The following is an 88,821-nucleotide window of genomic DNA, read 5'->3' on the forward strand; positions in this document are numbered from 1 at the left end:
AAAGAGCGCTGAAGCGCAACTACGTACCTTTGTCACTATTTCATCTACATTTAGGTACGTAGTTGGGCTTTAGCCCCAAAGAGCGCTGAAGCGCAACTACGTACCTTTGCAACTACGTACCTTGGTCACTATTTCATCTACATTTAGGTACGTAGTTGGGCTTTAGCCCGCAAAGAGCGCTGAAGCGCAACTACGTACCTTTGTCACTATTTCATCTACATTTAGGTACGTAGTTGGGCTTTAGCCCCAAAGAGCGCTGAAGCGCAACTACGTACCTTTGAATCAACCCTTAAGTCAAGTAGGTAGTTGGGCTTTAGCCCCCCCCCAAGCGCTCAGCTCCCTGCTTGAGAGGAATCTGAATAACAAACTCTGCTCCCTGTCCAGGAGCGGAAATACAAGTCAGCCTACCATGATGTTTTTCTACTACAATCTGGTAGCTAATAGCCAATCCCAAACCAGTGCCAGAGCCGACACGTTTTGTAGTAAAGAAAGGGTCAAAAATCTTCTGGTTTACTTCCTCTGTCATCCCCGCTCCATTGTCGGCAATCCGAATCTCTACTTGGTTATTATTTATGACACTGGTACGAATGCGAACTTGTGATTTTTTCTTGGAGATTGATGCTATAGGAGACTTTACCAATGATTCCTCTATAGCATCAATCGCATTGCTGAGTATATTCATAAATACTTGGTTCAGGAAGCCGGCGTAACACTCTACTCTAGGTAAATTTCCATATTCTTTAACAATTTCAATATCTAGATTTTCTGGCTTACTTTTTAGCTGATTTTGCAACAGTAGCAGAGTGCTATCGATACCTTGATGGATATTTACTGGTTTCATTACTGCCTCATCCAAGCGCGAGAAATTTCGCAGCGACAAGACAATCTGGCGGATGCGTTCTGCCCCTACCTGCATCGAATCAAGCAATCTAGGAAAATCAGAAATTAAGAATTCCAGATCGATATTTTCTGCAACATTCTGAATCTCAGGAGTTGCATTAGGCAATTGCTGCTGGTAAAGATTCAGCAACCCCAGCAAGTCATTAAAATAATCGTTAGCGTGGGTAAGATTTCCATAGATAAAGTTAATCGGGTTATTAATTTCGTGAGCTAAACCAGCAACCATCTGCCCCAGACTTGACATTTTTTCAGTTTGAATTAGCTGAGTCTGTGTCGCTTGCAATTCCTTGAGAGCAAGTTCAAGCTGAATTGCTTGTTCTCTCAAAAGCGTATTTTTTTCTTGTAACTCCAGCGTCCTGGCTTCCACTTTCTGTTCTAGGGTTTGGTTGTAATCGTCTAATTTCTCGTTAGCTGCTTTCAAGTTTTGAGTGGCAGTTTCCAATTTCCCGTAGAGCATCGCATTTTTAAGGGATATAGCTATCTGTGAAGAAAGTATTTTTAATACTTCTACCCTCTGCGTTGTAAAGGCAGCAGTTGTTATATTATTCTCTAAATATAGAATGCCAATAAGCTTGCCTTGATTAATAATAGGCATAGATAATATAGACTTCGGTTGTGTTTTTATGATGTAAGGATCGTTTATGAATCTTCCTGACACTGCTGCATCATTTAAAACCACATTTTCTTTAGCTATGCCCACATAATTAATTATGGTAATTGGCAGATCGTCGCTGTTTTCAACTGGTGGTTCTGAACACAACACAACCGTATCTCTATCCACAACACCTGTAGCTTCTATCAATAACTTTCCATCTTTTTCTAATATCAAGCAGCCCGTTGTAGCTCCAGCATTTTCCATCACAATTTTAAGTAACTTATCCAGTAACTTATCAAGAACTATTTCTTCAGCCAAAGCCAGAGATGCTTTGTTGACAGTGGACAAATCTAAAAGCGCCGAACTTCCTCCGGTAGTCGTCGATGTTGTTGTTCTATTAATCTCCATGCCTATGAATTCTCGCTTCAGCATCTCAGAAAATACCAAAGGATATCTTGACTCCAAATCTTTAGCCTTAGCTTTCGCTCCCCAATGAACATATCCATAGTAAGCCTGTGTCAGATAAATTTGAGCAAACTTGTCTCTACCGAGGGAGAAATAAAACTCGGCTGCTAGTTCAGAGGCTAGTGCTTCTTCCTGAATGTATCCTTGTTCTTTGGCTCCGATTATAGCTCGGTCATAATATTCCATTGCTTCTACAATTTGCCCTTGAACCCGTGCTTTCTCTGCTTCTACAAGCTCGTACTTATGCTGAAAGTTAGAGGGGGCATTAAATGCACATTTCTGCATTTGTTGTTGATTTTTATCGAGAATTGCCAGGGATTCTTGTTGCTCTGATATTGAAGCATTGGGATACTGAGCAAGGAGAGCCAATGAATAGTAAAAGTTGTGAGTATAAGAAACTAGCATGCCCATCACACTTCCTGCTTGTTCTGAGGCTAAACTAGCGTTGGTAACGGCATTATTATATTCTTTAAATACATAAAAAATAATCGTTTTGGCAAGATAGGCAATAAACAGCAAAGTTCGATTGTTAGTTTCAATAAAAACAGGTAACATTTGTGTTTCATTAAAACTTTCACCAACTAACTGACATTGATTTTCCATTTTATTTTTAAGATTTAGCGTCAGTTGGTGAAATATTTTGATATAGTAGATGGAATAATCTTGTTTTAGTTTTAACGCTAAATCAAGATATTGTCTTTGCTGCTGTTCTACAATATCTAATTGCTGCCCAGTCAAAAACACGATAGCGCAATAAACAGTAATACAATAACCTGCATATTCTATATCTCCGGTTTCCAGTCCACTTTGAAAACCTGAAAGTAAGGGTAGCAAGGCTTCCTTAGTATGCTCTTTCCAATGTATAATGAAGCCGTAAAATATTTGATATGTTTTACATTTAAGCGAATTAGCGTTAAATTTATCAAGTAACTTTAATGCTAAGTTACCTGCATGATATCCGGTATCTATATCCCCAATTGCTGAACACAGTATTACACCATAAAAAACATAAGCAACAGCAGCAAGAGGGGAATGGCCGTATTCAATGCAAATTTTAGCCAACTTCACTATAAGCAGAGGCAACATTTCAGGATTAGCAGCGACAGCAGGAGAAACAAGGGACATTAGTATCCTTAAAGCCGCTATCTTGTAAGGATCTGTCATTTCTGGGATATTGTCCAAATCCGTGAGCTTTGGCAACTCAACCACAAACCCCCCGTCACCTTCTTCATTTGACAAGGAAACACCCAGCATATCCAGCACTTCCATACCAGTATCAATGGCTTTTAACATCTGATTTTGAGCCATATAAAACTGGATTTGTAGCTCGTATACTTTCACTCTTTCGAGTAGAGTCTTAGCTTGTTGCAGAACAACTTCAGCAAGAGTTGCAGACCTTTCGTAATTGGTAGTAAGATATTCCGCTTCCACCGCTTCTACATAGAGTCCGAGCGTCAGGTCATAGTTACTCTGCCAACTGTTTTCTGCTAAGAGTTCTAACCCTACTTTTAGTAGCGTGACAGCAGCTTCATAAGCTGTCGCTGCTTTGGCTTTTCGACCAGCTATTAAATTTAATTGAGCAAGCTGGTATTTTTCTTCTTGCTGCGTAATGAATTCCACTCCCACATTTAGCTGGTTAACAATATCAAAGACATTTTCTTCTATGGTGTCTTGATTTGTATTGTGCAACAGTAGTTGACCAATTTTCAGGTGGGTAGTTTTTTGCTGTTCAGTAGGAATCAGAGAATAAGCCGCTTGCTGCACGCGATCGTGCAAAAACTTGTAGGATACTTTGTAAGTGTTAACTTCTAATTGGGTTCCTTGACTATTACCCATTGCTAAGGAGTCATTACCCTTGCATAGTAACGGGATTTTGTAGGCACTTTCCCCGATCGGCAAAATTAGACCACTCTGAAGTCCATCCCATAAAGCAGATGCAGTTTCTGATATAGATTGTTCATTCACGATCGCCAAAACGTCTAAATTAAATCGGTTGCCAATACAAGCAGCTAACTTTAAAACTTTTTGGGTGTCTGGAGGCAGTTTTTGAATATTTCTGGCGATGAGTTCGACGACGTTATAATCCGCAATTCCAATAGTTTGAATTTGCCCGATGTCCCACTGCCAACTGCCGATGCTGAAGTCAAATGTCAACAGCTTTTCTGCGTCAAGAGAGGTGAGCAACTGAGTTATAAAAAAGGGATTGCCTTGAGTTTTATTGAAAACTAGCTCAGCTAATAACTTCCACTTTTCTCTTTCAGTGTTATTGTTTTTAGCAAGCAAACTTTCTCGCTCAATTTCTCCGTGTCGAGCGGAAAAAGAAGCAAGAGTGGAGACTGATGAGCAGTTGTCACCCAAGGTGTCAGTAACTAATTGATTGACTGTACTGAGTGCCAACGGTTGGAGGATGATATTATTTACTATTGACCCGGATGAATGAATCTTATCCAAGGTCTGCATTAACGGATGAGTTGGACTGACTTCGTTATTTCGATACGCTCCAATCAGCAACAAATATTGGCTATCTGAGTCGGTTAGCAGCAACTGAATCAATTTCAAAGAGGCTGAATCGGCCCATTGCAAATCATCTAAAAATAAGACTAGCGGATGTACTTTCTGTGTGAAAATATGAATGAATTGTTTAAACGCAAGATTAAAGCGATTTTGCGATTCGTTTGCACCTAGCTGAGAAACTTCTGGTGTCGCGCCAACTATCAATTCTAATTCGGGAATAACGTCAATAATTACCCGAATATTTGGCCCTAAAGCATTGAAAATATTCTGTTTCCAAAAACTAATTTTTTCAGGGCTTTCTGTTAACAATTGTCGGATCAATTCCTGGAACGCTTGAATCAAGGCTGCATAGGGAATATTCCGCTTAAATTGGTCGAATTTGCCAGCTATAAAATAACCCCTAGCTCCGACTATGGGTTTGTGTACTTCATAAACTAAACAAGATTTACCTATTCCTGAGTAACCGGAAACTAGCATCATTTCGGCTGTTCCAGCGCTAACACGGTCAAAGGCATCCATCAGGGTGGCTAGTTGCGTTTCTCGTCCGTACAGTTTTTGCGGGATGAGAAATTGACCGGATTTATCGCGCTGACCGGGGATGAAGTTTGAAATTTGGCCAGTTTGTTGCAACTGACTTAGACATTGTTCTAGATCCGCTTTAAGACCGTAAGCACTTTGATATCTGTCTTCAGCAGTCTTGGCTAATAATTTCATCACAATGTCAGAAATTGCTTTGGGAATCTCGGTATTTTGAATTTTTGATTTGGGATTGCCGATGGTATGTTCTGCTGTGCTATTTTGCGCCTCTGCACATATGTCGTAGGGCGGTACTGGCTGTTTGGCGATGTGGCAGTGAACTAATTCCATCGGATCGGGAGTTTTAAATGGCAGTTCGCCGCACAGTATTTCATAAAATGTGACGCCCAAAGAATAGAAGTCGGTGCGGTAGTCAATGGAGCGATTCATTCGCCCTGTTTGCTCTGGCGATATATAGGCCAGGGTTCCTTCTAGTAAAGTGGGATGGCTGAGTGCTTGGGTTTCTCTAGACAATCGCGTGGCAATGCTAAAGTCAGTAATTTTTACTTTGAGGGTTGTAGGATTAATGATGATGTTTGTCGGCTTAATATCTTTATGAATAATTTGGTTGTCGTGCAACTTACCCAGAGTGTCTGCTAGCTGAATAGCTATTGCTAAAAACTCTGTTAGTTGAAGTTGGCGATCGCTCAAAAACTTTTTGAGTGCTTCTCCTTTTGAATCTTCTAATATTAATGCCAGACCATTACGATGATTTTCTAAACCGTAGGGCTTGACAATACCTTCTAAATTGAGATGTCGGGAGATTTCATATTCATGTCTCAATTGCATGATCTCTTCGAGAGTAGGATAGTCAGAGCTAAGGATTTTGATAATCACAGCAGTCCGATCTTCCTTCCTCTCTGCGCGATAAACTACTGTAGTCAAACCTTCATTAATTTTTTCTATTAGTTTGTAATTTGCCTTGATATTCATAAATATTGTATCTCTCTTAACAGTATTTGATGCTGTGCGAAAGTAAATAGTTGGGGCAGTTTGGCTAAATATCTCTTTCTTTAATATTGAAACCTGAAAAAAGTATTTTTTCGTTAAATAGCTTAAAAAAGTCTGAATTTTTGTAAAACATATGACCCTTTTTATCTAAGTTTTATATTTTTGATGATAACACATCCCGCAGCTAAGTAGATAGGTGCAAAAAAATATAAATGGTCTGTAGAGGCTGGTTTAGCCCGTAATCATTGCTAGGAGCGATTTTGCCCTTTTAAAACCCGCCCCGCCCACCTTCGTTTATAGCGGTTTTCAACCGTATTAGGTACAGTAACTACAAGGAGTGAACGAATTTGTGAGAGATGTGAGAGATGTGAGAGCGATCGAGTCGAATCCGTCCACAAGTGCTGACACTCAAGTGTAATTACTTACGTGCACCAACCCAACGTAGATATTCTTTGATCTGAGACTCTTCTGCTTTCAATCGGATTTAAATCGGGAGAAAAAGGAGACAGGTAAATAACTCGCTGCTCCTACGGATTCAATCAATCCACGCTTCGGGGTACCCCAGAATATTTCTCATTAACGTAGGTTTGGAGCCATTGCTGAGAAATCTGGATCGCACGAGCAATCCCGGCAAGTGAAATACGTTCTAACAACAATCGATCAATTAGTTCTCGTGTCTGCCGGTCAATCACCGTATAAATGCGGATGTTCAACGAATTGCCGATCGCACTTAACACACTTAAACCGCTGTTTACTGTTGTGAATGCGACCGTTTTTGACTGTCTGGCAAGAACAACAGTTAGGACAAAGAGGGATTGTCAGCGATAAATTAGCAAGAACTACTGCTAATCTAGCATCATTAGTTCTAGGGTACTACCGGAAAAACCTTGTCTTTTTCCTAATCGCTAGAAAATCACACCAGTGCCATGTGCTATTTTGTACATCACTACAAGGTATCATTACTTATTTAGCACTACTAAGGTAGTTTATAGCTGCTCGATCGCACAATTAACTCACCTTGACGCGGATCGCGGCTGAAGATAAAAGCTCCTTCTTGAGTTTCGCCGCTTGACAAAAAATCAATTTGTTGGTCGCCGGATTCCAAGACTTCGCCGTTGACGCGCAGTTCTGCAATAATTTGCACTAATTCGGCTGTTTCGCCGCCCGTGTTTGTCACTGTAAACGGTACGTAAAATTGCCCTTGAGTTTCGCGAACAGGCGTGTTCCGAGAGACAGAAATAATCGGAGGTTCCTGCTTTTTAGTCACCCAGTTGTAGAGTACGAGCCCGGTGAGGATAAAAAGGATCGAGCAGGCGATCGCAAATGTCACCCATTCAGCAAAAGTTCTTTTTTGTTGCTGTTCGTTATTACTTTTATTCATACCGCCAACCTCCCCGCGGCGCCGCCAATAGTCGCCGGCAATCCCAACACTAACGTATAGCTCAACCAAATCGACCACGGGTCGTCAAAACTGAGTTTCTGGAAGAAAAACATCATAAATGCAGAAGCCGCCAGCGATACTAAATACGCCATGACTGTTTCGCTGAGGGGACGCTGAAAAATCCCTTGCTGCTGCTGCCTTTTTGCTTGATAAGTAAAGCCTGCTACAAATACTATACCGTAAGAAATTAGCAGCGAAGCGGCGATAATTGCTAATTGCCAAGGCGGCGAAATCGCTGCCGCTAGCATGGGAATTTCGTCAGTTGGGGCGATGTTGAAAGCAATGATCATTGCGCCGATTAAAGTAGCGCCGATATCTGCTACAGTTGCATTAATTGTAGGTTCCTGTTCACTGTCTGAAGTTTGATAGCGATCGCCGCTCAAGAAACCCCTTGCCAGGGCCACTCCCAAGGCAAACGGGAGACCTTCAAAGATGATTTTCCCCAAAGTTTCATGCAGCGGAGTCTCCGGCGTAATTTCCCGGAGCAAAAACAGGATAAAAGTCGCACAAACAATGCCGATAGCGATTGCTTCTACGGTATCGATTGCAGCTTCTAGCCAGCGGATGTCCTTAGTTTTGCGAAAACCTTCAGTGCGAGTCAGCAAGAAAACGGCGATACAAGTAGTTGCGATCGCGATCGACATTTCCGCTGGTGTAGTATACGAACCGATCCACCAAACCTCCATCGTATAAAGCAGGGGAATTCCGAACAAAAAACCGCCAGATGCACCTCTAATGATGTCGTTTAGTTCATTTGACCACTGATTTTTGCGTCTTTTTGATTTGTTCATGTTTAGTGAAAACGCACCTCAAAAATTTGGCAAGTAAATATTTTTTTAAACTTGCTCAAATAGCATACCATATTTGTTGTATTCTTTCTCTAACTTGTGCCAAATCATCAGGGGTTAATATTCCCAGTCTGCGTTCAACTAAACTTTTTTGAATGTGTTCAGTTTATGTAAGCGAACCGCTGAAGGTCGATTTAATCCTGCTTGTTGCCATTCCCGAATTTCTACATCAAAAGTTGTGCGAGGGATTTGACTGGTTATCTTCGCAATAATCATGTCTTCATCTCCTGTGTCCAACAGTACCAAACCAGGACGGCGTTTAGTTTCGGCTGCACCCGCAAACAGGAATGCAACTAGAACTAATTATCCAAACTGATAATTAGTCATAGCTCAAATCTCATCGTAAATTGCGTCTTCTTCGCTGCAACCACCAAAGAATTGTTCGGTGGCAAGACGATGCCAAGCAGCGTTTTCCTCTTCTTCATCTTCTGTGTCAGTTGGTTCTTTCACCAGAACAATAACTCGGACTTCTTGGTTAACTGCCAAGTATTTTAAGAGGGTATCGGGAAATTCTATTTTCCCTTGATCTGTGACTTTTGCGGGAAACTCGTAGGCTTTCATAATTTTTAGGTCAATTTTTTTACAACATTATTCAGTTTGTGATTTACTTTCTAATTCCTTGAGTGATAAAAAAAACTCGCACGATTATAAATCTCTTTGCCAAATCTTGATAGTTTTGTTATCACTTCCACTAACCAGAGTCTGCCCATCCGGGCTAAAAGCCACAGAGTAAACTCCCCATGAATGCCCCAAGAGACTGCAAATTTTATCTCTGGTATCGAGATTCCAAAGTTCGATAATACCAGGTTCCGTACTATCCTCTTCGCTGCCAGAATCCCACCCGCCACTTGCTAAAATTTTCCCATCAGGGCTAAAAGCTAAGCAGAAGTCCCCCATTGAATTTTCCGCAAGAGTATAGATTTCTATTCCCGTGTAGAGATTCCACAGCTTAATAGTTCCCACACAGTGCAAAGTCGCAAAAGTTTCTCCATCGGGGCTAACAGCGATCGCATAAACAGAGTCCATACCCTCCTGCCAATGCTTTGTCCAGATTTCATCTCCAGTGGTTAAATTAAAAGCTACTGCACTTAGAGAAACATAATCATCTGCACTGCTACTAAGTAGAATCTTTCCGTCAGGGCTGAATAAAATATCCAAACTATAAAATACTTCTACTGGCCACTTTAAAATCCGAATTTCTTCTCCATTTCTAAGGTTCCAAAGTTTGATAGTTGTGTCTTCGCTGGCACTTGCCAGAGTCTTCCCGTCGGGGCTGATAACTACAGAAGTAATTATGTCTGAATGTCCGGTGATGGTGTAAATTTCCTCTTTAGTGCTGAGATTCCAAAGCTTGATAGTTTTGTCCTTACTGCCGCTAGCAAGAGTTTGTCTATCAGGGGCGAGGGCAATGGATGTAACCCCTTGTGAATGTCCTGATAAAGTGTGAAGTTCTTGCCCTGTGTTGAGGTTCCACAGCTTAATTGTGCTGTCAGCACTTCCGCTAACTACAGTCTGTCCGTCTGGAGTGATGACAACAGAAGTTACCGAACATGAATGTCCGTGAAGGGTGTGTACGCATTGCCAGTTAGTTTGAATCATTTGATATTACTCCTAGCATTCATCCAGCAACCACATTTTTACTCATTGTTTTCAATGCCATTAAAGTGCAAGCTGAATTTCGGAATATTCTCCCAAAGCTTCGTTGACAACAATCAGTTTTCCTTGACTATCCGACCCTAATTGTTGATTGGCATTGAGTAATTCAATTCCATAAATAGTACCGTCTGGGGCAATATCCACATTCATTTGCTCCCTAACCTGGATAGTTTTTACCTGTGCGGTTTTTTCTTGCAGGTATATATAAGCTAGGTTGTATCTCGGATCGTAACTCAGTTTCACGGGAACCTCCTGCTCAAAAGAATTTGACAATTACAGTGATAATCATCTAGTCTTCGCCTTCTGACGCTGCGATCGCCTCCACTTTCTTCATAGCATAAACTTTTCCCTGCCACTCAGCATTGAAGGAAAAGTTGCGCCTAAATCCGGTTCTGCCAAATTGAGCCGGAAAAGTTGTGCCACTTTCAACAGTAGCAATTACTTCTGCCTCAGTTGCACCTCGCTCAATCAATCGTGCTTGAGCATGGGGATGTAATCTAACGCTCATGTTGCGATTACCTCCTTTTTGCCTCTTTATTTTTAAACTAACTTAATTCACCACACCCGCACATAAGCATCAAAATGAAAGTATGAGTGTCCAACAACAACCTCATTCCATGTACTCCTTAAACTCTTCTAGCGGTTCGTCAAAATCATCGGACATCCAAACCATTCCTTTGGCACTTCCTGCTTGCCGATTGGGTTTAGCTTGTTTGGGAATTCCTACCAATTTTACAACTGGCTGGTTATCTTGAGTAATCGCCACTTCTTCGCCTCTCATCGCCGCTTCGATTAATTCCAAAAGCTTTTCTTTTGCCTCAACAACGTCTACTTGATACATAATTTGTGCCTCCTTACTATCAATTTTCCACATCACAATTCTAACTCAATTAAACAAATCCTCTTCCTCCAAATCAACAGACTGTAACTCCATATCAGCAGACTGCAACTGAGCCGGAGTAGCAGGAATCGCTGCAATTATTGCATCGATTACTTTCGCCACCGGAATAATCTCCATCCCCAACTCCGGCACCGGTTGATTCTTAGGAATAATCGCCCTTTTGAAACCCAATTTTGCCGCTTCCCTCAGCCGCAATTCTAATTGTGAAACCGGCCGCACCTGTCCCCCCAAACCCACTTCTCCGAGCAAAACTGTGCGCGCATCGATTACCCGATCGCGAAAACTGGCCACAACGGCGATCGCCACTGCCAAATCCGCCGCCGGTTCATCCACCTTCAACCCGCCCACCGTCGCCAAAATCACATCTAATTTAGATAAAGGAATCCCCACCCTTTTCTCCAAAACAGCTAAAATTTGCTGCAATCTAGCATTATCCACACCCGTAGTAGTGCGGCGCGGCGAACCAAAACTCGCAGGGCTGACTAACGCCTGAATTTCTACTAAAATCGGTCGAGTTCCTTCACAAGTAACAGTCGTCGAAGTACCCGGAGAAAATTCATCTCTATTGCCTAAAAACAACTCCGACGGGTTATCTACTTCTCGCAAACCGTTTGCTACCATTTCAAAAACGCCGATTTCGTGAGTAGCGCCAAAACGGTTTTTCATCGATCGCAAAAGTCGGTGAGAAGCAAAGCGATCGCCCTCAAAATAAAGTACAGTATCTACCAAATGTTCCAAAACCCTCGGCCCGGCCAAAGCTCCATCTTTCGTAACGTGACCGACAATAAATAAAGTAATATTTTCCCTTTTCGCAACCTGCATCAAAGCCGAAGTACATTCCCGCACCTGAGCCACCGAACCCGGAGCCGATGTTAAACTAGCAAAATAAATAGTTTGGATGCTGTCAATCACTGCCACATTAGGTTTCAGCGCTTCCAACTCCCGCAAAACAACCTCTAAATCCGTCTCTGGAAGCAAATAGAAATTCTCCGCTGAATTGTCCTCGGAATCCTTTTTAGCTTCCCCGTTGCTGCCGGATTTATGCCCGCCGTTGCTTGACAATTCAACCGGATTAGCCACGCCCAAACGCTGCGATCGCAACTTCACCTGCTGGCCGGACTCCTCCGCACTGACATACAGTATCCGATCCTTGCGGGACAACATATTCGCCACCTGCAACAGCAGCGTCGATTTCCCGATTCCCGGTTCCCCCCCAATCAACACCAGCGAACCCGGAACAATCCCGCCTCCCAAAACTCGATCGAGTTCCCCGTAACCAGAAGGCCAGCGAGACTGAGTTTGGTCGGAAATCTGCGATAATCTGAAAGATACCCTTGGTTGACCCTTCGACTTATCAGGGGGCGAACCGCCCACTGTCTTAGTTGTCACCCCAGTTAAACCAGCCCGCGGCACACCAGCAGTAGGTTGCTCTAACTGCTCGTCAAAAGAATCCCACTTCTGACAGCTAGGACATCTGCCAAAATATTGTGGTGAATCATAGCCGCATTCCCGACAAATATATTGTATTCGAGGCTTAGGCATTGTTTTATGATAAATAGTCACCCTTAAAATTTAGAAAAGTCTGAGTTAAAGCAATTATCAAGCTTTCAGACCGATCGCCGCCCATGATTCAATTTGTGTCCTCTATGATAGGGTACAAAAAATTAACATTATCTGAAATGTAACTTAAGGAGTGCTCGGTAACTTGGAAAACCATAAAGAAAAAATTCTGGTAGTAGATGACGAAGCCAGTATCCGCCGCATTCTGGAGACTCGCCTTTCCATGATTGGCTACGATGTCGTTACCGCTGCTGACGGCGAAGAAGCTCTCGAAACATTTCGCAACACCGAACCCGACTTAGTGGTTTTGGACGTAATGATGCCAAAGCTCGACGGTTACGGCGTCTGTCAGGAGTTGCGAAAAGAGTCAGACGTACCCATCATCATGCTAACTGCTTTGGGAGACGTAGCCGATCGCATCACCGGTTTAGAATTGGGTGCCGACGATTACGTCGTCAAACCTTTCTCTCCCAAAGAACTCGAAGCCCGCATCCGTTCGGTACTGCGCCGGGTTGACAAAAACGGCGCCTCGGGCATTCCCAGCTCGGGAGTCATCCACGTCACCAATATTAGGATTGACACCAACAAGCGCCAAGTTTACAAAGGCGACGAACGAATTCGGCTCACGGGTATGGAATTCAGCTTGTTAGAACTGCTTGTCAGCCGTTCTGGAGAGCCTTTTTCGCGATCGGAAATTTTGCAGGAAGTCTGGGGATACACGCCAGAACGCCACGTAGACACCCGCGTAGTGGACGTTCACATCTCGCGGCTTAGGGCAAAGTTGGAAGACGACCCCAGCAATCCCGAATTAATTCTCACCGCCCGCGGCACCGGCTATCTGTTCCAGCGAATTGTCGAAATTGGAGAAGTAGGATAAAGTCAGTTGGCAGTTGGCAGTTGGCAGTTGACAGTTGACGGTTGGCAGCAGTCAGTGGTTATATCAAGTTCGAGCGATCGCTTATATTTATTTTTGAGTGCGAGCGTCTCGCTCGCGAGCGGGACGCTCGCACTCAAATGATAACTAATTAACCGAACATGATATTACTGGTTACTGGTTACTGGTTATTGGCAGCCCTTCACAAATAACAAATAACTAATAACTAATGACAAATGACTAAATCCGATCCCAATAGAGTTTTGCGGCAATTGCCCTTAGTTGCAGGAGGGTTAGCAGGTACGCTGCTAATGGTCAACCGCTTGCTGACAGAGCAAATCACAGATTCTCAAGCTCGATCGGACGCTTTGGGAGTAATTATCAGCGCTCTGCTGATTTTAACAGGTTTGCTGTGGCAGCAGGTGCAAGCGCGATCGCCCGAGTCGGTAAAACTTATCGGCGAAGAAGGTTTTGAATTTGCGCCGGATTTGCCGGAGGCTGTGAAAATAGAATTAGCTTGGGCGTCGCGTTTGCTGTTGACAAATACCGCCACAAGGTCGATCGTCATTTTGTATCAAGGAAAAGTTCTATTGCGGCGCGGCATTTTAGGCATCAATCCCGAAGTCAAACCAGGGCCGATTTTGCAGCGAGTGCTCGACAAAAACAAACCAATTTATTTAGTAAATCTCAATATTTATCCCGGCAAAATTGAATTTGACTATTTGCCAGAAAATACCCAAGGAGTTATCTGTCAGCCACTTGGAAATCAAGGCGTTTTAATCTTAGGTGCTAACGCGCCCCGCAGCTATACAAAACAAGATGAAAACTGGGTTGAAGGGATTGCCGACAAACTCGAAAATACGATCGATCAGCACCTAAATTCCTAACTTCGTTAATATTAAGCTGTTGCGGCATTTAAATTGTCTGTCAAAAAACAATTCCCCGTCTTGTGGGGTGGGCGTCCCGCCCGCGGAGAATATGCAATTTAAATGCGCGACAGCTTACCCACAGTCAGGACACGGCAATGCCGTTTCCCTACAATCAATCGAACGATAATTACATCCGAGGGGGGCTCATGATTATTTTGGGTAGACACGGCACTGCCGTGTCCTCGGTTGCTCGTGCAACCGGAATTGATATTACATCTAATATCATGTCCGGTCGATCGCTTATATTTATTTGCGAGTGCCAGCTTCTGCGCGAGCGAGCGAGACGCTCGCACTCAAATGATAACTGATTAACCGGACATGATATAACTCAAAACTCAAAACTACTACCGAGCCCAATCAGTACCCCGCCACAACGTAAAAAACAAAACACTAGAAATCAGCGCGCCCAGCAGCCACTTAACAGCATTTTTAAATAACCCCACGCGCTGACTTGACTGAACCGCAGCGCTTTGCGTCTGCAACCTTTCCTTAGCCGGAGTAATTCTCGAAAGAATTTGCTCTTTCAGTTGCTGCGGGTTTTGCGTATCCGCTTGTACCCCCAAACGGGTAAGTTCCCCCGCCAAATTCCTTAAATCTTCAGGAGTACCCTTATTCAGCCGTTCTTCCACCTGCTGCAACTGAGCTAATTGTTGGTTTGCTTGAGTAGTAATTTGCTTGTTGTTTTGGTTGTTGACGTAGATAGTGCCAAAAATTCCCAAAGGCATCATCAACAGAAAAACCAAGGCCAGCAGCAGACAAAGCCAAGACAAAACCTTTAAAAAAGGGTCTTCCAAACGTCTGCGATCGTACCCTTCTCCAAAAAATATCAGCGCCATTGCCAGTAAAGGAACTGGCACCCGTTCCACTACAGCCCCAATCGTCTGCAATTCCCAGACGCGATTGCCAAAATTTGCTGGTATAAGAACTGCGATCGTATCTAATAACGACAGAATTAATAAACCGTAGCCAATCCAACGCAGCCTGTAGATAGAAAAACCTTGCTCGCCTTGTACGTCATTCATAAAATAATCAGAATTGTTGTTAAGAAAAATCTCTCTTGACCCGCCCAAAAACGGATACTTGCGAACGACAACAGTCGTGGAGAGTCAAAAAATTTAGACTCTTGTTCAAGCTTCCAGATTCACCTGTGGAGTAAATCTCAAATCTCAAATCTCAAATCGACTGGCTCGACTCAAGGTTCGGGAAATCGCGGCTGCCACCACCCATACCAAGAAACCCAAGCATTCTCTAGAATTTTTTGGGCATTTTCTGGAGTTGTTTTATCCAAAGGCACAGACATCTGAGTCCACAAACAGCGCCTGTCTTGAATATTTCCCCTACCCAACAGCCAAAACAGAATGCGGTTCGGCTGCCAATCGCGAGTATTTCGATTGTATCTAAACTGTTGGGAAGTTACTGTAGCACCGCCGCGAGGATTGATACACGAACTCAAATAAAGTCGATTTTGCTGTTGCAAAATTCCGTGAAACCCTGCGCCTTGAGTGCTTGCTAATGCTAGTTTACCAGGAGACGACTTGAGAATAGTATGTCCTTTCATCATACCTTCCACATCTCCAATGGTGTCTACCGCATAGCGCATCTCTATTTCTAGAACCGTGCTATTTTTTTGATATTCATATTTCCTGGCAGCTTTGAATCCTGAATTGTCGCTAATTTCCAGAGGCGCGCTCTTGCTGAGTTTCCAATCGGCTAGAGGCACCGACTCGGGAAACTCAAACGGGGTAACAATATTATTGCCGGCAGATGGATAGAAAACCAATTTTCCGGCAACCAACAAAACCCCTCCCAAAGTAACAGCCAACAGGGAAAGCCTAACTGGTTTCCAAGAAGTAATAGCCATTAGCAATTCTGTTTTTCCTTATTTTGGGGTTCGTCTTTCAAAATTGCAAACCAGCAGAATAACCCGAAAATAAATACAGCAATCATCGAAAAGATTACCGAACCATTTCCTGCGTGCCAGTATTTAAATGCTTCGGGTTGAGATAGCGATACCAGCACGGCCATGAGAGCAACTCGCGCGGCATTAACTAGAAATGCAGTAATTATGGCCACGAATGGCAATACTATTTTCTGACCCGTAGTGGTAGGAAACATCAGTAAGAAAACCAGAGCTAGTCCTAATAATTGTAGCATTGCATTTACCCCGGAACAGCCGTGATACACTTCCACGCTGCCCTTTTCCAGGATGAGAAAAACCCCTTTCCGCACCACTTCAAATCCTAGATAGTGGAGGAGGAAAGCTGAAAATTTTGCTGTTAATAGGGCTACATCAACAAATACTCCTATCAATCCGGGAGGAATAGCTGTATAAGCAAGAATTAGAAGTTCCTGCCAATATTGTTTCAGTCCTTTTGTACCGGAAGCTAGCAACGCCAGACTGATTCCACATAAGAAAGGCACAACCCTTATAAAATAGTCGTATCCACCTGATATCGAGGAACTTTTGAGCAATATTAAAGCAATTAGCGATGCCCCAAATAAGCTGCTGAAAACTCCGCTTTCTAAAGTTAAGGATTCGTGTCTTTCCCAAATAAGAAATGCTACGACTCCCCAAAACAATAACATTGTGCCGAACAGGTCAGTGTCGTTTGTTCTGGAAGTCAGAGTCAGGTGCAGGGCAATCAAACCGGAGGCGATGCCTAACAGCCAGTATTTAGGTTCTTGGACGTGCTTGAGCCAGTTGATTTCGGTCATTGCTACTTTCTGTGTTTAGTAAAAGCTTCTAAAATGCTTACTCAATCTGGTAACTCTATACAAATTATCCGCCACAAACACTTGAATTTATGCGTTTGGGATGATTGTTAACTAAATCTTTACAAAAATTGACAACAGTGAATGTTTGTGATATTTAACTCCACCTAATTAAATCTGAACTTAGGCGTAAAGACCCAAGAAAGCGGATTTTTTAACTCTGGGTTTTTTAACTCCGATCGCACTCCACGAAAGATTTTCCTCCCTCAAACCCGGTTTCTGCGCCAGGAGTTTAAATGTAAAGCTTGGAGGCAAGACAGCAACCTTTCTGGACGCAATATCGAGCTGGAAAACCGGTTTTTTTTTGACCGGTTCGGGTTTTTGGTGGCCCGTGCGTCCAGGAGGAGATTAATTAGAGTAGACTTTCCGGTAGTAAGTTTGATATTCCTCGGAAAGCAGGGGTTCCCACCACTCCCGATGAGCTAAGTACCATTCTACAGTCTGCCGCAAACCTTCTTCAACTGTTACTGAGGGAGTCCAACCTAACTCTGTTTTAATTTTGCTGGCATCAATAGCGTAACGCCGATCGTGCCCCGCTCTGTCTTTGACAAAAGCGATCAATTGTTCGCAAGGACGCGCGGGCAAATCCTCAGCTAATTCGTCCATTAGCTGGCACAGCATTTTTACTAAATCGAGATTTTTAACCTCGTTGTTGCCGCCAACATTGTAGGTTTCCCCAGGTTGGCCGCGGTGGATAACGGCATCTAAAGCGCGGCAGTGGTCGAGCACGTAGAGCCAATCTCGCACGTTTTGACCGTCGCCGTAAACTGGCAGCGGTTTGCCCAATAGCATATTGATGCACATTAATGGAATGAGCTTTTCTGGGAAGTGATAGGGGCCGTAATTGTTGGAACAGTTGGTGATAATTGTCGGGACGCCGTAGGTGTGGAAATAGGCGCGGGCGAGGTGGTCGCTGCCAGCTTTGGAGGCTGAGTAGGGACTGTTGGGCGAGTAGGCGGTTGTTTCTGTGAAGGCTGGGTCGTCGGGGCCGAGACTGCCGTAAACTTCGTCGGTAGAAACGTGGAGAAAGCGCATTTCTGCTTTGAGAGATGGCTCATCAATTGCTTCAAAATGCTTGCGGAAGGCTTCTAAAAGTGTGAAGGTTCCGACAACGTTTGTTTGAACGAAGGCTGCGGGCCCGATAATTGACCTGTCAACGTGGGATTCTGCGGCAAAGTGCGCGACTGTGGTGATGTTTTCTTCTTTGAGCAAGGTATCGACTAGGGTACGATCGCAAATATCCCCCTGCACAAACCGAAAATTTTCGCCTCCTTCCAAAGTTGCCAGGGTTTGTCTGTTTCCGGCGTAGGTTAAAGCGTCGAGCACGACTACTCGATCGCCCGGATAGCTGCTGCACCAGTGATGCACAAAATTCGAGCCGATAAATCCAGCCCCGCCCGTCACCAACAATCGGCGAGGGGCTCGCTCAATGCCTTGATTCCCGCTGTCTGTCATAAAAATAAGAGTTTTTCCAATAACTAAGCCTTTTCAAAAGTAGCCTTAAAAGTAGTTTGTCACCAAGTGTTTGCCAGTCTGTAACTAAATTTTCTACTGTCTAACCTCAGATGTTCTAATTTGGGCGCGATCGGGCATATTGGTTTACAATACTTCAACTTCTGCCGTTCTATTAGTCAAGACGCTTACACAGCAACCATTCCAGGTTTTCAAACGGACAATTTTAAATTTGAATTGCGTCAGGCTATAGCTGACTTTTGCGATCGATCCGCGATTTGGGCGGCGCGCAGAGTTGATACATTTGTAAAGAGCTGTTAGCATTAATTTTTTAATTATCCTTTACAATCTCCAGAGCACCATGAAGAAGTTTCAAGTGTTAACTGGCATTGCTTCCGTCGTCGCGATCGCAAGCAGCATCGCCATCGGTGACGCCGCATCTGCTTTCCCCTGTTTCTACAGCAAATCTGGGGGGGGTCAATCTGGTTCGGGGCCGGGGCCAACGATCCTGGGTTCCGGCGGTTCGGAGCGAATGAATCCGTGGAAATCCTACAAAACAGCAGCTCTCGGTTTCCTAGGTTTGGCTGGAGTTTTGGGTGGCGGTGCGGCTTACATGAGCTACCGTGCCGGCCAGCGCGCTTCTGCTGCTTGCGCTGCGATGACCGATAATTTTGAAGTTTTTGAAGAGCCGATCGATCCGATCGCAGATGCAGGTGTTTCTGAATACCTGGAAGTTCCGGCGTTGCTCGATTTGGCGGCGGCGGGTGCTGTAGCTGAGTCAGCAGATGCGGTTGCAGCCGTTCGCGAACACCCAGAAGCTCCGGGCGGCGAGCTGGATTTGCCAGTTTCGCCAGTTGCCGAGTTGAGTTCTGAAATTGCGATCGAACAAGTCCAAAACGCGATCGTCAAATAGTTATTTCAAACTAAAGAATTCGCTCAAAAAACCTCCAATCTTGCAAGATTGGAGGTTTTTTGAATTAAATGTATCCACCGACAATTTCCTGTGATATCAATTCCGGTTGTATCGGAATTAATTTTACCCGAAATCAGGACACGGCACTGCCGTGTCCCTACAATCGATCGCGGTAGGGACACGGCAGTGCCGTGTCCTCTATCTCATTCCGGCGCAGCCGGAATTCATACGATCGCGATCGCGAAGCACAGCAAACAATTGACAAGTGAATCGATCGCAAACAATATCATATTCCGGCAAAGCAAAGGAACGCCGAATTAATATCAATTTAAAAAAGTCTTGCTACAATCCTCAAATTTTTACCAATTATTATTAAAAATCGCAGATACCCGTCAGGACACGGCAGTGCCGTTTCCCTACTGTATTTGCTCCGATTCAAAAATGCTATAAAATTAGATGACTCAAAGCGAGACAGTATGTTGTGGAGGCGATCGCTCAAAATGCCCTCGATATCAATCTGAGGTTAGACGGCAAGAGTGCAAATCGCCTGCTATCGTGGGAAATATAGCCCTAGAAATTACAACTATAGGTTATTATGAATGCTTGGCGCGATCGATTCAATCAATTTACAGGTAAAACTCGACTGGCAGTTTGCCGTGTGTTCGTTCACCTAACAGGCGAAGAAGTTGCACCGCTGTTAGGAGTTCTCAACCGCACCGCCAGACAAGCAATTGATGCCGATGGCGACCTAGCAGTTTTAGGAGAAGGTCTTGTAGAAATTTGCAATCACCTGTTGCAGTACGACAACTACTGGCAAGCAGCAGCCAATGAAGGCGATGTTTTTTGGAATGAAGGCGAAGCCGGCGATTATGTGGATGAGCTTTTCACTGATTCAGCCGATCGTTATCTCAGCGAGCCTCAATACAGCACATCTGTTTACGATAAAAATTCCCCCTTGTCTTTGCCGGTAACTAGAAATGTCGTAGTGATGCTGACAGTTGCTTATGAAGGCGAAGTTCCTGCCCTAGAAACAGACCTCGCTGACATCAGCGCGCTGAAAGTCGGTTTAAAAGCAATGATTAATTTACATTACCAGCACAGCCTCCGAGCTGTGCAAGTTCACTTTTCTCCCGCACAGTTGGGTGACGAACTTACCAACGACCAAGTGTTGGTCAATTTCCCCGAACTCATTCCTCTTTAAGGAATAAGTAATTAGTTATTAGTTATTAGTTATTTGCTACCAAGGCCGGATGCCCGATGCCGGATGCCCGATGCCCGATGCCCAATTCCCAATTACTATTTATGATGCTGCGAAAACTGACAATTTATTTAATGGCTTTAACTTTGTTCTGGACGGCAACCGCCTGCGGTTCTCCTACCCCACAACCTCCTGCCAGTCCTGCTGCAAATACTAATGTTAACACGGTGCGTCCTGCTGCATCACCAAACAATAACTTGGCTCAAGGTCAATATCCCGTACAGCAAGCTACCTACGACGATGCTGATGGTGAATACAGTTTGATGTTGCTGAATACTCCCGCCGGCAGTCCCCCAGTTTACCGCACTACGGATTTGCAAATGGCTCGGTTAACGGATGAAGAAATATCGGCAGGCAAGAAAAGTTATCTAAATCTGGATAACAATACAGCGGTTTTGCATTTGACAGAAGATTTTAAAATTGAGTACGTTCACAACGTGACTGAAACTGTCAATAACCCTCAAACCGGTCAGCCCCAAACCGTAGTAGTGAGACAGCAATCTGGCTTCTGGGCGCCGTTTGCTGGGGCTGTAGCCGGTCAGGCGATCGGCAGTTTGTTATTTAGACCGCAATATTATATGCCGCCAGTCTATCAGCCGGGAATTATGACAGGATATGGCGGTTATGGCAATACTTACGGCCAAGCTGTTAACCAATATCAAACTAGCTACCAAACTCCGCCTCCTGCGGTGAGAAACCGTCAAGTTTTAAGGACGACCGGCCGCTTGCGATCGCCCACATCTAACCAGCCAGTAAGACCCTCAGTAAGTCCAAATGCCAATCGATCGACCGGTTCGGGTTACGGCGGCAGCAATTTGAGGCGATCGCCCAACTCAACTTCCCCGCAGCAAAGGCGGAGTCCGAGTTTTGGTAGCGGCAGGAGTTCTCGTCAACCGAGTCGGAGTGGCTCTTTCGGGAGTGGCAGAAGGCGCTGAGTTGAAGATTGCAAAAATCCGCAACTGAGGATCGGTAAAAGTTGATTTTATCTATCCTCCCGATGCCACGCCACCGCAGGTATTGAGAGTGAGAACTTTGGAATAGTTGATTTATTTATTTCAGTCACTACCAGACCCAAAAAATATGTGATTTAATTTCTACATTGGTCTGTAGGTGACAATATGTCTTCTTCACAACCCCCGTCAGGGGAAAGAAATCCTCTAGGATTGGATGAATTGATTGCTATCTTGGTTGCCTTCGGCACGATGGGAGCAATTTTATTTTGGGTAACAGGTAAAAATCCCGATCGATTGAATGCCAAAAATTGGCAATTTCCAGCCGTTTTCTCTCAACCTGCTGTCACGCCCGCGAGCCCGGGAATATTAACGCCTGCGCCGCCGAATTCGGATTTGCGATCGCCCGCTACAACCCTGGTTCCCTCAGAACCGGATGTCGCACCTGTGGCACCTTTAGGGCCGATTTTACCGGCAACTCCTCCGGTGGGGGCGATCGTCGTTGTTCCTCCCAAACCAATTGTGCGATCGGCTCCCGATCCGGCAATTACCAAACCGAAAGCGGCTAAACCCAAAGTTGGGCCCGTTATATTATCCGATGTTCCTGACAAATATTGGGCGCGTCCGTTCATTTTAGCGTTAGTCGATCGCAAAATTTTTGCTGATTCCACCGACAACAAATTTCGTCCCGACGAACCGATAACGCGAGCCGAACTAGCGCGGTTAATTCAGCGAATGTCCGACGACAAAGAACCGATCCGAAAATCGATTGATTTTAAAGACGTAAAAGACAAAAATCCTGCAGCTACTGCGATCGACCACACCGTCAAAACTGGATATCTTAAAGGATACCCAAACAATGAGTTCCGTCCCGAAAAACAGATTCCGCGTGTCGAAGTAATCGCAGCTTTAGCGAGCGGTTTGAGCCTGAAACCATCAACAAAAGCAACCAAAACTTTACAAGTTTATACAGACAGGGCAAAAGTGCCGAAATGGGCAGTTAACAAAGTAGCGTCAGCCACAGAAGCTGGCATTGTTGTCAACCACCCGAAGCGCACACTTTTGGAGCCTAATAGAACAGCAACTCGCGCTGAAGTAGCAGCCATGATTTACCAAGCTATGGCCAAAAAAGGTCAAGTACCTGCTAAGTCTTCTGAGTATGTTGTGAAGCCTATAAAGTTGTCCAAATAATATTTTTGGGGCGGGCTACGAGCAACGCCCCACAATAAGATTTCATCGTTATTGTTTGTAGTAAGGACTGAAGCCTTCTCACTACGAACCAGCTAGATTAATCTTGAAACACCATAATGCTGCCCGAATAGCAAGCTACCCAAACCTGATTAGTTTCGGGATCGTAAGTAATTCCGATCGGACTTGAATTAACCTTCACTGTTTGCACCACTTTCATATCGCTCGTCCTAACTTTGCTAACAGTATTCGAGAAATAGTTGACTACATAAAGCAGTTTGCCTTCATCAGAAATAGTCATACTGCGAGGGGCTTTTCCCGTCGAAACTTTGTCCACCACTTTACCAGTTTTTAGGTCAATTTTTGCCACATTTCCTTCACCGTTCAAAGTTGCATAAAGATACTTGCCCTTGGGATCGATCGTCAAATGACGCGGCGCATTGCCAATATTTCTCAGCCATTCTACTGAAAAGTCTATGAGATTCACTTTTGCAATATCCGAAGAACCCATGATGGCAACATAGGCATTTTTTGAGTCGGGAGTGACAACAATACCCCGAGGATATGCACCCAGTTTCACCCGCTCGACTTCGATATTTTTATTGATATCAACTACGCTCAAATCCCAACTGCACCAATTGCTCGCGAGCGCGAAGCGATTGTCAGGCGAAACAGCATTGAATTTCGGAACTGCACCTACAGGAATTACCTTTTCTATTTTCAAAGTTTGGGTATTGATGCGGTACAGAAAACTTTGGTCGTGTTTTGCCGCTGGAGAGCACCTGTCGCTCCCCGGATTCCTAAACCCCGAACCGTACATTTGATAGTTGGATACGTAGGCATATTTGCCATCTGTTGAAAAAGCAGCTTCTACGGGAGAACCTTGATAATTGCCTTTGAATTTAGAAAAGCCGAACTTCGACAAGTTTACTGTATCGGGAATAGTCTTGACTAATTTAAAGTTCCTATCGTAAACTGTGATGGTGTGGCTGTACATCATGTTTTGAGCAAAAAACAAACCAGCTCCCGAATAAACTATTGATTTTGGCGATATCTTGCCGTAAATAGTTTTTTTCAAGGTCATTTTTCCTTGAGTGTTGTCGGGAGGATTTATTAGCCTTTGGGGTTGTGATTCACTTTCTTGTTTCTCCTCGGGACTTTCTGTTTTAAATGGTGGTAAAAATGGTTCTTGAAATAGAGGTTCTTTAGGCTGATTGTTAGTTGTATCTTCGGGTTGGTTTGTGTTTTCTGTGGCGCTAGGAGATGGCGAAGGTCGATCGACATTTGGCGATATTTTTCCCGCAGCTTCAATGCTCGCACCTTCCGGCTTACCTTTCAGCGCTGACAAGGTTTTCGGGCCGACAATTCCGTCAACTTTCAGGTTGTTGTCTGCTTGAAACTTTTTCACAGCAGCCCGGGTGACTGAACCGTAAAATCCTGTAGCCTTACCGCCAAAATATCCTGCTGCTTGCAGAGTTTTCTGGAGTTTGGCAACTTCCGGGCCAGAATCACCTTTTTTGATGGCGAGTGCGGGATTGACTAAATTTAAAACGGTGAGAGCGATCGTAAAGAAAAGTAAAGGAGTAGAGGCTAAATTTGGGTGCGTTTTCGAGTTTGTCGATCGAGTTTGACCCGCAGCCGTTTCCCAAGTTTCAGCTAAATGCAGGTAGGCCAGTCCGTCCATAGTTTTTACCGGGTATTTTTGGTGCTATGATACACCCGTTAATACCATTTTAGATTTTAGATTTTAGATTTTAGATTTTAGAATTGGGCATGACTGATGCAATATGGGTTTGCAGCTTGCCTGCAGTTGCATTCTTTTTTTAAACTTGTATAACATTGATTAAAGGAAACATCTTATTATAATCAAACTTAGGGTAAAATATCCAAGCAGCTTTTAGAGCAGTTTTTAAGCGTGCAAGCAAGTAGGAGCGATCGACAATGTTGAGTTGGGAACAAACAACCGCAGAATCAACGACAAAAGAATCCCGCCAGACGGTGCTGGGGGAAGGTGACGGGGGACTTTGCCAGCGGGCTTGGGTAGAAATGGATTTAGCAGCTTTAACTCACAATGTAAAAGAGCTTAAAAATCTCTTATCTCCCCACACAGAACTGATGGCAGTTGTGAAAGCGGATGCTTACGGACACGGTGCTGTTGCAGTCAGTCAAATAGCATTGCAAGCAGGTGCTAGTTGGCTGGGAGTGGCGACAATTCCCGAAGGAATAGAATTGCGAGAAGCTGGGATAGAAGCGCCGATTTTGCTGTTGGGGGCAACCCATACAGCGGAACAGGTAAAGGCGATCGCCCAATGGCACTTGCAGCCCACTATTTGTACTGCCAAACAAGCCTTAATTTTTTCGGAAGTTCTCGCCGGTCTCAACCAATCTTTGCCAGTTCACGCTAAGTTAGATACGGGAATGTCTCGCTTGGGTACGCCCTGGCAAGAAGCAACAGAATTTGTGCAATTAGTCAAGCGCTTGCCAAATTTAAAATTAGCCAGCATTTACTCTCACTTGGCGACAGCAGACAGTCCCGATCCCGCACTTATGAGAGAGCAGCACCAGCGGTTTAAACGGGCGATCGAGCAAATTAAAATAGCAGGAATTAACCCCCCTCGCCTCCACTTGGCAAACTCTGCTGCTGCCCTCGCCGATCGCGATTTGCACTACGATTTAGTGCGAGTCGGTTTAGCTACCTACGGTCTTTATCCAGCACCTCACTTGCAGTCGATCGCCAATTTGAAGCCCGCGATGCAGGTAAAAGCTAGGGTAACGCAGGTGAAAACAATTGAAGCAGGAACAGGCGTCAGTTACGGCTATCAATTTATAGCTCAGCGGCAGACACAGATTGCCGTAATTGGTATCGGCTATGCAGATGGCATTCCGCGCAATCTTTCTAATAAAATGCAGGTTTTAGTTCGGGGTGAATTCGTGCGGCAAGTGGGGGCGGTAACGATGGATCAATTAATGCTGGATGTAACCGATATTCCCAATTTAGAAGTCGGCGAAGTGGTGACTCTGTTAGGCAAAGATGGGGAAAATAAAATTACTGCTGACGATTGGGCCGCAACTTTAGGAACTATTTCGTGGGAAATTGTCTGCGGTTTTAAACACCGATTGCCCCGCGTAGCAGTAAACTGTTAACAGTAGTCCGGCAGGGGTTTAAACAAGAGCCTCATAGCAAAAGTCGGTTTAAACCGACTCAAGAGTTTGAGCGAGAAAATTATTGATTTTAGTTTTCTTTTAGAGGACTTTAGCTCTCTCGACAGTCCGGCAGGGGTTTAAACCCCCGCCTCATAGCAAAAGTCGGTTAAAACTTACATCTTGCACCATTCTCAAGAACAGGCATCTTGCCTGTTCCACAAAGAATTAATTTCTTGTGGGGTGGGCATCCTGCCCGCCCATAAAAGCCTTATTGAGAATGGTGCGACATCTCAGTTAAAACCGACTCAAGAGTTTGAAGAATAAAATTATCGACTTTAGTCCTCTTTGAGAGGACTTTCGCTATGAGACAGGGGTTTTCAACCCCTGTCGGACTCTCGGGATAAGCGAGGAGACTGAGACTGCAATGCCCAATTCCCTGGGAAAGCCAATTCCCAATTCCCAATTAATATGACAGCCATCAGCAGATTTATACCAATAGCCCAAACCTTCTATTCTCAGCTAAATGCAGAAAGAACACAAGCCTTGGAAGTAGCTCAAGAATTCTCGAAAAAACTCGTAGAATTGGGGTTTAAAATTGTACCTCAACTGCTGTGGGCGATCGGCATTTTGTTAATTACGCGATTTGCGATCGACTTTGCGGGCCGCGTGACTCGCCGAGCACTGAGTCGCACCGAAGCCACACTGCGGAAATTCTTAGTTCAAGCTGCTGAAATTACGATTTTGGTAGTTGGAGTAGTAGCCGCTTTGAGTCAGTTGGGAATTCAAACTACCAGTGTGGTTGCGGTGGTTGGTGCGGCGGGTTTGGCGATCGGTTTGGCGTGGCAAAATACTTTGTCGCACTTTGCTGCTGGGGTAATGTTGATTAGTTTGCGTCCTTTTGAAGTGGGAGATGGGATTGAAGCTGGGGATGTTAAGGGAGTGGTGGACAGCATCGGGATTTTTTCAACAACCGTGGTGACAGACGATCGCATAAAAATTATTGTTCCGAACAATCAGTTGTTTAACGGTACACTGAAAAATACAACGGCAATGGGAACGAGGCGAGTAGACTTGAAGATTGATATTGGCGATCGGCCGATCCGTCCGACAGTGGCTGAGTTATTAGAAATTGCCCACTCTCACCCCCTGGTTTTGGAAAATCCGCCCCCGACTTGTTTGGTGGCAGAGATTACTCCAGATACAACTATTTTATCTCTCCGGCCTTGGTGCGCGTCGGTGGCCTACGAACAAGTGCGATCGCAAGTTCAAGAACACGTCAAAGAAGCAATGAATGCCCACAAAAATCAAGAACAATAGATATCAATCTAAAATCTAAAATCCCCAATCGATCCGAGGTATTTCCCATGAGCAAATGGTATCCGCAGCAAATTTTGCAAGAACCCGGTGTCAGGATCACCGCCACCGAAAAACAAACAATTCTCAGCAAATTTCCGCCTCCCGACGAAAACGGTCAAATCTATGCCGACGGGGTTTTTGAAGGCGGTGGCGTGCGCGGAGTTGCCTTTTTAGGAGCACTCAGGTGCTGCAGCGATTTGGGCATCCGCTGGCGAAAACTGGCAGGCACTTCTGCCGGTGCAATTACCGCCGCAGTATTGGCAACCGACTTGTCAATTGATGATTTAGAGGAAATTTTAGGACAGCTCGATTACAGCATATTTTTAACTAAAAAAAACAGTCCTCTAATTTTAAACGGCGACCCCGCCGACGACTTGCAATCTCCTGCTTGGACGCTACTTTTTCTAACAGTTAGCCGTCAAATGGGAGAATATTCGGCGCAGCCGTTCCTGCAGTGGCTGGAAACCATGCTCGGTCGAGGTAAATTGCACACTTTTGCCGATGTTAAACAGATCGTAAAAGACCGGGAATTAAAAGTAGTAATATCCAACCTCACTCGCGGTGAAATGTTGGTAATCCCCGACGACTTGCGACGGCAGGAATCTGCCGATTCCGATGCTTTATACCAGCAGTTGCGACTCGCAAATCCCGAAGATTTTAGCGTAGCTGAAGCGGTGCGGCTGTCGATGAGTATTCCGCTATTTTTTGAACCGGGAAAACTGGGCGATGACTTAATTGTCGATGGGGGAATTCTGAGCAATTTCCCACTGTGGATTTATGACACACAATCCGTCGGTTCGACTCCCGCTATGCCCCGCTGGTTTACCTTTGGGTTTCGATTGGTCGATACTGGAATTGAGAATCAAGTTAAGATTGATACTCCGCTGTCGATGCTGGCGGCGATGTTCAGAACGATGATGAAAGCAAGAGACCGCTATCACCAGCGGGAAATGGATAAAGGCAGGGTGATTAATATTGATGTGACTGAAGCTCAGGTGACGACGACGGATTTTCACCTTGATGCCGATCGCAAGGCTAACTTGTACCGCTTGGGATATTTGTATACTAAGAGGTTCTTTTTGAGTTCCAATTTTAGTTGGGAAAAGCACTTGAAGGCTAGGGGCTTTGGGGAAGAGGCTGGCGGTTGAGGTCGCGGATGCTAGACAGAGTAAGGGATTGAGGAATTTTTGAATGAGGGGTTGGCAAAAAGAAGATGTGTGTGCTATAGTTAGTTACTGTCATCTTGGAGAGGTGGCTGAGTGGTCGAAAGCGGCAGATTGCTAATCTGTTAAGGGTGTTAACATCCTTCGAGGGTTCAAATCCCTCCCTCTCCGTTCTATTTAATCATTTATCGATAAAGGTTTTTGGATTCGTCATACCCTTAAAAGTTGCGTTTTCGGCTCATCTTTTGCTCACTCTTCGCGATCGGTAGCGCCACCTCAGTCTGTCGCGAACGTCAATGAAGCGATCGCTGCGATCGCAATCTTCCAAACAACGATCGCAATATGGTACGCTCAAGAGCCGGATATTCATCTGTGTTAAGGTGTGAGGAAGTGATTCCAGAATTCGATGAAAACGGCAACTTACCCCCAGGAGTACATTTTTGCGAATGGGAAGAATTTGTAGAACGATTTGGAAGCAACGAGCTGAGGTTGCGTTTAATGCGCGGACTGCGAATGGCAATGGAGCAACTCAAAGCAGGTGGTTGCCGGACAATTTATATCAACGGCAGCTTTGTTACCATTAAACCAGACCCAGGAGATTTTGATGCTTGTTGGGATAGCGAGGATGTCGATTACGATTATCTCCGAAAAAATGCCCCTAGATTACTAAATCATTTCGATCGTAGTGCACAGAAATCCAAATATAAAGGTGAAATTTTTCGTTCAGATCAACCTATAGGAGATTACGGCTTAACTTCTATAGAATTCTTTCAGCGTGACAGACAGTTAAATCCTAAAGGCATTATTGCTATAGATTTATTAAGGTGGAAGCCATGATTAAAAATGAAAAAGAGTATGAATATAGTCAAGAATGCGCCCGAAATTTTGAATATTCTCTTAGGGCGTTAGAGCAAGATGAGGAACTGAAGAAAAAAGACCCCGAAGGGTGGCAACTTTCTGGGGATGTCAAACAATCTCACCTGATGGCTTTACAAGCAGAAATTGCTGAATATGACAGGCTTACATCTCATGATAGCGACACCCCAATAGTATTAACACTTGATGATATTGATTATTTACCCCAAATCTTGATTAAAGCTCGCATGGCAGCTAAGCTAAGCCAAAAAGAATTGGCAGATTTAGCTGGACTGAAAGAAGAACAAATTAAACGTTATGAAGATAATGACTACGAAGATGCCAGTTTTTTGGATGTAAGATTTGTAATTGATGCACTGGATATCAAAATAAAAAAATGTGAGTTTCTAGTTCCTTTAGATACTCTCAGAAGAACTCCTGTTACCAAAGAAGAATTACTTTCCTCAACTCATCGTTTTCACAGCCAACAAGATCGACGAATGATGGAGCAAGTTCAATTAAAAAGTTAGCGTTGACAGTTGACGGTGTTAGATGCCCGACTTGTTAAAGAAGTCGGGCATCTGTGTATATAGTTTTCAATTTACCAACATAAATCTAATTAAGCACTTTCATCGCTTCGACAAATTGCCGCGATATAAATGGTAAAATCTCTTCATTCTTGCTATTCTCTTTCCCCTCGGTAAATACAACTAACAAATACGGCCGCAAACCCGGTATTTCAATATAAGCAGCATCGTGACGAACTTGACTTGTCAGTCCGGCTTTTGACCACAATTTTGCTGATTCTGGCAATCCGCCACCTAAAAAACCTGTAACTTGATTTTCAGGATCGGCCTCTAATTCTGCTGGTTCTAAACTGCGTTTCATTAAACCCATCATTTCTTGCGATGCTTGGGCGGAAACAGCTACGCCGCCGATTATAGTGTGCAGCAAACGCGCCGCTGCATTTGTGGTCAGCATATTTCTATTTTCCATTAATTCTCCCAGAACTGCTCGCTCGCGACCGTAGGGGCCGTCACACCAGGTTTTTTGATTGGCGTTAATATTTTGTAATTCCGGCCAATCCAATGATTGAAAGTAACGGTTGACTATGTTTCGCTGCTGTTTCCAAGTTTCAAAGGGGCCTGGTGATAATTCTGGGCCGCTGGTGGTGCCGGTGAGCGCGTCTACTACTAAACTGGTGGCGTCGTTGCTGGAATCAACTATCATATCTCGGACGGCGCGTTCTAATTCTGGCGATGTTTGAATCATGCCTTTTTGCGCCCATTCCCAGATGGCAACGAGGTAGAATAATTTGACGATGCTGGCTGGATAAATTCGTTCGGAAGCTCTAGCGCTAAAACCTCGCGGTTGATATTTCCAAAATTCTTCTGCACTCAGGGCGCCGCCTGTATTGACTCGCACCGGCGGATCGTAGACTATCCAGGTAATGGCCATACGATCGCCACTTAATCCTGTAAATTCTGACAATGCGGAGTCTATAATGCTACTGCCGAGGGTTTCTAATTGTTCGTCTTTGTGGAAAAATGTCATGGTTGATGGCTGACGGTTAACGGTTAACGGCTAGCAGCTAATGGCAATCTATCGTTAAATGCGAACAATTAACAGCAAACAGTGAGCAATTAGCAATGGCCAATTATCAATTATCTGATGTTCAGGAGTACCGGGCGCGATCGCACATAAATATTTACGATTCCCCAAAGTGCGATCGATTGGCAACTCAAGCAGCGCTGGGGCGGCATTTGCGCGTCGTCGAACTCCCCGTAAGACAGAGCGATGTAAACTTGGATACAACGGCTGTGATGGTGCGGCTGTGCGAAGATGATTATCCGGGATGGCTGGATATTCGAGATGTTGAGTTGCTCGAGCCGACAGAAACAGTGTATCATCCTCTGGTGGTTTCTGAGGCAGAAATTAAGGAAAAATTACCAATTGCAATTACTTTTGCTCGTGAGGCTATGCACCAATCCAATTATTATCTTTGGGGCGGTACAGTCGGGCCAAATTATGATTGTTCGGGCTTGATGCAAGCTGCTTTTGTGGCTGCGGGCATCTGGTTGCCGAGGGATGCTTATCAGCAAGAAGCTTTTACTAAACCTATTAGTATCAGTGCTTTAGAACCGGGGGATTTAGTATTTTTTGGTACTCCCGAAAAAGCAAATCACGTAGGATTGTATCTCGGAGATCGTCGCTACATTCACAGTTCTGGAAAAGTACAAGGTCGCAACGGTATCGGTATCGATATTTTGTCGGAGGATGGAGATGAAGTCAGTCGAGGTTATTACCAGCAAGTGCGCGGTTATGGTAAAGTTGTGGCAAGTTATCAACCTAGTGAGTTGTTCACTGTTAACGGTTGACGGTTGACTAATGACTGTTAACTAATGACCAATGACTAATGACCAATGACTAATGACTAATGACTAATGACCAATGACTAATGACCAATGACTAATGACCAATGACTAATGATTACTGATGTTATCGAATAAATCAATGGACGCTGCATTATTTTTGGAAAATTTGGCGCGACAGCAAGCTGAGGCTGAGGTTGTTCTGGATGTTTCGGTGGTGGTACCGGTGTATAATGAGGTGGAAAGTTTGCCTCATTTGATTGAGGCGATCGCCACTTCGATCCAAGCATCTGGACTCAGCTATCAAATTATTTGTGTAGATGACGGTTCTAAGGACGGTTCAGCAGAACTTCTCCAGCAGTTAGCCAGCAGTCGCGATGACCTTTGTGCTGTAATTTTGCGCCGCAATTACGGGCAAACTGCTGCCATGTCGGCAGGTTTCGATCGCGCTCGCGGTCGTGCTATTGTTACCCTAGACGGCGATTTGCAAAATGACCCGGCTGATATTCCGCTGTTGTTGGAAAAGTTAGATGAAGGCTACGATTTAGTTAGCGGCTGGCGGAAAAATCGGCAGGATAATACTATCAGCAGGTTGATTCCTTCTAAAATTGCGAACTGGTTAATTGGTCGCGTTACAGGCGTGACTTTGCACGACTACGGCTGTTCTTTGAAAGCTTATAAATCCGAGTTGGTAGCAGACTTGAATCTCTACGGGGAATTGCACCGCTTTTTGCCCGCGTTGGCGTTTATTGAAGGCGCGAGAATTGCAGAACTGCCGGTGCGACACCACGCCCGCCGTTTCGGTCAAAGTAAGTACGGGATTTGGCGGACTTTTCGGGTGTTGATGGATTTGTTAACTATTTCTTTTATGAAAAAGTTCCTGACTCGACCGATGCACGTTTTTGGACTTTTGGGAATGAGTTCTATGGCGTTGGGAACAGTTTTAGGGATTTATTTAACTTTCCTGAAATTGGCTTTTGGTCAAAGTATTGGCAATCGTCCTTTGCTGATTTTGGCTGTGGTTTTGCTGTTAACTGGCGTGCAGTTATTTTGTTTTGGTTTGCTGGCGGAAGTGATGATGCGGACTTATCACGAGTCGCAGGGAAAACCGATTTATCGGGTGCGCGAGGTGTTTGGTTATAAGTAAACGATTGGTGTTAGTAGATGCCCGACTTCTAGCATTAGCTTTGATGTTGAGTCTGGGAAACGGCTACAGAAGTAGGGGATCTGGTCGTATATGCTTTAACTCATCTACGATATTGAATCGTCCAATCCTAAATGGTAAGGTGCGTCGCCCGAAAAAATCTGCAAGTTCCATTGAGTATCTCACAGCGACGCACCCTACAGATTATAGGAATTCGCGTTTGGGACTTACGCGCGGGTGTTCAGAAACCGGGTTTTGGCATCATGCTTCGTTACAGATCGCAAAAATGGATAAAAACCCAGTTTCTTTGGTATTTATGCGTAAGTCCTAAACTACTTTCTAACAGTGGACAGCAAAAACCCAGAACGGATTTTCGCTGTTAACTGTCAACTGTCAACTGTTAACTGTCAACTGTCAACTGTCAACTGTCAACTGTCTAACTCATTACTTTTTGTGCTTGTCGCAGAGATGTAATAGTTGCGATCGCGTGTTCGGCGACTGCATCTATTTCTGCTTCGGTATTGAACCGGCCAATACCAAACCGAATTGAAGCATAAGCTAATTTGTCCGATCGCCCGATCGCTGCTAAAACATGAGATGGAGATATTTTCGCCGAAGTGCAAGCAGAACCCGAAGAAACTGCTGCCGCCGGTTGCAAACCCAACATCAACGCTTGTCCGTCAACCCCGCCTACACTCATATTAAGATTACCAGGCAATCTTTTAGTAGCGTGACCGTTGAGAAAAACATCGCCCAATTCACTCAAATTTTCCCACAAACGCTGCCGCAAATTAACCACTCGTTCTGTTTCCGACTGCATTTCTGCAATTGCTAATTCTACTGCTTTGGCAAATCCGACTATTTGCGGTGGGTAGAGAGTTCCCGATCGCATTCCCCGTTCGTGGCCTCCTCCGTGCATTTGCGGCGCTAGCTGCACTCTCGGTTTGTGGCGGCGGACGTAGAGGGCGCCGATCCCTTTTGGCCCGTAGATTTTGTGGGCTGTCAAGGACATTAGATCGATATTCATCTCCTGTACGTCGAGGGGAATTTTGCCGATCGCCTGTGCCGCATCTGTGTGAAAAAGAATGTCATTTCCGCGACAAATTGCTGCAATTTCTGCGATCGGCTGAATGACGCCAATCTCGTTGTTAGCCGTCATCACTGAAACCAAAATTGTCTCTGCCCGAATCGCTTTGATCAAATCGCCTATATCAATCAGCCCGTCGCTTTTCACCGGTAAAACAGTAATGTCAAATCCCAATTTTTGCAAATACGTACAGGGGTCAAGAATTGCATTGTGTTCTGTTTTTACTGTTATAATGTGCTTTCCTTTGCTGAAATAGGCTTCGGCGATACCTTTAATCGCTAAGTTATTTGCTTCCGTTGCACCGCTGGTAAAAACAATTTCTTCTGGGGAGGCATTGATTGCTTCTGCTATGATTTGTCGCGACTGTTTTACCGCTGCTTCTGCTTCCCAGCCGTAGACGTGGTTGATGCTGGCTGCGTTGCCGAACTGTTCGGTGAAATAGGGCAGCATCGCATCAAGTACCCGTTTGTCTAGGGGGGTTGTGGCGTGATTGTCGAGGTATATAGGACGTGCGGACATAGTGCAGTTTTGGGTGAAAAAAGTGTTAGGTTTATTGTAGACGAGCCCCTTGTTCTACTACAAAACTTTATAATTAACATATATTTGTGAAGATTTATGCGAGCTGACATTCAGGGATTAGAAATTACTGTCGGTGAGCTCAAGCACCTCAGCGGCGCGGGGCCCGATCGCGTATACCGGCCGGCGAGTGCGACTAAGTTTGCCCGCGAAGCTCTGAAAACAGTCGTTTTAATTGTTTTGGTTCTCATCAGTTGTTGGCTGCTGGTTGCGATATTTCCTAGAGCGTATTTGTTTTGGTTCGCCCTCCACCTCGCTGCGATAGTCGGTTTAATCTTTGAGGATGTGTGGAAAATTCGGTGGAGCCAAAACAAAGATTTAATCAATCTTTTTGATGATGTCGATCGCTATAACGGTATAATCAAAGCGATTGAAATTAACGATCGGATAGAAGATGCCGGCAATGCGGAAGTCAAAATCGGCGATCGCGCCAAAGTGATTCAAGCCTTGCAGCTAATCAGAGACGATTTAGTTCGAGCTTTGAAAACCGAGAGAATTCTCAGGGAAAACAAAAAATTTGTCGCTAGTAACTCCGAATTGTTTGCCAATAATTTGAGAACTTTGAATTCCCTGCAAATTAGCGATCGATCGAGCCAGCCGGGGCGATTGCTCTACGAAGCTTTGCAGCTAGCTATGGCAGTTCAAGCAGAAATGAAAAAGTTGCAAGATCGAAACGCTGCTAATTTAAAAAATGGCAAAAATTAGTAGGGTGTACGGCTGCGCGTGCATCTTACCCAGTAGCAACGCGCACCTTACTGAACCGCTCAAACTAAAACACATTTAAAAATTTATGAGTTATGAGAATTGTTAAGAAATATCATGATTGTAAATTTTTTCCTGTTAGGTAACAGGTGAGTATATCTTGGAAAGGAGATGTTAACAACCAGGTCAGTATGTCTTCTGCCAAACCCAAGATTATAGTTCTCGACGACGATCCGACAGGTTCTCAAACTGTGCACAGTTGCTTGCTGCTGACACGTTGGGACGAAGAAACCCTGCGTTTGGGACTGCGGGACAAGTCCCCAATTTTCTTCATACTGACAAATACTCGATCGCTAACTCCCGAAAAAGCAGCCTCCGTCACCCGCGAGGTGTGCCAAAATCTCAAAAAGGCGATCGCCAGCGAAAAAATCGAAGACTTCCTAATAGTTAGCCGTTCCGATTCTACCCTGCGCGGCCACTATCCGATCGAAACCGACGCGATCGCCGAAGAACTCGGCCCCTTCGACGCCCATTTTCTAATTCCGGCCTTTTTTGAAGGAGGCAGAATTACCCGTCACAGCGTGCACTACCTAATAGTTAACAGCGTCGAAATACCAGTACACCAAACCGAATTTGCCAAAGATTCAGTCTTCGGGTACAGTCACAGTTACCTGCCAGACTATGTAGAAGAAAAAACCAAAGGTCGCATTCCCGCTGATGCAGTCGATCGCATTTTACTCGCAGACATCCGCTACGGAAGTTTAGATCGACTGATGGACATGACAGACAACCAATGTGCAGTTGTTGACGGCGAAAGCCAAGGCGATTTAGACACATTTGCCAAACACATTCTCGATGCAGTCAGTCATGGCAAAAAGTTTTTATTCCGCAGCGGGGCGAGTATTTTAACATCCTTAGCTGACCTCGGCCACCAGCCAGTAGCAGCCGACGACATGGCAAAATACGTGAGGGAAGGCAAACCGGGTGCAGTCATAGTTGGTTCCCACGTTAAGAAAACTACTGAACAATTGGAACGCTTGTTAAAAGAACCCAATACAGTTAGCATTGAAATAGATGTATCTCACTTGTTAGAAGATTCTCCAGAGTATCGCACTCAAATGCTCGATGAAACTCTCGAAAAAGTCCGCACTGCTCGTGCCGATGGCAAAACGCCTGTAATTTATACCAGCCGCAAGGAACTACAATTTAAAAATGCGGAAATCCGGTTAAAATTTGGAGAGGCTGTTTCTGCTTTATTGATGGATATCGTGCGGGGACTGCCTGCGGATATCGGGTTTTTGATTAGCAAGGGCGGCATTACTTCTAATGATGTTTTGAGTACAGGTTTGTCGCTAAAAAGTGTCAGGCAAATCGGTCAAATTATCGCAGGTTGTTCGGTGGTCAAAACGGAGGCAGACCATCCTCTATTTCCCAATTTACCTGTAGTTTTGTTCCCGGGAAATGTGGGGGATAGCCATGCTTTGGCTACGGTTTACAAGCGGCTGAGCAAGTAGTATAGCTAGTTGAATCGCAGATTAACCCAGATGAATTTAGCTTCAAGTTAGGGAGGAGAATGTTCATCTGCGGTTGGTCGATGGGTTTCAACGCTCGATCGAACTTTATGGCAACTGCCATTGCACGGCAACTCCAAAAAAAATCTCTAGCCTACTTTTTCCTTGCCCAATCGACCCAACTATGATATGATAGAGAGTCTGTCTGTAAGTCAAGGCGATCGCCAAAGTTGAAAATCGCGTCATAGTTAGGCACTCTCAAAAAAATTAGATTTCTCAAAAATAGTTAAGTCAGAACTCTACATATAGGGCAAACAGCACTAGAGCTACTGCTATCAGTAGCGTTTCCAGCTTGTATCAGCCTAAATTTTAAAATTAAGTAGAAATTTTCAGATAGTAATTTTCAGCTCAAAGGATTAGCATATAAGGGTGACAGAACATTATCATCCCCTAAACTCATTAAAAGGCGGCCATTGGTTCAAGCTGATCTGTGGGGCGAGCTTTCAACACCTGCCTGCTGTACGGAATCTCACCTTGGCTTACACCTTAGCAGGCGCTGACTGTATCGATGTCGCGGCAGATCCCGCCGCCGTCGCCGCAGCGAAAGAAGCCCTACAAGTGGCCAGCGAATTACAGGCAAGAACTCAAAACCGCAGGTTTGGCGGCAAAGGGTTGCCGTTGCTGATGGTGAGTTTAAACGATGGGGAAGACCCGCATTTTCGCAAAGCCGAATTCAACCCAGCCGAGTGTCCGGCGGACTGCTGGCGGCCGTGCGAAAAAATATGTCCAGCCGAAGCAATAGTTTTTCAGAGTGCTGGCAGTGGTTTTTCCGGGGTGATAGACCAGCAGTGCTATGGCTGCGGTCGCTGTCTGCCGATTTGTCCGAGCCAACTAATTTATACTCGTTCTTACGTGTCTGCTCCCGGCGCGATCGCACCTTTAATCTTGCAATCCGGTGCGGACGCCCTAGAAATCCACACGCAAGTAGGCAGAGAGGCAGATTTTGGGCGACTTTGGTCGAGCATAGCTCCCTGGGTCGGTCAACTCAAAGTAATCGCAATTAGTTGCCCCGATGGAGACGGTTTGATTGATTATTTGCGGACACTCTATCAAATAATTTCCCCCCTTCCTTGTCCCCTAATTTGGCAAACCGACGGTAGGCCGATGAGCGGAGATATCGGAACAGGAACTACTAGAGCCGCGGTCAAACTCGGTCAAAAAGTTTTGGCGGCCCAGTTGCCGGGATACGTGCAACTTGCAGGCGGCACTAATGCTCACACTGTCAGCAAGCTGAGAGCCGGCGGACTGCTGTTGGATGGCGGGAAAAATTTGTCAGTTCCCCCTGTCCCGTACATTGCAGGTGTAGCTTACGGCAGCTATGCCAGGGTTTTGCTATCGCCAATTTTAGAACAATTAGAAACAATGCAGACCGATCGAGCCTATGCCGTTCCGGTGGCACTCGCGCAGCCAGCAGCCGGAGTTCAAACATCTCGGCTACCTCAGCTCGAAGCAGTCCCAGAACTTCTCTCGGAGGCCGTGAGTTTAGCTCGTTCTCTAGTTTCCCAGCTCAAAGAATTTTAGTCATTAGTTAGTGGTTAGTAGTTAGTAGTTAGTAGTTAGTAGTTAGTGGTTAGTAGTTAGTAGTTAGTGGTTAGTAGTTAATTCCAACAACAAATAACAAATAACAAATAACAAATAACAACTGAACAAATAACAACTGAACAACTGACTAAAAAGTTGAAAACGTCACCGAACACATCGAGGCGAATGCAGATTACAGACGACCTCAACAGATTATTAGACATCGTGCCAGATGAGATCCGGCAGCCCTTAGAGCAGCACCCGCAGCGCAACAATCTCATTGAGATTGTCATGGACTTGGGCCGCCAACCTGAAGCTCGTTTTCCATCCTCGGCCGAACCTCTTTCCCAAACGCCGATTACCAAGGCACACCTCAACTATTGCATCGAGCGAGTCGGCCACTTCGGCGGCGACAATCGAGCCGGTATCGAGCAAACCCTGCACCGAATTAGCGCCCTTCGCAACCGCAGCGGCGAGATTATCGGCTTGACTTTGAGGGTGGGCCGCGCTGTGTTTGGGACGATCGGCATAATCCGCGATTTGGTGGAAACCGGTCAGTCAATTTTGATGCTCGGCCGCCCCGGAGTCGGCAAAACCACGGCCCTGCGCGAAATTGCCCGCGTGCTCGCCGATGACTTGGAAAAACGGGTGGTAATCATCGACACCTCCAACGAAATCGCCGGAGATGGAGATATCCCGCACCCGGCGATCGGCAGAGCTCGCAGAATGCAAGTTTCTCGTCCCGAACTCCAGCACCAAGTCATGATCGAAGCAGTGGAAAACCATATGCCGGAAGTGATCGTGATTGACGAAATCGGCACGGAACTCGAAGCTTTGGCGGCTCGGACGATCGCCGAAAGGGGCGTGCAGTTGGTCGGTACCGCCCACGGGAACCGGATCGAAAACTTGATGAAAAACCCGACTCTGGCAGATTTAATTGGGGGCATCCAAGCGGTGACGCTGGGAGATGACGAAGCAAGACGCCGCGGTTCTCAAAAGACGGTTTTGGAGCGCAAAGCACCGCCCACTTTTGAAATTGCCGTCGAAATGCTGGAACGCCAGCGCTGGGTAATACACGAGCGAGTTGCAGATTCGATCGACAGTCTGCTGCGGGGACGCGAACCGAACCAGCAAATCAGAAGCGTCAGCGAGACTGGAGAAGTAATTATCGAGCGCGAGTCGGTCGCTCCCCCCGCCCGGTTTCCGGGGATGCCAGCGAACGGCGGCCCGGCTGCGGTATCGGCAATCCGGCCCGTCACACCGATCTCTGGGTGGCGGAGTGCTGGCAAAATGGTGCCGATGCCCGCTCAAGGCGAGAACTTCGCTGCTAAAAGCGCGCCGGTTTCTGAGACTCGGTATTTCGAGCAACTGCTCGAAGAATCCCTGTCCGTCGAGCCGGTACCCAAGCCCGGACGCTATTCCCACAATGTCGGCCCTAACGGCGAAGATTTGCCCCTCCACGTTTATCCTTACGGCATAGCTCGCCACCAGCTCGAACAGGTGATTTCGACGCTGAACCTGCCGGTGCTGCTGACGAAGGATATTGAGAGTGCTGACGTGGTTTTGGCTTTGCGATCGAACGTTCGGAACCAGTCGAAATTGAGGCACTTGGCCAAAACTCGCCAAGTTCCCCTGCACACAATTAAGGCCGGCACTATTCCCCACGTAGCGAGAGCTTTGCGGCGCCTGTTGGACATGGACGACCCGGGCACCCCGGAAGTGGCAGACCTCGCCTTATTCGCCCGCAGCGGTTCTTCTGATGAGCTCGAAGCTCTCGAAGAAACGCGCTTGGCAGTCGAGCAAATTGTCATTCCCAAGGGACAGCCGGTGGAACTCCTGCCCCGTTCTCCCAACGTCCGCAAAATGCAGCACGAACTTGTGGAACACTATCACCTGAAATCCCACAGTTTTGGGGAAGAACCCAACCGCCGCCTGCGGATTTATCCAGCTTAAGTGTTGGAGATTGACGCCTTTGAAGGCAGAAGGTAGAAGGCAAACGGCCGAATTTTTATGATTCTTTATGTTTTCTACCTTTTGCCTTTGAGATCGTATCGGCTAAATTAACGATAATTCTTGTCGGGGCGAGAAACTGTTAGCTAATTTCTAGACAAAGCTACCCATCACTTCCCGTTTGTCCATCTATCAACCGATCGACATATTCTCGCTTGCCGTTCCTTCCAGTCTGGGATAGTTTTTAGTTTTTCTCGCACTCCGGTTCTGACGTTAAAGCAAATTGGAGTTCTATCCAGAGGTCGAATCAATGCCTTCGGTAACCTACGTCAAAGGTCTTCCAACACCAGCGAATGAGCTAAACGCACTTGGATTCAGTGAGTTTGAGATGTTCCTAGAAGCATTTGCACCTATCTTTCGAGATGCCGCAATTGAAACCGTCAACTATCTGTTATCTGGCACTGAATTCAACAAATCGACGTGGAACACCCATTTGCAGAAGACCTACCAAATCAGCAAGCGTCATGCAAATGGTGTGATTGCTCATGCAAAAGGTAAGGTAGATGGCTCAAAAGAACATCGCACTTTACATATCAAAACGTTGTTCGGGAAGGCAAAATCAATCGAAGCTTGGATCGAGAAAGCAGAACGCAAACTGAAGCTTGCTCGAAGGTTCTACGCAAAAAAGAATTGGCAGAACTCAAAAGCAGGGTGCAATTTTCCTTTGTCATGTTCTTTGAAATACCAAGATACGAACTGGCAGAATTTGAAGTTTCAAATTCATGGGAAAAAGCGTAAGTTGCACTCGATTAAAAACAAGATTGAATTCTTGAAACGTGAGCCTATCAGGGTGTCTGTTCCTCACGGACAAGTTTTTATTGTCGGATCTAAGGATGAAAGCTTTGGGAATCAGATTGCACAATGGGACGGCAAAATCATTAAGTTTCGCGTTCCTGCTTGCCTGGAGTCTCGATTTGGGAAGTCCGTTTCTTCAGAGATTGGTAACTTCGATCGCAACATCAACCGATTGCCCGCGACAGGCGCTAAGACTTGGCATCTGTTCAAGAAAAACGGGAAGTGGAATGCTGCGGTACAGTTTGCGCCTTCCGAGGTGAAGCACCAATCAAAGGATCGTGCCTATGGGTGCATCGGGATTGATATGAATCCTGGTTCGATTGGTTGGAGCTATGCGGACACCGAAGGGAACCTGAAAGCTCACGGTCAAATCCCGCTAGAAATGGGACTGCCATCAGGTAAACAACAGGCTCAAATTGTTGATGCTTGTCTGTATGCGGCTAATCTTGCAATTTGCTTTGCCTGCCCTATCGTGTGCGAAGAATTGGATTTTGCAGACAAGAAAGAGCGTTTAGGCGAACAAGGTAAAAAGTATGCCAGAATGCTGTCTTCTTGGGCATACAGTGAGTTTTTCAGGCAACTGAACTCAGTCCTGTCAAACCGTGGAATCGAGCTAATTACGGTCAATCCTGCCTACAGTTCAATGATTGGGCTGGTGAAGTACATGAAAATGTACGGACTCGCCAGTGATGAAGCGGCTGCACTGGTTATCGCCCGACGTGGAATGCGGCTGAGTGAAAGACTGCCATCGACCATAACCGCCTATTTCGAGGTGAACTCGGAAAAGCACGTATGGTCAATGTGGAACCAACTAAATAAACTGATCGAGCGTTCCGGCAAGGTTAATCGCAGACACGATTACTTTACCGTTTCTAACTGGAGTTTCCTAGCCAACCTTGAAACCGAGGAAGCGTAAGCACGCTTAAAAGAATGCTTTCACTTACACCGTGGAGTGAGGTATGGACAAATTATCTAGTTTTGGGTAGCTTTGTCCACACATTTAGAAGCGGCGAGTTCACACCTGCATCTGTAAGATCGGCAGCAGCGAGGGCGTAAACTCGCCCCGACCCCAATTTTGTAGTCGATCGACCGGACATGATATTATTTCCGTTGGTATAGCAATCCTCGCATCAGTCGCAAATTCGAGCGAGACCAGAATCCTTGCAGTGCGAGCCAGAAAGCTCGCGTATAATGCAAGCAAATCATTTAGGATTGCTATATATTTTTGTTGTGATTGCGATCGGCTCAAATGCGTAGCCAATTCCCCATTACTAACCCCCCATAATAACACCTTATACCTAAAGATTTACCATAGTTGATATGAATGATGCACAAATTCAGCTATTTATTGAATTAATTGCGGCTCACACGGGTTTACAAATTCGCCCGCAAGATCGATCGGCTTTCTGTCAAAAACTTTTGACTCGGATGATAGCTGTAAAAATAGCCTTTCCCGACAACTATTATCAAATGTTAGCCACTCCCAGTTTGGAAAGTCAAAGCGAATGGCGCGAACTCGCGTTGGTGCTGACAACCAACGAAAGTTATTTCATGCGGGACAAAGGACAGTTTTCGCTCCTGGAAAAAGTTATTTTTCCCGAATTGATCGCTCACCAAATAAAAATGCACGAGACATGGGGAATTCAGCCAACATTGCGAATCTGGAGTGCCGGCTGCTCGACGGGTGAAGAACCTTATTCTTTAGTTATGATTTTAAAACAGCTAATTCCTGATTGGGAAAAATGGAAAATTTTAGTTTTAGGTACTGATATCAATGAAGAAGTAATAGAAAAAGCGCAGCGAGGAATTTACAGCTCTTGGTCGTTTCGCTTGGTCGATTCGGAACTGCAAATGCGCTATTTCGACAAGTGGAAAACAGAGTGGAAAATCGACCGGAATTTGCGCCAATTAGTCAGCTTTAGCTGTGTAAATTTAGTTGCCGATGATTTCCCTAATATTTACACAGATATTAATAACATGGATTTGATACTGTGCAGAAATGTTTTTGTTTATTTTGAAGCTCAGTATATTTCACAGGTATTGAAAAAGTTTGCTAAGACGCTGAGACCGGGAGGATATTTAATGACTGGTCACGCTGAAGTTCACAATCACGTGATGGACGATTTTCAACCAAAGGTTTTCCGGGAGTCGGTTGTTTATCAAGCCAAGAATTTCTTAGGGGAGGAAGCCGGTAAAATAAAGTCTTCGCTTGCACCAGCATCCAAGGCAAAATCGGCGTTTGGGGAATCGGAAAAGGCAGGGGAATTTGACGGCGACAGCCGTCAGTTGCTACCGAGGCGAACTGTGCTAGCTAGTTTGGCTAACGGCAATTTTGCGGATATCGGGTCGCTGTTAACAGCAGATACTGGATTGGTAAAGATGCTGGGAACTCGCTATGTGGAGAGAGATTTGGCGGGTAACGATGAGTCATTTTCACATTCTACTGTAAAAAAACAGGAAAAAACTTATTTAATGCTAATTTTAGAAACCGAAAAGTGCTTGAAAAATAAAGATTATACTGAGGCGATTAACAAGGCTAAACAGGCGCTATCCATGCAATCTCAGACTTTTGATGCCGATTATTTGTTGGCGCAAATTTATGCAAATTTAGGTAAGTATTCTCAGGCGATCGAACACTGCAAGCGAGCTAGCAAAGCAGATGCTATGTCAGTATTGCCTTATTATTTGCAAGCTCACATTGCTGAAGAACAGGGCGACTTGGAAACAGCTAAAATTTTACTTAAAAAAATTATTTATCTTTGCCCGTATTTTGTTTCAGCTTATCTAGAACTAGCGAATATATACAATAAAGAAGGTAAGCTAAATATAGCTATTAAAATGTACAACTCATCTTGCGATCTTCTCACAAAACTACCGCCCAATACTCGGATCGAGCAGGAGGGAAAAATGACAGCGAGTCAAGTATTGATGGATGTTCAAAAAAAATTGTTACAATTGTACAGCCAAGCAAACTGACGCGCCAGTAGAAGCTAAAAATCCGGTTTCTTTGTAGGTGCCCCGCTGCCCAACCAAATACGATCGTAGAAACCAGTTTTTTTTTTCGCAAGTCCTAGTAAATAAAATGTCAGGGTAAATATGGAAACTAAGCCGTATCTTATATTTAAACAGAACGGTTTGCTCTGGGGTGTAGCAGTCGGCTGCGTTCGGGAAATTTTCTTTCTGCCGGAGCTCACACCCATCGCCCAAGCGCCTCAAGCTATTGTCGGGGCGATCGATCTCAGGGGCGAAATTCTGCCCGTGATGGATCTGAATCTCCGTTTCGGATATCTCTGGCAAGAATATTGTTTGACAGATAGCGCGATCGTCATAGAATGGCAAGAATTTCGAGTTGCCATCATTGTCAATGAAGTTAGCGAAGTTAAGCATATCCCCGAAGAGGCGATAACTCCGCAGCTATCTTACGCGCGAGACAAGGCAGAGGCGTCCCATGATTTTTTAGCTGGATTTGCCCGCTGCGGGGCCGATATTATCATGCTGCTCAATCTCGATAGTTTAATTCGATATTCTCCCCACAAAACAGAGGCAGAAATGCCAGTTTCTGCAAGCGGTGCAGGCTCTTTGGCGGCATCCGACAAGGTAGAGGGCAAAAATTTTCAGTTAGAAATAGAGCCAAAATTGTTAGCGGAAGATGCTAAAGTTTTGAGCCAGCCTCAGCTTTTTTGTCCGAATGCTGCGCCGGAAGAAAAGGCAATTTTTCGAGAGCGAGCTGACAATTTGAGGCTATTGGGCGATCGCGAAAATTCTGCGGCAATTAATATGTCGCTGGCAGTGGTTGTTTTGAACGGCGAATACTTTGGTATTAATCTAGAGGTAGTGCGCGAATTTACTGACATTCGCCAAGTAACTCCGGTTCCTTGCACTCCCGATCGCATTATTGGAAATATGAATTTGCGCGGCGAGATTCTGACGCTAGTGGATATTCGGAATGTTTTAAATATGTCTGCGGATACAAAATCTCTATCGAAGGCGATCGTTGTTGAAATTGAAGATTTGGTCGTTGGTATAGTTGTTGACGAAATCTTAAATATTATATATTTAAATGTGACAGAGCTTGCGACTATTCCTGCTGCACTAAATTCGGCAAACCGCGAATATTTGCAGGCTACCACTTTTTACGAAGAAAAAATTATCGCTGTTCTCAACTTGCAGAAACTGCTGACAAAAGGGGGAGTTGTTGTTGATGAGGAGGTTTGAAAAAAAATGTTGTACTAAATCCGCTTTTAAACTTACGCCCATAGCACCAATGTTAGATCATTTTAGGCCTTGCTCAAAATGGTGCAAAATATCAGTTTCAAACGATATTTTATATCAGATCCGACAAATTACTGACAATAGGTCATTGCGTTTCATATCGCGTAGCGAAACGCAATGCAGTGAAGTGAAGCAATAATCGCTGTTGTCTGAGACTGCTTTTCTCTGCTGTTGCAACTCCAGCGCTGCCGACAAGTATTGAGACGGACATGATTTTACCGGCGAATCGGGGTCGCGCCTGCACAAACGATGTCCGTGCAGCCCGAAGCTGAAGAAAAGAGGGTAATAGAACATAATTTGCTATGATACTATTTTCTACAGTCACTGCACGGCATTGCTCCCAGAAGTAGCCGGCTCATTTCAGTTGCCAACGCGGGACTCCGAACCACTATCGCAGCGTCACAACATTACTAAGAGAATTGCTATCTTAAATTCAGGAAAAAAGATGTTTGCTAAAATAAAAAATTTAAACATTAGAAACAAGATGCTGCTCGGATATCTAGCGCCAGCAGCTATATACTTAGGGTTCCCCGCAGTAGTTATCTCTACTACAAATCAGGTTTTTAAAACTTTCCAAGAAACGGAAAGGGTAGAGCAAGTAGTCGGAGAAACAATGAATATATCCCTAGGTGTGGAGCAAATGAGCAGGGGGTCGCGCGATATGTTAATTAATAATAAAAATCAGGAGTTTTTAACGGATTTTAAAGCAGGTGCAGAGTTAGCTCGCCAGTCAGGGAATAATCTAGAGAAGATCGTTAAAGATCCCGAACAGAGAATCCGTTTGCAAAGGATGCGAGAGCTAGTCAAGCAATATTATGATGGTTCTAACGAAGAGTTGGTTCGCTTATTGCAGCAAAATCAGAGAGCGAAAGCCATCGCTGTATTTAATGCAGGCAAGTACACAAATGTTCTCAATGACTTTTTGAAAGTGAACCGGGAATTTCGGGAAACAGAATTAAGTATGGTTAAACAAAAAACAAAAATAACGCAGGAAGCTTTAAGCTTTTTGCTATCGACGCTGCTGGTTGGTTCGGTGCTGTTAGTGCTGTTTGGTGCGGGCATAGCTTGGCTGATTTCGTCAGGAATTGTTGGAACTATCGATCGCGCAATTAGTTCGATCGCAACTTCTTCCACTGAGATTGCAGCCACAGTTGAAGAACAGGAACGCATGGCAAGCCAGCAAGCAGCTTCAGTCAATCAAACTACTACGACAATGGACCAATTGGGCGCATCTTCTAGGGCAACTTCACAGCAGATAGAAACTGCCGCATCTCAAGCAATGCAAGCTTTAACTTTAGCTGGCGCAGGTACAAAAGCTGTCGAACAAACTTTAGAAGCAATGGCAACGCTGAAAACTAAAGTGCAGGATATGCAAGGGCAAATTATGCAGTTGAGCGAGCAAACCGATCGCATTGGCAATATCTCAACTGTAGTTAGCGACTTGGCAAATCAAACTAATATGTTAGCGCTAAATGCTGCGGTGGAAGCAGTGCGTGCGGGCGAACACGGCAAGGGGTTCGGCGTTGTGGCATCAGAAATTCGCAAACTTGCCGATCGCAGTAAAAAATCTGCCTCGCAAATTAATCTGTTAGTTGCTGATATTCAGCAAGCGATTAATTTAACGGTAATGGTGACAGACGAAGGAACTAAAACTGTGGAAGCTGGGGTGAATATTGCATCAGAAACCGCTGCGGCATTTGCCGGAGTGGCTAATGCAATTAACAACGTGGTTTTGAGTTCTCAGCAAATTTCGCTGAATGCCAAACAGCAAGCGATCGCGATCGAACAAGTGGTGGAAGTCATGAACTCTCTCAACCAAGCAGCGGCACAAACGGCTTGCGGTATCACTCAAACTAAAGTCGGCACTCAAAAATTGAATGAAGCTGCTTTAGATTTAAAAGCAGTTGTTTAGAATAGCGATCGGTTATGATAGTTTCAAAAAATCATGCAACGGCAGGCAAGATCCCAACCCCAATACTCATTAGTCATTCGCAATTATTCACTTATAAAATCTAAATCTAAAATGGTATGAGCGAGCAGTTATAATTTTAAAATAAAAAAAATGTTTTGAATAATTAAAGTCATTGTTTTGGCGATCGCGATTCATGATGTAGTTGAGCCAGTCAACTCTCTCAACCTAGTCGCTCAAGAAAATGCCACCGGCATTTCTCAAATCAAATTAGGCATAGAACAGCTTAACTAAGCAGCCAAAAATCTCTAATTAGCAGTGTTGTGATTTGTTATTTACTACCAATTCTTAATTCCCAATTTCCAGTCCAAACTCCCAATTCCCAGTAACCAATGATTAACAAATTTTTCAATAAAATGCAGCACCGAATGCTGCTGCTCCTAATTTTAAGTACCTTGATTCCAGTATTTCTTGTTGGTTGGTATGGAATTTATTCTTCCACAGCAGCACTGCAAAATTTATCATTAATAAGTCTCAATGGAACTGTTAATTCCAGCGCCAATCAAATGATTAACAAGTTGGAAAATCTCAGAGCAGATATTTTGTTTCTCCGCAATACTCCCCCTGTTCAGGGAATGATTAGAGCTCTAGAAGGAAAGGGAGTAGACACACAAACTAATTCAACTTATCAAGATTGGGTTGAGCTAATGCAACTCACATTTTCATCCATGATGGAAGCCAAGCCATATTATATGCAATTGCGTTACATAGATAATAAAGGTAAGGAGATCGTGCGCCTCGATTCTGACGGCACAAATATCAAATTTATTCCAGATTTTCAACTACAAAATAAATCAGACAGAGATTACTTTATGGCAACTATGAAGCTAAAACCAGGAGAAGTCTATGTGTCTTCATTAAATCTAAATCAGGAAAACGGTAAAATAGAAATTCCTTACAAGCCAACAATTCGCCACGCTACTCCAATTTTTGATACCAAAGGAGAAAGAAAAGGCATTTTGATTGCTAATTGCTTGGGGAATAGTCTAATCGATATAGTTAAAGAGATAAATAATGGAAATTCAGACGAAGCTTTTATGGTAAATCAAGATGGTAACTATATCTATCATCCTAATTCTTCAAAAGCATGGGGTTCTGACAAAAAAACAGATGAAAATCTCAACAAAGATTATTCAGTACACCTAGTTACTAAAATTCTTTCCGGTGGTCAAGGCAATATCGACCTCAGCGACCGAGTTATTAGTTATAATACAGTTTTCCCGACAAAACAAAATAACAAAAAATTTATGGTTATTGTGAATCAAGCACCGAAAAGTTTGCTTTTTGCTTCTATTGTTAGGTTACAAAAAATAGCGGCAATTATTGCTGTATTGTCCCTCGGAATTGTCCTGGCATTAGGATTGTTCCTGCTGGAAAAAATGGCAAAGCTAATTCAGAGATTAGTCTCCCAAATATCTTCACTTTCACTGCAAATAGTATCTAATATGAACGAGCAAGAGCAAATAGTCGGCCAGCAATTTGTCTCAGTTAATGAAACAACTGCAACTTTAGAAAATTTGGGGATATCTTCTCAGCAAACAGCCGAGCAAGCTGAGGCTGTTGCCGCCGCAGCTCGCCAAGCTTTAAATCTCGCGGATGAAGGCACTCAAATGGTTGAGCAAACTCTTAATCAAATGCTGGGTTTGAGAGAAGCTGTGGTGGCAATTTCTCAGCAAAATCAGCGACTTTATGACAGTACAAGTCAGATTGGAAATATCTCGACTTTAGCAAGTTTGGTTAGTGATTTAGCCAGCCAGACGAATATCCTGGCTCTCAACGCCACAGTCGAAGCAGTCAGAGCTGGTGAGTACGGCAAAGGTTTGGCGGTGGTAGCAAGCGAAATTCGCAAATTAGCAGATGAAAGCCAAGAAGCGGCGCAAAAGATTAATGGTATTATTCCAGAAATTAAACGTGCGATCGACTCGACTGTGAAAGCAACAGAAAAGGGACAAAAAACCGCAGTAGCAGGGGTGAAAACAGCACGAGATACGGCAGAAGCTTTTACGGGTGTTAGGGAAGCTTGCAATCTCGTGTTTGCTAGCAACCAACAAATTTATTTTAATATTCAACAGCAGGCGATGGCTATTCAGCAAGTAGGTGAGGCCATGAATTCTATCAACAAAGCCGCATTTCAAACAGTCAGCGGCATTACTCAAGTCAAAATCGGCACTCAAAAACTTAACGAAGCTGCATTAAATCTCAAATCAGTAGTGTAAGAAGGAAGTTCGGCAACGAGGGGTGTACGGGATTTAACTGATTTAATGGATTTAATGGATATTGAGGGAAGAGGGAAGTTACGCAACGAGGGGTGTACGGAATTTAACGGATGTAACGGATTTAATGGATAGAAGGAAGAATTAGCGATTACCAATTAGCGATTACCGATTACCAGTTACCGATTACTTATTACCCAAAGATATATATGATTGAAGATGAAGAACTCCGAGATGTATTTAAAATCGCTAGTCAAGAACACTTGCAGAAACTAGACGATGGATTGCTGTACTTGGAACAACACCCGGGGGACTCAGCTAAGTTAGAAGAATTGCTGCGGGAAACCCATTCTCTTAAAGGCGATGCTGGGATGCTGGCAGTAAAAAATGTAGCATCTTTAGCTCATCAAATTGAGCATATTTTGGGATGTGTCAAGCGGGGAGAAACTCAACTGAATTCAGATATTAGCGATCGACTTTCGCAAGGTTTAGACGCCATTCGCAAACTCGTTGACGAAGCCGTCACGGGTCAAGATTCCGGCGTCAATACATTTTACGTACTCGCTAACATGATGGGTGCTTCTAACCAGCCCGAGCCAATCACCCCGACAGCAGAGCCAGAATCTTCACAAGTACCCGAACAAGAATTAGTAAAAACCCAATTTACTGATTCGGAAACGCCACCACCAGAAACAAACAGTGAAACTTCTTTCGCTACTGATTTATATAATAATTCCTCTTTTTTGGCGCTAAAATCCGAGCAAGAATTGCTGCGGCAAGCTCAAAACTTGCCTGCCGCTTCTGGGCCCGCTGCTGCATCGGCTTCTCAACCCACTGTTAACGGTTCTTTTGCTTCGTCTTACCGCATCGAAACAATTCGCGTTGCTACCCAAAATTTAGATGATTTAATGACTCAAGCAGGGGAACTTACTGTTACCAAAACTCGGCTAGTACACCGACTTGCTGCTCTCGAAAAGCTGACAACTTTGTGGGAAGATTGGAGCCGAGAAGCTTTGATAAATCGGTTGGCCCTTCATCAGATAGAAACTCAGAAAATAGAAGATGAGAAAACTGGGTTTCAACAAAACGCGATCGTCATGCAGTTACAGAATTATTACCAGCGGACTGAAGAACATTTAGAACATCTGGGAACTCTAGTAAATCGCTTGAACAATCGAGTTGAGGAAGATACTTCCAGACTCGAATTAATTGCGGAGGAATTAGGCTCAGGAATTCGCACTCTCAGACTGCTGCCTTTGTCTACTATTTTTAATCAATTTCCCCGAGCGGTTAGAGACTTGGCGAAGCGGGAAGGAAAAGAAGTTGAATTAGTTATTGAAGGTGGGGAAAATCGAGTTGATAAAAGGATTTTAGAAGAAATGAAAGACCCTTTGATGCACATGATTCGGAATGCGATCGACCACGGCATCGAGACTGCGGCTGAACGCGAAAAGCTCGGCAAATTTCCCGCCGCTACTCTCCGAATTAAAGGCTACCATACTGCTAGTAATATTATCATTGAAGTTGCTGATGATGGCCAGGGACTTAATCTCGACCGAATTAAACAAACTGCTGTCAAACGCAACATCTGCACGTCGGAAGCACTCGCCGTCATGACAGAAAGCCAAATTCAATCGCTGATTTTCGATCCTGGTTTTTCCACCAGAACATTTGTTACTGAAGTCTCTGGCCGGGGAGTGGGTTTAGATGTAGTTCGGACTAATGTTGAAGCACTAAAAGGCAGCATTCAAGTTGAATCGGTATCAGGAAAAGGATGCAAGTTTCGGCTGCTAATCAGCACGTCTGTGGCTACGGCTAATGTATTAATCGTAGCGGTCAAAAATTTTGCTTATGCGCTGCCAATTGAGTTTGTTGAAACGGCAAAAATGGTTGCTTATTCGGATATTTTTCCATTTGAAGGTAAGGCGACTATACTTGCCGACGGTCAGCCACTATCAGTTGCTTATTTGGCAGATATACTAGAATTAAACAATAGAGAATGGCTGCCGACAAATCGGGAGTGGACACAGGAAAGTTTGAGAGAACTCAACAGGAAAATAGAGGGAGAATCTCTGAATTCAAATTCTCCGAAAATGTCTTGTATTGTTCTGAAAGTTGGGGAAGAAAGATTGGGATTATTTATAGATGCTTTGATTGAGGCACAGGATGTGGTGATTAAACCTCAAAGTCAATTGCTGAAACGGGTACGAAATGTTTCAGGTGCAACGATTCTCGGGACGGGGGAAGTTTGTATGGTACTTAATCCCCACGATTTGATAAAATCTTTACGCCAGCAAGTTTCGTCGCGTGGAGTTTCTGGTGCGCGATCGCAACTTGAGAGTGCCAGCAGAAAACAAGTTATACTCTTAGCAGAAGACTCGATCGCCACGCGCACTCAAGAAAAGCGCATCCTTGAAGGTGCGGGTTACGAAGTTGTGACAGCGGTAGATGGATTGGATGCTTTCCATAAATTGAAAACTCGCGATTTTGATGCTGTGATTTCTGACGTGCAAATGCCAAATCTAGATGGTTTGGCGCTGACTGTTAAGATTCGTCAGCAAAAAGAATACAGTGAGTTGCCGATAATTTTAGTTACATCTTTGGCATCCGATGAAGATAGAAAAAGAGGGGCTGACGCCGGGGCTAATGCTTATATTCCTAAAGGTACGTTCAATCAAGATGTGCTGGTAGAGACACTAAAAAGGTTAGTTTAGTCATCAGTCATTAGTCATTAGTTATTAGTCATTAGTTATTCACTACCAATTAGGAATGTCCAGTGCATACTGCACAATTCCCAGTGCATCGATTGCCCGAGGCCTCAATCCCAATTTCCATTCCCAATTTCCCAACAAACTGATGTTATCGCCCATTAAACTATTGTTAGTTGAAGATTCTCCCGTAGTCACAATCGTCCTCAAACGAATTTTTAATTCATCGCCCGAAATCAAAGTTGTAGGAACCGCTTGCAACGGATTAGAAGCACTAGAATTAATCCCGAAACTTCAGCCACAAGTAATCTGTACGGATTGGAACATGGCACCAATGAACGGGTTAGAATTCACCCAAGAAGTAATGAAGAAATATCCGCTACCAATTTTAGTAATTAGTGCTTCAGTGCAAGTTGATGATACTCAGAATGTATTTCAAATTTTAAAGGCTGGCGCATTAGATGTTTTTCCGAAACCCATTGGTGGGTTGGTATCAGATTACGATCGCATGGCTCATCAATTAATAGCTAAAATTAAAATACTCTCTGGAGTTAAAGTATTTACACGGCATCCAAAAATGGTACAAACACAAGATAATAACCAAATTGTAAAAATTAACGAAGTACCATTTCCTAATTATAAGTTTTCTCACAAAAATGTTAAAATTCCAACTATTAAAATATTGGCTGTAGGGGCTTCTACAGGGGGGCCACAAGCACTGCACGCAATTATTTCTAAGCTTCCGGCTAATTTTTCAGTACCTGTAATTTGCGTCCAGCACATCAGTGAAGGTTTTTTGCAAGGATTAGTTGATTGGCTGGGTTATGAATCGAAACTGCCGGTGAAAATAGCTGGTTTGGGGGAATTGCCGCAAGCTGGTGTTGTTTATTTCCCGCCCGAAAAACGTCATTTAGAATTGGATTCCCAAGGGCGATTTATTTATACTGAACCTGCTCCTGGCGGGGGACACTGCCCCTCAGTAACGGTAACATTTAAGTCAGTTGCTAATTTTTACGGTCGGGCGGCAGCGGGAGTTTTACTAACAGGAATGGGTCGAGACGGATCTGAGGGTATGCTGGCGATCGCCAAACTGGGCGGTTTGACAATTGCTCAAAATGAAGCTACTTGCGTTGTTTTCGGAATGCCGAAAGAAGCGATCGCCCTCGGTGCCGCCCAACACGTTGTACCCCTCACCGCGATCGCTCCTCTACTGTTGGCGAAATTAAAAGTTTAAGGTTTAGGGGAAATATAGCGGTTTCCAGTTGAATCAGGTACAGGTAATAAGCTGTTATGCACCTAGATTGTTTATGGTATTAGAGGGGGAGAAGGGGAGAGGGGGAGAGGGGGAGAGGATTTGACGAGTTTTGATATGGGATCGAAATATGCAATTTAAGTGCACAACAACTTACCATTTTAGATTTGAGATTTTAGATTTGGCATGATGGAAAAATGCTATAATTTTGAGTTGGGAACTAGCAGAAACCGGGTTGCTATATCGCAATAGTTTTGTTCAGCAGTCTGCCTGAAATCATCAACCCGGTTTCTTTGATGTAGCGCGGGTAACTTTTATGATTTGAGATTGATAAACTTACCAATTACTTCGCGCAACTTGTCAGCATCAAACGGCTTAGTTAAATACTCGGTCGCTCCCGCCAAACGCCCCTGTACCTTATCAAAGGCTCCATCTCGCGCTGTCAGCATCACGATCGGCAAATTCTGAAACTGAGGCAAGCTTCGCACCGTGCGGCAAAGTTCCAATCCGTCAATACCAGGCATCGAAACATCGAGCAACAAAACCGAAATTTGTTCGTGATAAATCGTTGACAAAGCATCCACTGCATTGTCTGTCACTAGAACTCGAAACTCTTTGCTTAAAGCCTGTTTGACAAGTCCTTGCATCACGACGCTATCATCAACTGCCAAAATAGTTGGTACTTGACTGCTACTTGCAGACATATTCTTCTCCCTGTTTATTTAATAGTTATTGAAAATAGAAAACATAATTCCCGCCGTCAATTTTTGAGAGTTGCCTCTGCAAAATAATTGCCCACCCCGTTGGAGCGTTAGTAAAAACCTTACCCATGTTTTTTCGACTTCAAACTCTAAAAAACGGATTGCCAGAGAGGTCGATCGGCGATTACAACAGTTGCAAAATGTGTATTCCAACCCAGAAACCCTTGACCGTCGAGTTTGACCAACTATTTTTACAAAGTTTAACATTTTGGCAATCTTTTGTACTTCATATCCTAAATTTAGTTGAGTCACGGTCTGTCGCACCGCCCGGTAAAGGGCACTGGTATTGTGGCACAAACCAATTATCTTAATCTACCAGCAAGCCAGCTACTCACGATTAGAAAAGTCTGTTAAGATACAATTAAACTTATTAAAAAAGTCTATGTAAGCGATCGCCATCTACTTATGAAAGGTGCTTCCTCCCGACCGAGGCTCTTAGATTTAGCCCGCCGGAGGTATTCAAAAGCATAGTCAACAGGAATTATAATTTAGACACTTCGGACGGGCCGATGCTAGGATTGCTCTGTGTCATGGACTCCGTGCCGAAAGAATTGACAAAAAAAACGATAGATGCTACCGAAACTTTAACTCGGCAAGTTGCGAGTTTGGTTGAGCTGCGCTGGCAATTAATCAAAGCCCAGAAAGAGGCAGCCGCTTGAAGTCAAACGGGCAGATACCTGGAATTGAGGTAATTAAGACTGCGGCGACTTGCCGAAGGTAGAGTGCTATCCCCGACACCTCAGCCAAGTATTGATGAATATTTTGGGGAATGCGATCGACTCTTGGGAAAATCAGCCCGCACCCAAGACGATCGACATCTCGACGGCGGTGGCGGCCAAAGACTCGGAGGATACTGAGTCAGGAAAATCGATCGGTCAACTTGCGGTCATTCGGATTCGCGACAGCGGGCCGGGATTGACCCAAAAAGCTAAATGTCGCTGGTTTGACCCTTTCTTTACCGCTAAACCTGTGAGCAAGGGTACGGGGCTCGGCTTGTCTATCAGCTACCAGATTGTCGTGGAAAAACACGGAGCAAGCTGGAACTGTATCTCGGAACCCTGACAGGGAAAGGAGTTCAGGATTGATAACCCGCTGGCTCGACCCGCTGTTGTCAAAGAATAAACCTGCGGGCGATGGCTTTCAAAAACAGTTTTTAAATTTTATTGTCAAAATGCTTGACAGATTGCAGTGTTTGAATGTTAAGATAGTGAAGGTTAAGACGTTGGGGCGTCGCCAAGTGGTAAGGCAGCGGGTTTTGGTCCCGCCATTCAGAGGTTCGAATCCTTTCGCCCCAGTTAAATTGTGTCCGGTCAATCAATTATTTAACTAATTGTTTCTAGTCTGCCCAAGGGCGACGAGAGAAGACCGACTTCATAACTACAAACCTAATTAGGGTTTTACCTAAAAGCATAGATTTGTGGTCAAGAAATCGATTTCTTTGGTCGCCAGTGCCCATTTTTCGCAGAAACCGTTGTTTTTGCGTAATATCACTTCTGACTGCGCCGGAATTGTAAAATCGATTCAATATTCAACACTTATAGCAATCCTAAATGATTTGCTTGCATTATACGCGAGCTTTCTGGCTCGCGTATAATGCAAGGATTCTGGTCTCGCTCGAGAGAGGCGACTGATGCGAGGATTGCTATATATCCAATCCGGTTGCCTTGGAATGATTAAACCAATCTTGACGCAGAGAATACAGAGGAAGAGAACAGAGAGATGAATAATTCCGATGCTACCGGATTTGATATCAACCATCCTTCAGTTTTTCGACCCCTCCTTCTACAGTCAACCGTCAACAGTCAACAGGCCCTACTCCATATCACTGCAAAATGCTGGGGCCGCGAGCGTTTAGCCGATCGAAAACGTATCGAGAAATTGCTGGAAATGCTGTTTCGTCCTTGGCATAAGCCGGATCGTCTGCGAAAACGACTAAGATATAAATCGCGCGATCGTCTAAAGTTCTGACAAATGCCGCTTCGCTGCGGGATTTGGAAGTATAGCCCACTTTGGAACCAAAATAAATATTAGTTGGTAAAGATTCGCCTAGAAATCCTTGTATCGAATTGCTAGGGTCTTTTTTCCATGCCTTGGGGTCTAAATCTCTTGTCAGCAAGTAAGCCATTTTGCGGCTGGCGACGCTAGAAACCGCTTGCCTAGTATAGATTTCATATATTAATCTGGCGGCTTGGTCGGTGGTTACTTGATTGCGAATCGGCTGGGAAGCATCGCCCCGCAATTGCAAGTCGCGACCGATTGGACCTTCTTGCCTCAAATAGTATATGGGATAATTTTTGGTGCTTATACGAATATCATTGTAGCCTGCTGACTGGAAAAATGTGTTAATTTGAGTGCGCTTTTTCAGCCATGTTTGCAATTCTTCTCCTGCGAGCCGTCCGCCGGATTTTGTATCTGTGATTTTGTCTAAAAGCCTGCTGGCTGCATCGTTGTTGGAGACACCAATCATTTGTTCTAGGTCGTCTTTAAAGGCAGATTCTTTTTGCGTAATGATGCCTTTTTCGATGGCTGAGTAAAAGGCGGCCATCCAAAATAACTTGGCAACGCTAGCGGGAAATCGGAGAGTTTGATTTTGATATCCGGCGAAGGTGTGAGTTTTGGAATTACTGACATCAAATAAGGTAATTGATAGCTGTTCTGTGGGCAGTCCTTTACTGCTTGCAATCTTCACAGATTCATCAACAATCTCTTGCAATTCTTGAGAGTAAACTGGATTGGGAGGTGTTTTGATGTTGTAGCTGAAGGTAGGCTCGCTTTGACGATCGGCTAAATTTTCCGATGGTTCAATTGTCGGAGGCGAGAGTGTTTCTTGAGGCGAGACGGGCTGTTGAGCCAAGATGACTGGCGGTTCTGGGGGACGGCGAATTCTGAACGGTATTGTGACAATCCAACCGATCGCGATCGCCCCGGCAATTAAGCACAGGATGTTACGGTATTTTAACCGAGAAAATTTCGTCCTCACTCGGCGACGAGATTGGACTGGGCCCTCGCTGCTGTGGCGACGAGATTGGACTGGGCCCTCGCTGCTGTGGCGACGAGATTGGACTGGGCCTCGGGGGCGGATTGGGCCTCGGGGCTGGATTGGGCCTCGGGGCTGGATTGGGCGGCGTCGGCGTTCTACTTGCATTGTGTTGTGGTATCAAACTCGCACGATCAGTTTATAATAGGGCGGCGTCTAAATGACAAGTGTGTCGATCGACTGCGCTGTTGCCAATTTTATCGGTCTGCTAGGCTGATTGAGACTTCTAATAATTGTAAAAATTTCAGGATAGCACTCAGTTGAAGCAAAATCCTTTGAAAAACATGAGAAATTTTTGGAGTCTGGCTGTTTTGGGATTGGCGATCGCCAGCGTGAATAATTCTTTGATACCTCATGTTTGGGTATTTCAGTCTCCACCTGCTGCTGGATCTGTTGTCGATCGACAAACAGCAGGACGCGGTGCAGATGTAGCGGCTTCCTTGACGGGAGAAAGCGAAAATCGGGAAGTAACAAAAAAGCAAACTGTCTCTAGTTTCCCGAGTCTGTTTTGGGACTTCAACAATTTACCTGAAATTTCCTATTCCCAATTAGTGGAGGTGCTGGCGAGACGACCGGACTCAAATAATACGGAGAGAGAAACCGCTGCACAACCTGAAGACATAGCACGTTTTGAAAAGGTTGTACAGTATGCAAAACAACAAAATTTGCACGCTCGCTCGATCGGAGAAATCGTCCAGGCGATCGCCGATTATTTCCTAGGAAAACCCTACGCTGAGGGTTTGCTGGACAAATCCGGCGAAGAAAAGTTGATCGTAACTTTGAATAAATTTGATTGCGTTTTGTTTGTAGAAACCGTTTTGGCGATTGCCAGGGGCGTAGCAGTACAAGATTATGACTATCAAAATTTTGTAAATCGCATAGAAGAACAGCGGTATTTAAACGGTAAAATCAACGGTTATTGCAGCAGATTGCACTATTTTTCGGAATGGATTAACGACAATCAAAAACGGCAAACAGTGGAAAATCTCACCGCTGAATTAGGCGGAGTGCCCATGAATAAAACACTAAATTTTATGAGCCAGCACCGCAGCAGTTACCCGCAAATGGTCAAAGACGAAGCAACTTATCAGTGCATTGTCAGCCAAGAAGCAGACTTAGCCAAAACTACTGTTAATTACATCCCGACAAATCGCATAAAAAGTGTTTATTCTCAGTTAAAAGCGGGGGATATTGTAGCGGTAGCGACGGATGTTAAAGGATTGGATGTCACCCACATGGGTTTAGTCTACCGCAATGCTGACGGCAATATCGGTTTAATTCACGCTTCGCCTGCTGGGGAGGTGACAGTTGCTTACGACTTGCAGAGATATATTAGGAGAGTCGAAAGTGCGATCGGCATAGTAGTCGCTAGGGCAAAAACACCTAATTAACGCGAGTTCGATGGAGTTCGATCGCCTCACATTTCGGCTGACCGAAAGCATCCAGGATACAAGCCCCCGGATTCATCCGTCCAGAAATAAAAAACCTGTATCCGATAAAGGAGCCCCCGAATTTATTCGTGGGGTGAATGCTTCAATTCTTTAATCTAAAATCTAAAATCTAAAATCGATTGACGCTCACGGCGAAGCCACAAGCTATAAGTTCCAAGGCAACAGGAAATTAGCTTGTCAAGTTTTACGTTTATTTAATTCAGGAAATTTGAGTTCATTCAAAATGGTAAACTGGTTGTTCAATGTCAGACAATGATGGTTTTGATGGTTGATAAGTATCAGCAATCATTCCTGCCACTAAACTCACCATAAAATTAGCTACACTTCGATATCTTGTCTGTCTCACAAAAAACTTCTGTCATGTCTAAGTGTGATGCTCTGTGTTCCATAAAAGCCTCCCTAATTGTCTAAATATTTGCTGGCTATATCTCTATTTTCCCACGCTTACTGATTAGATCGTAGTTTTATATGTGACGTGAATACAATCGGATGGTGACGATCGCCTGCCCAATCGTCGCCTGTGCAAGTAGCGATCGGACTCCATCGAACTCACGTTGGTTTACCTTTCTCCTGAACCTGTTCATCGTCGGGTTCCCATTTCAGTTTGAGCTTTTTGCAGATGCAAAGAAACTGCTTGCGCTGAACAGGTTGACCTTTGAAAAAATTGTTGCTGGCGGTACACGACATCGGGAGCATCTCAGTTTTGCAAAAAGCATTTTTTTTATTATAGTGCGAGCTTAAGAGCTCGCGTATTCTACAAATCGCGAGCTCTTAAGCTCGCACTATAAATGCAAAACTGAGATGCTCCCCACGACATCTTTATTTAATTTAGCAGCCAAATCGGATTTGCTACCAAATTTTGCTAATGCGATGTCCGCGTTTTTTAAATGAGATACTTCTGGCTGTGGAATGCCAAAAAGTTGACTAATTTCGTGCTGTTTCAAGTTCCGTTGTTTCAGGATACGGATTACTTGAATTCCTATTTTGCCCCGCGTAAAAAGTGCATCTGCATCCTTCAGACCGAGGTCAGCGAATACCTTGCCACTGCTTTCTTCAAAAATCGGTTCTTGTGTCATGGTTGTTCCTCTCTTGGCATGGTATAGTACCCATCTTCGATTCGCATCGACAACTCATGAAAACAGACACCATTTTCTACAGCCTGTTTCAAGAATTTCCCAGCTTCTTCTTTGAACTGATCGATCGTTCTCCAGACGAAGCCACCGCCTATGAATTCACCTCCCGCGAAATCAAACAACTCGCATTCCGCATCGACGGGTTATTTCTCCCCAAAACCGAAGAACCAGAAAAACCATTTTACTTAGCTGAAGTTCAGTTTCAACCCGATGCCGACTTGTACTACCGCATCTTTGGCGAACTCTTTCTCTATCTGCGACAATACAAACCGGTCAATCCTTGGCGGGTGGTTGTCATTTATCCCAATCGTCGCATCGAACACGAACAGATGCTGCAATTTCAGGAACTCTTAACCAGTCAGCGCGTCCAACGGATTTACCTTGATGAATTGCCAGAAGCCGCAGATCGATCGCTGGGAGTGAAAGTTGTTAAACTGGTAATCGAGCCAGCAGAGACAGCGGCAGAACAAGCACGGCAGTCGATCGCAATGGCACGAGAACAGTTGTCCGATCCAACCGTTCTACGCGATTTAATTAACCTCATCGAAACAATTATCGTCTACAAACTCCCCCAAAAAAGCCGCGAGGAAATTGCCGCCATGTTGAATTTAAGCGAACTCAGACAAACTCGATTTTACCAGGAAGTCAAGCAAGAAGGTTTAGAAGAAGGACTCGAACAAGGTGAGCGGCAGGCGAAGTTAGAAGCCATTCGTCGCACGATAGGGTTGGGGATAAATTTAGAGACGATCGCGCAATTATTAGATTTGTCTCTCGAATTTGTTCGCCAAACAATTAACAAAATCCAACGGGAATCGATGTCACTCCCCGAACAAAAAATCGACTCGTTTATCGAACTATTAACTCACCAGCGATCGCTCTTCGGGGCCGAACAATTAACCGAACTAGCCCAGCTAATTGAACCCTTATCCGATGAGATTGATGTCCTTTCAGAAGCGATTTCATCCTGGGCTGAAAATTACCCTTCAATTCAGGAAGCTCAAGCCAAACTGCTCGAACCACTACCGCCGATCGCTAAAGCATCAGAACAAGCAGCAGGAAGCTCGGAAAGTAGCGCATCTCAAATGGGCGATCGCCTCAACAAACAAGCTCTCAAAAATGCCATTTTCTTCTAGTGCACAACAGCCTACCTCCTTTATAATTCGGCGGTTGAAACCGCTACTACACAAACAAAGCCCGCCTCTGCAGGCTAAGAAATAAAGGGGATATTTAAGCCAAATTGCCACTAAAAAACAGAATAGTCAGAACCCCGACTTATTCAATAAGTCGGGGTTCTGACAGTGAAAAAGTTGAGATTACTTTCTAGTTTAGTTTGCGGGAGCCAGGGAAACTAACAGAGTGATGTTGTCAACGCCGATGACATAAACGGTGTCTCCCGGTGTGAGAGTGATTTGGCGATCGCACCGTGCGGGCCACCAGCTACCTTGGAAGCGGACGCGACCTGTTTGATTCGGGTAAATCGATTCATCGACGACTGCTTCTTCGTTGAAATAGTTAAAATTGGTGTTGATGTAGTTGTCGATTAACATATTCTTTTCTGTGCTGTAGGTGTGAGTAGAAAAAATTGAACCGAAAGCTTTTATTACGTTGAACATTTTCCTGACTCCTTTTGTGTTAATATATATTGAAGTTTACGCGCCTATTTATGCTATTTGAAAAGTAGCATTTCTTTGTTGGGATTGATTACTAGGTCGTTCATGCTCTGATTTAGTCTGCAGGAGCCAGGGAAACTAACAGAGTGATGTTATCAACGCCGATGACATAAACGGTGTCTCCCGGTGTGAGAGTGATTTGGCGATCGCACCGTGCGGGCCACCAGCTACCTTGGAAGCGGACGCGACCTGTTTGATTCGGGTAAATCGATTCATCAACCACTGCTTCTTCGTTGAAATAGTTAAAATTGGTGTTGACGTAATTTTTGATTAACATATTGTTAGCTGTGCTGTATCCTTGGGTGGAGAAAATCGATCCGAAAGCTTTTACTACGTTGAACATGATATTTACTCCTGTTGTGTTAAAATATATGGATGTGTAATTGTCTGTTTATGCTATTTGAGAGGCTGCATTTCCTCGCTTGAGATTGATTGCCTTGATATTTCATTGTTCTTGTCTTCTGTCGTTATATCGGGATAAAAGGCAAAGAATTTTTGAAATATTGAGGGGATTTGAGAAGCGGTTGCGGGGAGTCTAAATCCAGTAATTCCGAGGTATTGAATTAAGGATTTAGTGGTTGAGCAGTTGGTGGGATTTACCTCAAGGGTAGATGTTGTTAGCTACATTAGAGATTGGCTGATTCCGCATTACTGCTGCTGTGAAGATGTTTTATTTTTGGGTTTTATGTTTTGATGGGGTTGTGACTCACTTGCTTTACACTTACTAATGTGCCAGGAGTCGAATATCTTTGGGGCGATCGCCCGTCCACTTTTCGGGTCTGGTATTGGCACAGGACACTTGGCAATTCACATACAACGATTTAACAAGGGTTTTAGCCTCATAATCTGGCTATTAGCTGTGCCAATTTAGCAAAGTGGACTACCGCGCTCTGTGAAGTCTGAGCTTACGCACTGTCGATCGCCCAATCCGGAATATCCGTACATATCCAGTTCGTGACTTATAGGTTTGCAGTGAGCGAGGGCCGTAGGGACACGGCAGTGCCGTGTCCTTACAAGGGCTAGGGACACGGCAGTGCCGTGTCCTTACAAGGGCTAGACTGACGCAGATATCGCGACGCGGTAGGAGTTTTCGCTCGGTGTAGCTCGATCGCACCCTGTAATCGCAATTATCGAACAGGTCGAACTTAAAATCAATTCATAAATTCAGAATCTTAAATTCATAAAAGTCATAATTATCGAAAACTTTTTTGATACTGCATAATTGTTACAGGAATTCTGAATAAAGTTTTAGCTAATTGAGACAAACCGAACTTGAATTTAAGCGACTGCGGCAATTCTTGTACGGAAACTTCTACGAATCCAAAGCGAGTATAAAATGATGCGAGTCGCTTTCCCAAACATTCTAAATATAGCGGTTCTGTAGCTTGTTGAATTAAATATTTTGTGAGGTAGCTTCCCAAACCTCGATCGCGCCAATCTTTCGCCACCACCAAACTGCCCAATTCTTGCGCGCCCGCAAAGTTCCGCAACTGCCCGCAAGCTGCCAATTTCCCCTCGCATTCGATCACCCAGAATTGCTCCCAGCGCAACTGAGTTGGATCGAGTTTGGCGCTCCACACTAACATTCTAATTGATTTGATATCTCGATCTGAGGCAGGGCGGATGGCGCATTCTGACGGTAAAGAAAAAGAACTTTCATTCATTATGATTCCTGTTTGCTGTCTCGTTTGGCTTGGGCTTTCAACATCCTTTCTTTTAACCGTGCATTTCTCTCGGCAATTTCGGGATTTCTCTCATACCAAGGCGGAACATCGTCATAATCGGGAATTCCATCATCTATCAGATAGCGCGCGTTGGGCTGCTTGGGATAACCTGCAGCCAATCCTCCAGTACAGATAACAAACAAGGCTGTATTTTCAGCAGCTTTTAATGCTCTCTTTGCTGCGGGCGAAACTCTGACAATATCGCCGCCCTCAAGTGTCAATAGTTCCCCATCTACAACCATCAGGCCTTTGCCTTCAACTACAATATAAACTTCTTCTTGTTCTGCGTGGCTGTGAGTAAATGTGTAGCCATCGCCAGCAGGCAAGCGAATCAAACCTAAAGCTACTCCTTGCAGATTTAGCTGTCGCCAAGGGTTGGTGAGTTGGGGCAAATTGTTAAAGTCAAAGTGAGCTTTACTGAATTTATTGTTATTTTCCGAATCTAGTTCCATATTGTGCCTTCAAGTAAAAGTGCTGTAACTGGAAATCATACTAGATAATCGCTTCAAAATGCGAAATACTTCGTAAAGTTCGTTTCTGGGATTCGCAATATCGAAAAGTTTAGAGACGGCATACTGCGGTATGTCTCGTTTGGTCACTTTGATAAATCGAAAACTGCTGCCATTTGTCAGAAGCCCAAAAGTTACTTGTTCTGGACTGGGGTCATTCAGCATATAAAATAGTAACTGAGGAAGTCCAGCTTCAACGGAATATTGCGCTCGCTTCGCTTCGATCGCAACTACCCAAAAAGATTCAATTAAAAGCAGAACATCAATACTTCCCCTGACAAGTATACCTTCATCCACGGTGATAAGTTCCACCGATTTTTCTGCCTCTATATGAAAGGGATTCAGGTATAAATCTGCTAAAAATAGCAAGGGAGCAAGTACCACCATTTTTACGGTATCTTCTATCATGGAGTGGTCGGCACTGTTAGTATAGCCAGCCTTTACTTTGTCAAGATATCGCTTTTCTTCATCTGTAATTTCTGGTAAATCGTCCATCCACTCCCGGAAAAATTGCTCGTCTTCACAAAGTTGGAAGTTAAATTTTGTTTTGACATCGTGCAGAGTCAGTGTTTTTGCTTGAATTGATTGTGTCATGGCTTTGCATCTTCAATTGAAATTTATTGTAGCATACTAATTGTCGATCGCCTCCCACAAAACCTCCGCGCCCAACCGCACCGGATCGGTACAAGGCAACCCCGTTTCTGCTTGAACTTCAGCTATTGCTAACAGCGCATCGACCTCATTTAAGTGATGAGTGTTGAGGGCGATCGCGCTCACTTTTCCCCCTGTAAAAGCACCCGCAGCAGCGGCAACTATTTCGTACAATTCAACCACTTTTGATAATTTGGGAATCGATACGTGCGGGTGATGGCGAATGTTAGTTTGTCCGGCTCGGTGCGCTAAAATTAAGTGAGTTGGCTGCGAACCCCGCAACAGCGGCAGAGTCGCCGTCGAACCCGGATGCAATAGCGAACCTTGCCCTTCTACGTGCAGAATATCGCATTCAGAACCCAATTTTATCGCCATTTGTTCGACAGCACCAGCGGCGAAATCAACTCGCACTGCATCCAAAGGAAGGCCTTGATTTTCGATCATTAAACCCGTTTGTCCGGTTGCCAAAAATTTGGAACGCAAACCCCGCTGCAAGCAAGTGCGATTGAGTTCCAGACTGGTTGACATTTTGCCGACGCTCATATCTGTGCCGACAGTTAACACGCGGCGACAACTTAATTGAGCAGCAGCAGCAGAGGCGATCGCCCCTATGTTTTCCGGTTCCTGACGCACGTCCCAAATCCATTGATTTTCGGTTAACGGAACTGTTATCAAAGGTGCTAGTTTGGCGTGCAAACCGTTGACAACTGACAAACCTGCTGCTACCGCTCGATCAATTTCTGGCAGCCATTCCGCAGGCAAAACACCGCCGGAAGGAGCGATACCAATTAGCAGAATATCGGGCGCAAATTGCAGTGCTTCTGCAACGGAAGCAACTATCGGTACTTGTTGAGGAATACCAGTTAATTCAGGTAAAGATTGTCCGGCACATTGGCTGTCTATTACTGCTACAATTTGTGCTTCGCTGTAGCGCAAAAATGCTAAACCTGTTTTGCCGGAATGGCCGAGAATTCCCTCGTGCAGCAGGATGGCAACTTTGCCATTTTTGAGCCGATAGTTTTTAGTCATTGATTCACTTTTGAGAGGGGCGATTTTAGATTTTAGCTTCAATCTAAAATCTAAAATCTAAAATCGATTGGGTGTTAGCTGCGATCTGGGATCGGGGTAAGAGCATTCGGATCTTCTCCCAATTCTCGCAATCTGGCCTCTAGTCGATCGGCTCGCTGGCGTTCCCGTTCTGCTTGTTGTTGAGCAGTTTCTGCTTGTTGTTGAGCAGTTTCCGCTTGTTGTTGAGCGGCTTCCTCGGGTAATGGGACTAAATTGCCAGATTCGTCGAAAAAACGCACCCAGACTGCTGTTTCTCGATCGACAATTCCTTCCCAAGTGCCCAACCAAAAACCTAACGTTTCGCACCACAGCCAACCCCGATCGTCGGGCACTAACGGCTGATAGCGCAGGGTGGCATCTAAACGCCATCCTTGCAAAGAATTCGGATCGAAAGGATCGAAAACAAAGTAATCAGGAGTTCTAAAAACCTGCTCGTAAATATCCTTTTTTTTGCCTGTATCCTCATTAGCCGTTGATGGCGACAGCAGTTCCACAATGACATCCGGGTAACGTCCATTTTCATCCCAAACTACCCAACCTTGTCGGGAAGTAGTGCCGTCAACACCCAACACAGCGAAAAAATCCGGACCTCGAAAATCCTGATTCCGAACCTGTTTAACGCTGTAATAAATAAACATATTACCACCCACAAAAAAATCGTTTCGGTTAGCTAAACCTTGTTCTAGGGAACGGATTAAAACGGTCATTGCTATACGGTGGCGGTTGCTTTCCATTTCTGCACCATCATCAAAAATTAAATCAGTTGGCGGCTTGTGTTTTTCAAAGAAAAGCTTGGCTTCTCTATCAATTCCCTGTCCTATTGATTCTACTGGTATCATACTATCTCCAGATTTGTTTTGAGCCATACTTCTATTCTACAATGTCAATTCGTCGCACTCCCAATCCCGATCGCCCGTTTGGCAGCAAACACCCATTTTCGACGATCGCACCGGTGAAAGGATCGTCTAATAAATTTAAGTGACTGTCCAAATCCAAATAGTCAGCTAGGGGCGAAAGTTGTGCTGCTGCTGTATTTGCGATCGCGCTATCTGAATAGCAGCCAAACATTACTTGCAAATTGCAGGCTTTTGCTGTGTGAATCATCCGCATTGCTTCGGTCAATCCGCCTGACTTCATCATTTTTATATTGATGCCGTGGACGCAGTGCGCTAACTTGGGTATGTCGGAACTATTAAAGCAACTTTCATCGGCAAAAATTGGCAAGGGCGATTGACGGTACAGTTCTGAGAATTCATCCATATCAGCGACGGGTGAAAGGGGCTGTTCTACATAATTTATCTTGTATTTTTCTAGCCAGTAACACATTTCGATCGCGCTGTTTAAACTCCAACCGCCGTTAGCATCTACACTGATTTGAATGTTAGCTGGGGCTTCGTCTAGCACTGCTATTAACATAGCTTTGTCGGCTTCTATTCCTTCTGGATTTCCTAATTTAACCTTAACGGCGCGGTATTTAATGCTTGCTGGATCTGTCGCATCTTTGCCAAACCAATCGCGCACTCTTTCTCTCGCACCAGACGGCGAATTAATGCCGATCGTGACGGAGGTGGGGACAATGCGCGATCGATCTAATCCCCACATTTTCCACAGCGGCAAGCCTGCTTTTTTGCCCAGCCAGTCGTGCATTGCCATGTCGATGCCGGCGCGTGCGGCTGAGGGTAAGTTTACCTCTGTTAATACTTGTTCTATTTTTTGGCGATCGAACGGACTAAACTTTTCTAGCAGCGGTGCAACTTCCTGCAATGCGGCTAGCAGAATTTCGGTAGTTTGAGGCCGAGAACCTGTGGAAAACGGCGATGCTTCTCCCCAACCTTCGATTTCTTCGTGTGCTAATTTTACCCATAAATTCGTACTTTGGGCAGTTGTACCGCGGCTGATGGTAAGGGCAAACCGCTTGCGGACAGTGAAGGTTTCAATTTGAAGGTGCATTGTCAGTAATCTGTAATTTTTTCTAGATAAAAATCCAAGGTTGCGGATTGCGCCGCTCTTGCCATTTTTGTATTTTTACTTTATAGTTTGATTTTGCTTGTTCTAGCTTATCAAAAAGTTGATGAAATTCCTTATTTCTGTTTCGCCGAAGAGAGTTGCTTTGTCTCTCAGCATTTGGGTGATCTTCTTTGCTGTTGCTGGTTGCACCGTACAAGTTCTGCGTTACGGTTTTAACTATCGCCAACGCTGGATTAGTTTATTTAATTTAGACAGCGAAATAAATTATCCTTCGTGGTACTCGTCATTTACTTTGCTGTTTTGCGGGATTTTGCTCGGTATTATTGCTGCTGCTAAGAAGAAGCAGGGCGATCGGTATTTTCGACACTGGAAAGCGCTGGGGTTCATCTTTGTATTTTTATCTTTAGATGAAATATTGAGTCTGCACGAAATATTAATTATTAACGACTTGCGAAAGGCACTGCATTTAGGGGGATTTTTTTATTTCATTTGGGTAATTCCGGGGGCAATTTTTGTTGTGGTTACTGCGGTGGCTTATCTCAAGTTTCTCCTGCACCTACCCCTGAGAACAAGGAATTTTTTTCTATTGGCAGGCAGTATATATGTCGGTGGAGCGCTTGGCATGGAAATGGTTTGTGGCTATTATGCAGATGTGGCAGGTCAGCGAAACTTGATCTACGGTTTGATGGCTTCTGTTGAGGAAATTTTGGAAATGGTGGGGGTGCTCGTATTCATTTACGCCCTGCTGTCTTACATCGGTTCCCATATTGAAAATATTGATGTGCGGTTGAAGATAGTGGATAATCAACAGAGGTAAAGCTGACTATAAACCAAGATTATTAACGAAATTGAAATCGCAGACATTATGACTATCTACTTCTACACCACTGGCAGCGAATACGGCTGTTTTTCTAATTTTTCCAGTCATGGATTCGAGTTAGACGGAGAATACTGGCCGACTAGCGAACATTATTTTCAAGCACAAAAGTTTCCCGAAACGGCTGACTGCGACCAAATTCGCCAAGCAAAAACGCCGAAAGATGCAGCAAAAATGGGGCGCGATCGCTCTCGTCCCCTCCGCAAAGATTGGGAACAAGTCAAAGATGATATCATGCGAAAAGCTGTACTTCGCAAATTTGAAACTCATGCCGATATCCGCGAAATTTTACTCGCTACTGGCGATGAGGAAATTGTCGAAAATTCCCCTAGTGATTACTATTGGGGTTGCGGGAAAGATGGCAGCGGCAAAAATATGTTGGGACAGATTTTAATGGAAGTAAGGGAGATATTGCGAAAACGCACGCCAGAGTAAAACAGAACTTAAATTTCTCACAATAAAGCAGGACTTATTTAATCCTAAGTCCTGCTAGGCTGCAAAGCGAGCATTTTCTAAATTTTATTAAACACGCTGACTCAAATATCCGCCTGACTAACTGTCAAATTCTGTGCCAATCTCCTCAGGCTGTTCTGGTAGAGGGTTTCGCCTCTCCTTGGAGACTGCAAAGCAGGGGAAACGGTAAAAACCCTGCACCACTTTTTTTGTTTTAACAACTACTGTCAACCGAAATTAACTTTTATCTTCGCAAGAAGTACAGCATCGTTCGCCAGTCGCCTCCCAGACACCGTTCTCCTGAGGTTGGCGATTCACAGGTCAAACAGCAAAACACCTGTTCTAGTTCAAGTTTGTTGTTTATTTATGCTGTATCTTTCTATTGTGTGCGATTTGTGGAAAGTGTTAGCTATTGTACAGAATTCTTTACAATTTTTGCCTCGGTAGCCTTTTGCTAAGGGGGGAAGGGAAGGCACTTGTTTAAGTTTTGACCTATTTGCGTGCTGTCGCAGTTATTTGCCGCATTTGCTGTTGAATTCGGTTAAATTTTTTCTGTTCTTCGTTTAGCAAAGTATTGTCGATCGGCAATCGCATATCCCACTGCAATTCTGACAATAACAACAAACAGCCGGCCATAATTATGCCTGTGGTTAGATATTGCCAAGGGGCCACTAATGTTAATAGAGGTATGCTAAATAAATGAGTTAGTCCGATCGCGATAAAAGTGCGCGATCGCAAACCCAGTCCCGTACAAAAATAGCCGATCGCGCTCAACCCCAACCACAAATCGCACAGATGCAGCAACAAACCTCCCCAACCGGCAAAAATACTGCAATCCGTCAGCACCAAACCAGCAATCATCAAAATCGCCCAACAGTAAAGAATCCAGCTAACTCGCTCGACTTTTACCCAAAACAAAGTCAAAACAGCCATTACCGCAGTGCCAATTAGAGTCACTGTTGACCACAGAATCGCCTGAAAACTCCAACTGATCGGGAAAAACTGAGCCGTAAAAAAAATCCCCCCTGTCACCAAACCCCAAAGCAGAAAAGTTTGGTCGATGCGGGTATAAAGTCCTGAGAAAAGAGTAATATTTCCAATTTGCCAGCGGAGTTGCAACAGGCCTTCGCGGTCTTGTACGTCGAGATGTTCCTGTTTGCAGCGGATTAGGGGTTCGGAGGCGTTGAAAAAGGTCATCCAGTGTTGGGGAAAGTATGAAGTTTTGTGTATTGTAACAAGTCTTAAAGCATATTTTTCAGATTTTTTCTTGTTCCCAGGCTCTGCCTGGGGACGCAGATTTGGAGGCTCTGCCTTCCGCGAGTCTAAGACTTGCGAGGCAGAAGGCTGGGTTAAGTTTTGGACTAACGCAGCCTTGAGGTTTGAGTTCAAGCAAGTCTCCAATACTTATCTTTTGGAGAAAAAACGAAGGCAACATTCACAAGAATTGCTCCATCTTTTTTGTCTGTCGAGTAAACTTGCCACGTACCTGTGGCAGCCTCCCGCAGATAGGGTTTATTTTTCCTTAGCCGATCGTAGATTGAGCTTTTTGAGCATTTTACTAATTCGGCGGCACGTTCAACAGTGCAGCCAATTTCCACCGAAACTGCGATCGGCTGGGTGAACAGATTGAGCTGTTCGCTGTTATAATTAGTCATGAGAAATCCTCGGTCTATATAGACCATAAACAACATGAGAGTGCTACTGGTTGCAGCCAGTGGCTCCCGAAAACTGATAAGCGATCGAAAGCGTCTCTAGTAAAAGCTAGGGGCGCTTGTTTGCTTGTTAAGGGCAGTCTAACACTGCTTTAAAAAATATACAACAGTTTTAACGTATTTTTTTTAAAGCTATGGTATATTAGACGTATAACTTCTACAAGCCTTGTCTAACAACCATTTTCTCCTTCCCGGCTCTGCCTGGGGACGCTGATCCGGAGGCTGTGCCTCCTGTTTTCCTCCGCAACCGACGAGGCAGAGCCTCTAGATATCGGTTCCCAGGCACAGCCGGGGAACCAGTTAAACCCAATAGATATTATGAAAAATACATTTATCTCTCGATTTACTCCGAGCTTGATGTCACCAGAAACCCTGGAAGCTATCTTAGTACAGCGTCACGCACTGGCAGAACATTTAGTAGAGCTAATTCGGGTGAGCGCGCTAACAGATAACAAGCATTTTCAACTACTAATTGGGCCGCGCGGCATTGGCAAAACGCACTTGGTTTCACTGATTTATCATCGCGTTGCTAAGATGGAAGATTTGCGGGATAAATTGCTAATTGCGTGGCTGCAGGAAGAAGAATGGGGGGTTGCGTCTTTTTTGGATTTATTGCGGGGAATATTCCGGGCAATTGCTAAAGAATATAAGGCAGAATATGAAGCTGAGTTACATGATGATGTTGAAAAGCTTTATGATTTGTCGCCGGAGCAAGCTGAATTTAAGGCCGCAGAATTGCTGAGAGACTTTGTTGGCAAGCGGGTGCTATTGTTGATTGTCGAAAATTTAGAGGACGTGTTTAGCGGCTTGGGGGATTTCGGGCAGAAGCAGTTGAGGGCGTATATTCAAAATTATTCATTTTTGACAATTTTGGCAACATCACAAAGCTTGTTTGATGGAGTCAAGCTCTCTAATAATCCTTTTTATGATTTTTTTGATTTACATGAATTAGATGAGTTTAAGCTCGATGAGGCTGTAGCTTTATTAAATCATATTGCCAAGTTAGAAGGAAATAATGATTTAGCATCTTTTATTCAAACTCCCACAGGGCGCGATCGCATTAAAGTTGTGCATTACCTTTCTGGCGGCAGTCCTCGCGTCTATATTGTTTTTTCGGCTTTTCTGATGACTCCTGAATCGCTAGATAAATTGGTAGAACCGTTCATGGAAATGCTGGATAGCCTCACGCCATACTATCAGGATCGGATGAAATATCTTTCAAATCAGCAGCGAAAGATTGTTGACTTTTTGTGCGATAGAGGTGGTGCCGCACCAGTAAAAGAAATTGCTAAACGCTGTTTTATTGAGCAGCGAACTGTATCTAGCCAACTTAAAGATTTGCGAGATAAGGGTTATGTAAAAACTGAGGAGATAGGACGGGAATCGTGGTATGAATTGCGGGAACCATTGATGCGTTTTTGTCTGGAGGTAAAGAAGCAGCGCAATCAACCGATTCGATTAATTGTGGATTTTATTCGGGTTTGGTATACGCGGAAAGAATTGCAGCAGCGATTGGGATTGAGGATGGCGGATGTTGATTTGGCGGAGAAAGAAAGTCATTTTATGTATCGGCAAGGTTTGAAACCGATTCCACCTGATGCTGTGATGGAACGAGAATATTATACGCGGGCGCTTGAGGCTATTGAGAGAAATGAGGAAGACCCGCGTCTGAAGGCTTATTTTGATGAAATTGAAAATTGTATTGAACAGAAAGACTATGTTTCAGCTTTAGAATATGCGGAAAAATTGGTAGCAAGTCGCGGCGAGGCAAGGGATTGGGGAGAAAAGGGACGCTGTTTAAATAGCCTGGAACGCTACGATGAAGCATTAGAATGTTTAGATAAGGCTATTGAAAGTGACTCCAATTATGCGAGGGCTTGGGCGAATCGAGGCGATGTACTCGAAAGTCTTAAACGCTATGATGAAGCCTTAGTATCCTACGATAAGGCGATCGAACTTGACGAGGATGATCCGTGGCATTGGGCTAAGCGAGGTTATCTACTCAACAACCTCAAACACTATGAAGAAGCCTTAGAATCCTTTGATCGGGCGATCGAACTTGACGAGGATGATCCGTGGGATTGGGCTAGCAGAGGCGATGTACTCGACAACCTCAAACGCTATGAAGAAGCTTTAGAATCTTACGATCGGGCGATCGAACTAGATGCCAATTATCAGTGGGCTTGGCGTATGCGAGGTGATGTACTCAACAACCTCGAACGCTATGAAGAAGCCTTAGAATCTTACGATTGGGCGATCGAACTTGACGAGAATGATCCGTGGGCTTGGACTAATCGAGGCGATGTACTCAACAACCTCGAACGCTATGAAGAAGCCTTAGTATCTTACGATCGGGCGATCGAACTTGATGCCAATAATAAGTTTGCTTGGTTTCTTCGAGGTCTTTTACTCAACGACCTCGAACGCTATGAAGAAGCCTTAGTATCTTACGATCGGGCGATCGAACTTGATGCCAATAATAAGTTTGCTTGGAGGTGGCGAAGCTATGTACTCAACAACCTCAAACGCTATGAAGAAGCCTTAGTATCTTACGATCGGAGGATCGAACTTGACCCCAATGATAAGTGGGATTGGGTTCAGCGAGGTCATGTACTCGACGACCTCAAACGCTATGAAGAAGCCTTAGTATCTTACGATCGGGCGATCGAACTTGACAGCAATTATGAGTGGGCTTGGTTTAGCCGAGGCTGGACGCTGGATAATCTCGGCCGCTATGAAGAAGCTTTAATATCTTGCGATAAAGCGATCGAACTTGGTGATCAATCTTCATATGGCTTCTTCAACCGCGCTATTGCCCTTCTCGGATTGAATCGTTGGGATGAAGGTATCGCCGAGTTAGACGACGCATTCCAACGCCTAGAACCAGGCGATGAAGCTTATGCAGTAGATGCCGATTTAATTATCCGCAACCTGTTCATCAACACGCAGGATCTAGCGATATCTCAAACTCGCATCACCAGCTTAATTGCAGTTTACGAAAAACACGAATATCTCTCAGTCTTAGGACAGGGAATTGTGCGAAACATCCCCGCGCTAATGTCAGAAATGGTAAGCGACAAAGCCGCCCGCACTTGGTTAGAATTGTGGCAAGAACTAACCAGCAACTACACACAATTCAAAATTCCCATCCGCCTGCTGGATGCGGCTGTCCGCTATAAAGAAACCAAGGGCGACAGACGAGTTTTGCTAGAACTTCCCATAGAAGAACGCAATTTATTAGAACCCTTGGTGTCAACAAAAGTAGAATAAGTTTATGAACACACAATTGAGGCCCCGGCGATTGGAAATCGCGGCTACACAAACGATGTCCGCCTACGCGGACTGAAGAAAGGAAATTCAACCCGCGAAGGCGGGTTTTGTTTGTATAGCCGCGGTTTCAACCGCCGGGTTTCTGCAACGCGCGAACGCAGGTTTTGTTGAAATAGGTATAAAATAGAAATTGATGCTACTAGCAATGGAGTCATCCCCATGACAGCAACAATTTCCACTCAAACTTTGCCAGAAATCATCTACCCAGACAGCGACGGAAAACCCATGTCTGACAACACCAAACAGTTCCAATTAATCGTAAAAATTCAAGGCGGAATAGATGCCTTATTCAAAGACAACGAAAATGTATTTGTAGCAGGTGATTTGCTGTGGTATCCCGTCGAAGGAGATAACAAAACTCGCCAAGCACCTGATACTATGGTAGTCTTTGGCAGGCCCAAAGGTGACAGAGGTTCCTACCAACAATGGCTTGAAGATAATATTGCGCCGCAAGTTGTCTTTGAAATCATCTCCCCCGGCAACCGCATGACAGCAATGTTTAAGCTGTTTAAGTTCTATGAGAATTATGGAGTCGAAGAATATTATGTCTACGATCCACAGGATAATGAGTTAATGGGTTGGGTGCGAAGTGACGGAGAACTCAACTATATTGAATCAATGGAGGGTTGGGTAAGTCCGCGTTTGGAAATCCGTTTTGAAACTGCATCGGGAGATTTAGAAATTTATCGTCCCGACGGACTAAAGTTTTTGTCTTATGTCGAGTTGTCAAGACAAATGGAACAAGAACGACAGGAGAAAGAGTTAGTACAGCAAAAAGCCGATCGCCTATCAGAAAAATTGCGAGAAATAGGCATAAATCCAGAGGACATTTGAGATTATAATAGTCCTCGAATCACGGGCGATCGGAAAATGGGTTTTTCACCAAATCTGCAGGCTGTAACGCGTCTTATCGTAAAAAACCCGGTTTCTAAGTCTCCATATCTTAATTATGCAAAATCCCCGCCAAATAGCTTTTCTCGCACTCCGCGAAGTCCACCGCCGAGGTGCATTCGCAGATGCCGCACTCGATCGCGCTTTCAGCAATTCTCAACTCAACGACCTCGATCGGCGTTTAGTGACAGAATTAGTTTACGGTAGCGTCAGGAGAATGCGATCGATCGACTTTATCATCGACAAACTAGCAACAAAGAAATCCTCCCAACAACCGCCCGAACTCCGCACCATCCTACATTTAGGCTTATATCAACTCCAATATCTCAACCACATTCCCCCCTCCGCCGCCGTCAACACTACCGTTCAACTAGCAAAAGAAAACGGATTTTCAGGACTTAGCAGTTTTGTCAACGGTTTGTTGCGAGAATATACCCGTTTAACCCCCCCAACCCCCCCTTGGCAAGGGGGGGCTAAGAGTGTTCCTAATTTCCCTCACCAAGCAGAAGCTAAGGGTGTTCCTAATTCCCCTCAGCAACCAGAGACTAAAACTACCTCTAACTCCCCCCCTTACCAAGGGGGGGCTAAGAGTGTTGCAAATTCCCAACACCAACCAGAGACTAAAACTACCTCTAACTCCCCCCCTTACCAAGGGGGGGCTGGGGGGGGTTTTAATTCTCTACAATTACCCGAAAACCTAGTCGAACGCCTAGGAATTCTGCACAGCTTCCCCGACTGGCTGGTAAAATTGTGGATCGAACAAATAGGCGAAATCGAAACCGAACAACTCTGTGAATGGTTCAACCAATCCCCCACAATTGACCTGAGAATCAATCCCTTAAAAAGCTCGATCGCCGAAATCGAAGCTGCCTTCAAAACCCACAAAATCTCAACTAGCAGAATCCCACATTTGCCGCAAGCATTAAGACTAAATGGCAGCATCGGCGCAATTCAAAACCTCCCCGGATACAGCGAAGGTTGGTGGACAATCCAAGACAGCAGCGCTCAATTAGTCACCCATTTACTAGGGCCCCAGCCAGGGGAAACCATTATCGACGCCTGCGCCGCGCCGGGGGGAAAAACCACCCACAGCGCCGAATTAATGCAAGATACAGGCACAATTCATGCCTGCGACAAAACCGCCAGCAGACTCAAAAAACTTAAAGAAAATGCAGACAGACTTCAGATGAAATCCATTAAAATTCATACCGGAGACAGCCGCCATTTCCCAGAGTTTGTTAACCTCGCAGACAGAGTTTTATTAGACGCACCTTGTTCCGGCCTCGGAACCCTCCACCGCCGCGCCGACGCCCGCTGGCGGCACACGCCCGAAAACATTCAAACACAATCCCAATTGCAATCGGAATTATTAGCAAATGCAGCGACATTTGTCAAGTCCGGCGGCGTATTAGTTTATGCAACTTGCACAATTCATCCCTTGGAAAATGAAACAGTTATTCGATCGTTCTTAGACAGCAATCCTCACTGGCAAATAGAACCGCCAACAATTGATTTACCCGTACAGCCATCACCCGAAGGATGGGTGAAAGTTTGGCCGCACAGACATCACATGGACGGCTTTTTTATGGTGAGGCTAAAGCAAGATTAGATTTGTAGATTGTGATTTACGGCTATCGTGGGGGCGGGTTTATGAGATTATTGGTTTTAGGCGATTATTGTTGGTGAAACCCGCCCCTACGGCTGGCAATTGTTGGTAAAACCCGCTTAATATCCCGGTTCTTGATAAGCAGGCTCTTGATAAGCAGGTTCTTGATAAGCAGGTTCTTGATAAGCAGGTTCTTGCCATTCGCGATGCCGGGGCTCGGGATTGGGATTGTAAGGCACGATCGCCCCATCCTCATTCACAATCATCCCCCGAATAATCTCGTTCGGCTTCACCGGTTTCGCCTTAATACTGCCTTTTCGACCCTCCAACTCCGGCAACTTCGGAAACTCCTCAACCCGCATTCCTTTGACAGCTTGACTCATAAAATCGCGCCAATTGTAAGCCGCCGTACCGCTAGTTCCCCAAGTCGGATAATTGTCATCATTCCCCAGCCAAATGCCAGTCACCACCTGCGGAATATAACCGATAAACCACAAATCCCGCACGTTTTCCGAAGTACCAGTTTTGCCGGCAACAGCGCGATCGGGCAAAGCAGCAGGCCCGCCCGTACCCCCAGTCACCACACCCTCTAACATCCAAGTAGTAATCGCAGCACTATCCTTATCCAAAACCCGCTTCGGTTTAAATTTAGCCTGATAAATCACATCTCCCCGCTGATTAATCACCCGCTTAATTCCGTGGGCTTCAATAAAATTACCTTGCGACGCTAAAGTACCGTAAGCATTAGTTAACTCCAGCAAATTCACCTCAGAAGATCCCAAAGCCAAAGAATAAATCGGACTTAATTTAGACTTAATTCCCATATCGTGGGCTAATTTGATTGCTGGTTCAAACCCGACATCGATCAACACCTTCACCGCTACCACATTCACCGAAGCCCTCAAAGCGTCCGACATCGATCGCCAACCGCTAAACTTTTTCCCGTAATTATTGGGTTGATAGCCGTCGATAATAATTGGCTCATCTTCATAGCTGTCGTAAGGCGAAAAACCCGCCCCGATGCCCGCCGCATAAACCAACCCCTTAAACGTCGATCCGGGCTGCCGCAAAGCCTGCGTAGCGCGATTAAACTGACTTTCCTTAAAATTTCCGCCGCCGACGAGGGCCTTAACTTCCCCAGTTTTAGTGTCCATAGAAACTAAAGCCGCCTGTTCAAAACCCTGACTGCGGCCATCAACTTCGATCGCATCTTTAACCACCTGTTCCGCTATTTTCTGCCACTTCAAATCCACCGTGGTTTCGACAGTCAAACCGCCAGCTTCCAAAGCATCCTTAGAAACATAGCGCGGCAATTCCTTCCGAATGTAACTAGCAAAATAAGGCGCGACTACTTTAAATCGCTTCGGCGGACTTGGTTTAACCGCCATAGGTTCCGCCATAGCCTCCTTCGCCTGAGCCTCTGTAATTACCTTCGCTTCCTGCATTTGTTGCAGCACAATATTGCGGCGTTGTTTAGCAATATTCGGATTAACCAAAGGCGAATATTCGCTCGGTGCCGGCGGCAAACCCGCCAAAGTTGCCATCTCTGCCAAAGTTAATTTATCGACTGTTTTGCTAAAGAAAACCCAAGCCGCATCTGCCACCCCGTAAGCATCCGAACCCAAATAAACCAGATTTAAATATCTTTCTAAAACTTGATCTTTATTCAACTCTCGCTCTATCTTCTGAGCTAAAAGAGCTTCCCGAACCTTCCGCCTAATACTTCTTTCCTGATTGAGAAAAACAACGCGAGCCAATTGTTGCGTAATTGTACTGCCGCCCTGCACTAAATCTCTCGCCACCAGATTAGAAACAATCGATCGCACAATACCTTGATAATCCACCCCGCGATGTTCGTAAAAACGGCGGTCTTCGATGGAAATAAAAGCTTTAACCAACTGTTCGGGAATTTCTTTAAGTTTCAGTTTCTCTCTAGTTGCAGGCCCCGACTGTAACAAAATCGTATTGTCTGCCGCCTTAATTGTCAGCGTTCCGTCGCGGTTAAACGCTGACAAATCGTTAACATCCGGCAAACCTTTGTCTAAGGTGTGCAAAATCCACAAACAGTAGATTAAAGCGCCCCCGCCTAGACTGGCAACACCTATTCCTATCCAAAATCTAGGGGGGCGGGACAGGATTTTTTTTAACTTTCCCTGAAGTTTGCTATTTTCCGAAAGTTCGTTATTTTCCGGCATTTCGGTTGTCTGCGATTCGCTATTTTCCGGCAATTCGCTACTATCCGATTTTTGGGGGAATTTAGTTTCCAGCAAACTTAATCCCGGCCGCAACAATTCTTTTCCCTTGGTTTGCAAGCTGGTAACTTGAGGTTCAATTTCCAACCAAGCGATTAAGCGCTTCAACCCTTCCCAATCGCGCTTAACTATTTGATACCTTTGAATTTCCGGGTCTAATTCCCAATTTAATTCCGACTCTTCTATGGGTGCAGGATCTTCTTCTACCACATACTCCGATCCTTGGGCCGTTGTCCCTGTAGAAAATTCCGCCTCCGATTTCGGCGAGTTGAGCTTATTGCCCTTTGCAGCCTTCGGCGGTTCTCGATCGGAATTACCGCTTATTGCGTTAGTGACTTTGCTCAATTTATCTTTAATATTTGAGAAAAATTCTGCCACGTTCAGATTTTCAAACCTCATCAAGTCCGATTAAAAATTAAAAATTAAAAAAAGCTAGCTTTTTTAATTTTTAATTTTTAATTCGACATTTTTTCTTGAATAACACGCTGCCTTGAATTAGATTTTTTGAATTAAAAACTCTTTAATTCACAACTCAAAATTCAAAACTTTTCTTAACGCTGCGGAGTTTGGTATTTTTTTGAGAAGTGAATTATATTTTTTTAATTCAAAAAATTTTAAACTCAAACCTCAAAACTCTGCTTAACTCGCACGACCCAGTGCCAAGGCTGCTACCAGCATACCCAAAACCAGGAAAGGCTGAGCACTTGCCTGATATTTAACATCATTTTCCAGGGGATTACGCAAAAAGTACATATCCTGAAAAGTGATTTGGGGAATTATCAGCAGCAGCAGAATGACAGCGTAAAGGTTTTGGTGAATGCTGATCAGGTAGCCTGCAATCCCAGCTTGAAATATGTCGATCGTCAACACGCAAATCCAAGCTGCGGTGCCGATGCCAAACATCACTGGCAAAGATTTTAACCCTAATTGCCGATCGCCCTCAACACTTTTGAAATCATTGACGATCGCAATCCCCAGCCCTGCCAAACTGTAAAACAGGGTCAAAATCATAATGGTCGGATCTAGTGTACCAAACAAAGCTTGACCGGCCCACCAAGGCAGGGCAATGTAGCTAGCACCCAGGGCGTAATTTCCCAACCAGCCATTCTGCTTGAGTTTCAGCGGTGGCGCAGAGTAGATGTAAGCTAGAAACGCGCCGACGAGAGTCAAAACAGTCATTGTGGGGAATTCATGACCCGCCCACAAGTCTAGAGCATAAGCCACCGCAAAGCCTGCGGCTAATAATACCAAAATTTGCGTTACTACTTGGGGAATCGAGATAATCCCGGAGGGAATCGGACGGTAGGGCTCGTTAATGGCGTCGATGTCGCGATCGTAAAAATCGTTCAAAGTTTGAGTGTACCCGGTCAGCAACGGCCCTGACATCAACATACAAGCTGCTGCGATCGAGAAATTCTCTAGGTTCCAAACATAGTTTCCAGAAGACGCCGCCCCGCACACCACGCCCCAAATTAAGGGAATCCAGGTAATCGGTTTCATCAGTTGCAGGCGAATTTTCCAGATCGATGTTTCCCCGCTAGCGGCCCCTTTCATGCCCAACATTTGCCGAGTTTTGGCAGTGCGGTTTTCGTCGGTAGCAGCACTGGAGGGTGCGGGTTCTGGGGAGATTTGGGATGGAGGAGAGTCAGACATAAGTGTGATTTTAGCGGTACTGCTACTATTGTGTCGTTCTGCGTTTCAATAATAATTCTGATAGGATACCAGTTCAAAATAATAATGCAACTGCAGGCAAGCTTCAAACCCCGATCGTCACGAGTCATTCCCAATTCCCAATTCTCAAATTTAAAATGGTATTATCCCCCGATTGGAGTTGATGCTAGGGAAAAGTACGAGTTTAACAAACATATATTAATATCATTATATTGTGTAAATGTCAAGAGGATAAATACTTTTTTAATTATTTCCCTGGCCCTGCCTGCTGGGGGAGATTTTTGCCAGCAGGTGCATTGAATGTCAATTACCAGGAGGCGATCGAGTTTTTTGCCATGCTACCCTTGAATCATCTCATCTGGCAGAAAATCTGGCAAAAATTCAGAATCTAGAACCTCGACAGCAGTGTAGATACATAATTGCGGAAACGTCTCTACAAGCAATCCAGTTTCAGCACTTGCTTGTTCTGCTGCATCCGCATAGCATTCAGCCAATACCTCTTCAAAATATGGTTTTAGACTGGGGGAATCTTTCAGAGCTTTGCGAATGCGTCTGCGATGTTCGATAATGCTGGCTTTCCAACTACCGCTTCTTCGATCCGGTTGAAATTGCCGCGAGAGCAAGTGCAGGAGAATTACCACTCTCGACGAGAGTGCGAGCGTCCTCGCTCGCTACCTACAGCATATTCGGTGGTTGATGAAGTACAGTAGCCACTATGTTTATATTGTGTGATGTTAATCCTCTGGGTGCGGATCTGCGACTTTTTAAATGGAACTTGCAGATAGACGGGTGGCGACGCACCTTACTACAAGATTGTGTGTACTACATATACATGGAATATGCTGTAAATAGCGAGCGAGGACGCTCGCACTCTTATAATTCCGATGCTACCGGATTTAATATGAATTGTCGCGAACCCGCAACTTTTCAACGGTGGTTTCAATCCATCTCAGGTAATCTGTATCGTACAATTTTTGTCTGTAAACTTCTAATTTTGTTGTCATAAGCTGTTCGTGCTAACAACTGCAAATTAACAAATATGGCGGTAGGAATCAAAAGGCAGTCCTGTCCGCCGATTGACTTCGACAACTGATTTGTAAGCGCCTTTTCTCTGCCTTTCTCTAACTATTTTTTCCGCAACAGCCCGATCTAAACCGCTGGCGATTAACTCTTCCGGCGAAAGAATATTTAACCGTTTCCAAGTAAACTGCGATTCTTTTTGATAATTGTAGCTGAAGCAAATCATCGGGGCGATGCGTCTGACGTGACTTTCGGGAACTCCGGCTATTTCAGATAATTCTTCGGCGTGGGTAAAAATGTAGCCTTCGTTTTGCAAAGATTCAATATCGTTGGCGTAGACGATCGGCAAACCCAAGATTCTGACCATATCGTCTTTGGTACACTCGTTAATATCTATTTTGCCGCGCACATTTGCTAGTTCTTCAGCATTTGTCGCAGTTGCAGGAACCAGTAAACCTCTGGGTGCGGTTTTGATGAGATAGCGCTTTTTCAAACTAAAAGCAGTGACAATTTGAGCGATCCAAACGATCGTACCCAAATTAACTGAAGAAGATACCGCTAGTGCTGCTAAAGTAATGCCAACACCCCATCCCATCCAACTGCGAATATTTGACTTTTGGCCTGCATAGGCGATCGCCAATCCGCCGAAGTAGGGAATAAAAGCATACCACACCCAATTTGGAGTTTTACGCAGCCAGTATAAATCTTGAGACACTTTAATTTTTTCCTTAAATAGTTGCGATCTCACACTTATTTCAATCCCACTTTTTTAAGAGTGGGCTACCTTCTACCTTCTACCTTCTACCTTCTACCTTCTACCTTCTTAATTACAATTCTCGCAGCAGTTTTTGACGTTTTTCTTCGTATTCTTCGGCGGTAATTGCGCCCATATCGTAAAGTTTTTTCAATTCGCCGATCGCCCCAGTAACATCTTTTGCCGCTCTGAGAGCATACCCCGACGGCAACGTACCGCCATTGAACTGTACCTGAAAAGCTTGTTCCGACATCAGCAGCAGACCGAGAAAATCGAAAAATGCGATCAGTGACGGAATTAATGTCCAAGAAAATAGCAAGTATAATACCCCTGCTAAGTTGTTGCCCAAATAAAATTTGTGAACTCCGAAACCTCCTACAAAGAAAGCTAACACAACTGCTACGGTTTTATCTTTTACCATTTTTACTTTCCCCAGTTTTTTTATTTGAACTTCCGCGATCGACCTTTAACGATCGACCTTTAACGATCGAGCTAAGTAATCTTACTAATTTTTACTCATTTATTTGGGTTTTTGCGAAACTTAGACATCGCAAAATACAGCAGAACTATACCGGCTTGAGCCTCTAGAATCACCAAGTAGCCTCTCAAGAAATAATTGAGTTCGCTGCCTGAATTGAGAGAAAATATTAAAATGCCTAGGGCTGCGTAGGGTGCGAAACGCATCCAACTCGGCGTTGCCTCTAACTTGCGGCTGTTCAAATTGCTCATTAGTGCGACCATCCACAAAAACGGGACAAGATATTACTTCTATGTTAAGACAAGTTTTTCCGTTTAACTTCAAGATTTGCGAGTGAATTTCATATCAGGTGCGGCGGAATGATATAGAGGACACGGCAGTGCCGTTTCCCTACCGCGATCTATTGTAGGGAAACGGCACTGCCGTGTCCTGATTTCGGGTAAGAACTCGCCACTGCTCAAACTCGTGAAAAAAGCAAGGTTAATTCACAATTATTAACAATCGCCCGAATTAAGTGGCGCCGCCGCCCAAAAGAAACAGACTCAGGAGAGTACCGCTGTTCCAAAGACTGTGCAGAAGCATGGGAGCGAGGAGATTGCGCGATCGCGTGTACACAAACCCCAAAACCGAACCCAAAGTCGCCAAAGGCAGAATCTCAGAAACACTCAAGTGAGCCACCGCAAACAAGAAAGCAGAAGCAGCGATCGCCCCCCAAACAGGCAAATAGCGAGTCAGAGAAGGCAGTAGAAAGCCCCGAAACACGATTTCCTCAAAAACCGGAGCGGCGATCGCAGCAGTGCCGAAAAACACCGCCAAAGCCACGTTGTCCCTACCTTCGAGGACGATCGGCAAAATCGGATTGCTGCCACCTTGTCCCTGCCAGAATTGCTGATTGATCAGCGACACCAAAACTACCAAAGGCAAAGCAACAAAATAGCCGCCAAAACCCCACAAAAACCAATTTCCCCGCCAATTAATCCGAAACCAACCTTCCGGCAAAGGCAAAAAAGACTTGACCGAAAAATACAGTACCGAAAGCCCCCCAGCCGACAGCAACAGATAAGTAGCAAAGATATAAAAAGCCTTATCGCGCGGGTCAAAAGTAGCAGGATTGAGTTTTAAAACAGCCAGAGAAACCGGCAGCAACAAATAGGGAATCAAGATTTGCCCCACAAAGAAAAAGCCGACCACAAGCACCTGCCAAACAATCTCGCCGTCCCAAGGCACATCCCAAGTCAAGCTCGCATTTCGCGCCAACAGCGGCCCGGAACCTGCTGTATGTAACTGCTTCCGCTGCAACAGCCACTGCACAGTCAAACCAACCAGCAAAACCGTGCCAATACAAAGTGATATCGCCGGAACGCCAACTATAATTGCCAGCTTTTCTACAGCTTGCTGGGCCGTTACTTGCTCTGCTGCTTGCAGCGCCGCCAGCTCTTTAGAACGTTCTTGCAGCTTGTAAAGTTGAGCGAGAGCGCGATAGCGAAACCAGCCATCCAAAGACTTTTGAATGCGCGGCTCGGCATCCGGCAGCAATTGAGCCGGATTGCTCCAAATTCCCGTTAAAACTTTAGCAGTTGCCGCCGAAGCATCGTCATCAATTTGAGTATCATACCGCTCAACTAAAGGTTTCCAAGTTTGGATCGCTACCTCAGTTTTGCCGCTGCTTACCTGCAAAATTCCAAAGCGCAAGTCAAGTTCGTTTAGCAAAGTTGACTGTTGAGCGCTCGACTCTGACAAAGCCTTTTGTTGAGCCAATTTTAGAGTAGAATCTTCAGATTTGGAGGCGATGGCAGACTGAATTTCTTTAAATTGTGATTGAGTTGTTTCGAGAGTTTTGCGAGTCGAGTCTCGCGCTTCTTGATACTGCGTCAAAGCCGTATTTAAAGGATCTGCACCGACAATATTGTTGCGCGCCGAACTTAAATTAGCACTTTGATTATTTTCTCCTTGCCACTCCGAGGCGTGCAGCAGCAAATTTGTCTGGTAGAGTTCCAGCCGGCTTTGAATTTGCGGCTGGTTCCAACTAGCAAGTAAAGATAAACCGACCAGGGCGATCGCGATCGCCGTTAAAATACCTAAAATCACCCGCTTCAGTGTCATTCCTCGTTTTCCGTCCCGCGCGAATCCGTGGCTAAATCTTTTCCGTCTTTAATCATAGGTCGTTGCAGACGAGAGTATCCCGACAACTGGTAAAATTTCACTGGCTCATCTTTTTGACTCGCCTCAACAAGACTTACGCCACAAATCCTTGACCCGCCATATATGGGTAAGGTGCGTACCGCTCACCCGCAGCGGGGTAACAGGCTAAATCTAAAATCTAAAATCTAAAATCTAAAATCGAATGACTCGCATTATCTTAGTCCGTCACGGCAAAAGCACCTACAATCAAGAACGCCGCATCCAAGGCCGCCTCGATAAATCAATTTTGACAGAAGCAGGCCGCAGCGCCGCCCTGCAAGTAGGCGACACACTCAGCAGTATCGCCTTTGATGCCGCCTATACCAGTCCCCTGCAAAGAGCCAAAGAAACAGCGGAAATCATCCTGTCGCGCTTGACAAATCCGCCACAACTCCAGCCAACTGATAATTTGATGGAAATCGATTTGCCTCTGTGGGAAGGAATGCTGCGCCAAGATGCGATCGACAAATTCCCCGAAGCATATCAGCAGTGGCAAAGACAGCCAGACAAATTTTCCATGAAACTGCCATCTGCTGACGGAGACATCGAACACTTTCCCGTATTGGCAATTTTTGCTAACGCCCGTCATTTTTGGCAAGAACTTTTATCGCGCCACCGGGACGGCACAATTCTAGTAGTAGGTCACAACGGAATCAACCGCGCTCTCATCGCCACCGCGTCGGAAATTACCCCGGATTACTATCAATCAATTCAACAGTCAAATTGCGGAATTAGCGTCATTAATTTTGGAACTTCCCCTGTTACCAACGACGAACTCGGAGAACCAAAAAAGAAAGTTGCAGTTCAATTAGAATCGCTCAATTTAACTTCCCATACCGGGGAAATTTTTCCCAAGCCGAGGGACGGACACCAAGGCCCGCGCTTGTTGCTGGTGCGTCACGGCGAAACCGACTGGAATAAAGCAGGTAAATTTCAGGGCCAAATAGACGTACCTCTCAACGATAACGGTCGCGAACAATCCCGGCGGGCGGCAGAATTTCTCAAGGATGTAAAATTAGATTTTGCAATCAGCAGTTCGATGCTGCGCCCGAAAGAAACTGCGGAAATTATTCTCCAATATCACGGCGGTTTGCAACTGGAACTCCGCGATGAGTTGAGAGAAATCAGCCACGGACTTTGGGAAGGAAAATTTGAATCAGAAATCGAACAATCCTATCCGGGTTTGCTCGACGAATGGAAAACATCTCCTGAAAATGTGCAAATGCCCGAAGGAGAAAATTTGCAGCAAGTTTGGACACGGGCGATCGCAGCTTGGCGAGAAATCGTACAATCAGTTTCCGGTACTGGGATTGTCGTTGCTCACGATGCCATTAACAAAGCTATTCTCTGCCATCTATTCGGTTTGGAACCCGAACATTTCTGGAAATTCAAACAAGGAAACGGCGCGGTTAGCGTCATAGATTATCCCCACGGCCCGGATGGTTTGCCGGTATTGCAGGCGATGAATGTCACAACTCATTTGAGCGGCGGCGTTTTTGACCAAACAGCAGCCGGAGCACTGTAATAGGTTTGTAGTGAGGACTTCAGTCTTCACTACAAACCCGATCGGCGTTATTTTACGCGACATGATATGAGTTTTGAAATGTTTGACTTTTTATGTTTGATATGGTTTTCTGTTGGATCGGAATGATTTAACCGCAGAGAACGCAGAGAACGCAGAGGGAGACAAGAGAGATGAATAATTTTGATGAAGAGCTGATTTGATTGTGAATTGTAAGTTATGAGTCGCGAACTGCTACAAAATGTAAGAGTGTTAGATCCAGTTTCAAAGCTCGATCGCATCGCTGATATTCTAATTAAAGAAAATCAGATCGAAACAATCGAAGAAAAAATTACCGAGATTCCCATCGACACCGAAGTACGAGATTCTCAGGGACTAATTTTAGGGCCGGGATTGGTCGATATCTACAGTCACAGCGGTGAACCGGGTTTTGAAGAACGGGAAACGCTGGAATCTTTGATGCAGGCTGCCGCGGCTGGGGGTTTTACGCGAGTGGCGATTTTGCCGGATACCTCGCCGCCTGTTGACAATTTGGCCGGTTTAGCTTTGTTGCAGCAACATATCCGCAATTTGTCGCCCGGTCTGCCCCGCTTGTATTTTTGGGGCGCGCTGACAGCGGGCGTTAAAGGGCAGCAGATGGCGGAGTTGGGCGAGCTGGCCTCCTCTGCGGTGGTGGGTTTTGCGGACGGTTTGCCGCTGTCTAATCCGGCTCTGGTGAGGCGTTTGCTGGAGTATATCAAGCCTTTGGGCAAGTCTGTGGCTTTGTGGCCGTGCGATCGAACTTTGGCAGGAAATGGCGTGGCGCGGGAGGGTGCGGTGTCGGTGCGCTTGGGTTTGCCTGGAATTCCGGCGAGTGCGGAAACTTCGGCTTTGGCGGCAATCCTGGAGTTGGTGGCATCTGCGGGCACTCCGGTGCACATTATGCGCGTTTCTACGGCGCGCAGCGTGGAATTGATTCGAGATGCGAAGGCGCGGGGTTTGCCGGTGACTGCGAGTGTGACTTGGATGCACTTGCTGTTGAATGTTGGGGCAATTTCAGGAAACTCTAAAGATTCCGGCGGGAAAAATGCTCTGACTGCTTTGTTTCCTTACGATCCGAATTTACGCCTAGAACCGCCGTTAGGCAATCTGAGCGACCAATTAGCGCTGATTCAAGCTGTGAAAGATGGCGTAATTGATGCGATCGCGATCGACCACAACCCGCATACTTATGAGGAGAAAACCGTTGCTTTTGCTGATAGTCCGCCCGGGGCGATCGGCTTGGAATTAGCTTTGCCTTTACTGTGGCACGGACTGGTAGAAACTGGCGAATTTTCGGCTTTGGAACTGTGGCGAGTGTTGAGCGCAGGGCCTGCCGTTTGTCTCGGACAAACCCCTGCCACGGTTGCGCCTGGTGTCTCTGCTGAGTTGATTTTGTTCGACCCGGAAATGAGTTGGACTGTTGACGGGCAAAGTCTGAAGTCGCGATCGGCAAATACGCCTTGGTTGGGGCAGCAATTAGCGGGCAAGGTTGTACAAACCTGGATTAATTAACCTTTGGCATTGCAATTCATCTGTTGTAGAACAGGCATCTTGCCTGTTTCTAAAAGTAGAACAAGCATCTTGCCTGTTTCTAAAAGTAGAACAAGCATCTTGCCTGTTTCTGGGAATGCTGCATGAGGTGAGTCACAAGAGAAGATAAATACATGATTGCTGCTTTTGATTCGTGGAATTCTCCACCGCAAAACCTGACATTGGATCTGGGCGAAATTCATGTTTGGCGCGTCTCTCTAGCTCAAACAGAATCTTGCTTGGAGAGTTTACAACAGACTCTCTCTACAGACGAGCGGACAAAAGCCGAGGGTTTTCACTTTCCCAAAGGTCGATCGCAATTTATTGTAAGTCGTGGCGCGCTGAGAGCGATTCTGAGTCGCTATCTTAACATAAGTTCTCACATTTTGCGCTTTGACTACAATCCCTACGGCAAACCCTTTCTCATCGCCGCCCAAGGTGGAAATACCCTGCGTTTCAATTTGTCTCACTCTGGGAAAATGGCTCTAATTGCTATTACCAAAAATCGAGAGATTGGTGTCGATATTGAAGGCATAAATCCCAACTTTCCTTATCTGGAGATTGCTGAAAAGTTTTTTTCACCTTTAGAAAGCTCAGTGCTGCGTTCGCTCCCAGAGCATCTCCAACCCACAGCTTTTTTCACCTGCTGGACTCGCAAAGAAGCCTATATCAAAGCAGTCGGTAAAGGACTTTCTATTCCCCTGAATCAGTTTGATGTCACCCTCGCACCAGGAGAACCAGCAGCGCTATTAAATGTTGAAGAAAACCCCGAAGAAGCATCGAGATGGTCTTTAATAGAATTAATTCCCAGTTCAGATATGGTGGCCGCTGTTGCGGTTGCAGGAGATTGCTGGAAACTTCATTGTTGGGAGTGGACAGGGGAGTTTTGAGTTATGGTTCGTATCATTTGCTAAAATAACCTTGGCTTCAAATCAACAGAGAGAACTTAAAGAAAAAATGCAACTCTATGCCAGATCCCAACTCATACAAAATATATAGCGGTTCTCAGAAAGATTCGCGGACGTTGTTGGGCTTCAGCCCTCTTAGTCTGGCTGGTTATGTAAGCTGTCAGTCATACCTCATCTTTTTGAGAAAGGC

Annotated in this window: 78 protein-coding genes, 2 tRNA genes and 2 pseudogenes; 42 read left to right on the forward strand and 40 right to left on the reverse strand. The window is 44.9% G+C overall.

The genetic code is table 11. The features are described from left to right. Positions 1–313: 313 nt before the first annotated feature. From QUA56_RS08925 to radA, 11 genes are all read right to left on the reverse strand, one after another. Positions 314–5,983, reverse strand: coding sequence for an AAA family ATPase (locus tag QUA56_RS08925; protein WP_333356005.1), 5,670 nt, complete (start codon positions 5,981–5,983; stop codon positions 314–316). 702 nt (positions 5,984–6,685) lie between these two features. Then, positions 6,686–6,823: an IS1/IS1595 family N-terminal zinc-binding domain-containing protein gene (locus QUA56_RS36785; protein WP_445242885.1), complete on the reverse strand. Its 138-nt coding sequence runs from the start codon at positions 6,821–6,823 to the stop codon at positions 6,686–6,688. Between the two features lie 154 nt (positions 6,824–6,977). Beyond that, a complete protein-coding gene (locus QUA56_RS08930) occupies positions 6,978–7,382 on the reverse strand; it encodes a TIGR02588 family protein (protein ID WP_333356007.1) in 405 nt (134 codons plus the stop codon). Beyond that, positions 7,379–8,233: a TIGR02587 family membrane protein gene (locus tag QUA56_RS08935; RefSeq protein WP_333356010.1), complete on the reverse strand. Its 855-nt coding sequence runs from the start codon at positions 8,231–8,233 to the stop codon at positions 7,379–7,381. Before QUA56_RS08935 ends, QUA56_RS08930 begins: the two co-directional genes overlap by 4 nt. A 138-nt stretch (positions 8,234–8,371) precedes the next feature. Continuing rightward, positions 8,372–8,536 (reverse strand): hypothetical protein, encoded by a 165-nt coding sequence (locus QUA56_RS08940; RefSeq protein WP_333356013.1) that lies wholly within the window; start codon positions 8,534–8,536, stop codon positions 8,372–8,374. Between the two features lie 84 nt (positions 8,537–8,620). Continuing rightward, positions 8,621–8,851, reverse strand: coding sequence for a hypothetical protein (locus QUA56_RS08945; protein WP_333356016.1), 231 nt, complete (start codon positions 8,849–8,851; stop codon positions 8,621–8,623). Positions 8,852–8,935: 84 nt separating this feature from the next. Continuing rightward, complete coding sequence (locus QUA56_RS08950) at positions 8,936–9,889, reverse strand: WD40 repeat domain-containing protein (protein WP_333356019.1); 954 nt, start codon at positions 9,887–9,889, stop codon at positions 8,936–8,938. Positions 9,890–9,949: 60 nt separating this feature from the next. After that, entirely contained in the window at positions 9,950–10,189 is a 240-nt protein-coding gene (locus QUA56_RS08955; protein ID WP_333356022.1) for a DUF2283 domain-containing protein, read from the reverse strand. A gap of 46 nt (positions 10,190–10,235) precedes the next feature. Then, positions 10,236–10,454: a hypothetical protein gene (locus QUA56_RS08960; RefSeq protein WP_333262079.1), complete on the reverse strand. Its 219-nt coding sequence runs from the start codon at positions 10,452–10,454 to the stop codon at positions 10,236–10,238. A 102-nt stretch (positions 10,455–10,556) separates the two neighbouring features. Next, positions 10,557–10,820, reverse strand: a complete 264-nt coding sequence (locus tag QUA56_RS08965; RefSeq protein ID WP_333356207.1) for a type II toxin-antitoxin system prevent-host-death family antitoxin — start codon at positions 10,818–10,820, stop codon at positions 10,557–10,559. 12 nt (positions 10,821–10,832) lie between these two features. Beyond that, entirely contained in the window at positions 10,833–12,389 is a 1,557-nt protein-coding gene (radA, locus tag QUA56_RS08970; protein ID WP_333356025.1) for a DNA repair protein RadA, read from the reverse strand. A gap of 163 nt (positions 12,390–12,552) precedes the next feature. Between radA and rpaB the strand changes: the two genes are divergently transcribed. Both rpaB and QUA56_RS08980 read left to right on the forward strand, forming a co-directional pair. Further along, complete coding sequence (gene rpaB / locus QUA56_RS08975; RefSeq protein ID WP_071587789.1) at positions 12,553–13,284, forward strand: response regulator transcription factor RpaB; 732 nt, start codon at positions 12,553–12,555, stop codon at positions 13,282–13,284. Between the two features lie 233 nt (positions 13,285–13,517). Further along, positions 13,518–14,168, forward strand: a complete 651-nt coding sequence (locus QUA56_RS08980) for a cofactor assembly of complex C subunit B (protein ID WP_333356028.1) — start codon at positions 13,518–13,520, stop codon at positions 14,166–14,168. A gap of 386 nt (positions 14,169–14,554) precedes the next feature. Here QUA56_RS08980 and hpsJ-A read toward each other — a convergent pair whose 3' ends face one another. The 4 genes from hpsJ-A to rfbB form a co-directional block, all read right to left on the reverse strand. Next, a complete protein-coding gene (gene hpsJ-A / locus QUA56_RS08985) occupies positions 14,555–15,232 on the reverse strand; it encodes an HpsJ-like protein, cyanoexosortase A-associated (protein ID WP_333356030.1) in 678 nt (225 codons plus the stop codon). A 170-nt stretch (positions 15,233–15,402) separates the two neighbouring features. Beyond that, positions 15,403–16,071, reverse strand: coding sequence for a cyanoexosortase A system-associated protein (locus QUA56_RS08990; RefSeq protein ID WP_333356032.1), 669 nt, complete (start codon positions 16,069–16,071; stop codon positions 15,403–15,405). Beyond that, entirely contained in the window at positions 16,071–16,925 is an 855-nt protein-coding gene (gene crtA / locus QUA56_RS08995) for a cyanoexosortase A (RefSeq protein WP_333356035.1), read from the reverse strand. The genes QUA56_RS08990 and crtA overlap by 1 nt, the downstream gene beginning before the upstream one ends. A gap of 405 nt (positions 16,926–17,330) precedes the next feature. Then, positions 17,331–18,437, reverse strand: a complete 1,107-nt coding sequence (rfbB, locus tag QUA56_RS09000) for a dTDP-glucose 4,6-dehydratase (RefSeq protein ID WP_333356038.1) — start codon at positions 18,435–18,437, stop codon at positions 17,331–17,333. Between the two features lie 358 nt (positions 18,438–18,795). Between rfbB and QUA56_RS09005 the strand changes: the two genes are divergently transcribed. From QUA56_RS09005 to QUA56_RS09030, 6 genes and pseudogenes are all read left to right on the forward strand, one after another. Next, positions 18,796–19,347: a hypothetical protein gene (locus tag QUA56_RS09005; RefSeq protein ID WP_333356041.1), complete on the forward strand. Its 552-nt coding sequence runs from the start codon at positions 18,796–18,798 to the stop codon at positions 19,345–19,347. Positions 19,348–19,437: 90 nt separating this feature from the next. Then, complete coding sequence (locus QUA56_RS09010) at positions 19,438–19,668, forward strand: hypothetical protein (RefSeq protein WP_333356044.1); 231 nt, start codon at positions 19,438–19,440, stop codon at positions 19,666–19,668. Between the two features lie 274 nt (positions 19,669–19,942). Then, entirely contained in the window at positions 19,943–20,548 is a 606-nt protein-coding gene (locus tag QUA56_RS09015; RefSeq protein WP_333356047.1) for a DUF1517 domain-containing protein, read from the forward strand. A 101-nt stretch (positions 20,549–20,649) separates the two neighbouring features. Further along, positions 20,650–21,540, forward strand: coding sequence for a hypothetical protein (locus tag QUA56_RS09020; protein ID WP_333356210.1), 891 nt, complete (start codon positions 20,650–20,652; stop codon positions 21,538–21,540). Positions 21,541–21,577: 37 nt separating this feature from the next. Beyond that, positions 21,578–21,646 (forward strand): annotated as a pseudogene (locus QUA56_RS09025) (DUF3370 family protein); the annotation flags it as partial. Between the two features lie 77 nt (positions 21,647–21,723). Beyond that, positions 21,724–22,746, forward strand: coding sequence for an S-layer homology domain-containing protein (locus QUA56_RS09030; protein ID WP_333356050.1), 1,023 nt, complete (start codon positions 21,724–21,726; stop codon positions 22,744–22,746). Between the two features lie 97 nt (positions 22,747–22,843). On the opposite strand, the gene QUA56_RS09035 is transcribed toward QUA56_RS09030, so the two are convergent. Continuing rightward, positions 22,844–24,427, reverse strand: coding sequence for a peptidoglycan-binding protein (locus tag QUA56_RS09035; RefSeq protein WP_333356053.1), 1,584 nt, complete (start codon positions 24,425–24,427; stop codon positions 22,844–22,846). 257 nt (positions 24,428–24,684) lie between these two features. On the opposite strand from QUA56_RS09035, the gene alr reads away from it, so the two are divergent. The 7 genes from alr to QUA56_RS09070 all read left to right on the forward strand — a co-directional run bounded on the left by alr (position 24,685) and on the right by QUA56_RS09070 (position 29,791). After that, on the forward strand, positions 24,685–25,887 hold the full coding sequence (gene alr / locus QUA56_RS09040; RefSeq protein ID WP_333356056.1) for an alanine racemase: 1,203 nt from the start codon (positions 24,685–24,687) through the stop codon (positions 25,885–25,887). A gap of 180 nt (positions 25,888–26,067) precedes the next feature. Further along, positions 26,068–26,211, forward strand: coding sequence for a hypothetical protein (locus tag QUA56_RS09045; RefSeq protein ID WP_333356059.1), 144 nt, complete (start codon positions 26,068–26,070; stop codon positions 26,209–26,211). Between the two features lie 144 nt (positions 26,212–26,355). Next, on the forward strand, positions 26,356–27,204 hold the full coding sequence (locus QUA56_RS09050; protein ID WP_333356062.1) for a mechanosensitive ion channel family protein: 849 nt from the start codon (positions 26,356–26,358) through the stop codon (positions 27,202–27,204). Positions 27,205–27,251: 47 nt separating this feature from the next. Continuing rightward, positions 27,252–28,391: a patatin-like phospholipase family protein gene (locus QUA56_RS09055; protein WP_333356066.1), complete on the forward strand. Its 1,140-nt coding sequence runs from the start codon at positions 27,252–27,254 to the stop codon at positions 28,389–28,391. Between the two features lie 97 nt (positions 28,392–28,488). Next, positions 28,489–28,577 (forward strand) — tRNA-Ser (locus tag QUA56_RS09060). A 171-nt stretch (positions 28,578–28,748) separates the two neighbouring features. After that, on the forward strand, positions 28,749–29,243 hold the full coding sequence (locus QUA56_RS09065; RefSeq protein ID WP_333356068.1) for a DUF6932 family protein: 495 nt from the start codon (positions 28,749–28,751) through the stop codon (positions 29,241–29,243). Then, a complete protein-coding gene (locus QUA56_RS09070; RefSeq protein WP_333356071.1) occupies positions 29,240–29,791 on the forward strand; it encodes a helix-turn-helix transcriptional regulator in 552 nt (183 codons plus the stop codon). The genes QUA56_RS09065 and QUA56_RS09070 overlap by 4 nt, the downstream gene beginning before the upstream one ends. Before the next feature lie 85 nt (positions 29,792–29,876). Here the strand turns inward: QUA56_RS09070 and QUA56_RS09075 are convergent, their stop codons facing one another. Next, positions 29,877–30,815: a serine hydrolase gene (locus QUA56_RS09075; protein WP_333356073.1), complete on the reverse strand. Its 939-nt coding sequence runs from the start codon at positions 30,813–30,815 to the stop codon at positions 29,877–29,879. A gap of 95 nt (positions 30,816–30,910) precedes the next feature. Here QUA56_RS09075 and QUA56_RS09080 point away from each other — a divergent pair, with 95 nt between their 5' ends. Next, complete coding sequence (locus tag QUA56_RS09080) at positions 30,911–31,639, forward strand: C40 family peptidase (protein ID WP_333356076.1); 729 nt, start codon at positions 30,911–30,913, stop codon at positions 31,637–31,639. Positions 31,640–31,775: 136 nt separating this feature from the next. Next, positions 31,776–32,780: a glycosyltransferase family 2 protein gene (locus QUA56_RS09085; protein ID WP_333356079.1), complete on the forward strand. Its 1,005-nt coding sequence runs from the start codon at positions 31,776–31,778 to the stop codon at positions 32,778–32,780. A 433-nt stretch (positions 32,781–33,213) separates the two neighbouring features. On the opposite strand, the gene QUA56_RS09090 is transcribed toward QUA56_RS09085, so the two are convergent. Beyond that, the gene (locus QUA56_RS09090) at positions 33,214–34,383 is read right to left on the reverse strand and encodes an IscS subfamily cysteine desulfurase (RefSeq protein ID WP_333356082.1); all 1,170 of its coding nucleotides are present in this window, start codon (positions 34,381–34,383) and stop codon (positions 33,214–33,216) included. Positions 34,384–34,479: 96 nt separating this feature from the next. Here QUA56_RS09090 and QUA56_RS09095 point away from each other — a divergent pair, with 96 nt between their 5' ends. Further along, positions 34,480–35,145, forward strand: a complete 666-nt coding sequence (locus QUA56_RS09095) for a hypothetical protein (RefSeq protein ID WP_333356084.1) — start codon at positions 34,480–34,482, stop codon at positions 35,143–35,145. A 188-nt stretch (positions 35,146–35,333) separates the two neighbouring features. Then, positions 35,334–36,656 carry a four-carbon acid sugar kinase family protein gene (locus QUA56_RS09100; protein WP_333356087.1) on the forward strand — a complete coding sequence of 441 codons (1,323 nt, stop codon included), beginning with the start codon at positions 35,334–35,336 and terminating at the stop codon, positions 36,654–36,656. 105 nt (positions 36,657–36,761) lie between these two features. Here QUA56_RS09100 and QUA56_RS09105 read toward each other — a convergent pair whose 3' ends face one another. Beyond that, positions 36,762–36,899 carry a hypothetical protein gene (locus tag QUA56_RS09105; RefSeq protein ID WP_333356090.1) on the reverse strand — a complete coding sequence of 46 codons (138 nt, stop codon included), beginning with the start codon at positions 36,897–36,899 and terminating at the stop codon, positions 36,762–36,764. A 183-nt stretch (positions 36,900–37,082) separates the two neighbouring features. Here QUA56_RS09105 and ldpA point away from each other — a divergent pair, with 183 nt between their 5' ends. The 9 genes from ldpA (at position 37,083) to cheB (ending at position 53,435) form a co-directional block, all read left to right on the forward strand. Continuing rightward, entirely contained in the window at positions 37,083–38,234 is a 1,152-nt protein-coding gene (gene ldpA, locus QUA56_RS09110) for a circadian clock protein LdpA (protein WP_333356093.1), read from the forward strand. 186 nt (positions 38,235–38,420) lie between these two features. Next, positions 38,421–40,187: a R3H domain-containing nucleic acid-binding protein gene (locus QUA56_RS09115; RefSeq protein ID WP_333356096.1), complete on the forward strand. Its 1,767-nt coding sequence runs from the start codon at positions 38,421–38,423 to the stop codon at positions 40,185–40,187. A 307-nt stretch (positions 40,188–40,494) separates the two neighbouring features. Further along, complete coding sequence (locus tag QUA56_RS09120) at positions 40,495–41,955, forward strand: hypothetical protein (protein ID WP_333356098.1); 1,461 nt, start codon at positions 40,495–40,497, stop codon at positions 41,953–41,955. A gap of 404 nt (positions 41,956–42,359) precedes the next feature. Beyond that, a complete protein-coding gene (locus QUA56_RS09125; RefSeq protein WP_333356101.1) occupies positions 42,360–44,015 on the forward strand; it encodes a CheR family methyltransferase in 1,656 nt (551 codons plus the stop codon). 120 nt (positions 44,016–44,135) lie between these two features. Then, positions 44,136–45,254 (forward strand): chemotaxis protein CheW, encoded by a 1,119-nt coding sequence (locus QUA56_RS09130; protein WP_333356104.1) that lies wholly within the window; start codon positions 44,136–44,138, stop codon positions 45,252–45,254. Positions 45,255–45,756: 502 nt separating this feature from the next. After that, positions 45,757–47,223, forward strand: a complete 1,467-nt coding sequence (locus QUA56_RS09135) for a methyl-accepting chemotaxis protein (protein ID WP_333356107.1) — start codon at positions 45,757–45,759, stop codon at positions 47,221–47,223. A gap of 389 nt (positions 47,224–47,612) precedes the next feature. Then, positions 47,613–49,496: a methyl-accepting chemotaxis protein gene (locus QUA56_RS09140; RefSeq protein WP_333356110.1), complete on the forward strand. Its 1,884-nt coding sequence runs from the start codon at positions 47,613–47,615 to the stop codon at positions 49,494–49,496. 206 nt (positions 49,497–49,702) lie between these two features. After that, entirely contained in the window at positions 49,703–52,207 is a 2,505-nt protein-coding gene (locus QUA56_RS09145) for a hybrid sensor histidine kinase/response regulator (protein WP_333356113.1), read from the forward strand. A gap of 142 nt (positions 52,208–52,349) precedes the next feature. Continuing rightward, positions 52,350–53,435, forward strand: a complete 1,086-nt coding sequence (cheB, locus tag QUA56_RS09150) for a chemotaxis-specific protein-glutamate methyltransferase CheB (RefSeq protein WP_333356116.1) — start codon at positions 52,350–52,352, stop codon at positions 53,433–53,435. A 332-nt stretch (positions 53,436–53,767) separates the two neighbouring features. Here the strand turns inward: cheB and QUA56_RS09155 are convergent, their stop codons facing one another. After that, the gene (locus tag QUA56_RS09155; RefSeq protein WP_332948257.1) at positions 53,768–54,157 is read right to left on the reverse strand and encodes a response regulator; all 390 of its coding nucleotides are present in this window, start codon (positions 54,155–54,157) and stop codon (positions 53,768–53,770) included. Between the two features lie 566 nt (positions 54,158–54,723). Between QUA56_RS09155 and QUA56_RS09160 the strand changes: the two genes are divergently transcribed. From QUA56_RS09160 to QUA56_RS09170, 3 genes are all read left to right on the forward strand, one after another. Further along, on the forward strand, positions 54,724–54,873 hold the full coding sequence (locus QUA56_RS09160) for a hypothetical protein (RefSeq protein WP_333356119.1): 150 nt from the start codon (positions 54,724–54,726) through the stop codon (positions 54,871–54,873). A 49-nt stretch (positions 54,874–54,922) separates the two neighbouring features. Next, positions 54,923–55,276 carry an ATP-binding protein gene (locus tag QUA56_RS09165; protein ID WP_333356121.1) on the forward strand — a complete coding sequence of 118 codons (354 nt, stop codon included), beginning with the start codon at positions 54,923–54,925 and terminating at the stop codon, positions 55,274–55,276. A gap of 161 nt (positions 55,277–55,437) precedes the next feature. Further along, positions 55,438–55,509, forward strand: a tRNA-Gln gene (locus QUA56_RS09170). A gap of 527 nt (positions 55,510–56,036) precedes the next feature. Here QUA56_RS09170 and QUA56_RS09175 read toward each other — a convergent pair. Then, entirely contained in the window at positions 56,037–57,359 is a 1,323-nt protein-coding gene (locus tag QUA56_RS09175) for a serine hydrolase (RefSeq protein WP_445242883.1), read from the reverse strand. Between the two features lie 176 nt (positions 57,360–57,535). Here QUA56_RS09175 and QUA56_RS09180 point away from each other — a divergent pair, with 176 nt between their 5' ends. Next, positions 57,536–58,642, forward strand: a complete 1,107-nt coding sequence (locus QUA56_RS09180) for an N-acetylmuramoyl-L-alanine amidase-like domain-containing protein (RefSeq protein ID WP_333356126.1) — start codon at positions 57,536–57,538, stop codon at positions 58,640–58,642. Positions 58,643–58,916: 274 nt separating this feature from the next. On the opposite strand, the pseudogene QUA56_RS36790 reads toward QUA56_RS09180, so the two are convergent. Next, positions 58,917–59,048, reverse strand: a pseudogene (locus tag QUA56_RS36790) (IS982 family transposase); the annotation flags it as partial. 143 nt (positions 59,049–59,191) lie between these two features. Here QUA56_RS36790 and QUA56_RS09185 point away from each other — a divergent pair. Continuing rightward, positions 59,192–59,443, forward strand: coding sequence for a hypothetical protein (locus QUA56_RS09185; protein ID WP_333356129.1), 252 nt, complete (start codon positions 59,192–59,194; stop codon positions 59,441–59,443). Between the two features lie 41 nt (positions 59,444–59,484). Here the strand turns inward: QUA56_RS09185 and QUA56_RS09190 are convergent, their stop codons facing one another. Next, the gene (locus QUA56_RS09190; RefSeq protein WP_333356132.1) at positions 59,485–59,778 is read right to left on the reverse strand and encodes an XRE family transcriptional regulator; all 294 of its coding nucleotides are present in this window, start codon (positions 59,776–59,778) and stop codon (positions 59,485–59,487) included. Positions 59,779–59,834: 56 nt separating this feature from the next. Between QUA56_RS09190 and QUA56_RS09195 the strand changes: the two genes are divergently transcribed. Continuing rightward, positions 59,835–60,968, forward strand: coding sequence for an Rpn family recombination-promoting nuclease/putative transposase (locus QUA56_RS09195; protein WP_333356135.1), 1,134 nt, complete (start codon positions 59,835–59,837; stop codon positions 60,966–60,968). A gap of 192 nt (positions 60,969–61,160) precedes the next feature. Here QUA56_RS09195 and QUA56_RS09200 read toward each other — a convergent pair whose 3' ends face one another. The 8 genes from QUA56_RS09200 to QUA56_RS09235 all read right to left on the reverse strand — a co-directional run bounded on the left by QUA56_RS09200 (position 61,161) and on the right by QUA56_RS09235 (position 67,407). Continuing rightward, positions 61,161–61,448 carry an NfeD family protein gene (locus QUA56_RS09200; RefSeq protein WP_333356138.1) on the reverse strand — a complete coding sequence of 96 codons (288 nt, stop codon included), beginning with the start codon at positions 61,446–61,448 and terminating at the stop codon, positions 61,161–61,163. Between the two features lie 112 nt (positions 61,449–61,560). Further along, positions 61,561–61,848 carry an NfeD family protein gene (locus QUA56_RS09205; RefSeq protein WP_333101688.1) on the reverse strand — a complete coding sequence of 96 codons (288 nt, stop codon included), beginning with the start codon at positions 61,846–61,848 and terminating at the stop codon, positions 61,561–61,563. A gap of 850 nt (positions 61,849–62,698) precedes the next feature. After that, complete coding sequence (locus QUA56_RS09210) at positions 62,699–63,169, reverse strand: GNAT family N-acetyltransferase (RefSeq protein WP_333356141.1); 471 nt, start codon at positions 63,167–63,169, stop codon at positions 62,699–62,701. Continuing rightward, positions 63,169–63,681: a cupin domain-containing protein gene (locus QUA56_RS09215; protein ID WP_333356143.1), complete on the reverse strand. Its 513-nt coding sequence runs from the start codon at positions 63,679–63,681 to the stop codon at positions 63,169–63,171. Before QUA56_RS09215 ends, QUA56_RS09210 begins: the two co-directional genes overlap by 1 nt. A gap of 9 nt (positions 63,682–63,690) precedes the next feature. Further along, complete coding sequence (locus QUA56_RS09220; RefSeq protein WP_333356146.1) at positions 63,691–64,332, reverse strand: type I restriction endonuclease; 642 nt, start codon at positions 64,330–64,332, stop codon at positions 63,691–63,693. 36 nt (positions 64,333–64,368) lie between these two features. Further along, complete coding sequence (locus tag QUA56_RS09225) at positions 64,369–65,418, reverse strand: DUF1611 domain-containing protein (protein WP_333356149.1); 1,050 nt, start codon at positions 65,416–65,418, stop codon at positions 64,369–64,371. 74 nt (positions 65,419–65,492) lie between these two features. Next, complete coding sequence (locus tag QUA56_RS09230; RefSeq protein WP_333356213.1) at positions 65,493–66,296, reverse strand: Uma2 family endonuclease; 804 nt, start codon at positions 66,294–66,296, stop codon at positions 65,493–65,495. Positions 66,297–66,327: 31 nt separating this feature from the next. Next, complete coding sequence (locus tag QUA56_RS09235; RefSeq protein WP_333356152.1) at positions 66,328–67,407, reverse strand: dipeptide epimerase; 1,080 nt, start codon at positions 67,405–67,407, stop codon at positions 66,328–66,330. Between the two features lie 121 nt (positions 67,408–67,528). Between QUA56_RS09235 and QUA56_RS09240 the strand changes: the two genes are divergently transcribed. Then, positions 67,529–68,242: a hypothetical protein gene (locus QUA56_RS09240; protein ID WP_333356155.1), complete on the forward strand. Its 714-nt coding sequence runs from the start codon at positions 67,529–67,531 to the stop codon at positions 68,240–68,242. Between the two features lie 48 nt (positions 68,243–68,290). Further along, positions 68,291–68,737 (forward strand): NADAR family protein, encoded by a 447-nt coding sequence (locus QUA56_RS09245; RefSeq protein ID WP_333356158.1) that lies wholly within the window; start codon positions 68,291–68,293, stop codon positions 68,735–68,737. A 510-nt stretch (positions 68,738–69,247) separates the two neighbouring features. Here QUA56_RS09245 and QUA56_RS09250 read toward each other — a convergent pair. Continuing rightward, complete coding sequence (locus tag QUA56_RS09250) at positions 69,248–70,144, reverse strand: hypothetical protein (protein ID WP_333356160.1); 897 nt, start codon at positions 70,142–70,144, stop codon at positions 69,248–69,250. Continuing rightward, positions 70,141–70,410, reverse strand: coding sequence for a hypothetical protein (locus QUA56_RS09255; protein ID WP_333356163.1), 270 nt, complete (start codon positions 70,408–70,410; stop codon positions 70,141–70,143). The genes QUA56_RS09250 and QUA56_RS09255 overlap by 4 nt, the downstream gene beginning before the upstream one ends. Positions 70,411–70,785: 375 nt before the next feature. On the opposite strand from QUA56_RS09255, the gene QUA56_RS09260 reads away from it, so the two are divergent. The 3 genes from QUA56_RS09260 to QUA56_RS09270 all read left to right on the forward strand — a co-directional run bounded on the left by QUA56_RS09260 (position 70,786) and on the right by QUA56_RS09270 (position 76,297). After that, entirely contained in the window at positions 70,786–73,737 is a 2,952-nt protein-coding gene (locus QUA56_RS09260) for a tetratricopeptide repeat protein (RefSeq protein WP_333356166.1), read from the forward strand. A gap of 219 nt (positions 73,738–73,956) precedes the next feature. After that, positions 73,957–74,631: a Uma2 family endonuclease gene (locus tag QUA56_RS09265; protein ID WP_333356169.1), complete on the forward strand. Its 675-nt coding sequence runs from the start codon at positions 73,957–73,959 to the stop codon at positions 74,629–74,631. A 115-nt stretch (positions 74,632–74,746) separates the two neighbouring features. Next, positions 74,747–76,297 (forward strand): 16S rRNA (cytosine(967)-C(5))-methyltransferase, encoded by a 1,551-nt coding sequence (locus tag QUA56_RS09270; protein WP_333356172.1) that lies wholly within the window; start codon positions 74,747–74,749, stop codon positions 76,295–76,297. A 116-nt stretch (positions 76,298–76,413) separates the two neighbouring features. On the opposite strand, the gene QUA56_RS09275 is transcribed toward QUA56_RS09270, so the two are convergent. The 7 genes from QUA56_RS09275 to QUA56_RS09305 form a co-directional block, all read right to left on the reverse strand. Then, a complete protein-coding gene (locus QUA56_RS09275; protein WP_333356216.1) occupies positions 76,414–78,945 on the reverse strand; it encodes a penicillin-binding protein 1A in 2,532 nt (843 codons plus the stop codon). Between the two features lie 240 nt (positions 78,946–79,185). Beyond that, positions 79,186–80,199, reverse strand: a complete 1,014-nt coding sequence (gene chlG, locus QUA56_RS09280) for a chlorophyll synthase ChlG (protein WP_333356175.1) — start codon at positions 80,197–80,199, stop codon at positions 79,186–79,188. A 356-nt stretch (positions 80,200–80,555) separates the two neighbouring features. Beyond that, positions 80,556–80,858: a DUF29 domain-containing protein gene (locus tag QUA56_RS09285; RefSeq protein ID WP_333356177.1), complete on the reverse strand. Its 303-nt coding sequence runs from the start codon at positions 80,856–80,858 to the stop codon at positions 80,556–80,558. A gap of 389 nt (positions 80,859–81,247) precedes the next feature. Further along, complete coding sequence (locus tag QUA56_RS09290) at positions 81,248–81,952, reverse strand: helix-hairpin-helix domain-containing protein (RefSeq protein WP_333356181.1); 705 nt, start codon at positions 81,950–81,952, stop codon at positions 81,248–81,250. A gap of 112 nt (positions 81,953–82,064) precedes the next feature. Continuing rightward, entirely contained in the window at positions 82,065–82,412 is a 348-nt protein-coding gene (locus tag QUA56_RS09295; RefSeq protein WP_333356183.1) for an NINE protein, read from the reverse strand. 95 nt (positions 82,413–82,507) lie between these two features. Continuing rightward, the gene (locus QUA56_RS09300; protein WP_333356186.1) at positions 82,508–82,720 is read right to left on the reverse strand and encodes a hypothetical protein; all 213 of its coding nucleotides are present in this window, start codon (positions 82,718–82,720) and stop codon (positions 82,508–82,510) included. A 259-nt stretch (positions 82,721–82,979) separates the two neighbouring features. After that, entirely contained in the window at positions 82,980–84,572 is a 1,593-nt protein-coding gene (locus tag QUA56_RS09305; RefSeq protein WP_333356189.1) for a type II CAAX endopeptidase family protein, read from the reverse strand. A gap of 241 nt (positions 84,573–84,813) precedes the next feature. On the opposite strand from QUA56_RS09305, the gene QUA56_RS09310 reads away from it, so the two are divergent. The 3 genes from QUA56_RS09310 (at position 84,814) to QUA56_RS09320 (ending at position 88,613) form a co-directional block, all read left to right on the forward strand. Further along, complete coding sequence (locus QUA56_RS09310; RefSeq protein ID WP_333356192.1) at positions 84,814–86,175, forward strand: histidine phosphatase family protein; 1,362 nt, start codon at positions 84,814–84,816, stop codon at positions 86,173–86,175. 216 nt (positions 86,176–86,391) lie between these two features. Then, on the forward strand, positions 86,392–87,705 hold the full coding sequence (locus QUA56_RS09315; RefSeq protein ID WP_333356195.1) for a dihydroorotase: 1,314 nt from the start codon (positions 86,392–86,394) through the stop codon (positions 87,703–87,705). A 152-nt stretch (positions 87,706–87,857) separates the two neighbouring features. After that, the gene (locus tag QUA56_RS09320) at positions 87,858–88,613 is read left to right on the forward strand and encodes a 4'-phosphopantetheinyl transferase superfamily protein (protein ID WP_333356198.1); all 756 of its coding nucleotides are present in this window, start codon (positions 87,858–87,860) and stop codon (positions 88,611–88,613) included. The last annotated feature ends 208 nt before the right edge of the window (positions 88,614–88,821 follow it).

This window comes from Microcoleus sp. N3A4, assembly GCF_036701805.1.
GTDB lineage: Bacteria > Cyanobacteriota > Cyanobacteriia > Cyanobacteriales > Microcoleaceae > Microcoleus.

What these genes read in the sequence shown, in the direction of transcription:
- QUA56_RS09050 (WP_333356062.1), top strand. Translation starts at nt 26,356, where the DNA reads ATGACAGCCATCAGCAGATTTATACCAATAGCCCAAACCTTCTATTCT.
- chlG (WP_333356175.1), bottom strand. Translation starts at nt 80,199, where the DNA reads ATGTCTGACTCTCCTCCATCCCAAATCTCCCCAGAACCCGCACCCTCC.
- QUA56_RS09115 (WP_333356096.1), top strand. Translation starts at nt 38,421, where the DNA reads ATGCAGATTACAGACGACCTCAACAGATTATTAGACATCGTGCCAGAT.
- QUA56_RS09075 (WP_333356073.1), bottom strand. Translation starts at nt 30,815, where the DNA reads ATGACATTTTTCCACAAAGACGAACAATTAGAAACCCTCGGCAGTAGC.
- QUA56_RS09090 (WP_333356082.1), bottom strand. Translation starts at nt 34,383, where the DNA reads ATGTCCGCACGTCCTATATACCTCGACAATCACGCCACAACCCCCCTA.
- rfbB (WP_333356038.1), bottom strand. Translation starts at nt 18,437, where the DNA reads ATGACAGACAGCGGGAATCAAGGCATTGAGCGAGCCCCTCGCCGATTG.
- QUA56_RS09245 (WP_333356158.1), top strand. Translation starts at nt 68,291, where the DNA reads ATGACTATCTACTTCTACACCACTGGCAGCGAATACGGCTGTTTTTCT.
- QUA56_RS08960 (WP_333262079.1), bottom strand. Translation starts at nt 10,454, where the DNA reads ATGAGCGTTAGATTACATCCCCATGCTCAAGCACGATTGATTGAGCGA.
- hpsJ-A (WP_333356030.1), bottom strand. Translation starts at nt 15,232, where the DNA reads ATGAATGACGTACAAGGCGAGCAAGGTTTTTCTATCTACAGGCTGCGT.
- QUA56_RS09225 (WP_333356149.1), bottom strand. Translation starts at nt 65,418, where the DNA reads ATGACTAAAAACTATCGGCTCAAAAATGGCAAAGTTGCCATCCTGCTG.
- QUA56_RS09100 (WP_333356087.1), top strand. Translation starts at nt 35,334, where the DNA reads ATGTCTTCTGCCAAACCCAAGATTATAGTTCTCGACGACGATCCGACA.
- QUA56_RS09210 (WP_333356141.1), bottom strand. Translation starts at nt 63,169, where the DNA reads ATGAATGAAAGTTCTTTTTCTTTACCGTCAGAATGCGCCATCCGCCCT.
- QUA56_RS09235 (WP_333356152.1), bottom strand. Translation starts at nt 67,407, where the DNA reads ATGCACCTTCAAATTGAAACCTTCACTGTCCGCAAGCGGTTTGCCCTT.
- QUA56_RS09080 (WP_333356076.1), top strand. Translation starts at nt 30,911, where the DNA reads ATGGCCAATTATCAATTATCTGATGTTCAGGAGTACCGGGCGCGATCG.
- QUA56_RS09240 (WP_333356155.1), top strand. Translation starts at nt 67,529, where the DNA reads ATGAAATTCCTTATTTCTGTTTCGCCGAAGAGAGTTGCTTTGTCTCTC.
- QUA56_RS09200 (WP_333356138.1), bottom strand. Translation starts at nt 61,448, where the DNA reads ATGTTCAACGTAATAAAAGCTTTCGGTTCAATTTTTTCTACTCACACC.
- QUA56_RS09160 (WP_333356119.1), top strand. Translation starts at nt 54,724, where the DNA reads ATGCTAGGATTGCTCTGTGTCATGGACTCCGTGCCGAAAGAATTGACA.
- crtA (WP_333356035.1), bottom strand. Translation starts at nt 16,925, where the DNA reads ATGACCGAAATCAACTGGCTCAAGCACGTCCAAGAACCTAAATACTGG.
- QUA56_RS09315 (WP_333356195.1), top strand. Translation starts at nt 86,392, where the DNA reads ATGAGTCGCGAACTGCTACAAAATGTAAGAGTGTTAGATCCAGTTTCA.
- QUA56_RS09175 (WP_445242883.1), bottom strand. Translation starts at nt 57,359, where the DNA reads ATGCAAGTAGAACGCCGACGCCGCCCAATCCAGCCCCGAGGCCCAATC.
- QUA56_RS09310 (WP_333356192.1), top strand. Translation starts at nt 84,814, where the DNA reads ATGACTCGCATTATCTTAGTCCGTCACGGCAAAAGCACCTACAATCAA.
- cheB (WP_333356116.1), top strand. Translation starts at nt 52,350, where the DNA reads ATGTTATCGCCCATTAAACTATTGTTAGTTGAAGATTCTCCCGTAGTC.
- QUA56_RS09085 (WP_333356079.1), top strand. Translation starts at nt 31,776, where the DNA reads ATGGACGCTGCATTATTTTTGGAAAATTTGGCGCGACAGCAAGCTGAG.
- QUA56_RS09015 (WP_333356047.1), top strand. Translation starts at nt 19,943, where the DNA reads ATGAATGCTTGGCGCGATCGATTCAATCAATTTACAGGTAAAACTCGA.
- QUA56_RS08990 (WP_333356032.1), bottom strand. Translation starts at nt 16,071, where the DNA reads ATGGCTATTACTTCTTGGAAACCAGTTAGGCTTTCCCTGTTGGCTGTT.
- QUA56_RS09005 (WP_333356041.1), top strand. Translation starts at nt 18,796, where the DNA reads ATGAAGAAGTTTCAAGTGTTAACTGGCATTGCTTCCGTCGTCGCGATC.
- QUA56_RS09030 (WP_333356050.1), top strand. Translation starts at nt 21,724, where the DNA reads ATGTCTTCTTCACAACCCCCGTCAGGGGAAAGAAATCCTCTAGGATTG.
- QUA56_RS08950 (WP_333356019.1), bottom strand. Translation starts at nt 9,889, where the DNA reads ATGATTCAAACTAACTGGCAATGCGTACACACCCTTCACGGACATTCA.
- QUA56_RS09135 (WP_333356107.1), top strand. Translation starts at nt 45,757, where the DNA reads ATGTTTGCTAAAATAAAAAATTTAAACATTAGAAACAAGATGCTGCTC.
- QUA56_RS09230 (WP_333356213.1), bottom strand. Translation starts at nt 66,296, where the DNA reads ATGATACCAGTAGAATCAATAGGACAGGGAATTGATAGAGAAGCCAAG.
- QUA56_RS08980 (WP_333356028.1), top strand. Translation starts at nt 13,518, where the DNA reads ATGACTAAATCCGATCCCAATAGAGTTTTGCGGCAATTGCCCTTAGTT.
- QUA56_RS09020 (WP_333356210.1), top strand. Translation starts at nt 20,650, where the DNA reads ATGATGCTGCGAAAACTGACAATTTATTTAATGGCTTTAACTTTGTTC.
- QUA56_RS09185 (WP_333356129.1), top strand. Translation starts at nt 59,192, where the DNA reads ATGGTGACGATCGCCTGCCCAATCGTCGCCTGTGCAAGTAGCGATCGG.
- QUA56_RS09070 (WP_333356071.1), top strand. Translation starts at nt 29,240, where the DNA reads ATGATTAAAAATGAAAAAGAGTATGAATATAGTCAAGAATGCGCCCGA.
- QUA56_RS09155 (WP_332948257.1), bottom strand. Translation starts at nt 54,157, where the DNA reads ATGTCTGCAAGTAGCAGTCAAGTACCAACTATTTTGGCAGTTGATGAT.
- QUA56_RS09055 (WP_333356066.1), top strand. Translation starts at nt 27,252, where the DNA reads ATGAGCAAATGGTATCCGCAGCAAATTTTGCAAGAACCCGGTGTCAGG.
- QUA56_RS09190 (WP_333356132.1), bottom strand. Translation starts at nt 59,778, where the DNA reads ATGACACAAGAACCGATTTTTGAAGAAAGCAGTGGCAAGGTATTCGCT.
- QUA56_RS09140 (WP_333356110.1), top strand. Translation starts at nt 47,613, where the DNA reads ATGATTAACAAATTTTTCAATAAAATGCAGCACCGAATGCTGCTGCTC.
- QUA56_RS08945 (WP_333356016.1), bottom strand. Translation starts at nt 8,851, where the DNA reads ATGAAAGCCTACGAGTTTCCCGCAAAAGTCACAGATCAAGGGAAAATA.
- QUA56_RS08965 (WP_333356207.1), bottom strand. Translation starts at nt 10,820, where the DNA reads ATGTGGAAAATTGATAGTAAGGAGGCACAAATTATGTATCAAGTAGAC.
- QUA56_RS09265 (WP_333356169.1), top strand. Translation starts at nt 73,957, where the DNA reads ATGACAGCAACAATTTCCACTCAAACTTTGCCAGAAATCATCTACCCA.
- QUA56_RS09035 (WP_333356053.1), bottom strand. Translation starts at nt 24,427, where the DNA reads ATGGACGGACTGGCCTACCTGCATTTAGCTGAAACTTGGGAAACGGCT.
- QUA56_RS09260 (WP_333356166.1), top strand. Translation starts at nt 70,786, where the DNA reads ATGAAAAATACATTTATCTCTCGATTTACTCCGAGCTTGATGTCACCA.
- QUA56_RS09305 (WP_333356189.1), bottom strand. Translation starts at nt 84,572, where the DNA reads ATGACACTGAAGCGGGTGATTTTAGGTATTTTAACGGCGATCGCGATC.
- QUA56_RS09130 (WP_333356104.1), top strand. Translation starts at nt 44,136, where the DNA reads ATGGAAACTAAGCCGTATCTTATATTTAAACAGAACGGTTTGCTCTGG.
- QUA56_RS08930 (WP_333356007.1), bottom strand. Translation starts at nt 7,382, where the DNA reads ATGAATAAAAGTAATAACGAACAGCAACAAAAAAGAACTTTTGCTGAA.
- QUA56_RS09275 (WP_333356216.1), bottom strand. Translation starts at nt 78,945, where the DNA reads ATGAGGTTTGAAAATCTGAACGTGGCAGAATTTTTCTCAAATATTAAA.
- QUA56_RS09120 (WP_333356098.1), top strand. Translation starts at nt 40,495, where the DNA reads ATGCCTTCGGTAACCTACGTCAAAGGTCTTCCAACACCAGCGAATGAG.
- QUA56_RS09295 (WP_333356183.1), bottom strand. Translation starts at nt 82,412, where the DNA reads ATGGTAAAAGATAAAACCGTAGCAGTTGTGTTAGCTTTCTTTGTAGGA.
- QUA56_RS08935 (WP_333356010.1), bottom strand. Translation starts at nt 8,233, where the DNA reads ATGAACAAATCAAAAAGACGCAAAAATCAGTGGTCAAATGAACTAAAC.
- QUA56_RS09255 (WP_333356163.1), bottom strand. Translation starts at nt 70,410, where the DNA reads ATGACTAATTATAACAGCGAACAGCTCAATCTGTTCACCCAGCCGATC.
- QUA56_RS09270 (WP_333356172.1), top strand. Translation starts at nt 74,747, where the DNA reads ATGCAAAATCCCCGCCAAATAGCTTTTCTCGCACTCCGCGAAGTCCAC.
- QUA56_RS09195 (WP_333356135.1), top strand. Translation starts at nt 59,835, where the DNA reads ATGAAAACAGACACCATTTTCTACAGCCTGTTTCAAGAATTTCCCAGC.
- radA (WP_333356025.1), bottom strand. Translation starts at nt 12,389, where the DNA reads ATGCCTAAGCCTCGAATACAATATATTTGTCGGGAATGCGGCTATGAT.
- QUA56_RS09145 (WP_333356113.1), top strand. Translation starts at nt 49,703, where the DNA reads ATGATTGAAGATGAAGAACTCCGAGATGTATTTAAAATCGCTAGTCAA.
- QUA56_RS09320 (WP_333356198.1), top strand. Translation starts at nt 87,858, where the DNA reads ATGATTGCTGCTTTTGATTCGTGGAATTCTCCACCGCAAAACCTGACA.
- QUA56_RS09215 (WP_333356143.1), bottom strand. Translation starts at nt 63,681, where the DNA reads ATGGAACTAGATTCGGAAAATAACAATAAATTCAGTAAAGCTCACTTT.
- QUA56_RS09205 (WP_333101688.1), bottom strand. Translation starts at nt 61,848, where the DNA reads ATGTTCAACGTAGTAAAAGCTTTCGGATCGATTTTCTCCACCCAAGGA.
- QUA56_RS08925 (WP_333356005.1), bottom strand. Translation starts at nt 5,983, where the DNA reads ATGAATATCAAGGCAAATTACAAACTAATAGAAAAAATTAATGAAGGT.
- alr (WP_333356056.1), top strand. Translation starts at nt 24,685, where the DNA reads ATGTTGAGTTGGGAACAAACAACCGCAGAATCAACGACAAAAGAATCC.
- QUA56_RS09065 (WP_333356068.1), top strand. Translation starts at nt 28,749, where the DNA reads ATGGTACGCTCAAGAGCCGGATATTCATCTGTGTTAAGGTGTGAGGAA.
- QUA56_RS09220 (WP_333356146.1), bottom strand. Translation starts at nt 64,332, where the DNA reads ATGACACAATCAATTCAAGCAAAAACACTGACTCTGCACGATGTCAAA.
- QUA56_RS09095 (WP_333356084.1), top strand. Translation starts at nt 34,480, where the DNA reads ATGCGAGCTGACATTCAGGGATTAGAAATTACTGTCGGTGAGCTCAAG.
- QUA56_RS09300 (WP_333356186.1), bottom strand. Translation starts at nt 82,720, where the DNA reads ATGAGCAATTTGAACAGCCGCAAGTTAGAGGCAACGCCGAGTTGGATG.
- QUA56_RS09125 (WP_333356101.1), top strand. Translation starts at nt 42,360, where the DNA reads ATGAATGATGCACAAATTCAGCTATTTATTGAATTAATTGCGGCTCAC.
- QUA56_RS09180 (WP_333356126.1), top strand. Translation starts at nt 57,536, where the DNA reads ATGAGAAATTTTTGGAGTCTGGCTGTTTTGGGATTGGCGATCGCCAGC.
- QUA56_RS09105 (WP_333356090.1), bottom strand. Translation starts at nt 36,899, where the DNA reads ATGACGCGATTTTCAACTTTGGCGATCGCCTTGACTTACAGACAGACT.